Consider the following 113,228-nt stretch of genomic DNA (forward strand, 5'->3'; position numbering starts at 1 on the left):
AAAAAGCGAACCACCCAAAAAAATAAAAGAAAGAGACCCCGCTGGCAGGCGGCAAGCAAAAAAAAAATCCACAAAAGTTGACAACGGTAAAAGCCCGACCCCAAAAACCCCCGGCACAAGCAAAAAAAACACTCCTTAACGTTTTGGTACCCACCCCAACCCCAGCCACCGCGGCAAACCCCCTCGGGAGCGCAAACCCAAAAAAAGCAATCCCGCCTGCAACATCCCCCCAACAAGAACCCCCCAGGCCAACCCATCCCCGGCCCCCTGAAACCATTCCGGCGGCATAAAGGTGAAGATCAACATAGAAACATTGAGTAAAGCCGGAGCCAAAGCCGGAAGACCAAAACTCCCCAGGGCATTTAAAAGTCCCATGTAAAAGGCATACATCGTCACAAAGAACGTGAACCCAAACATGATTCGTCCCATGCGCAGGGTGAGCTCCCACTTTTCCGCAGAAAGAACGTAAAGGTCCGAAAGCAACAGTCGAAACAGGGGTTCGACAAATACAACCCCCAATAGAGTCAAAATCCCCATGCCGATCAAAAGAACGCTATAAACCCCATTGGCCACGTTTTTCGCGCGAAGGCCTGAAGGGTCCCCGGCTTTTTCTTCCATAAAAACGGGAATAAAACTCACAGAAAGGGAGCCCTCGCCCAAAAGACGACGGAAGAGATTAGGAATACGGAAAGCGGCCGTCCACGCGTCGGTCACCGTTCGATCAAAGAGTGCTCCCAGGGCAATATCCCGGAAAAGCCCTAAGATGCGGCTAGTTAAAGTGCCCGAAGCCATATAAAGGGCCCTTTGCAGGACATTCTTGGGCTGATCTTTTGCACTTGCTTCGTGAGACACCGTATGTTAATCCCTGTGGTTCGTTTAAATAGTATTTAAATTTGATTTAAGGACTTATTAAAAGTCCATTTAAGAATTCGAAGATTACTGTGGAGGTTATCCCTTGGCAAATCATAAGTCGGCAGCAAAAAGAGCTCGTCAATCTATCCGTAAAACTGCTGTTAACAACGCTCGCATGAGCACTGTTAAAACTGCAGAAAAAAAACTAGTGAAAGCTATCACAGCTAAAGACGTTAAAGCTCTTCCTGAGTTGTTGAAAAACTTCACTTCTCAAGTGATGAAAGCTGCTAAAACGGGCGTGATCAAAAAAGAAACGGCATCTCGTAAAATCAGCCGTCTTTCTACACGCGCTTCAGCGAAATAGTTTAAAGAAGGAAATAGCAGACTCTTATGCCGCTTTAGGGACGGAGTCTGTGCGAGCCGAAACAAAGGAACGAATTTGGCGTTTGATGCCGAATTCGATTTCTAAAAAGCTCAATCCATGGGTGACTCTTGAGTCACCCTCTTTTTTTTGGGTTGAACGCACGAGCGCTCTTAAAAACACAAAGTCCCCTCCGGGCACCTGAAAGCTGACGACCAATTCGTGGCCCTCGGTCAATACGAACTCAGAAAGAATAGCCATCCCCCCCTCGCCCACTTCGCCAGATTCACACACAAAATAAGTTCCATCGCAAAGCACACCGACTTTACGCTTCATCGCTCGGCGTGGATACTGCCGACGGAAAAATCCCTTATCTTCGTGTTTTGTTCCTGGATCCATCCTTTTCTTATCGGCGCGGAGGGACGTCTTCTAAATAGCTCAAAGTCTAGGCCTGATGACGACCCGAGCTTTGGGGGCTTTCAAAATCAGACATTTTCTTAGGCTTAAACTGAAACACCTTGGCCGGATGTGGCCCTGAGTTCCCTGCCAACACCTTCTCGGATCCTCCATGCACGACGCGAATCAAGAGCTGGACTACTTTACGCATTTGCAGAGCTTGGGCGGAAAGTTCTTCAGCCGAAGCGGCGGTTTCTTCTGATGTGGCGGCATTAATCTGGGTTGCTTGATCAAGTTGGTTCATGGCTTGACTGATCTGCGAAATCCCCTGAGATTGTTCCGCATTAGCCGCCGCCATTTCGACATTCAATGCCGCCACCTGCTCGATGGCGCGCATCACTTCCTCTAACACCTTTCCACTTTCTTCAGCCTGACCTTCCCCTTGCGACACTTTTTCAACGCTGGCGCGAATCAATTGCGAGATGTCTTTTGAAGCGGCCGTGGTTCGCTGCGATAAGGTGCGTACGGCTTCGGCGACCACCGCAAAACCTTTTCCTTGCTCGCCGGCGCGGGCAGCTTCCACCGCCGCATTTAAGGCTAGCAAGTTTGTTTGAAAGGCGATCCCTTCGATGACCGCAATGATCTCTTCAATTTTTTTAGAATCACTGGCGATGTCTTTCATCGAAGACATCAGCACATGAATTTTCTGATCTCCTTGGGCCGCAATATTCTTTGCATGCGCTGCTAAGCCCGAGGCCTTTTGTGCGTGATCGGCGTTGATCTTAACCATGCCGGTCAACTCTTCAATGGCGGCGACGGTTTCTTCAAGCGAAGAGGCTTGTTCCGTGGAGGCATGCGACAATTGCACCGAGGCTTCAGCGATTTGTTGAGAAGCTTCGGTGACTTGATCCGAGCCCCCATTCAAATCCAGAATCACTTCGCTTAGCAACTTGCTTAAGGCTCTTAAAATAAGAGCCGCGAGGACGACACCTAAAAAAATCGAAACACCGCTAAAAATCAGCATCCATTTTTTGGCTTCCTGGTAATCCGCATCCGCCATCTGTTTATCCGCATTTAAAGCCTCGTTTTGGTGATGCACAATTTCTTCTAATTCAGAGTCTACTTTTTGTCTCAGCGGCAGTGAGTTTTGTTTAGAGAATACCCGTGCTTCATGAGATTTTCCGTCACTGATCATCGCCACGATTTGATGATCTACCTTGTACCATTCCAGATATTGATTTTGAATCAGCTGCATTTCTTTAAGGTCCGCTTCGGGAGTGTTTGGTACTTTTAAAAATTCTTGGATTTTACTAAGAATATCCACATGACGAGACTCAATGCTTTTCACCGCATCGGCGATCTCTTCCGGGGATTCTGCTAACATCACGTCGCGCTGTTTTATGGCTTGAGCATCAATCATGCTGCGCACGTCTTTGGCAAGAAGGGTGCGTGTTACCGATTCATCAAGCATTTCGTGAACCATGTCATCCATATGATGAAGCTTACTTAAGCCCATGGTGGCAATGCCAATAGATCCGATAATAAGGATAAGAACGATGGATCCGACTTTAAAATTTAAACTTCGATTTTTCACCCGAACTCCCAGTTATGACGTGCCGAAATGTCCTTTATTACTTTTCGGATAGTATGGCGATGAACTGTTGAATAATTAAGATCTCAAGAAAAATTGAGACATTGAAATTTGCTTAGGCAGCCTAGCAGTCGAGGTGTTTTTTTAGATCTTTTTGAGACTTTTTTAGTGCGCCATGACGGGCAAGGCGGAGCACGTTTTAAGCACCATGTTTTCAAGCCAAATATGACTTGAAAGTGGTGAGGACTTTAAAGCTTTATCAGTTTCAGACAAAACCACTAAAGTTTGTTCTAGCTTTTTAATTGTCCAAAGACGGGACTGATCTAGATAGTTTTCTAAGAAATAAGGCGGCACTTGGGCGAAGTGCGCAAGTTTTGCCCCGTGCAGGCCTTCTTCCGTGCCTCTTTTTAAGGTGAGAAGAATGCGCACGTGGCGCGCAACCAGTGACACAATACCGATTTCGTTTTGGCCTTGATCCAGCAGATGAACCAGATGCTCGAGGGCCTTAACGCGATCGTTTTCACCGATAGCTTTAGTAAAATCAAAAACGTTTTCTTCTTTAGAACGAGACACAGCTTGCGCCACATCTTGCATTTCGATACGACGTTCACCACCGACGAATTCGCCTAGCTTTTTGAGCTCTGCTTCGATTTCCGTTAAGTGATTGCCTACAAGTTTATGTAACAAGTGAATCGCGTCGTTACTGATGGTCAGGCCCAAGCTTTGCGCGATGTAATTCACCCAAGATGGAATCTGATTTTCATAAGGTTTTTTAAATTCGACACAATCCGCTTTATCTAAAAGCTGGCGGATTTGTTTTTTACGTTTGTCGATTCTGGAAGCCAAGATCACAAATACGCTGCTGTCCACCGGGCTTTCAATCAAAGATTCAAGCTCTGCCCATTCTTTGTCCGTCAGTTCCTGGGCTTCTTTAATGATGATCAAACGTTTGGCGGCCATCATCGGCAAAGTTTCAACCGCGTCTTTGACCGCGACGATATCCGCATCGCTCGCGTAAAAAAGGCTGTAATTAAAATCAACCGCACCTTCGGTCAAAACCGCGTACTTAAAACGTTCCACACTTTGATTAAGTAAATAAGGCTCTTCACCGAATAGGAAATAAATGGGCGCAAGCTGACCTCTTTCGAGATCTTTATAAAACTTTTGCGCGTCAATGAGTGCCATGCTTTGTTGAAATCCTGTTGTGAACCGATTTAAAAATTCTCGGTGATACGATCATGGGCTTCGACCATCATGTCGTTCGCCATAATGTCAATGTTCTGCCTGCGGGCTGAAAGATTGTAAAGAGGATTTACCGAGTTCACGCCTGCGAGCGTCACTTGCGGAGCCGCGTAGGTTCGCTCCCCCGTAAAATTGCCGGACCACAGCTCTGTTCCATCAGCCTGACGCACCAGTTTTACCGTCACACTCATCAAGATACGATATTCCGCAGCAAGGACGGTGCCTTCGGGTAAGTAGGTGGTTTTTCCATCGGCCACTCGTTTTGCGCCGGGAATGTATTGAACGGAATCAATTTGTCCAATGATTGCAACTTCGGACAAAGAGTTGTCCACAATTCGCGCAATGCGAGAACGGTGAAACTCTTGAACCAATGCATTGGTGTAACCAACCTCAATACCGACTTCTTGCGTTTTATTTTTAAAAACAGGAATAGAAATTTGCTTATATCCGCCCGGAATCGAACGCGCGCCAGAGCCTACCGAATAAGCACAGCCCGAAGAAAAAAGTGCGGCAAAGCCCGCGATGAGAAGACCTTTAAGTATTGCGTCCACAACCCCAGTTGAGTATAAATTGAACTAGAGATCAAGGAAGAAAAATGACATCTTTGCCCGATAATTCCGATTCTTACAGCTTATTAGCCCCCGGCCCGGTCAATCTGCATCCCGAGGTGCTAAAAACGCTGGCACTTCCTATGATTCATCATCGCACCCCTGAATTTGATGCGATTCTGAAACGTGTTTTAAAAAAAATGAAGGACATTTTTCAGACGACCGAAGACGTTTACATGCTGACCTCCACCGGTTCTGGCGGCATGGAAGCCTTGCTCGTCAATGTGCTCTCTCCGGGCGATAAAGTGATCGCGATTGTCTCTGGAAAATTTGGTGAGCGCTGGGCTGAAATGGCGAAAACTTTTGGCGCAGAAGTTCACGTTATTGATGTTCCTTGGGGTGAAACGGTTTCCGTCGCCGCAGTGTCAGAATTATTAAAAAAACATCCTGATACGCGTGCGGTTCTTTGCCAAGCTTGCGAAACCAGCACGGCCGTCGCCCATCCGATTGAAGATCTGGGCCGAGTGATTGCCCCTTATACCGAGACTCTTTTTTTTGTTGATGGCATCACCGCTTTAGGAGCTTACCCACTGCCGATGGACGCTTGGGGCATTGACGGTATTGTCGCCGGCTCGCAAAAAGCTTTTATGTTGCCAACAGGAATGAGCTTTATTTCGTTTTCTAAAAAAGCGGCGAAGTTTTTTGATTCAGCGAAATCTCCCAGATTTTATTTCGATGTTCGTAAAGAAAAAAAAGCCAATGCCGCTGGGGAAACTTTTTTTTCTTCGAATGTGGCTTTGATTCGCTGTTTAGATGTGGTTTTAGATCTTATCTTAGCTGAGGGTTTGGATGCGCACTATGCCCGCATTCACCGCAGAGCTGAATTCACGCGTAAATTTGCTCAAGAACTGGGCTTCACTCTTTACGCAAAGTCCCCGTCGGACTCTGTCACGGCACTCAAAGTCCCCCCCGCCATGGATGGACAAAAAATTCGTCTGCATTTAGAGGAAGTTCACAACATCACCATCATGGGTGGACAAGATCAGGCCAAAGGTAAAATCATTCGCATTGGACATATGGGTTATATCCAAGATGCAGAAATGTTGCGCTTGATTGAATGCCTGGGACAATGTCTTTACCATTTTGACTCGGGCTTTATTACGCTGGAACAGGTGGCGATGGTGGTCCGAGACGCCCAAAATTACTTGGAGCAAAACGGATGAAAAAGAAAATCTTAGTCACCGATCGTTTTGCGCAAGACAGTTATTTATTCTTGCAACAGCATGCCCAGTTTGAACTCGTGCGCAGTGATCACCCCCAGCATCTGCCTTTAGAACATTTGGTCAGTGCCAATGCACTTTTGATTCGCAGTCGGACCTTGATCAATGAAGAGCTTTTAAAAAAAGCCCGTCAGTTGCAGTTGATTATTACGGGTACTAGCGGCTTTGATCATATTGATTTAGAGGCGACACAAAAATGGGGTGTCACGGTCATGCACACTCCTTCAGCAAATATTGAATCTGCGGCCCAGTTAACATGGGGTTTGGTTTTAAGCTGCGTCAATAATATCCAGCAAGCGCACAAAATGATGAAGGCTGGAGAATGGCGTCGCGATGCGATCACGGGCATAGAACTTAAAGGCCGAACTTATGGGATCGTAGGTTTGGGACGTATCGGCAGTCGCGTGGCAGAAATTGCCCAAGCTTTCGGCATGACCGTCATTGCTTATGATCCGTACCAAGAGGACGACGTTTTCGCTCGGCTGAAAGTGCCGCGCTTAAGTTACGAAGAAGTTTTAAAAACTGCGGATATTTTAAGCTTTCACGTGCCGAAGACCTTAGAAACCGAGCATATGCTCAATCGCTCCCAGTTTGAGTACATCCATCGCGGGATTGTTTTGATTAACACTTCGCGTGGCTCGGTGATCAATGAAAATGATCTCGTCGAAGCAATTGAGAACGGTTATCTTCGCGCCGTGGGTTTAGACGTGTTTGAAAAAGAACCTCTGCCGCGCACTTCGAATCTTTTAAATTACCCTCACGTGGTTTTGACACCGCATATTGGCGCTAATACCGAAGATGCTTTCTTTAAAGCGTCTCAAGTGGCCGCTAATAAGCTTATGGCGTTCTTTAATGACGGCAGTACTTCTGACACACTTCCCCCAAGAGCTCCTTGGTACGGAGCGACTCCATTTAAAGGTGAATAATTTCTTGCATGAATTTCCCGCTTAGGAGACAGTTCTTATGTCTTTTTTTCTAGGGGAAAATTCATGGCAGGTATTGTTGTAGTCGGCGCCCAGTGGGGCGATGAAGGCAAAGGTAAACTCGTTGACGTGTTCGCAGAAAAAGCCGACATGGTTGTGCGCTATCAAGGTGGCGCCAACGCAGGTCACACGCTGGTCGTTAACGGAGTTAAAACCGTTCTGCACTTAGTCCCTTCCGGCATCTTACGCCAAGACACTCAATGCGTGATTGCCTCTGGTGTTGTGATCGATGTTTTTTCTATCCGCGATGAAATCAAAAAACTACGTGCCACAGGTTACTTAGAAAACGCGAAGCAGCTGATGATTTCGGATACGGCCGCAATCATCCTTCCTTACCATAAAGCTTTGGATGCCGCCCGCGAAGCTTCTTTAAGCAAGGATGCTAAAATCGGAACGACGGGAAAAGGTATCGGTCCTGCTTATGAAGACCGTGCTTCTCGCCGGGCTGTTTTATTTGGTGATATTTTTGATCAGCAAACATTGCGCACCAAAATTGAACTGGCTTTAAGAGAGAAAAACTTCATCTTAGAAAATTATTATAAAGCTCCTACCTTCAATATCGATGACATCATGAAGTCGTTAGCGGAAGTCGCCGAAGATTTAGCTCCGTACCGTTGCCGTGATACTTCACTGGTCGTAGGTAAACAGCTTAAAGCCGGAAAACGCGTTTTGTTTGAAGGCGCTCAAGGTACCATGTTAGATATCTTGCACGGAACTTATCCGTTTGTAACAAGCTCTTCGACCTTGGCTTCAAATGCGTGCGCCAGTGCGGGTATCGGTCCTACGAATATTCAAAAAGTGATCGGCGTCTTTAAAGCTTACACGACTCGTGTGGGTGGCGGTCCTTTCCCCACGGAACTCAATGACGAAGTCGGCGCAAAAATTCAAGCCGATGGTCATGAATTTGGCGCGACCACCGGTCGTCCCCGTCGTTGTGGGTGGTTAGATCTTGTGGCTTTGAAATACGCGATTCGCATTAACGGTATTACGAACTTAGCGATGATGAAACTAGACGTCTTGACGGGACATGATCGCATCGGGGTTTGCACGGCTTACAAAGTCAACGGCGAACTGGTCACAGAACTTCCGACATCCCCTTATGAGCTTGAAAAAGTGGAGCCGGTGATCGAATGGATTCCGGGCTGGAAGGAAGATTTAACGAAGGTAAAAACCCTCTCGGACCTTCCACGCCCGACCACCAACTACATCGACTACTTGGGGTCTCAATTAGGGACACCGATTGATGTGATTTCAGTCGGACCGGGTCGTGAACAAACGCTTTGGGTTAAGCCACTGTTTAATAATTAAAAACACTTCCCCCTGTTTGCCGAGCGAACAGGGGATTGTCTCAATCCAAGACCTTTGTATGATCTGTTAGCCAAGAGATTTTCGCCACAGCCGAACACGTGTTATTATTAGAGAAATCTTAACATGTGGTGTGATGAAAAATAACAAGGGCTTTTCACTTATAGAGATCATGGTATCTCTGCCAATTGCTTTAACTGTTCTGGGTGCCGTTGGCGCAGCCATCATCGCTTTTTATTCCATGTCGTCACGGACTAAGGAAAATATCAGCACCGATCAAGAATTGAACTTAATGCTGAACAGCTTGCGAACAGCGGCTCGTTTGGGAATCAACGTTCGTTGGGCGAATACGTCAGGTGGTGGTTTGCGCAACACCGGATCCCAACCTTCGGGCGGTGAAGGCTATGTTTTGAACAACTTCACCTATTCTCAATTTACTCATCTGAATGGTCCCGCTCCTCTGATGTATTTTAATCGCGAAACGGCACAGTCCGGCACCTCCGCCCCGCGCGCCACGGCTTTATTTTTTGTTCCGCCAACGGCAAATACTCCCGGACAGTTGCAACTGACATTAGCCAATACGGCCGGTGCCCTGACTTTAAGTCCTTGCCTAGCCACCGGCCCTTGTACGGCCAACCCTCCACCTTCGGTGATTCTTAATAACGTGGTGGGTGTGCGACTTTATGACAATCAAAATTCTCCTGTCTATCGCATGATGAACAGCGTGAAGCTGGGTATCACTGTGCGCAGTTTTATTGCGAACTCGGACAAACCCCGCCGATATTGCCCCCAAGCGGACTGGGCAGCCTCTTGCGCTGACGGCGGTCCTTACCGCGATTTCGAGCGCATCGTAGTTTTGCAATTTGATAACAACCGACAAGATTCGATGAATGCAGGATTTGATTTGCCCTATGGTGTTTACTTTTTTCGGCCCGCCGGGCCCCGCTGGTCGAATTAGGAGGGGCGCAGAATGGGTGTGTTAGCTCCTTTAATAGCTTTGATCGTCGGAATAACATTGATGGCTAATGTGTCTGATTTCTTTGTTTCTTCGCGAGAAACTTCAAAGCAAAACTTTATGGCCATGACAAAATTAGATGTGGCGCGGGAAATGGGTCCTATCGTGCGTAATGCGTATGACATGCGTTTGCGAGGCGCCTGCCCATCGGGAACAACCGCAAGAAATTCCGTAGAAGGCATTCAACTTTGCTGGAGAACCTTAGACAACGGATGCATTCGCCCCATGGATAAAACGATTTGTTTAGCCTCCGGGTTTGTATCACATCACTCTTCCCCTATCCCCTGGTATTTGAAATTTCTTGGCGTCGAAAACGCCTACGCTCAACGTGCGGCTCCTTGGCCAACTTCTCCGCGCGGGGGAGTGGCTTCCGGGAACGGAGTTTGGGTGGGAGCCCCCATTCCGGGTCCCGCCGCCGCCGCAACGACGTTTTCGCCTGTCTGCGGATCGGCCGGCACAGTTTGTATCACGATGGATTTCTGCTTAGGCGAAAAAGATATTAAGGTGAATGGCTGTGCCTCGACCAGTCCGATTTATATTCGCCAGACTTTTGCTATTTGGAATTTTTAGTTTTTAATTTTTTGAAACGTTTAACTAAAGGACTTAAAATGTCATCACAACAGCTCAGCAAAAAACAATCTGGGTTCTCGCTTGTAGAAATGTTGATTGGGTTGACGATTGTCGGAGGCGTCTTTGCCATCCTTTACAATTTCGGACGTATGAACGCTCAGCGCGTAAGTTCAGAGTCCATCACCGCCTGTGAACAAATCGCGCGATCATCCTTAGACAATTTAAGATCTTTTGGTCTTGAGAGAACCAGTGCCAATATCAATAGGGAAGCTAATCTCATCGGACCACCCGATGGTACTAAGGTAAACAGTACTGTCATTCGAACAGAAGATGCTTGGGGTGTCACGGATCCTTCCCGAATTCTGTTGGATCGCAATACGCCCCCAAATCAACCATCTACATCCAACTTTCATCTAAATACCATCGGGACCATGAGTACCCTGGCCAAGCTTTACTCTACCAATCCTACCTACTGCTCAGGAAGTGTTCCTTATCCTGGCAACCTTTTAGTACAAGGAGGAATCGCCAATGGTGGTAATGACCGTTTTCAATCTGTGAATACGACACTTAAGATTCAATCTTATCAACTTTCGACGGGACAAATCGGTTGCCATCCCTTTTACCCTGTCCCTGCTTCCGCGGACGCCAGCCCGACAGCAGGCGGCACGGTTCGACTTCCACCGGAAGCCTCGTCGGATTACGGATTCTGGGTGACCGTAAATACATCTTATGCTGAAGCGAATGGCAAAACCGGATCATGTACGGCCTCTTCGCTCTTTCAGTATCCCGCCAAACGAAGACCCAGCAGTTCAAGTCCTTCAGGATTTATGACAGCCTCGGATCCCGGCGGGCCGGGTGTGTGTAAACCGACTATGACAGGCACAACCACAACAATCTATATGCCCGCCCAAAGTGAAGGCAAAGATTGGGTCATGGTTTGCCAAGATGCTTCTTATTCAAGTCCGTTATCAGGCCCATCTTGCTCAGGAAGGGTCAGTCAAGAGCCGTTTACGGTTGCTAACAATGCGTGGGTAGACTGCCGGCAGGTCACATTATGCAACGAGCCTGCGGCAAACAACTCTGTATGGGTGTCACCCAATGAAGTGAGAGTCTTCCATTCGAAATTAAAATGGGGCTGTCACCCAAGAATGAATGTCCGAGTTGTCGATTCCGCTCAAAACTTGGTCGGCAGTCAAATAACGATTACAGACCCCAACATAGATAGTTGGTGGTCTCAGGGACCTGGTTGCCACGGTCCAAACAGATGTGGACACACATGGTGTGACTCGGAGCCGTACTGTCCTCCAATTGACCCAACTCCTCCTTGCTCTGGTTGGTGGTGCGGTTGGTATGGCGGCGGTGATGGCGGCGGCTGGAGCGGCGGTGGCGGCGATGGTGGTGACGGCCACGATGGCGGTGACGGCAGCGGAGGCGGAAGTGACGGATGCGACTAGCGTCTTCCTCTCGTTTTTAGACTGGATTAAAAGCTCTGCTTTAATTCTTCCGACTCGCTTTTTGAGCGAGTCGGATTCGCTTTCATGGCGATGGTTTTTTTCGGCGTTTTTAATAGCCTCTTTAAGCACGCTGCTCTTTTCAAAAAATTTAAAAAGATCCTTACGTCGTCTTAAAGCCCATTTGTTTTCCAAGCGAGCGAAGGGTGAGCTTGCATTGGATTTAAAGTTTTTCGCTTTTAAATTTTTCTATGACCCCATCGAAATGATTTTTTACGGAATCTTTTTTGCGCATGCGACAGTGTGGGTGGAGCGCAGCCTGCGCTATCTCATGTACCCCCTTTTGCCTCAACCCCTGATCTTTTTTGATCCTGTTTTTGGGCCCATTGCTTATATCATCCTTCTGTTTTTACTAAACGATTTTGCTTTCTTTATCTTTCATTACCTTAGCCACAAGTATGCTTCGCTGTGGGATCTGCATGCCGTTCATCACCGCGCCCGGCACTTAAATCCTTTAACCAAATACCGGGTTCACCCCCTTTCCATGGTGATCAGCTTTTTTGTTAGCATTGCCGTGGTGGGCGTCACCCTGGGGATCGTAAAGTCGTTTGTTTATTTTCCGCGCTATTCAGCCAACGACACGACTCGTATGCTACAAAATATAATTCTTTTTAGTTTCGCCTGGAGTCACCTCCGCCACAGCGCTTATTGGATCTCTTTCGGTAAGTTCTTAAGTTACATTCTTATTAGCCCTGCCATGCACCAGATCCATCACAGTCGTAAGCCTGAACATCTCAATAAAAATTTTGGATCTGTTTTTGCCGTTTGGGATTATATCTTTGGGACTCTTTATATCCCCGTGAAAAAAGAAAAACTGTGGCTTGGCGAAAGCGCGCTGGTTCAAAAAGAACCTTGGACTTTTACCAAAGAAATGCTGGAACCTTTGCGTTCTGTCAAACGTCGTTGGATGCGGAAAGTTCCCTATCCACGACTCGCTTTTGCAGTTACTATTCTTTTCTTGATGGCTTCTTTGCTTTCCATGCGTTATTTCGATCACAACATGGGAACTGAGTCACGGGTCTCAACAAGGGTTTCCAACGCTGACACTGATTAAAAGGAATTTATCAATATGAAAGCAACTTGTATCACCTTCTTGGTATTCACTTTAGTTTCTTTATCCTCGCACGCTCGAACGAATTATCTTTTTCAATCCCTCAATGATCTTGATAAGTATATAGTTACTCCGCGAGATTTAAAGGGCACCGCTTTGATCATCAGTATCCCAGAGCCCTGCAATTCTTGCGAATCGCTTAAACCTTTCCTTAATGATTATATCGCTGATGAAAATAGACCCCGTGCCGAACTCATCATCGCGGTGGGAGCTCCCCTGTGGCGTAAAGCAAAAGACATGATTGACAAAGCCACCTGGCTTACGGCCACTGAAAAACAAATGACCTACAATGACCCGAATGCCCGTTTCCGCAAGACGGTGGGAGGGAATGACATCCGCGTCGTCTTAATGGAAAGAGACGGATCCGTGAAGAAAAGTGCCTCGTTCGATATCAAAACCCGTTACAAAGATTTCGTTGCCCAAGGAGACAAATAAAGATGCGCCGCTTGATTATTTTCTTCAGCTTGAGTTTCAGCCTTGCCTCTTATGCGCAGAACTGCAAAAGCATTTCTCAGGTTCAAGTGCCGGGCGCTTTTTTAGAGGAATTTTTTAAACCCTCCCAAAATAATAAAAAATATTTTTTCACTCTTCCGGAATCCTATTGCTCTCAAGTCGGAAAAAGAATTCAGCTTATGGATCCTTACGGAAATGAAGCGGGCACGTTCACGGTGCGGCAGCAATGGACAGGAAAATACAACCTAGACACGCTGTCAAACTCTCCACGCGAATCATTGCCGGTAATGTACCAAGAGTTCTTAAAATCAAAAATATTGGATGACACTTCTTTGACAACGCTGATGCGCCTTAGCTTTGATCCGGATTTTTCCCTGGAAAAATCTAGCGTGCACCTTTTAGAGGGCGGCTTTGTCGTCAACGATCGCTACACGCTAAACTGGAATATTAAGACGGAGCCTCTCTCACTAAAAACTGTAAAAAAAATCGACTATGAGGGCGTAGTTGATTTGCTCGGATCGTCCTTAGTCATTGATGCGCTTCCGGATTCCCCCTCGCGACCTAAAAACAACTGGAAAATTCCCACCGCCATCGCTTCCCCGCTTCCGCCCCGTTTTCCTTGTGGGCTTAGCAATTGGCGGGAAATTCTTTCTTTAAGTCAAAGTATCAAATTTGAAAAATACCAAGACAAAAAAAATCAGCCGGTGATTGTATACTCCTCGTATCTTGAGCCTTCCTGCGCCATAAATACCATCGTTTATTTGCAGCTGCAGGGTTTTAAAGATGTCCGTTGGTTTGAACTTGCTGCCAGAGAATGGCAATACGGTGCGGAAAAAGCGCGCCAAGATCAAATGAAACCAGATATCAAGCAAATCAACGGTGCCGAGATTCTAAAAATGAAATCCTCCCCCGACGTAGCGATTATAGACGTAAGAAGCGAAGACCTCTACAAACAAGGACACATCCCGGGCGCCTTTAATAATCAATTCATCCTGGTGAATGTGTCAGATTTCAATAAGCAAACCAAAGCGACCCCGTGGGCGAAAAGCATGGTGAACCAAAAGATGGAGACGGCCGGTATCTTTAAGACTACGTTTGAAAAAATGTTGTCGGATAAAATGACGACCGTGATTTTTTACACCCAGACGTTTTTACCTACGGACTTTGTGGGTGTGGCCAAGCAACTTCACCGTCACCATAAGATGCCTGAAAAACTCAAAGTTTACTTTTACCAAGGTGGTATGGCCGAGTGGATCGGAGCGGCAGAGTGGCAGCCCGATCTCTACAAGATAGAGTCTAAATCCAACTAGGGACTTTCTAACACAAAAGTCCCGCCCCTCTCGGGGATGAGATAAACTTTCCCCTCATGGGGAACGACTTCACCAGAAAGTCTTCCGGGTAAATCCCAAGTTTTAATTCTTTTAAAGGTTTCTGAATCAAAAACACAAAGGCGGGTGTCATCACACCCCGTCCACACCAAAAACTTGTTCTTACGACCTTTGTCTTTCGTTATAATCGGCGAAGCCTTTCTGGCCCCCCGAGTGTATTCTTTTTCTTCACAGACCAAATCTTGTTGCGGGCTTAACGTGAATCGACAAAGCCCCCGGCTGCTATTGATAAAACCGTATTTACCGTCGGGCGTAATGGCGATGCTGGACTGATTGGGAATTTGGATTTCTTTTCTCCAGAGCACAGTTCCGGTAGCGACATCCAGGGCATAAACATGGCTATCCCAAGTCGATAGATAAGCGATTTCGTTATGAATGCTGGCCGTAGATTTCATCGGCTTCCCGATATAAAGCCGCCATGCCGTTTTGCCATCGGTTTCACGGATGCCGTTGACGTAGCCCGCATTATCCCCGACCACTATGATCTTTGTTCCCTGATATTCCTTGGCCGACAACGAAGGCGACGAATGGCTGTGATCCCCCAGCCATGCCGATCTCCAAATGACTTTTCCTGTGTTGGCCTCAATCTTCGCGATAAAACCATTGGGTGCATTCGTTTCAACGCTGATCAGAACATATCCATCATCCGTAATCAAAGGTGATGCACCAAAGGTATCCCCCAACTGCAAAATCCAGGACAGCTGGCCATTATTTTTGTCTAATCCCAGCATAAGCCCGGAATAATCACCGGCAATAATTAGATCTCCCCAGGCCGCGGGCGTGCCGTGAAATCCGTAGGCGGAAGTAAAGTTGCGCAAGTTCCATTTCACATTTCCCTGCAAATCCACCGAACGGAGCAAACCCGCGTCGGTCGCAATCACCACCTGATCGTCCAAGACCAACGGACTTGATTTACTCGCCTGGTGAACAGAGATATTTGTAGCGTCATTAAGTTTTCTAAGCTTAAGGGAGGTTGAAATTTCAAGATCAAAAAAACCCGTTCGTTGAACGTTATGACGATAAAATGTTTTTGGCGCAGCCACGTCCGGATTTAGTTTTTTTAAAATCACACTGGGTCCGACCTGTGGGATTTGTTGAAAATACGGTCGCTCCGTCCACCATGTCGCCCCTTGGTTGCCCGATAGGACCAACAAGCCGAAGCTTGAGGCTAAAACAAAAAAGCCGTAAATACTAAAAAACCGAAGCATACGAATCCTGACAGAAATCAGTGGTGTTTCTTATGATGCGAAATTCGCTGTCCGTCGAGCGTCGGGAATAAAGAATAAATCCCAGCTTCTGGTCCGCATTTAGATTTTCACAATAACGTCTTAACTGCGACTCAAACGAACCAGGATCACAGCGCGTGCGCATGGCATTGGACTGTGAGGTCTCGACAAAGTAAGTAGAAGAGTTTTTAGGATCCTGCACATAAACCAAGGGATAACACACCGGACGGGCGTCCAACATATTGACGCGTAATCCGCGAAAATGACCTTCCAGCGCGGGATCGCGTCCCCAGAAAAAGGGGTACGAGTTAAAGATCAAAAATGCGACTAGAACCGAAGCCGTCACCGGCGAAATTTCTTTTAGAATCTCTCGGTCATATTTCTTCCAAAGACTCATGGCATAAGGTGCTAAAGCCAGAAACATCATCACCGGATAAAAATATCCAACGATGTGCCAAGAAAACAAATGAAACAAAAACAACTGCAATAAGGTCACAATCCGCAAAGGAAGACTTTTTGAAAGCAATCCCCATACCAAAATCAGCTCAAGAATAACGACATACGCCAGGGCCCAAGCCAGCCACTTGCCCTGAAGTATAATACTGGGAACCAGAAGTGCAGCCCCGCTCAGCCATTCGTTATTGAGCTTCAATGTCCCGGCAAGAAAGTAAAACATCGCCAACACTAAAAAATAAGAAACGCGTTTTTTGGGTAGGAAAAATAAGGCCCCTACCAAAAAGAATTGAATCAGATGGTAATTCCCCATCAAATTAAATCGACTTAAAAAAAGCCCCAGCTTAACTGCGGTTACTAAGAGCAACAAACCCAAAGCAAATCGGCGAAAGCGAGGAATTAAAATAAGAATCAAGGCGCTCGACGCAACAAAGGCGTAAGAATAAAGGATTCCGCGAGCGAGGTCCGAAGAAAACTTGATGGTCTGCGCGCAGGAAGGAAAAAATCCGTGGCACATAGCATGGCCATTTGTGTCGGGAAAGGCTTTCATAAAATTCGGAGAATGCCAAAAATACGCCGTCACCAAGTGCATCACGATCAAACAGACCGAGGCCACCCAAAGAACGGGATCATGAAGGATCTCGTCAGTTGTTTTTTTCCACCAATTTTTCATCGCTGATCATCCCCAACTCGTGTGCCGTACTGATAGAAAAAGGTAATTTTGTTTTTGAATCAAATCTAGCTCCACGAAATGTGGTGCCTAAAACCCAACTGTTCTTAAGATTCGCGCCTCTTAAATCCGCTGACGAAAAATCACAGAAGCTTAGATCCGTTTCTCTCAAGTCTGCTTTTTGAAAGGATGAAGAAACAAATCGGGCTCGATAAAACTTGCTGCCGCGTAAATCCGCATGGTCAAAGATGGAGCGGGAAAAATTGCTGTCTTTCCCGCGGAAACCCCTCATATTCACCCAGGTAAAATTTGAGTCCATAGCTAAGCCTGACCACAGTTCAGCCTCTTTCAGCTCTGCGCCTTTTAAATTTTTCTTTTTTAAAGTTCCGGGAATGCGCATCTTATAAAAGGTGCTAAAACTTAAGTCGTCCGGCAATTCTTTAACTTGCAAACGTCCTTGAATTTCATAATTCACGCAAGCCCCTTTGGATTTATCCCCTTCACACAGATAAGAATCCGCTCCTGCAGTTGCGGCTAAACCCATAGAAAGGACCAGAATCAGCAATCGCATCTTAAGCCTTTTTTAAAGAACCAAAGGGGTATAAGTGAATGGAATAAAAATCACTCTTAGATGAACCTAAGCTTTTTATTTCTTCAAAACTTTGAATATCAAAAAACTTTTGAGTTCCTTTGTCTTCTCCGTCTCGATAGTAAGACACCGAAAGGACTCGTCGACCCTCAACGTCAATTTCAACCATGGATCGCGGACGTTCTTTAACATCAATGGATTTAATCACTTCAAAACTCGATTTATCGACGACCAGAATTCGATCCGAGATCGTCAAGGTCAACCAAATACGGTGATTGGCTTCATCCACAAAGGCGTTGAGGGTTTCCCCTTTCAAGGTGAGGCCCCAGTTTGCAGAAACCACTTCCATTATTTCTTTTCCCGGACGGTAAACTGAAAAAGAGATATTTTCATCCTCAGTTCTTTTTTGGTTATCCGCCCCAGTAAAATAAATTTCGCCATTGGGCTGCTGCCAAATATGCCCTGGCGCGTATCCAGGTTTATCCAAAAAAATTTGTCGTTCTAATTTTCCGGTAGCTAACGATATCCAAGAGACATTCGCCTCATTTTTTCGCGTGCCCGCATTCACGATTAAAAATTGATCCGGGTTTTTTAAGTCCACCTGCAAGTCGTGAGGGCGATAACCGTGCGAATCAATTTGCTGCAACACTTGCATCGAAATGCTGTCATAAACAAGAATCACACCTTCTCGATTTTTTTTCTGCGCGGTGATATAAATCAATGAACCATCCGCCGAAAAAAAACCATGTCCATAAAACCGGGTTCCTTCAGGTGATTGAACGATCCGCGGGTGCATGTGTTCATTCTGCACGTCAATAACAGCTCCCAATAAGCCATCTTTTTCAATGGCCATAAGCTGCCATGGCCTTGCCTTATTCTGCCACACGGAATGCGCCTTTAAGGGTATGGTCCAGCTCCGCAAAAGCTCTGCTTTTGCGGAAATAAGACCGACTCTTCCCAGCTTGTCCACGCGACGATCGTAATCTCCGATGATGAACTTCGCATCGATAGGCTCTTGCAGGGATGGCTCCACCCAGCGCCACAGTGCAAAGGTCCCCACACCCACGGCAGAGATGGTCAAAAATTTTCGGCGTGAAATGGCTATAGACATATGACCTACCTTAACATACTTGAGCACTGAGTGACCCGTTCACCTAGACCTTAAACTGATTAAAATGCGTAAACTTTTAAAGCGCAGCTTGCCAGCATTAAGACCAATGTAAGACAAAGAACTAAGCGCCAACCATAACGAGGCTCTTTGGCTCGCACCCACGCACCAAAACCAGGTAAAGATTCGACCGCTTTTACGACGGGCGTTTTAAACTCTCCCCACAGGGTTTTCTTTTCGTGTTTTGCTTCAGCGGACTCACCAAATTGCAGGGCTTCTTTTTTTTCTGGAACGTACAGTGTTCCAAACATTAAATCCCAAATGGCAAACATGCTTCCCAGATTTTTCCCTTGATGCTGAGGAGCATAGCTATGATGGATTTGGTGCATCGCGGGGCTCACCAGAACTCGACTTAAAACCGGCCCATAGGAAATCCAATAGTGACTGTGGCGGATGTGCCCAAAGATAAAATGGGCGCCAAAAGCGACCGCTAAATAACCAAAGTCATATCCCGGAGTCGAACCTTGAATGGAAAAAAAGGCGTTAAATACACCCATCATGAACGCGCCCATCGTGAATGAAAAAGCATTGTTAATCAAATTATCAAAGGGATGGGTGCGATATTTTAATAGTGGTGTTAAGTACGTCGAGCGATGATGAACAGAGTGCAAATGCCAAAAAAAGTTCACCTGATGTTGGATTCGATGACTCCAATAATAAGCCAGATCATAAAATAACAAGACCCATAACGCTTTGAACGCATATGCCGGAACCCCATGGAGCACAATAGCATGAGCTTCCGTAAGATATCGCGTTAGACCCAACCCGTGCCAACGAGCAACGCTTGAAATCCAAATAAAAATGGGCGTTAAAAAAACAATCTTCAAAGGTTGGTATAAGATTTTAAGGATAAAGAACTGAACATCTAAATGAGCTTCACTGCGCGCGCGTCGCGAGCGTAAATGAGCTTTTAAACGTCGCCATGAGCGTTTTTTACTTTTTGAAAAAAGCAGGGTCAGAAGAACAACCGCCAGCAGATTCCAGGCAAACCACTGCCAATGAAGCAGATCCTCCAAATTGGAAAATCCCCCCGGGAAATCAGAGAAATTTTGGATGTATTCATCGACCCAGTTTTTTATCATCATCGCGCCCAATACTTTATTGTACTGCGATGCCGAGTGCGAGTAAACAGCCGTCCCGAACAGTCCTGTTTCAAAATGAGATCAGGAAATTTTGCCGAGCGATCACTGTCCCGAATTAACACATGAGCTAGACTTCGTCTTCCGCCCTTCGATAAAACTTAAAAGTCCCGCGACCATCACCCACTGAAATATATTGATCACCATCGTCGCTTCAAGAGCCAAATGAAAGCAGATGGCCAAAGCTAATAACCAATACCTTAAGCGAGGAATCCAGATTAAAACCGCCAGCACTCCTTCAATGATCAAAGTTCCATAGGTTGCCAGATTGATTAGAATTCCAGAACTTACTAAAAATTCAAATTGAGTCCTAAAATAAGGCGGCAATCGGGTGGCATAGTAAACGGCCGTCCCCGCTCGCCAGTTTGGCCCGTCCAATTTATATATGAACGTGGAAAAATAAAGAATGCTCATCTGAAACTGCATGGCTCTCACGGCCCAGGCATTTTTAATAAGCTGCTCTTGCCAAAGATTTTTGAATGACCGCGTCTTAAGATACGCGCCCACTGATGCCACCCTATCTGCCGGAACGAAGATCATAAAAAACATCAGATTCGCCGCAAGATTATGGCCGGAATCAAAAACTAAATAATTCCGCAATGTAAAATAATTTAGAATAATCCAAACAGTAAACGCAGACACGCGGTAAAGCGAACCCAACGTGAACAACAAAATACCACAAATGAATAAGGCATAAACGAAGTCCAATCCTATAGGTGACAGCGCAAAAACATCACCCGAAATACCAAAAAATTTAAGCAGCGTCGGAAAAGATCTTTCACTGCCCGCTGGCCCGAAAACGCCCCCTTCACCAAACATGGCATGACGTTCGGGCAAGTAAGAAAGCGCATCGTAAAGAAGGGCCAGACCTAAAATAATGCGGGTTCCGGCCATAGCTCGGGCTGAGGCCGTCATAAACCAAAAACCTGTAAGAGATCTTAGCTTAAGGCTCATAGGTTTTACTAAATCCTATGACTTCTGTGGGTGGCAACCGCCTCATGTCCTGTAACGTTAAGATGCCTTCATTAATATTAGGAATTCGACCTTCCTGCCACACGAGTTCGGCCCGCAATATTTTTTCACCTGAAATACTTTTTCTCTTCGTTACTAAAGCATCCAAAAAATTCTCGCAATTGGTACGGCAATCTGTTTCGCCCCAAAGACGAATATAAAATAGAGCCCACAACGTTTGATCGACGCCTTTAAAAAAGCCGTGCTCACGGAGGCTGTAAAAATCAAATATTTTTTGCTCTGAAAACTGATGGCTTGAAACATTGCTATAAAAACGCGCCGTCAAAACCACGGGATATTCACGACGGGGGCCCGGGGCAAACATACTCCACTGCGTTTTCCACCCCAGGGTTTGAAATCCTCGACGAACGGAGTGGACCGGTTGAACCTCGCGCAGTCCGGGTATCGTGGCCAAAAAATAAAACAGCGTGATCAACGTCATTAAAATCGCAGCAAGCATTTTTAATTTCGTCTCACGCTGTTTCACATCGGTCTTCATGGCACTATATTACCTGCGACCGAAATCGAATTCACGATATCTTTTAAAAACTAATCTTTTTTGGCCTTTTTCAGTTCTCCGGATTTCGCGTCGATCACGTATTCCATTTCTTTACCGTTTTCAAAACCTTGGAATTCGTAAGCCCAACCCGTTAATGTCCCTTTTTCTAGAGACCACTTGCCTACAGGGTTTTTGCCGGCTTTTTTCGCTGCCGCCACCGCATCTTTTAAGGTCAGCATTTTATCCGGTGGATTAAAGACGTCTTTATCGACGTTTGTTCCTGAAGCTTCATTGAAGGCCCCGTCCATACCGAACTCGATATCAATAAGGCTGCCATGATCAGTTTGCATTTTTACTTCTTTTGAAGTTTCGTGGACAACTTTGCTGTTGGGAACAAATTTAGAAGCCATATCCGCCGACTTGGCTGCAAGTGCGAGTGATGATGCAAAAAGCAGAGAACCGATAATTACTTTCTTCATAAAACCTCCGTTGATTTACGATGCTAAGTACAGAGATTTAATGAAGTCAAAGTACTGTAACTAAATTTGCCCAGACACAAAGTTTTGCTCACTTTACTAATTTTTTTGTATGTTCAATTAAGTCCGGCGAATAACTAGTGCCATGCCCCGGAATCACCCACTTGGCGTCAAAGCGCGACATCTTATCAAGTGCCTTTGGCCATTCTTTTAAGTCGGCCTCTTTGATATATCCAAGCTTTGGCAAGCCCACGATAAAACAACCGCCGTAAAGAATTTTATAATCCGGAAGATAAACAACCACGTTGTCTTTGGTGTGGCCATGGCCTGGGTAAAAGATTTCAGCCTTTTTTTCGCCAAAGCTTAAGGTCTTGCCTTCTTTCAAAGGAAAAGAATGATTGGCTTCGCGGATTTTCATTTTTGCAAACTCTGCTTTAATTGCGGGATCTGACACGCGCGACGCCAATGATTTTAACTCCGTCGGTTTGCTTTTTTTGACATATTTTATGGTCAGGTCTGAACTATAAACGTCGGCCCCTTCAGCTAAAAACACATCGTTTCCCGCAACGCGATCCATATGTGAATGCGTATTGATGGCCGTGATTTTTCTGTCACCAAATGTATCTTTGGCCCATTTTAAAAGATCGCGTGTTGAAGCGGATGTCCACGGCGCATCGATGATTAACAAATCTTTAGGGGAAATATCCACGACCATCGAGTTTGCTTGCGCAATCGGGAATTCGTGACTGACAACGAAAACCCCTTTTTCGATTTCAAGCACAGACAAATTAGGCGCAATCGTCACCGGTGCCGCTGGCGACGGAAGGGTCGTGTGTGCTGGCGCGGGCGCTTTAGAATTGCACGCTGCAAGAAAAAATAGAATTGGTAGAACTAAAAATCTTTTCATGCCCCCAGCCTAAGCTAGGGACGTGATTTTTTCAATCGCCGACTATCAGATCGTAAAGACAGGCCCATAAGATCAGACCGCGGCACGCCATGGCTGGGCTTAATAAAAAAATGAACCCTATAATCATCGATTTCATAGATTTAGTATGAAACTTTTGAAACGGCCTTGTAACTACGCACAGAGTTAGTGTCTTGGGAGTCTGAATTGCTCGATCTTTAAGAATAACGGTGCTAGATTCCGCCCATGGCAAAACGTTTTCAAAAGATCAATATCGAAATCAGCAATATCTGCAACCTTCAATGCAGCTTTTGCCCCGAGGTCGTGCGTTCTAAGAAAATTATGCCTTTGGATCTGTTTGAACGAATCATCCAACAAGTAGCCCCATTAACCGAACAAGTTTGCTTTCATTTGATGGGTGATCCCTTGGTTCACCCCGAGCTTGCTGACTTTGTGCGAACTTGCGAAAAGCACGACGTTAAAATTTTCTTTGTGACGAACGCCGTTCTTTTACGCGAAAAACAGGCCGAGCTTTTACTAAGTCCCGCCTTTCGCCAGGTGAACTTTTCTTTGCACAGCTTTCATGACAATTATCCCGATCGCGATCCCACCGCGTATCTGGAAAAAGTTTTTGCCTACACCGAAAAAGCGATGCTTCAGCGTCCAGATCTTTACATCAATTACCGCTTGTGGAATCTACAAGAAGTCCGCGGAGCTTCAAGCCGCAATCAAGACATGCTTCGCCGAATCAGCGAGCGCTTTGAGTTTGATATAGATACCATGATCGACGTGCGCCTGAAAAAAAGTGTGCATTTAAAAAACCGTCTGTATCTTCACTTTGACACGGAATTTATTTGGCCGTCGGTGGACTTGCCGATCCTAGGAACCAAAGGCAGCTGTTACGGCCTGACTTCCCATTTCGGAATTTTAGTGGACGGAACTGTCGTCCCTTGTTGTCTAGATAAAGAAGGTGCGATCCCGCTGGGAAATATTCAAGATCAAGATATCGTCGATATTTTAGCAAGCCCGCGTTCGCAAGCCTTGCTAGAAGGCTTCCGCAAAAAAAAGCTGGTCGAAAACCTTTGCCAGCGCTGCCAGTATATCGAACGGTTTACAAAAGCTGTGCCGAGCTCAGTCTCTATTTCGCCCACGGGTAATCCAAAAAATGTTTTACTACGGAATGATCAAATGTAGTTGGATCAATAGCATCACGATACAGGCTTTCTAAATCCATTTTACTTATATGTTCGCGCAATTTTAAATGTTCAGAATCTAGAGTTGTATTTATCCAATCAATTGCAATATTTGTTGTATATACAAAGTTGTTAACTAATGCCGGCTCTAACCCGATTGTCATCGTCATGCCGCGATATATATCTAAAACAGCTTTTGAAGATGAATTAGGTTCTAGAGCTATATTGAGAAGAATGGCTCTGTATGGACTCTTATCCGCATGAGCATAAAGCTTATCTCGAAAAACCTGTATCTCGTTGTGAACATCCTTTACCGCCGGCTCTTTAAAAATATCATCAGGATTTAACTTCCTAATACTTCGACTATTTCCGGGTTTAAAAGGACGGCAGTACGCAAGGATCCCCTGACTCACTAGAGATCCATAAATCGTGGGCGACTCCAAATAATTCTGACTTTCGATAAATAGTTCTTTAGCTGAATCGAAGTCTTGAGCCATTCCGGCGTAAGCAAAAAAGTCTCTAGCGAATAAAGTATCTTCCGTTAGAGGAACAAATGGACATTCAGTTCCATCTTTTTTAGCCAGGAAAACGTGCACGACACCTGTGGTACTCTCTATGATATTTTTCATCGCCTTATTTTATAACCGCAATTTGGGACAATATCGCGCTAAATTAGGGCAAAAACAAAAAACCCCGCATCTTTCGATACAGGGTTTTTATTTTTCACAAAATTGGCGTTCCCAAGGGGATTTGAACCCCTGTATCCTCCGTGAAAGGGAGGTGTCCTAGGCCCCTAGACGATGGGAACGTTTAGGTCCGAAACAGAAAATGGTGGCTCGCGATGGATTCGAACCATCGACCCCTTCATTAAAAGTGAAGTGCTCTACCAGCTGAGCTAGCGAACCACTGTCCGTTTAGGAAGTGCTAATTTGTAGTAACCGGACCTTATTGTCAATACGATTTCTTACGGATTTTTTAGAATTTATTGATTTTTTTTGCCGAAAATCCCCCCTTGCTTAGCCCTTAAGCAAATACGCGCGCTCCAAGCTTTGAACCTGAGGGTTCTTTGGGCTTCTTTCCCGCGCCTGCCTTGAATATCAGCAATTCCCCCCTGCTTTCCAGTAGTTATACGGCCCCTTGACGTGCCGCTTAAAGATGGTTTATATTTAACTTACTAGTTAATTAACTGATAAGTTAAATATAAAATGGATTTTGGAGGTGCCCGATGCGAGATCATTTAAGCCAGACATTCTCTGCCTTGGCGGATCCTACCCGTCGGGCGATCTTGGCCCGATTATCTCAAGGGGAAGCCAGTGTTTCCGATTTAGCAGAACCTTTTCTAAAAGACATGAGTTTGCCCGCGATCACCAAGCACCTCAAAGTTTTAGAAAAATGCGGCCTGGTCACCAAGACGCGCGAGGCGCAGTGGCGACCCTGCAAACTCAATGGCGCTCCCCTTAAGGATGCCACTGACTGGATGGAACAATACCGACAATTCTGGGAAGAAAGTTTTGATCGACTTGATGCTTATTTAAAAACCGTCACAGCAAAAAAGAAAACCAAAGGAAAAAAACATGGCAACAAAAAATAAACCCAACGAAATCTATATCAACCGAATCTATGATGCTCCGGTAAAGCTGGTATGGGATGCATGGACAGACCCCAAAAAAGTAGCACTGTGGTGGGGCCCACGTGGTTTCACCATCACCACACACAGTAAAGACCTAAAACCCGGTGGGCATTGGGCTTACACAATGCACGGACCTGACGGCACGAACTGGGAAAACAAAACGATTTATCACGAGGTCGAAAAATACTCACGGCTGGTTTACGATCATGGTGGCAATGATGATCGCCCTCCCCTTTTTCGTGTGACCGTTGATTTCACGGAAATCGGAAAAAATAAAACTAAAATGGAAATGACCATGGCCTTAGCCACAGCCGAAGCCGCCGCTGAAACCAAAAAGTTCATCAAGCAAGCCAGTGGCAATTCCACTTGGGATCGTTTGGCAGAATACTTAGAAAAAGAAGCTTCTGGAAAAGAAAACTTCGTCATCAATCGCGTCTTTGAAGCGCCGATCAATTTGATGCGCGAAATGTGGACGAACCCCAAACACTTCTCACAATGGCTGGCCCCCACAGGTTTTAAAATGGAGTTTTTGCGTTCAGATATCAAACCGGGCGCATCGACATTTTATTTTATGACAAACGGTCAAGGTGTCGATATGTATGGAACCGCTAAATACTTAGAGGTGTCTGCGGATCGCATCGTGTACACGCAACAGTTCGCCGACAAAGATGAAAATATCTCTCGCCACCCCATGGCGCCGACGTGGCCTGAAACGATGCTGACCACGGTACAACTAGCAGAAGAAAGTCCCACCGAAACACGCGTCACCGTGACATGGGAAATCTTTGGCGAGGCCACTCCGGCAGAGATCGCGACATTCGTTAAAGAAAGAGCCGGCATGACTCAAGGATGGACCGGGTCCTTTGATAAGTTGGAAGAGTACCTGCTTAAAGTTAAATAAAACACAAAGCCCGGGTTTCGATCCGGGCTTTTTGTTTGTGTCTTAAGAAATCTTCACCGCCGGAAAATCTTCAACGTAAGATTCACCCAACGCTCCATAATAAGTGACCTTGCGATTGATAAGATCCGCGACATAGCTCACAACACCTGATTCCCAAGTAGATTTGATAAATTCAGGGAAGGTGCTATCCCCGTTTTGGCTGATGCGCAAAATATTAATAAATGCATTTTTATCAAATGCAGGCACATCGGCCATGCCTTTGACTAGAAGCTCCCCTTGGCTGACGACATTTCCTTTATCGGTGATATAGATACTTTGACACGAAGGAAGATTGTACGTGTACTTTTGAACTCCGGCCTGCCTTAGACATTCAGCGAGGTAGGGATAGCCGCCGACTTTAGGTTTTATTTCCATCGCGCGCTGATAGGCATTTTGAATAGCCTCTTGTGGGCTTGTCATTACAGGCTCCTTTTATTTAATCAATCGGCAGGGCTTTAATTTTTTCGTGACCCGCCATTTTCATTAATAGAACTTTTAATTGATCACGTTCTGATTTTGTCAAAATCGAAAAAAAGGATTGGTCATTTTCATCAGCAATCTTGGCCAACTGAGGCACAAGATTTTTACCCTTGCCAGTCAGCTTGATGTCTTGATAGCGCCGGTCATCCGACGATTCTTTGCGGCTGACTAAATCCTTATCTAAAAGACGCGTGATCAATTTTGAGACAGCTCCCCGAGTGAGTCCGGTCAATTCGGCAACAGTACTTGGAGTCGTAGTATCTTGATTTTCAAACATCTCCCGCAAGATAACCCATTCAGCCACCGTCACCCCTTTGGATTCAAGCTTTCGAGCAAAGGTGTGCGAAACACCGTTGGAAACCATGCGCATCCAGTACCCTAAATGTTCCTTTAAATGACTGACCTCTTTAGCTGGCGGCACCGGGTATCTCCTAGACATCATATTAGTTTACTAGGAAACTATTGTAAAGAAAAATGAGCTATTTCTTATAAGTTGTTGATTTCATTCAGCGACCCCAGAGTGCCGACAATTACCAAAGAAGAATTCTTTGCTAAACCCATGATGTAGAAGATAACTTTCAAGGGAGGCGTAAAAACCTTTCTTAAAAAATTTTTCTATCGAGGTTTTCATGAAAGCATTGGGATATAAAAAAGCGCACACGTTGGCTGACTTTGAAATTTCTGAAATTCAAATCCCCGTGCCAAAACTTAAGCCCCATGATGTCTTAGTCAAAGTAAAAGCCCTGGCGATCAATCCTGTCGATATCAAGATACGCCAAAATCGTAATGCTTCAGGCGAATATGTTATTTTAGGCTGGGATGCCGCCGGAGTGATTGAAGACCTGGGTACTGACGTTCATGGCTTTGCCAAGGGCGACGAGGTTTATTATGCCGGAGATTTAAATCGCGACGGCAGTTATGCCGAATTCCAAGCGGTGGATCATCGTATCATCGCTAAAAAACCGCACAGCTTAAGTTTTATCGAATCCGCCGCACTGCCATTGACCTCACTGACCGCTTGGGAAGCTTTATTAGAAAGACGCTTTGAATACACCCCTGAAACAAAAGTCCTTGTAATTGGTGGAGCTGGCGGCGTTGGATCGATTGCCGTGCAACTTTTAAAGTCAGAAACCAAAGCCAAAGTGATCGCGACAGCCTCGCGTCCAGAAACAAAAGCATGGTGTGAAAAATGGGGCGCAGATCATGTGATCGATCACCGCCAAAATCTTGCCACTGAACTTGCGAAATTAGATATCAAATACGTGGATATTATTTTCGGCACCACGCATTCTGCCGATTATTTGACGCAAATTCCGGGAATCCTAAAACCTTTCGGTCATTTTGTTCTTATTGATGACCCGAAAGTTTTAGATATCGCGGCTTTCAAATCAAAATCGCTTTCGGTGCACTGGGAGTTCATGTTCGCGAAAAGTTCGCACGGATATAAAATGGAAACCCAAGGCCATATCCTAAAAACCGTCGCCCACTTAGTGGACTCACGTAAAATTCAGTCCACCGGAAATACCGTCTTAAAAGGTCTTACGCCAGGACACATTCGCCAAGCCCATCAAATGATTGAAAATGGGACCAGCATCGGAAAGATCGTGATCAGTATTGATTAGTTAAGCGCGCGCGGGTTTTCTTTTTTGGTGAAAGCCCGTGATCCACTCAGTGGCAAAAGCTAACAGTGCCAGGGCGGGCATCGCCATTCCCACGACGGATGTCAAAGCCCAGCCGCCTTTGGCGTAAGCCCAGGCTCCCAAAAAAGAACCCGCCGCACCGCCGACAAAGATCATCGCGATATAAAGCCCATTTAAGCGACTGCGATACTTGGCTCGCAATGAAAAGATCGCGCGCTGACCTAAAACTAAGTTCGCGGTAATGCCGGCATCTAATAAAATGGCCGATAAAACTAAGAACACCAAAGACATCATCGAACCTGGCGCAAAAATATGAGTCATCAAAAAGGCAGCAATCGCTGAAAACATCGCAACGGCCGTTCCCTGCCGACTCATCCCTAAATCAGCGGCTCGCCCTGCTAACGGAGCAACGATGGCCCCCGCCACACCCGCTAAAGCAAAAAGGGCGATTTGAGTTTGTGAAAGATGATATTCTGGACCCGCTAACAAGATAGGAGTTGTCGTCCAGAAAAGACTGAAAGCCCCAAACATAAAAGCTTGATAGAGCCCACGGCGGCGCAAAACCGGTGTACGCAAAACAAGTTGCACCATGGACCCTAGCAAATCGAGATAACCAATTCCCAGGTGGTTCGGTTTCCTTTGCGGAAGAAATTTCATCAGAACCAACGACAACACTAACATCAAAGCGGCAGAAAGAAAGAAAACCGCGTGCCATGAAAACATATCTGTTAAAAAACTTGCGATGGGACGCGAAAGCATGATGCCCAACATAAGGCCGCTCATCAAACTTCCGACCACCCGGCCACGGCTCGCTTCCGGAGTTAAGTGAGCCGCATAAGGAACAATGATCTGCACGGCTGAAGCCCCTAAACCCAAAACAAAGGCCGCGATAAAATACGGAACACTTTGCGTAACGAAAGCCAAGGCCAGCAAAGACACAATCAATAAGCCGATCAAAGAAAATATCAGCTTTTTATTTTCAACAATATCCCCCAGCGGCACTAAAAATAGAACCCCGACCCCATATCCAATTTGGGTCAGCATGAGGATCATTCCAGCTAAGGCCGGATTTATTTCTAGTGATCCCGCAATCAGCGCCACGATCGGTTGGGCATAATAAAGATTGGCAACGATAAGACCCACCGCTGTTCCCAGCAGAAGAGTAAGACCTTTAGACATTTGGGTATTGGCAGAAGAAGTAATAGAACTCATAGGGCATCTCTTTTCAGACGATCAGAGCTTATAAAGTAAACCCGTTTAAGATGAAGCGCAAGTTAGGATACCTCGTATTTTCTTGAACAGAACAAAGACCTTCGATTAGCATCAGATATTATTAACTACTAAGGAGTCACTCATGAAATATACCGGCGGTTGTCATTGTCAGAAACTTCGTTTTGAAGTCGAAGCCAACATCGAAAATCTTTTAGCGTGTAATTGCTCTATCTGCGGTAAAAAGGGGCACCTTTTGACGTTTGTGCCAGACAGCCAATTCAAAATGCTCACCTCCACGGAAACTCTTTCAGACTATCAATTCGGAAAAAAGAATATTCATCATCATTTTTGTTCAAATTGTGGCGTCAGTGCTTTTGGTGCGGGCTCAATGCCAGACGGAACTAAAATGCGTTCGATCAATGCCCGCTGCTTAGATGGACTGGATGTGACGAAATTTCCGGTTCACCATTATGATGGAGCTAGTCTTTAAGGAGTGCCTGACGGAGGCGCGTCGGCGTTTTCACCAGGGAATAAGACTTTAATAGGTAAAGCGGTGGTATTCTCTGTCACTTGGGATGCCACCCATCCACGAACGAATTGTTCAATCGACAACCGTGCTTCGGTGCGCACTTGTTCACGTAACGCGATAGAGTTTTCAGATAAAAAACCCGTAAGTTCTTTTTGCAGTCTTTCACGAACTTGATTTTCGTCTCTGATAAAGCTGCCTTTTTTAATTTCAAATTTCATTTCACTGACATTCACCGCAGGTGTTTGCCCCGACAACTCTGGCGCATAAACCATAAGCATCCCATCACGTTTTTCAAACTTCCAACCCGCTGTAAGACTGACATTGTAATTGTATTCCACCGGAAAAGTGATGCTGACAATGACGTCTGGCAAAGAAAAACCGAAAGCTTTGGCTTTCGATGTGCGTTCATAAATTTCCATGCGATTTAATCGAGCGACATGCAAGCTCTGTTTGCCGCTGACTTTCGTGGCATAGGCGTGAAACTTATCGTTCACATCCTCAGAAAATATCTTTTCTAAAAGGTGGGGCACCACATTTTGCGTGCGATAAACAGAGTACATGAGCAAAGCTCCCCCGCCGATGATCACGGCGAGGAAGGTCATCTTAAAAGAATTCTTCATCCCTTTAAGAGTAAAACAATTATTAAATTCTGCCATCTATTTTATCCGTCTTTTATTTTCACCTCGAGCTCGGCCAGCAAGAGTCAGCTTCTTCCATAGCTTGCGATCTTCGGCATACAGGCTGCGATCTTGTTTACGAAGCGCATGTCGAATCTCAGCGGCAAGCTTTAAATAACTGGCCCATCTGTCGGGACTGATGAGTCCTTCGTCTAGGCCACGTTGAATGGCGCAGCCGGGTTCGCCGTGATGCTGACAATCTGAAAAACGACATTGTCCAATCAGCTCTTCGATTTCAGAAAACTGCGCATGCAAACCCTCTTCATGATCCACCATGGAAAGCTCGCGCATCCCTGGCGTGTCAATAATCCAACCTTCAAATCGAGTCGGAAAAAGTCCGCGTGAAGTTGTCGTGTGTCGTCCTTTGCTATCGTCTTCTCGAATACCTTGGGTTTTTAAAACCTCGTGACCAATAAGATAATTCACCAAGGTGGACTTACCTACACCCGACGAGCCCACGACCACCACCGTTTGTCCCGGGCCCAGATACTTTTCAAAAAACCGAGCTTGAGCAAAATCATTCATCGAGAGTGTATACACCCCGGTTCCCGGGAACTCGGCGTGAACCTCGGTGATCACCGAAGCTCCGCCATCTGATAACAAGTCGGCTTTGGTTAATAAAATCACCGGCCTTGCCCCTGAAGAAAAAGCCACCGTCATATAACGATGCAAACGCCGAACATTGAAATCATCATTGAGCGATGTCGCAATAAAAATGGTGTCGATGTTGCTAGCGATGATTTGCACATCAGCCGCGGTGGAGGCAACTTGCTGCCTTTGCATCACGGTTTTTCGCGGGCACACGGCATGAATCACCGCACGATCGGCCCCCGGGGGGTGATCGATTAAAACCCAATCCCCGACGGCCGGGTAATCGGCTCGTCCGCGCGCACGGTGTTGCAGTTTTCCGGTGATCGCTCCCCAGAAAGATTGATCCGGCTGTGTTTGTAAGCGATAAAGTTCGCGCTCTTCGCCAATAACACGCGCCGGGGTTAGGGTTGATAAAAATGGATCTTTAAATATACTTTCAAAAAACTCATCCCATCCTTGACGGGATAAAAAATCATTGTCGTTGAACGACATTGGTGAACTCCTAAAAATTTATGAAGTGAACGAAGCCCCAAATGCTAGGGGACTGACTTTCCATGAATTTTAAAGAGCCTGGCTTTTAACGATTTATCAGGATCGATTTAGATTGAAGAACCGCAAAGAAGGCTCTGTGTGACTTTAGTTACAATCATAATGTCCTCCTTTGGGTGAATGCGGCCTTTAAATGGGCCTAATTCAAAAAAGATAATAAATACTCGTGACTCCGTCAACAACTGTCTCTAAAAGGGGCCATCAAGGTCCCAAAATCGTTCGGCATAGATTTTGGATATCTGGGTCCATCGGCCAAAATGCCGGTGTCGTTTTATCCTTCGGGGGTGCTGTTTGAATCTTTTGGCGAATTTCTTAAGCAAAAAGACCGCGGTGAGCGGTGTACTTTTTACCGTGATGTTAACTGCTTGTACGGATCAAACAAGCCTTCATCTTCTGACAGGTCCTGAACTTAAAGATGGATTGTACACCACCCGTTCTGAAGTTGCAGAGCCCTTTGTCACGATCCTTCGCCTCAAAAACCCAGCACTTCTGGAAACTGCAAAGCGCGTTGATGGCAAACTGGTTATCGATCCGGAGCTTTTAGCAAACATCGAAGCCGAACAAGAAGCCACGATCGAAGAGCTTAAAGGCATCTCGTCTGAAATCCGCGTTTTGATCCGCTATAAATCCGTTTTAAACGGCATTGCAATCTGGGCCCCCGCCGACACCTTAGAAAAAATCACTTCGATTCCGAATGTCACTATGACCGAGCGTTCCGGGCATTTCCGCAGATCTACTTTGGCCGAAGTTAAAGCTTTTACCCCCGTCGGTAAAAAGACCTCTGTCAACTTTATCGGTGCGGATAAAGCCCACGCGAATGGGATCCGCGGCCAAGGTATGAAGGTAGGTATCATCGATACCGGGATCGACTACACCCACAAAATGTTGGGCGGAGAAGGTACAGAAGAAGCGTTCAAAGCGATCGACCCTTCGGCCGCTACACCGGCGTTCCCGAATAAAAAAGTAGTCGGTGGTATTGATTTAGCCGGATCTAAATTTAACACATCATCAAACAATCCTGCAGAACGTATTCCTGTTCCAGATAGCAACCCGATTGATGAATCAGGTCACGGCACTCACGTGGCCGGAACCGTTGCGGGTATTGGTGATGGTGTAAACACTTATAGTGGCGTGGCTCCCGACGCCGTCCTTTACGCGATCAAGGTTTTTGGCGCCGGGGGAACAACCAGTGACGAGGTGGTTATTGCCGCCCTTGAGTACGCGGTCAATCCTTCAGGAGATTTAAAATACGAAGATCAATTAGACGTCGTGAACCTTTCGCTAGGCGGTGGTTACGGCAATCCACATATCATGTATGCCACAGCGATTAAAAACACCGTGCGCGGCGGGACCGTCGTGGTGGCTTCCGCCGGTAACGAAGGTGATAAAGGTTATATCGTCGGCGCACCGAGTATTTCCGATGAAGCTATTTCGGTGGCCTCTAGCATCGACAACATGGATCAGAATGTTTTCTTTCCGGCCGCGACCTTTATGTTTGGTGAGCAGAAGTTAAAGGCTGAATTTTCTGAAGCTGCTATCACTAAGTCATTGTCAACGCTTGAAAGCCTTCAAGGCGAACTTGTAGATATCGGGTTTGCCGATGCAGAACTCGCCCCTGAATTAAAGCAACAACTTGCTGGCAAAGTCGCCTTTATTGAACGTGGCAAAGTGTCCTTCGCCGATAAAATAAAACGGGCTCAAGAAGCTGGCGCCATCGCCGTGGTCGTGATGAATAACAGCGACACCCCGGTCCTTTTTGTGATGGGTGGAGACGCCACTTTTAATATTCCAGGAGTGATGATCTCTCGCAAAGATGGCATTAAAATCCGTGAAGAGATGGCCCGCAGTCCAGTTTCGGTGAACTTAAAAACGACCGACAAAGTGGAAAAACCTTGGTTGATCGATACCATTTCTGATTTCTCATCGCGCGGTCCCCGCTCTGAAGATGGCATGATTAAGCCTGAAATTGCGGCACCCGGTACAAACATCATCTCGGCAGATATGGGTATGGGCGATAAGGGCGCCGCGCTTTCGGGAACTTCCATGGCCGGCCCCCATATTGCGGGCGTCATGGCGTTGTTGAAACAAAAATTTCCTAGCTTAAGTGGCTTAGAGTTAAAATCCGTCCTTTTAGGTCACGGAAAAGTGATCGCTGATGCCAAAGGAAATACTTACTCCGTGAGCCGCCAGGGTGCGGGACGCGTGCAGGTATTTAGTTCCTTTAACGCCACCGTCGTGACGACGCCTTCGACTTTGTCATTTGGGATCACGGATTTAGAAAAACAAAAAACTTTAAGTATGAATCTTAAAGTTAAAAACATCTCTGCTAAAGCAGTTTCTTTAACGCCGACATGGAAGGGATCCAAGGCTTTAAAAGTTTCGGTACCGGCAATCTCGCTTGCCGCCGGAGAAGAAAAAACGGTTCTAATCAAGGCCGCTTTAACAGGCTCTCTGATGACCGCGCAAACAGAAGAGCTTGATGGGTTCTTGCAGCTGCGTGATGGTGAAGACTTAGCTTTGCAAATCCCTGCCCTTGCGATTGTTCGTCAAATTTCGCAAGTTAAAGCCACCTCTTTAGTTGTTGCGGCGACTTCGGAAGTCGACAGCTCTGGCAGTACGACGGAGTTAACCTTGGAAAACAAAGGGGTGAATTCGGGGGATGCTTATATCTTTAATTTGTTGGGGGTTGATAATCGCAAACCTAACAACAAACCGGACTGGTTCCCGAATCGCAATTGCGATATGCAATCAGCGGGTTACCGTATCGTGGAAAAAGACGGCACCCGTATCTTGCAAATCGCCGTGAAACTTTATGAGGGCATGACCACATGGCATTCTTGTGAAGTGAACGTGCAGATCGATTCTAATAACGACAATATCACTGATCAAGAAATCGCGGGCTTGCCGATGTCGAGCCTTCCGGGCCTTGATGGCGATCAATTTATCAGCCTTCTTTTAGATGGAACTAAAGCCCGTCAGTTGCGTAAGCAATTTGAAGCCGCGGTCAAAGAAGATCCCAAACTAAAAGAAGACTACACGGCCGCGGTTCAAGACACGCGGGGCATGTTGGCGGTTGATAACTCAACTCTTGCCATCATCGAGGCGAATATTTCTAAACTTGCGCTGTCAGACGGTGGCGAATTAAGTCTTAAGATTTCAACCACGCATCAAGATGCGGGAATTAATGAGTATGACGACTATCTAGAAAAGCAATCCACCCAATGGAAAAAGATTTCCGTGCACGCGCAAGCTCAAGGATATGTGAATATTCCAGAGGCTGTCACCCTAAAGGCGCAAGAAAAAGTGCAAGTGTCTTTGACGAAGGGTTATGGCGCGGAAAGTTTAGTGGTGTACATGCCACAAAATCGTTCGGTGCGTGATGTGCTTTTAGAAGACTCGCAGTCCCAAGTGATCAGTCCGGTGTTTAAAGTCACTGACGAACAAGAATAAAACTAAAACGATCCTGTTTTATAAACCCTGCGCCAATCCCGCAGGGTTTTTACTATCAAGACCTTGCTTTTAAATTCTTCCCTAGCAAAGATGCGCAACAGTTCCGGTCGCATTTGTTTATGCGCGCTTTTTAAAACCTTAAACATCTTTTGCGTGTGTTCCCAGTTTCGTTCATCGCATTCAGGTGGCAACTCAGGCCGGCGTGACCATAAGTTCTTGATTTGTCTTTTTACCAGCCACCACTGATGGCGCCATAAAGGGAAATCGATAAAGATAATGCGATCGGCAAGTTTAAAACGATTTTCCAGCATGTCCAAAGGGCCATAACCATCAATCAACCAACGCTCTTGGTTTTCAATCGCTTTAATCGCCGTGCGAATTTCCGGCAAGGCGCGAATCTTCATTCCTGGCAAAAATTGAACACTATCAATATGCATCAGGGGCAGATCCCACAGGGTGGCTAAACGGCGGCTTAAGCGCGTTTTTCCGGCAGCGACGTTACCCACGACCATGACTTTTTGGGGAGCATTTTGCCTCAACTTAAAATCCTTTTAAACTCTTCCCGTTCCGCAGCTTCCATGACGAGCCATTCGGGTGGCACAAGCTCCACCACTTCTTTCCATGAAGCGATCACCATTTGTTTGGCTAGGGGCTTGGCGTGCAGATCTTTAAGTAATTGCAAATGGCGTAATAAAATCGTGCGTGTGGGTTTATAAAAACCGTCTTTGTCCTTACCGGCGTTAGAAATCTCTTCGGAGTTTTCGACGCGAATGATTAAATCTGCAAAGAATTTATCCAAGCTCATGGATTTATCATAAAGAACTTCCCCGCGTTTGCCTATTCTTTGTCGATCAGCATGACTAAAAATCTGTATTTTAACGAAGCTTTGCCATCTTGGGCGCAAGTTTTTAGACTGCCCTTTTAAGGAGGTCCTTATGGACAGAAAAGCCAGTGCATTATGGGAAGGTGATATTAAGAATGGCCGCGGTCAACTTTCATCAGACAGCGGGGTTCTAAAAAACCATCCGTATTCTTTTGCCACACGATTCGGCGATACACCGGGTACTAATCCCGAAGAACTTATTGCCGCCGCCCATGCGGGCTGTTTTACCATGGCGTTAGCGGGAGCTTTGGGTAAAAAAGGATTTACAGCTGATAAGCTGGAAACCTCTGCAACCGTCACAATCGGTAAAGACGGCGAAGGTTTCAAGATCGGATCTTCACGTTTGAAATTGCGCGCCCAAGTTCCAGATATTGACGAAAAAACCTTTCGTGCCATTGCCGAAGACGCTAAAGCCAATTGCCCGGTGTCTAAAGTTCTGAATGCCGAAATCTCACTAGAAATTGATTTCCATCAATCCATTCATGCGGGTGCTTCCCACTAACTCTTAGCAGCACGTCGTAGAACTTTTGTGATGCCATCTCTTCCAAGAGGTGGCATTTTTATTAAGAACCTTTAGAAAGGATATTTATGAGAACTCTTTATGTAGGTCTTCTTGTCGTAGCTTCGGCTTCTCTTTTGTCCGCGTGTGCCAGTACCAACACCATTCGTGATGTGCCTAAAATCGATCCTGAAAAAATCGAAGTGCCGGCATTAAGTGCTCTGCCCAAAAGAGACATCAATTTGCAAATCGTAGATGCCCGCAGTGCTTCCGTGAAAGAACAAAGCTTGGAATTACAAGCCGAAGTGGAACGCGCCACGAGCCGTGCTTTAACTCGCACGGGTATTGCGGTGACTGGATTAAGCAACAATGCTTTGACGATCACGGTGCAAGATTATGCCACCGAAAAATTCCAAGAAGGCTGTGTTAAAATCAATGGCGCTTTATTGATCCCTAAAAAAGCGAAATTAAGTTCCGACGCCACTAGCTGCTATGAAATGAAAACTCCGGGTGGACGTTTGATGAGCAGTGATATCACTAAAGCTTACGAAGAGGCTTTGACTTTGGTTTTTAAAAATCTAGATCAAGCTTTGGGAAAACTGCAAACTATGTAATAAAAAGGTCCTGTAACTAAGATATACACTTTGGGGCAAATTCTTCTTTGCCCCAAAGAAGTCTTAAAGTGAGACAGGACGTTCTATTAATTTCGGTCTGATTTACTTCATCCTCCCGCCTCACATTCCGATGAGGACATGTGCTCTGTGAGAGCCTCGATTCAGCGGAGGTAGTTCCTTGAAAACGTGGATGAAAAAGCTTGTCGACCAATTCGATATGGACTGGGGTGGAGCTCACCCAAATTCAGAAGATGGCACAGCCAAGAAACCTAATACGCCGGTCTTAACCGAAGATCGTGCGACGTTGCTGTATATTTTAGACGTCTATAATAAGCATCTTTTTGAAATCCAGAATCATTCCGTGCGCAAAGTGCGCGCTAAGCTTGATACTTTTGCTAAAGAGCTAGTACAAGCCAATCCTGAAGAAGCCGAAAAAACGATGTTCCGCATCCGTCAGTTTATTTCAAGCTATCGCATTGATGAATACTCTTACGTGCAAAACACCTTTGATGATTTTAAGCGCATCATCTGGGACTTTGCCGACCACTTAAGCGAAGAGGCGCACGCCGAAGACTCTTCCCAAGCGGACATCAACCAAAGCCTTGAGGGCTTACGTGAAGCCGTAGAATCAAATTCGATTGAAGACTTGCGTGCAAAATCTCGTGAGTTCATCAACTTCTATTTAAAGCACCAAACGACGAAAAATGATCGTCGTTCAAAACGCATGGAATCTATCAAAAAGAATCTGACGACGGTGAAAAAACAACTGATGGAAGCCAATCAAACGGCCCGGCGCGATCACATGACCGGCGCCCACAATCGTCGCAGCTATGATGAACAAGTCCGCCGTTACTTGCAATTGCAAGACATCGATAAAGAACCGATGACGTTGATTATTTTAGATATCGACTTCTTTAAAAAGATCAACGACAACTATGGCCATGATTTTGGCGACTTCGTCTTAAAAGAATGCGTGCGCTTATTACAGGAAAGCTTTTCACGCGAAGAAGACTTTATTGCCCGCCTAGGTGGTGAAGAATTCGGGGTCATCCTTCCGGGATGTAACGTCGAAGCGGCAACAAAAATGGCTGACGAGGCCATGGCTCGCATCCGCAAGGAAGCCTTCGTTCATGAAAACCAAACGATTCGCTTCACCGTTTCTATGGGTATTGCTCAATACTCCCCCGGTGAATCACCCGATAACTGGTACAAACGCGCCGATGAAGCTTTATATGAGTCCAAACAAACTGGACGAAACAAGTATTCTCTGGCCTCTAAACCCGGTATCAAGCGCGTGGCATAATCCACAAAAAAATGGCCTTACCCGCGCAGGCAAGGCCATTCTATCGGTCCTTAGCACAACTTTACTTTCTTTGTCCCAGACCGTAACGAGCTTCACAATTGATATGAATGGCTCCTTTACCCAGCGTAAAAAACTCCACACCTGTATCTAAGCCTCCGGTAGCTCGCGTGAAATTTTTCATAGGATCAAACAGTCCTTTTTGGTAAGTAACGATGGTCACCCCCGGCCAAAACTTATCCTTATTCATATCCGGTCCTGGCTCGTTCACATGATAAGAGGGGTACTGTCCCACACTTGCAATACGGAAGTACGTCGTGACGCCATCCCGCTCGACATTTCCCACAAATAAAAATCCCGATTTGTCGACCACTTTACCTTCCACACCATCACTAAAGCTCTTTTGAGTCAGATCAACAGACCTATCGTTCACTTGGCAACGCACATCTTGGAAAGATTTTAGTTTGTTAGATAAAAAACGGCCTTCATCTGCAGAGCCGATTTGCCCATTGCCTGCAAAAGCCGAGATACTTAAAGAAAGTAGGGTCATAAGAACCGCAGCGTTGATTGATTTTTTCATTTTGGTCTCCTTGGTTTTGTGGAGAATCTCACCAGACTCGCGAGGGGCGGAGGACTGATCTTCTCATCGTTTATTACGGACCTCCCTACAAGCAGTGTGCCATCCATCCAAAGAACCTTTATGGCTCATAGGCATATTAAAACTTACAGACTGCCGCAAATGGCGGCCTCATTGGTGTCAAAGTGCTCCGAGTGGAGCACCTAATAGTTTTTGACTTTGGGGGCACAATCTTCTGAACTAATTCTTTGGGGGATCTATGAAAAAACCATCCGTTTTTGAATATTTAGATATCGTCACCTTTTTGCGTGACGATTTCGCGTATAGGAAATCCGTGGCGCCCAATTTCTCTTATGAGGCATGGGCCTCAGAGTTGGGTTTCCAAAGTCGCTCTTATGTCCGTATGATCTTGTTAGGCAAAAAAAAAATATCCGATAATTTCGCCGAATACTACATAAAAGCTTGCCGTATGAATTCCAAAGAGGCCGAGTATTTTTTAATCCTATTGAAATACTCACAGACAGGAAGGCTTGAAGAAAGGCAAGTTTACGGGGAAAAATTGATGCAGATTCTGAGAAGTGTCTCACAAAGAGAAATCATAAATCCATCGGCAGAATTTTATTCCCGCACGCTTTATTCCCGCCTTCTAACACTTTTGGGTTTCAAAGATATCCAAACCTCCGTGTCTTCTTTGTCCGAAATTCTTGTGGTGGACCCCATGGAAGTGCAAAAAGCCCTGGAGCTTTTGGAACAATTAGGATTGGCGGCGGCCAATGAGCACCAGGGCGTGCGGGTTTGGCAAACGGCGCTTGGAAAATACACCGTGCCTTCTCAGATCGGCAGTGCTGATTTGATGAAATATCACGAGGGTAGCTTGATGGAAGCCATTCAGGCTTTTCCCCAGTCTAAAGAAAATCGATACTATAAAAGCTTACTCGTCCCTCTTTCCCCAGAAGAGGTCGATCAATTAAAACAACTAGTTGAAACCTTTTGCTCTGAACAGCTAACCCGCTTCCAATCTTCTTATTTAGCGCAGCGGCGGCTCTTTCAGGTGAATCTGAATTATTATGCTGTTTCCCAACCCTTGGCCGACACGATTGTCGAGAGCGATGTTTCTCTTTCAGAGGAGAAGTGTCGAAACTTTAGACAACTGTCATAGGGCTTTTGGTGACCAGAATTTTCTGGTCATTTGATCTCGTTTACTATGCGCATAGAAATTTCAGTGCACTTTTTCGAAACTTACAGTCGAAATTAAAATTACGCGCACTACAGGCTGGCAAGCTCGTTGCTTTAGGTGAATGTCATGAAAACTGTGACACTCACAACGAAACTTTTTATCTCAGCAATTTTACTTTTCCCTGCGATGGCGCGACCACAACAACAAGAAGATGTGGTGGTCGCGATCATCGACACCGGAATTGATGTGAATCATCCCTTATTAAAAGATCACCTTTGGACGAATCCCGTTGGCGGACTCCACGGATGGAATTTCTCTTCTAACAATAGCGATATCGAGGACAACCACGGACACGGTACTCATATCGCGGGGATTATTTTAAGAAAGGCTCCTTCGAAACGCATCAAGTTTATGGTCTTAAAATATTATGACCCCTTAAAAACCGGCGAGGACAATTTAACGGCGTCCATTGAGGCCATTAAGTACGCCACAAAAATGAAAGCAGATATTATCAACTATTCGGGCGGTGGTGATTTAAAGAGCCCGCTGGAGGAAGCTGCCATTCGTGATGCGCAAAAACAGGGAATCGTTTTTGTCGCCGCGGCCGGTAATGAAGGGCGCAATACCGATCGCGTCGGCTACTTTCCAGCGGGCTATCGTTTGAGCAATATTATTTCGGTGGCGGCCACCGATTCGCGCCAACGTTTACTTGCAAGCTCGAACTATGGGTCTGAATCCGTCGACATCGCTGCCCCCGGCAAGAATGTTTACTCTAGCTTGCCCGGCGGTAAATATGGATTTATGTCTGGGACCTCCCAAGCCACGGCCTGCGTGACGGGACTCGTAGCGGCCCTCATGGTGCGCACCGAAAAAACTTTGAGCCCCGAGGATGTAAAGCGGGTTTTGGTCAAAGCCGCGACCAAAGATCGTCAATTGGCTAAAAAAATACGCTCAGAGGCCCGGATTTCATCTCTTCAAGCCTCATTTTTTACGAACTAATTTGACCTGGCCCAGGATGGGATTCTAGGCTTTAAGGATGAAGCCACATCTTTTTCTAACCTCTATCATTGCTGCTTCCGGAATTTTAAGTGCCTGCTCTCCGTCCACCCCCGCTCAAGCCGACTTTACGGTGACGACAAAACCTTCTGAGGAATGCCTTCACGATGAAAAGACCTTTCGCTGCGTGAAGGTTTTAAAGAACTATGACGGCGACACGATCACCGTGAACATCCCTAATGTTCCACCCTTGATTGGCAAAAATATTTCGGTGCGGGTTTTCGGAATCGACACCCCGGAAGTAAAAACTAAGAACCAGTGTGAAAAAGAGGCCGGCCGCATTGCTAAAAACTTGGTCAGCGCGACTTTAAAAAATGCCAAAACAGTAGAACTGCACAATGTTCGCCGTGATAAGTATTTTCGTATTTTAGCGGATGTGAAAGTCGATGGTCGTTCTTTGAAAGATATTCTTTTAAAGAACAAATTGGCTTACGAATACGATGGTGGCACCAAGAAACGCCTTGATTGGTGCAAGGTTGTTCGTCTGCCCGCCAATTCGGGACGATAAACTATCGGATATCAGATCCGGGTTTGATTTCCTCAAACATCGGAGCGACTTCTGAATCCACAATCTTTGCCTGCATGCAGAACTCTTTCATAAGACCGGCAAGTTTGGCTGTTTTTTCGGGATTCATATTTTGCAAAGTCTCAAGCATTTGTTCTTGAATCGTACCCGGGATGGTCTCTAGTTTCGCAAGACCCGCTTCCGTCAAGGAAACCACCACACGGCGAGAGTCTTCAACAGAAACCGTGCGAGATACCAACCCCTGCTCTTCCAGCTTTTTTACGACAACCGAAACCGAACTCTGATGAGTTGTCGTTCTTAGAGCAAGGTCATTAATAGAAAGACCCGGCTCATCTTTTAGTTTTTTTAAAACAAAAATCTGCGCCACACTTAATCCCAATTCTTTTTCAAAATGGCTAGAAGAGACACGCAGAGCTTTAAAGATATGACGGATGTAATCCATCACTTCACCGACTTCAGGACGATATTTAACAGAAGTTTGACTCATGAAAATATTTAGGATGATAGCAGCTTAACATGCAACATTATTATATATGAACGCGCATACATGACATTTTGCAGATTTATAGAGCAATGACTTCAATTTTTGAAGGCAGTCCGAATTTTGCGGCTTGCGCACAACTCTGAAAATCGATGCGGTAAGAGCGAAGCGCGATTGTGTTCGGCGCGCATTCCACACTGGATCCGTACAAAATGTCTCCAACAATCGGAAACCCGTGGCGACTGAGATCAAAGCGCAGCTGATGCGGTCTTCCAGTCACCGGCTCTAAATCCCATTGCAAAAATCCGGCGGGATTTGTTCCTAAAAAGTGAGCATGAGTCAGACATGGCTTTCCTTGTGAACTTTCATAAGCTCGACGTTTCCCACGCAGCTGGCGGCTTTCCCAGGCATACCCTTGTCCCGGAACCAAAGAAATCGCCTCGCGATTGTTTTCAACATCGGCCGGTATGTGAACAAAACTTTGAGATGTCGTCAGAGCTTGATAGGACTTATGGACCTGTTTTTTTTCAAACCAGCCGTTGGCCGCGCGATGGCTGTCGGCGTTCTTGGCGAAGACAACAAGCCCTGAGACCTCAAAATCCAAACGGTGTACGGGGTAAATTTGAAAGCCCAACTGATCTTGCAGTTCCTTACCTAAACAGCGACGCCCATCTTCTTCCGCAAACCGACTGGGGGTCGTCAAAACTCCAGAAGGTTTATCAGCAATAAAAAAATGTTCATTTTCAAAAACGGCCGAGATCATTTTTTCGTGATTCCCACCAAGAATATTTCTTTAGAAATCTTGCGGGTCGAGTCCGGCTTCACAGCTTCCACTTTCTGGAAAACCCTTTTCATTTCATCACGAAGCTTGCTGAAATCGTCGCTATGAAAAAGTTTGCAGACAAAGTGCCCGTCTTTTTTTAGAAATCTTCGCGCCACATCCAACGCCAGTTCACAAAGCTCCATGGACCGGGCTTGATCGGTCATGCGGATGCCCGTGGTTTTTGGCGCCATGTCGGACATAACAATATCAAAAGGTGGCAGAAACCCGTGCTCCTTAAAAATATCTTCTAAATTGAGATCGCGTAAATCTGCTTGGATAAAAACGGCGTTTTTAAGTTTCACCGTGACTGGACTTAGGTCCACACCCAAAACGCGGCCGTGATCGCCCACCACTTTTGAAGCATATTGAGACCAGGAGCCGGGTGAAGCCCCTAGATCTAAAACCGTTTTTACGCCACGAAAGATTTTGAACTTTTGGTCGATCTCTTCAAGCTTAAAAACGGAACGAGCCGCGAAGTTTTCTTGCTTGGCTTTACGGAAATAGTGATCACGAGGATTGTAAGTCATATCGAAGGTTTATGTCTTTTCAACCCTCGATTGTCCACCACTTCTTTTGTGGTTCCCTTTTCTAAGCACATATAATAGAAAAGATTCATCTTAAAGAGGAGATATCGTGAATTTGATTCTAGGCATGGCCTTCTTTTTTATCATTATCACGCTGATATTTGTGGCGATTGCCATTTTCTTACCAGAGTGGATGGGAATCACCGGCAATCACGCCAAACGCATTATCGCGGAACAACAGGAACAAAAACCGGAAGAACAAGGGGCCGAAGAAAAAGACTCTGCATCACCGACTTCCTCCCCTAAAACTCACTAAGCCGGCTCTTTCACCTTCATTAAAAGCCAGCTGCCCGAAATAAAGAGCACTAAAAGACCCACCAATCCTAAACGCGAATTGCCCGTCACGGTCACACCGACGGCCACCACCAATGGCCCCAGGATCGAAGCAAAGCGGCCCACGATATTGAAAAATCCAAAGTACTCGCCACTAAGGTCTTTAGGAATCATGCGCGCAAACATGGAGCGGCTTAAAGACTGAACACCCCCTTGCACCATCCCGATCATGATCGCCAAAGCATAAAATTGCCAAGCTTCGGACATCCAGGTCGCCAAAATCACGGCGACGGAGTAAGCCGCGATACAACAGAGAATCGGTTTTTTTGTGCCCCAACGCTTGGTCACTGTTCCGAAGTAATAAGCACAAGGGAAGCCAATGAACTGGGTGATCAGCAAAGCCGCAATCAAATCTTTTGATCCCAATCCAATCGACATACCGTAATCCACGGCCATCGTCATCACGGTGTAAACGCCGTCAATAAAGAGCCAATAAGAAATTAAAAAGATCGCGATATTCGGTTCGGCCTTCATGGATTGTGCAGTCTCTTTAAGCCGTTGAATACTGGCTAACGTCAAACGCCCTACGTTTTCAACCGATCGCTCCGCTGCCGGCTCCGGAATATTTTTAAACAACGGAATACTGAAGATCGTCCACCACACCGCCACCGTCACAAAAGATAAGCGCACGGCGGTGACGCCATCTGTAATTCCAAACCAGTGTGGGAATAAGTACATCAAGACGTTAAATAAAAATAAAACACCGCCGCCCAAATACCCCATCGAATATCCCAGCGAGGAGACGTAATCTAAGTCTTTCGCGGGAGCCACATGAGGCAGTAATGATTCATAAAAAACAATGGCCGCATTAAACCCTAAAAACCCGATCCCGTAAGCCCACATGGCCGCTTCCCAGCCCCCCATGGGAATGAATCCCAACCAGAAGCTGCTAAGAACTCCCATCGCGGTGAAAAAAAAGCAGAAACCTTTTTTAAAGCCCTTGAGGTCGGCCACCACTCCTAATGTGGGGCTTAGGCAAGCCATGATAAGACTGGAAATAGAGATGACGGTCCCTAAGCGGGCCGTGGTGGTGACGGCGTCAATACCGGGGCTCCAGTATTCTTTAAAAAATACGGGAAAAAACCCGGCCATGATCGTGGTTGCAAAGGCACTATTGGCCCAATCATAAAAAGCCCAACTGCGAATACGCTTTTTTTCTGCCACGTCCACTTGTGACCTCCAACGTCTTCATTAGAGTTCACGCTTTCAGTATCACGGGCAACAAAAAAATCTTTTACTTACGCGCAGGTTCGACTTGTTCCGGTCGCTCTAAATTTTCACTTTTAAATTCTTGGATCAAGCACACCGCGCCAATTATCGTGCACGATGCGCCTAAGAGCAGGTAGACGTAGATACTCCGCCGATTCTCTTTAAAAAGATAAAAAGACAATCCGGTTATTATTAGCAACGGTCCTATGACCGCAAGCGAGTTGAGCATTTGCCTTAAGGCAAATGTCCCGAAATCAAAGTTCATAACCACCACCTACGTTCCGTTATTTGGTTACACTTTTACATTTAATTATTAAACTTATCGGTGGTTAGATCGGGATCTTAAGTGGACTCGCATTACATTTCGCCGAAACGAATATAAACCGAGAGTCTCAAGAAGGGTCGTCTCGGTTTGGTAACTGATGAACAAAAACTAGCGTGCCGCCAGTTCCTGTTGTTTTTTATGTTGGTAATAGTCGTAATCACCCTCATAGATGCGCAAATGATTGCGATCAACTTCAAACACGCGAGTGGTGACTTCTCTTAAGAAATGGCGGTCATGCGATACGAGCATAACCGTGCCCGGGAAGTTTTTAATAGCTTCTAAAAGCAATTCACGCGAAACGATATCTAAATGATTCGTCGGCTCATCCAGAATTAAAAGATTCACCGGTTGCGCTAAGATCGTCGCTAACACCACGCGGGATTTTTCACCTCCAGAAAGGATCGAGATTTTTTTCTCTGCATCTTCCCCGGAAAACTTAAAGGCCCCTAATAGAGTTCGCACGGTGCCTAACCCCGCATTGGGCATGCGTGAGTGAACCTCATCAATGATCGTCATTTTAGGATCTAAAACGTCCAAAGAGTTCTGGCTGAAATAACCTAAATTGATCGAAGCCCCTAAGGCCACCTTGCCCGAAGTCGGCTCGGTTTCACCGGCGATAATTTTTAACAACGTGGATTTACCTGCCCCGTTGACCCCGACCACCGCGATGCGATCCATGCGTTTAACTAAGGCGTTGGCCCCGGAAAATACGTTTTTCTCTTTGCCGTCATCGGTCTTCCAAATTTTTCCTAGGTTTTCAAATTTAACAACCTCATCCCCGCCGCGAGGGGGGACGGGCCATTCAAATTTGATTTCCAATTCTTCTGGCGGGATTTCGATACGATCAATTTTTTCCAACTTCTTCACGCGCGATTGCACTTGCGCCGCATGGGAGGCGCGGGCGGCAAAGCGCGCGATAAATTCTTCTTCTTTCGCGAGCATGTCTTCTTGACGTTTTGCCGCGGCAATCAATTGCTCTTTGCGAACTTGGCTTTCACGTTCATAGAAATCGTAGTTGCCCCCGTAAACGGTGATGGTTTTATTAGCGATTTCGACAATCTTCGTGACCAAGCGATTCATAAAATCACGGTCATGCGATGTCATTAAGATGGCACCTTTAAAATTCACCAGCCACTCTTCCAGCCACACGATAGATTCCACATCTAAGTGGTTCGTTGGTTCGTCCATCAGCAAAACTTCAGGATTGAGTACAAGGATTTTTGCTAAGGCGATACGCATTTTCCAACCGCCGGAAAAGCTTTCGGTCGGACGATTATAATCATCAGGGCCGATACCAAGACCGGTTAAGATTTCTGCGGCACGTGATTCAAGATCGTATCCACCAAGACGTTCAAACTCCCCTTGAAGTTCCCCGTAGGTCTCTAAGATCTTCATCATTTCATCCGGATCTAAATCTGGATCCGAAAGTTTGGCTTCGTATTCCTGCATGCGTGCTTGCATGTCACCGATATTGCCCACCGCGGATTTCACTTCTTCCAGTGCCGTTTTCCCGCGCATGTCTTCGATGTTTTGCGAGAAGTAACCAATCACCGTGCGATCCGATTTTGAAACCGTTCCGCCGTCTACACCCTCTTCGCCGGTGATGATACGAAAGATCGTGGTTTTACCCGCACCATTGGGACCAACCAGGCCAATTTTTTCGCCGGAGTTAATTTGAAAAGAACCGTTACGGTACAGGATCTTATTCCCGTGCTGCTTAGAAATATTGCTTAAGTGAATCATGGTTCTTTATATATAACCCACGATCGACCAAGTCTCTGTTTAAATTTTTATTTTTTCGACCAGAATCTGGGCACACTTCACACCTTAAACAAAATGCCGCAAATTCAGGATTCTTTAAGATTAAAAACCTTAGATTTTTCAAATACTTCCGTAACACTTTGGATCCTCACATGGCCCGCCCGTTGCTTAGTTCTAGCGTAAGGGGCCCCGATGACGACAAAAACACAATTTTTCACTCTGAAAAGCATGCAGTCCGTTTTGGTCGTAGCTTACTTATCTCTGATGTCTATAGGTTGTGCAAAAATGGGGCAATTCCCAGCTCTCTCTATCGACAATTCGAATTTAAGTTCGGGTATTGAGACCCCGGATAATGACTCTGCGGGCGGGCTCCCCCCTCCGGTGACGGAAGATCCCAGTTACAAAATGAAGCCCCTGGCTTGGGAATCAAGCTCTTACCCGGAACGCGCGAAGTGGTCGGCGTATTTACAAAGCATCATCATGAACCAATGGAGCAGTCTTCTTTCTGGCTCCTCCGACATCACCGCTTTTTGCCCGACCTATAACTCTTTACAAAATGCCGAGCGCGCCAACGTGTGGGCGCAGATTTTTGTCGCCATCACTAAATATGAGAGTGCCTATAGTCCCGTGTCCCGCATGCACGAAACGACGATGGGAACAGACCCGGTCACGGGGCAACCTGTGTACTCTGAAGGGCTTTTACAGCTGTCCTATCAAGACGTGCAGTGGGCCAAGTGGTGTGAGTTTAGCTGGGCTGCGGATAAAAATTTAAGCCCTACTTCGCCTACGAAATCCATCTTAGACCCTTACAAGAACCTAAATTGTGGAGTCGGCATCATGGCTCAACAGATCAAAAATAAAGGCGCTATCGTCTTGAATTCCGGGGTGTATTGGGCCGTGCTCAAGGGCAATGGTAAGTACCAGCAAATAAGCGGAATTCAGTCTATTGTGAAGTCTCTTTCATTATGCAAATAGTTCATAAAAACGCGGCTGAGGCAAAATATATAGAGCTTTTGCCCGCCACATCGTCTATCTTGCGCTTTCATAAAACAGAGGGCATTTGATAGAGCTTTTGCGGGCTAATGAGAGTTCGCATTCGACGAAGCTTCACTGAAGGTCCTCTCCATATTTGGGTGCATTTTATTTGATCACCCTTCAGGAAGGTTCCCTTAATGACTCCAGTCACTACTGTTGATAATTTTGAAAGCTTTGGTTTAAGCACGCTTCTTTTAGCGTCTATGTCTGACATGGGTTTCACCACCCCTACTCCCATCCAACGCCAAGCTTTGCCTTTGCTTTTAGCCGGCGCTCAAGACTTTATCGGTCTTGCTTCTACGGGCACGGGTAAAACAGCGGCTTTCGGTATTCCTCTTATTGAAAACATTGATGCCACCATCAAAGACACCCAAGCTCTGGTGATGAGCCCCACGCGTGAATTAGCCCTGCAAGTGGCTGAGCAATTGGCTTTGTTAGGTAAGAAAAAAGGCGTTCGCGTCGTGACGATTTATGGTGGTTCCAGCTACCGCACACAAATGGAAGGTATTAAACGTGGCGCCCACATCGTGGTCGCGACACCGGGCCGTTTGGTAGATTTCTTAGAACAAAAAATCATCAAACTGCAAAAAGTGAAAACGGTCGTTTTAGATGAAGCCGATGAGATGCTTTCTATGGGCTTTAAAGAAGACATGGAATTTATCTTAAAAGCGACTCAACCCGATGACGCTGCTGATTCGGCACGCGCGGCTTGCCGTACTTGGTTGTTTTCCGCAACGATGAGCCCTGAAGTAAAACGTCTTTCATCGACTTACTTAGACAATCCAGAAACTGTTCAAGTCAATAAAGTCGGCGCAGCTGAGACTATCGAACAAGTTTATTACACGGTGAAAGATTCTTATAAAACAGAAGTGATCGGCCGCTTGTTACAAACTCTTCCAGAATTTTACGGCATCATCTTCTGCCAAACCAAAATGGAAGTGGCAGAGCTTGCTGACGTATTAACTCAACGGGGTTTCCCCGCAGATTCTTTGCACGGGGATAAATCACAACAAGAGCGTGAAGCGACTTTGAAAAAGTTCAAACGCCGTGACGTGAAAGTCATCGTGGCGACGGACGTGGCGGCGCGTGGTTTAGACATCAAAGATCTTACTCACGTGATCAATCACTCTTTACCATGGGATTCAGAGTCTTATGTTCACCGTATCGGTCGTACCGGCCGTAACGGACAAAAAGGCACGGCGATCACTTTGGTCAATCCCGCGCAATTAAACCTTCTTCGTCGCGTGATGATCAATACAAAAGCGGTCCTTGTAAAAGGCGTGATCCCTTCAGCAGATGAAGTTGCGGGTCTAAAAATCAAAGACGTTTTAGAGCGCGTCGGCACCATGAAAACCGAAGCTCCAGAACTCGAGTTGGCGGCGGATTTAATCCAAGATCTTATCCAAGCCGGCGAAATCGACTTTAAAGAGCTTTCTAAAGAAGATCTTTTAGCTCGCTTTATTGTCGCTTACTTCCCGAACGTGTTTGTTAAAAATGATTCTTTCATGGATTATATGGGCGACCGTATTCCTCGCGAATTGTTGCCTCGTGATGCTCAAGACAACCGCTTCACTCGCAACCGTGAAGGTGGCGGTGATGATCGCGGGCCTCGTCGTGGCGGTGGTCGCTTCGGCGGTCGCGGCGGTGGCGGCGGATTCCGTGGTCGTAATGACCGTGGTGATCGCGGCGAGCGCGCTGAATTTTCTGGCGGCGGTGAGCGCTCTGAGCGTCCTCGTTTTAACGACCGTGGTGGTGAAGACCGCGCCCCGCGTGGTGAGCGTTCTTTCCGCGCAAGACCTTCTGAAGGTGGCGTAGGTGGGTTTCGTTCTGAGCGTGCTCCCCGCGCGGAAAGATCTGAGCGCAGCGAGCGTTCTGAAAGACCGGCTTCTGCTCGCGGGGCCGAAGCCCGTGGTGGGGACCGTCCAGAACGCCGTGACCACCCCGGAATCAAAAGATTCCGCGCGGGTAAAAAGCGTTACGATGACTAGTCGACATTAAAGATGTGCAAATATTACCCGGCGACCGAAATGGTCGCCCCCTAACAGGGGCTTTGGGGGAAAATTACAATAGGAAGGGCTGAAACCCTTCCTATTTTTATTTGGCGAAGGCCCTACTGTTGCTATGCCCCCTGATAGGATGGAGTGCCCCCGCATGAAAAAAATGGCTCTGATTATTTCGATGGTTGTTGGAAGTTTGGCTCACGCTTCTTTAAGTTCGAACGCGGACCTAGATTACGGCCAAACCCCTTCTGCGCAGTTTTACACCAGTTATCAATTAGAAAAACTGAACGCCGAACTCCTAAGAAACCTTTATTCCGTCGAAGTCGCCGGTGCAGGTGCCGAGTCCATTGGCAAAGTGAATGATCTTATGCGCTTTGCAAACAAATGCGACAACTTTGCCACGCTTGATGATATGGGCAAGTGGGGTCAGCTGATTTTAGAAGAGCTAAAACGCAATCGTTACACCGAGCTTTATCGTGGAGCTCCTGATTTAACCCAAAGCTGCCCTAACTTTAACAGCATGAACGACGACGGTCGCGAAGTCGTATGGGTGATGGTGGTCAATGCCATGGCTCACCTTGAAAGTTCGTGCACTTTAAACATTCCTGCCAAAGGCCCCAACGGTGCTTTGATCGGTCTTTTGCAATTGCACAATGGCGCTGAACAAAAGTATGCGAAATATTGCAAAAAAGGAGATGGCAAAACAGCCGAAGGCACTTTCCGTTGCGGTCTTTCTATGCTTGAAGGTCAGCTTTCTCGCGACAACTCTTTGTTTTCGAGAAAATCTTACTGGGATGTTTTACGCCCACAAGCGAAGAGCCAAAAATATTTGAAGATCCAAAAGGCTTTGAAAAATCTTTCTATCTGCAAGATCGGTTCAGCGCCGATTCCAAGCCAAAGCGAAATAAAGAATATCCCAGTGCCAATTCCACGTCCGTCGATCGTTGAACCTTCCACTGTGGAAGAAGCAATTCAAGCAAGTGAACCCGTCGATGAGGGCAAACAAGCGGGCTCCTTAGGGGGGCAAACGGGGCTGTAATAAGCTCCCCACACTAAGACGCAATTGACTTTTTTTAGAGTGAGGCTTACCTCTTTCTTCATCAAAATTTAGAGGAGCCTCTCTCATGAAGTCTGTAGTAGTTCTTGCCTTGAGCCTGTTAGTTGCGACGTCTGCTGTTGCAGGTCCAACAGTCACCGTTAATGCCAGTGTCCTTCGCAAAACGTACCTAGCTCGCAACACTCAAGTCGCGCGCGCTTTGAATGAAGTGAATATTGCGAAAGCCCAAGTAGCCCAAGCGCGTATGAGCTTGTTACCGGCCGTCAACCTAGGGGCTGTTCTGGGTGGGGGCCAAAGCTTCATGCTTAACTCCATCCAAGTCCTTTTACCTTTCTTGCTTCCAAGCAACTGGTTGAATCTTCGCGAAAACCAATATCTTTTAAATGCTCAAGGCTCTGCTTACTATCTAGCACAACTTAACGGTTACGCTTCGGCTTACTCTTTGTACGCGACGATCGTTGGTGACATCAAATTGCGTTCAGCTTTACAAACGCAATATGAAATCTACCAACAAATCGAAGAGCAACTTCGCATTCCAGCTGAACAAGGCATCATCCGCAAAGAAGACTATCTTCAAGCGCAAGCCCAAACTCAAATGGCTCGCGTTCAGCTTTCTCAAGTTTCAGAGCTTGTGAAACGCGAAAAAGCGGCCGTTCGCCAAATGTTGGGTTTACCTTTAACGACCGAAATTCTTTTTGAAACAAATCGCGTTCCGGCCTCGGCGTTTGAAGGCATGAGCACTTCAGGCTTGTTGGCGAAAGTTCAAGCGCGTTCTCCGGAAGTAGCGCAAATGAATTCACTTTTGCAAGCGGGTAAAACAGCCACTTGGAAAGCAGCTTTCAGTTTCTTAAGTGGTGCTTCGATGAGCTCAACTCGCGATCCCATGGGGGGCTTTACCAACGTTAAAGGTCTTGGTTCTGTGGACTGGGGCTTTGGCTACTTCCCGAACCTCGAAATCTCAAACTTGAACGTGCGTGATGTGCAATTACAAAGACAGCAATTAAACTATGACCAAGCTCAATTGGTCGAAGTGAACTTGCTTTCATTACAAGAAGCAAAAATTCAGTACGATGCTTCAGCTTCTGCTGAAAGAAATCTTAAAGAAGTTTATGAAGCTGAAATCCTTCGTTACCAACAAGGTATCATCAGCATCGTGGACCTTTTGCAAATTGGTACTAACCAAACAAATGCCATCATGGCGCGCATCAAAGCTTCCACTTCGATCGACACGATTCGCATTAACTTGCACCGTATGACTTTGTCTGACCAGTTCCAATACATCCCGAACTGCGTGATCAAAACTAAAGCGGCCAAAAATTTGGGCGACATCTTTAAACCAAAAGAATTGGTCACTTTGGACCAAGCTTGTCTTCGCCGCTAAGATTTTTTTTAAAGTCTTAAAACTAAAAACCCACAATCTTTCCGGACTGTGGGTTTTTTATTTTTAACTACTGCACGCCGCTAGACTCATTGCGCGGAGGACGTCGTCCCTCGCCGCCACCGCGGGGGCCTCCGCCACGATGGGGAGGAGCCTCAAATCCCTTATCCTTCATACAGGCGTCGATCTTTTCTCGTGTCTCTTCATCGGGGGCTTGGGGCCGTTCGCCTTGAGCGGGCTTTTCAATTCCCAGCTCTGCCAGGCAAACCCGAAAGGCGGCTCGGTGCTCTTCATGGCTGGTATCATCACTCTGGGCCATGGCCGAGGTGGCAAACAGGCAAACAATCGCTATAAGCATCAGGACTTCTTTAAACACATTCTTTTTTGAAGGGGCTGGGATCATAGATCCTCCTTTTAAATAAGCTTAGAATGCGACCGTGGAGCCACCATGGAGGGTCTTATAATGAGACGGTCCAGAATATCCCCCATCCTCACGAAAAGCCTCTGTTTTGCTCTTAATCCCCGTATTATGGTGTTATGAAAAAATACTTCTTTATCGCGCTTCTGGCTTTGGCTTCTTGTACGACCACACCTGTAAAACCTCCGGCGGCACCTTCCGTCCCCGCGGACAATGATAAAGAAATTTCCATCGATTATGAATCCATCAAAAGACACCTTAAGATGGAGCGCGAACGTGATTCTTTAGGTTATGCGGAAAAATCTTTTAATACTTGCGAAACGGGATATGGCTATTCTCGTTCCCAAAACTGCCGCCAACAAAATTTGACCGTGATTCATTTCCGTCTGCTGTGCCGCGACTCTGAAGGTACGATTTCAACAGTTTTAACCGAGTCCGATTTGCGTCCGTTAGATCGCCGAAGTGTGCGCTGGAATTTAAAAGGCACCCAAGGGGTGACGTACACCGATAGCGATGGCTACGGACAAATCCTGGCGGCCTCCACCGGGTCACAAAAAAACCAACGTGTGCGTTTGGCCATCGGAAATGAATTTCTTTATATGAAGGCCGGTGAACTGCAAAGAGTGATCACGCCACGCCCTTGGTGTAATCAATATTAAGCTTTAATAAGGCGGATGCCGTTGTCTTCAATGGCGATTTGGCGTTTTTTATACAGGCCGCCTAAAGCCATTTTATACTTTTTTTTACTCACGCCAAAAAGCCGGTAAATTTCTTCCGGATCCGTTTTGTCTGTTACGGGTAAGAAACCCCCTTTGGCCTTTAAAGCTTCTAAAATCTTCACGGAAAGATCCGAAGTCCCAAAATTTCCCATCGCTTGCATTAACAAATCGATCTTTCCATCAGGACGGACTTGCTTTACAAAGCCATTGATTTTTTGACCGATGTCTAAGCGTTCAAAAACTTCGTTGGCGTAAAGCATCCCAGAATGCTTCCCCTCAACTAAGGCTTTATAACCTAAATCCGTGCGCCCCATGATCACCAAACTCACGGCTTGATTGGCCTTATAAATCGCGGGCTCTTTAGAAAGATGACGATCCCAACGCATAGATGCCGCGATTCGATCGGAATTATCGATATACACGGCCACCGTCACGTATTGACCGGGAATAAGATCTCGAGTTTGTTCTGAAAAAGGCAAGAAAAGATCTTTTGGCAGGCCCCAATCCAAGAAAGCGCCCACTTTGTCCACGGATTTGACCTTTAAGGAAGCAAAGGCGCCGACTTCTACAAAAGGACGATCTAATGTCGCAATCAAGCGATCCTCGGAATCACGATAAATAAAAACCTCAAGCTCTTGACCCTGTTGGCTGTCAGGTGGAACTTCTTTAAGAGGCAATAGGACTTCATTGCCATGCCCGTCATCCAGGTAGGCTCCGCGTTCTATAATTTCGACGATTTTTAACTTTTGAATGTGACCCAGATCTAACATGGGCTACAAATGACATAACATAGATACAAACTCAAAGAAATTCCCCTGCCTTCCCAAAAGCTTCATGCTATATCAGCCCTCATGGACGAATTCTTAGATCCCCAACCATTAAAAGCCCTTCTTATCGGCGTGCAGCTGCCGAAAGTGTCAGACCAAGAAACTCAATACTCCCTGGCGGAACTATCACGCTTAGTGACGACCTTGGGTTACGAGGTTGTTGGACAAACCTCTCAAAAACGCAGTTCGACTCGTTCGGCGACCGTTTTAGGTGAAGGTAAACTGAAAGACATAGCCAAATGGACCGGTGGCCCGGGATTTTTAGGTCCGATGTTTAAAAAGAAAAAACATAAAGCCGCCCTTCGCTTTGAAAAAGAGGAAGAAGAAGATTCTTTTGAAGGTGAAGAGTTTTTTGAAGAATCAGATGAGCCTGAAATCTTGGAAGAATCATCCGGTGAAACCGCTCCTCAAGAAAAAGCGCAAGTCGCTATTTTTGACTGTGAACTTTCTCCGTCGCAGTTGCGCAACATGGAACACGTATTAGGCGTTCCGGTTTTAGATCGCACCGGCGTGATCATTGAAATCTTTAATCGCCATGCACGCACTCGCGAAGCTAAACTTCAGGTTGAAATTGCACGTTTAAGATACGTGGCTCCCCGTTTGCGTGAAACCGGTGGTGGCGAAGACCGTGGTGGTGGCGGCATTGGGGCTAAAGGGGCCGGTGAATCCGTGATTGAACTGGATCGTCGTCACATCCGGGATCGCATCAAAGAACTTAAAGACGAGTTGGCTTCGATTTCTCAAGAACACGAAACGCGTCGTGCCCGTCGTTCTCAAGAGCTGGTAGTGGCGCTTGTTGGCTACACCAATGCCGGAAAATCTTCGTTGATGCGTGCGCTGACTGGCAGTGAGATCTATGTCGCCGACAAGTTGTTTGCGACCTTAGATACCACTGTGCGTATCTTGCAACCAGAAACCAAGCCGAAGATTTTAGTTTCTGACACTGTGGGGTTTATTAAAAAACTTCCGCATGATCTGGTCGCTTCTTTTAAGTCGACTTTGGATGAAGCTTCTAATGCGTCTTTATTATTATATGTGGTCGACTGTTCCGACCCCACATTCCGCTCGCAATTAGAGGTTACCAAAACCACTTTGCGAGAAGTGGGCGCCGGTGAAATTGACAATGTTTTGATCTTAAACAAAGTTGATCGTTTGACGGCAGAAGAACGTGCCTCGCTCGCGGCCGAATTCCCGCAAGGGTATTTCTTATCGGCGCACAATCCGGATGACATCACGCAGCTGCATACGTATTTAGTAAAACATTTTGAAAACAGTATGGTCGACGAAGATCTCTTCATTCCCTATGATGTACAAAAAGCCATCGGAGAGATCCGCGGAAAATTTGCGATCTTAGGTGAAGAATACGATGAAAGAGGTGTCACTTTAAAAGTGCGTGCTTCGCCCGAAGACATTCGTCGTCTTAAGACCCGTCACGGCATTTAAAAATTATTGACGTCCATTGGGGTTATCTAGCATAACCCCAAACCAACTAGGGGTGTTCTGCGTGGGTGCAGGACTGAGAGAGTCCCTTTGAACCTGAAAGAGATAATGCTCGCGCAGGGAAGTGGTATGAAAATCGATATCCTATTTATTGTTCTATTTGCGGTTCTTTATTCTTTAAATCTTTCCGCACAAAATCATAGTAATGCTTCTGAGCTTTCAACCGTTGAAGTTTCAGCAAGCCAAGAGGCTTCGCCTGCAACTTATTTCCCACAAATTCCGTTAGAAAGTCTGCCACTAAGTTCGCAAGTACTTTCTGAAAGTGAAAAAGACAGCGCCCAGATTTTGCGTCTTTCCGATATCACTCGCGTGGATGCTTCGGCGTCGGATTCTTATAATGCTAGCGGATACTGGGATTTTTTAACCGTTCGCGGATACACTTTAGACAATCGCTTTAGTTACTTGCGAGAAGGACTGCCAATCAATGCCGAAACCTCTATCCCCTTAGACAACAAAAAATCCATCGAAATTCTAAACGGACTTTCTGGCATGCAAATAGGCGCAAGCTCGCCGGGCGGCATGGTAAACTTGAATGTTTTGCGCCCCCCCGCTTTGGGAACTGCAAAAAAGATTTTCACCTCTGTCAACGACGAGGGTGGCTATTTATTCGGAGCTGATGTCGGTGGCCGACTAGAAAAAAATGCTTATCGTGCCGTCGTCGCTTATGAAGAACTAAAACCACCCATTGATCACAATCAGGGCCATCGTTATCTTGTCAGCTATGCCCATGACTTTATATTTAGTGACACCACTCTTTTACAGTTTGAAATTGAAAACTCTAAAAGATCACAACCTAGTCAAGCCTCTTTAAGTCTTTTAGGAAACCGCATCCCAGATCCGGCTCCACGTGTAAATTTAAACAACCAACCTTGGACGACCCCGGTGGTTTTTGGCGCAACCACAAGCACACTGGCCTTTCATCACCGTTTTTCGGCTTATCTGCAGGGTTCTGTCATTTTCGGCATTCAAGATCTAAAGACGGACGACCGCTTGGCCTATCCCTATGGATGTTCGGCAGAAAATAATTTCGATCGTTATTGTTCCGATGGCAGCTTTGACGTTTATGATTTTCGCAGTGATAACGAACATCGCCGAAGCGAAAGTGCTAAGGTCGTACTGAGTTGGACAGATTCATCCGGGGCTTTGTCGCACGCTTTACAAGTAGGTGCTTTGGCGTATCAGAATCGCGATCGCTTTAATAAGCAGGCTTATAATTATGTGGGGATAGGCAATACGAACACCTCCCCTGTTTTACCTGAAGATGGATCTTTAAACGATGAAAACACCAACCGCGATTCAGATGTTTTGGATCTGTTCGCCTATGATTCGGTAAAGTATTATTCTTGGGGCCTATGGGCCGGAGCAAGGTCAAGCCATATTAAGCGCTCCAGCGTTCGCACCAATGGTTCGCGTCCTACAAGTTATGATGAAAGTTATCTTTTACCTTGGGCCGCCGTTTCTTATGACTTTGAAAATGCTTTTGCCTATTTGAGTTATGGCACTGGCGTGGAAACCTTTGTGACCCCCAATCGTCCGACTTACACCAACCCGGGTCAGTTCGTCGATGATGTGCGCAGCCAGCAGTTTGAGCTGGGTTTGCGTGATCCGAAAGGAGCCGCTTGGAAAATCGCTGTTTTTGAAATCCACCGGCCGGTCGTGGCCGATGCGGCCCCCGAATACAAAGTGGATGGGAAAGCCGCACATCGCGGCATTGAAGCCGAAGTTAAAACAGATGTTTCCGCGTGGACGCTAGGCGCTTCCACCATGCTTTTAGAAGCTAAGCGTGTCGAGAGTACCTTACAGCCCGATCTCAATGACAAACGTCCCGTGAATGTTCCCAAAAGTATTTGGCGCGCTTTTACGAATTATAATGTCAACGCGAACCTTAAACTGTCAGGATTATTTTCCTATGAAGGCGATCGCGCGATCACCGGTGACAATTCGTTACTTTTAAAATCGTGGAGTCGCTGGGACTTAGGCGGCATCTATACTTGGCGTCGTTCACCAAACACATTCAATGCGCAGCTCTTTATTGAAAACGTTTTAGATTCAAAATTCTGGAAAGAATCACCGACTCAATATGGTCATATTTATCTTTACGCGGCCAAAGAGCGCACTTTGACCTTAAGTCTTAATACCACGTTTTAGGGCTTGATCATTTCAAGCCCAACAACATGTCGAAGTCATCTTTACTCAAAGCGCCAGAGCCTGGCCCCAGATCTGCCTCTTTTTCAGAGTTCGAGAATAACACTTCGAACTTTTTATCCTTGCGGACCTTCAGGAGTTCGATCTTTTCCTCTAAAGACTCATGCATGATATAACGAAATACTTGCACGGCTTTGTTTTGTCCTAAGCGGTGCGCACGGTCGGTGGCCTGATTTTCTACGGAGGGATTCCACCACGGTTCTAAGTGGAATACATAACTCGCTTTGGTCAGATTTAAACCCACACCACCGGTTTTTAAAGTCATCACTAAGACCGCACCACCTTCAAGTTTATTAAACTCTGTCAGGATTTTTTGGCGCTGCTTTGTTGGCACCCCGCCGTGCAGAACAAATACCGGAATTCCGGCCTGCGCCAATAACTTGGCCGTGTGTTCGAGGGTTTGAATAAATTGCGTAAAGACCAAAGCACTTTCGCCAGATTCTACAATTTCCGTTAGAGAATCCAGCAGCGCTTCTAACTTCGGCGGCACTTTGTCGTACTGAATATTGGGCAGGGCCCCGGGGTCTGAACACGCTTGGCGCAAGCGCAATAGCGCCGTTAACATCTGCAACTGCACGCGCGCTTCACCTTGAGTCATCAGACTTTCTTGGACGCTGTTGTTATAAGCTAAGGCGATATCGCGATAGATTTCCTTTTGGCGTTCTTCAAAGGCGATGCTGACTTTGGTTTCTTGTTTTTCGGGCAACTGATCAAGGATTTCTTTTTTGGTCCGTCTTAAAAGCAAAGGTTTGATTTTAAGCTTTAGGTCCTCCATTTGCTCGCGGGACACAAGATCGGTATTCACAAATTCACGACGGAAGTCTTCGACTTTTCCTAAACTGCCCGGAACTAGGATATCCACTAATGAATAAAATTCGCCGTAGTGATTTTCCATGGGCGTCCCCGTCAGGCAAATTTTAAATTGTGCGGCTAAGGAGCGTGCCGAACTTGTTCGCTTAGTCGTGATATTTTTTAAGTTTTGCGCTTCATCAAAAATCACCACGCGATATTTGTATTGCGCAAAGAACTGTTCTTGTTCCATTAAAAGACCATAGGTTGTCATCACGACCAGATCTTCTTTATGTTCCAGACGACGACCCACGCGGTCCATGTCTTTACTAGTAAACACCGCCAACGGCAACTGAGGTGTGAACTTTTCAATCTCACTTTGCCAGTTGTAAATAAGCGAAGACGGCACAACGACCAGGACTTGCCCCAATTCCCCCTTAGATCGCAAGTCTTCTAAGAACGTCAAGGTCTGCAAGGTCTTTCCTAAACCCATATCATCGGCCAGCAAAGCTCCCAGGCGCAGACTGTAAAGATCCCGCAGCCACTGCACTCCGCGCAGCTGATATGGTTTTAAATCTGCTTTGACCGTTTTTGGGATTTCAATCTCATGACGTGTTTCACCTAAAGAGTCATAAAACGCACAAAGACGCTTCCACTCTTCATCCCCCCGAATACCGTACCCCGACGCCCTCAAAGCCAAAAGTTCTAAAACTTGATGACGAGGCAGCTGGTAAATCTTGTCGCCATTCTTTTTGGCGGCCGCGTCTTTTTTTCCTTTTTGAAGCTTCAACCAGAAATTTTCCAGGCGGCGTAAGGACGGCATCTGTTTTTTAGGAACCAGATAAATCTTTCCTTCATGCTCAATCACACCACCACGACCTAACGCGCCCACTTCATTGGGGTCTAACTCGACGCCGTGTAAGAAAAATCGCGGGTGCAACTCAAACCAGTTAAAGTCTTTACCGTGGCCATCGGCCTGTAAGTTGAAATCAACTAAGAAGTCATCATCGTTCAGCTCTTGTAATGCCTGACCATGATAGAAAAGTTTAAACCCATGCAGCAAAAGATCTTGTAAAGACTCTAAAGTTTCGTGAACCCGAGAATCCTCTTCCGAATTTCTTGGAAAATGAAACAGGCCTTCTTTTAATGCCGAATCTTTTTCCGCATCTCCGTCCCAAATACGAGATAAGAACGACGTGCGCGCTTTGCGGAAAATCTCTCCGCGTGTGCGCAGGGCCAGTTTTTTTAGAAGCTCAAAGATCAAACGGAATTCACGCTCGACCACACCTTCTAAAATCACTTCACCGGCTTCAGAGTAAAAAGATTCAGGGGACTTCATCACTTTCAAAGTTTTAGAAACGAAATCTTCAAAACAGCTTAAAACCGGTTTAGAAATAAGCTCAGACAATGTCATGTCTTTAGCTAAGATCACTCCGGATCCTGCAATAAGCAGGGCATGAACGTTTCCATGCAATAACGGAAAAATCTCTTTTTCGCTGACGATACGACCATCGGTCAATTCACCTTCAAAATGATAGGACAAAGTTTCCAGCAACAGGTATTGCAGCACTCCGAGATGTTTTAAAAGCTTAATATCCCATTCGCGACTGCGACGAGATTTTGTCGCCATATCTTTGGCGTCAGAGTTTAATAAATAAGGTAAGCCTTCAGAAAGGGCCCGCAGGTACAAGACCGAGCGTGGGGTCCAACCACGGCTGATGACATCTTTTTGTCCCATCACGCGCGCACGATGTTGGATATAGAAATCACCCTTATCGTTCAGATAAATATCCGTCAAACTGCGCTCTGCACCCAAAGTTTCACTGCCGCCCGTGATTTTAACGGGAATGCTGCGGTGACGAAGATGCTTCAATAAAGATTTCGCTTCAAGGTCTCCGGTCACTTCCACGGAAGGCATGGCCCCGGGCGTGAATGTCAATTCAGCGCGATCCTCACCTAATAAAGACAATGACTGCTCTAAGCCACGGAACTCTGTCAGCCATGGATGCACGATCATCGCTCCGTCTTCCGGCTGCAAAGCAAATGTATCAAAAAAGTGATAGAATTTTTTACGACTGGACACCAGCTTAAATTCCGCAATCAGTTCTTGCTTATCCGCGAACTCTACGCGCCAATCTAGTTCTTCACTGGGGTCAAAGCTGACGGAACGAACTAAGAACCCACGTTCGGGTTCAAATTTGGTCTGGATGTATAATGGAATCTTTCCTTGACGATGCTCAGTCACAATTTGGGCAAACAGGGCCTGCATAATATCCGCCACTTCTCGCATATTATGACTTAAAAACACATTTTCTTTTTGTTGCCCCAGCGGCCAGCGCTGAAAAACATCCACATTTTCTTTACGAGGTTGCGGCAAAAGTTCGCGCGGAACAATTCGATGAAAGGGATGACGTAAGATCTCACGCGAGCTTAACTGCAAACCATTGCTAAAGTTATAAACAATGATGGAAGTCCAACGATTCTGTTCATTGACCTCGTTAAAGTAGTGTTCGGAAAAGGCGGTTAATTTTTTTCGGAAGACTTCCGGCATATGCCAGGTAGAGGGGGCCAACAGCTCACGGTGTGGATTGGGCGTGTGAAATGAATAAGCGCTTAAATCTTCAGTTAAAAATGACGATAAGGACTCGTCTTTCAACAAAGGCGCGTCTTCTAAAAAGAAACTGATCGAATCTAACTTTGTCACCGGCTCGGACACTCTTGGATACCCCACTTGCGCAAAAAAGGCATCGCTCAGAGTTGCTTACTTTTAGCAAAAAGTCATCATAAAACTCCCTCTGAATCCTTTTCTTCTGCGGGTGGTTTTAAAGCAATGCCATGGGAATCCACTATTTCCAATGGTTCCAGACTGAACTGGATATTTGCACTTGCATTTTTTCGCGTTTGATACTTATGCCATAAGCGATTCACCCAATGTCGAGTCAGGGGGTTTTCAAAGGCTCGCTCGCGCTTTTTCTCAAAAACAACGACGGCACACTCGTAATTCATTTTATTCACATAGCCCCGAATGCTGGCTCCTAAACGCGCACACATTTGATCCACTTTAAGATCCGTCCTTGGGGTGCCCACACCTAGCTCCACACAGGATTGATCCATGTATTGCAAACCTAATCCCGCTAAGATCTCACCCCAGTGTATTTCTTTATTCTGTTTGCGCCATTGCGGTGCCACGGTGAAATATTCCATCGTCATGACCTTTCCAGACTTTGAGGTCACGCTTTCTATCATTCCCGCATCTAGACCTTTGAAGTAAGGGTGATCACGATGCGCGTGCAGTTGAAAGTTAAAGTTGGTAAAAAGATTAAAGGCGACGACTTCTTCTTGATAAGTCAACACCCCCGCGTTGTGAGAGCGGAAAAAATCCCCGATGTCTAGCTCTGCACCGGCGTTTTCTAACACTCGACCGAAAGTATTCTTCCAGATGGTGTAAATATCGTTCACCAGTTCTTGCTGTGTTTCACATACTTGCTGTAAAGGCACAATAGCATAATTGAATTTTGGCATGAATTAACATTGAGGGATTGCAATGAAAATACAGAGTCCTGATTTACATTTCCAGTCCATCGTAACAGTCCTGTGTCAAATGTCGGTGAGACTTTAGCCGAAAAGTTGACAGCGTTGTAATACTCCCCTACAAACGGCGATTGAAACATGAATATCCTCTATGAAGATTCTCACTTTTTTGCGATCGACAAGCCGGCGGGGCACTTCGTGCATCCCCCCGAACGCTCGCCTTATCCCGTTCCGCCAGAAAAAATCTGTTTGTACACCTTAAGACGTCACTACAAACAAGAAGTCTTTCCGGTTCACCGTTTAGATGCGCCCACCACCGGGATCGTCTTATTTTCATTTGAAAGATCCGGCGCACGTGAGCTGGGTCGTCTTTTTATGGAAAGGCGCATGCATAAAGGTTACGAAGCTGTCGTGCGCGGGCATTTAGAAAAACAAGGCCGTATTGATCTGCCGCTAGAAGTTTTAGGCGAAGAACAAATGATGGAGGCAAAAACCCAATATCAAGTTCACGCCGAAATAGAGTTGCCGTTTTCAGTGGGTAAGAAATATTCAACCAGCCGTTATTCTTGGCTTAAGATCCAACCAGAAACGGGCCGCTGGCACCAGATCCGCCGCCACTTTGATCGTATTGCGCATCCTTTGATTGGCGATATTGAACATGGTGATACCTATCACAATCGGTTCTTCCGCGATCAGCTAGGCATTCAAGGTCTTTGCCTGAAAGCAACACAGCTAGAGTTCGTTCATCCGTGGACCAAAAAACAAATGGTCCTCACCGCTCCTATTTGCGAAAGATGGAAACGCATTGAAAAGCTCTTCCTCGATACAGAAACTTTTCTGCAAGAGTCTCAGTCTCGAGAATAATTTTGAGTTCTCCGCGAGCCCGTGGGACATCTGTCGTATGGGAAAAAAATCAGAATTTCATATTTACCTTAAAGACCTGCGCCTGCGGGCCGCACTTTCTCAAGAGGCCGTGGCGCATGCCCTTGGATATGAAAGTTCGCAGTTTATTTCAAATTGGGAAAGAGGCCTTTCGCATCCTCCTTTAAAAGCCGTACCGACTCTGGCCCAAATATACCAGGTGTCCATACGAGAAATGTATGAAAAGTTAGAAAGCGCGATCTTAAAGGATCTAAAGTCCTCATTAAGAAAGCGCTTTGAGAAAATTTAGAGTGGATGCTTAAAGTGGGACCCAGCCAATAGTGCTTTGCACGTTAAAACCGTTGTTAATACAGGTCGCGGTGCTCGTTGAAACAAGATAAGTTCCTGTAGACGTTTTAAAGCAGTTGTACAATGGAACAGAGTTTGATGCGCTGTATGTCCAAACATATCCCAAGCTGCCTTCGGTGGTGTTCGCTCCACAGTTTGCCGCCGTCGTTAAATAGCGACCTCCATTGGAAGCAACATAACAACGAAGCAATGAGGCACTGGCTAAGTAAGCTCCATTAAGAACTTTAAAAGTCGGACTGCTTGATTGAAGCACGTAACCACTGCCGGTTCCTTCAGTGGTCGTCTTCGAATATAAATACTGCTTCGCCGAAGAATTATATAAGAGATAAATAGGTGCAGTTACGATCGTCACTTCCGAACCCACGTTAATGGTAAAGGTAGAAATCTTTTGTGCGGAATCGCGAACCCCAATCACCGCCGTTCCAAATGATGTCGCATAAAATTTATTCCCAGAGATAGTACCGACGCCTGAATACATAAAGTAAGAATAGGGGGCAACTCCACCCGCAGCAGATAAAGTAAGCTCACTATTTACTTTCACCGCGCCGGTCGGCGTGTAACCCAAGGTCATTGACGATGACGAGTTCACGGACACCTTGATAACGGCTTGACCGATTTTGCCCGTGATGTCTTCCACATTAATGACAGCGTCAGAATCAATCGACGCGGCAACGTAAACACCTGTATTGGGGTCAATACTGCCGCCACCGCTGCTCAGGCTAAAACGATAAGGTTTGGTTCCGCCCGTCACCGCCAACTGCAATGATTCACCTAAACCAATGGTTTTAGCGGATGGGGCAATTTGTAATTTATTAGCTTCGGAATCACTCATCGACGAGTAGGGACTGGAACCGCTGTCATCCACTTTAGGATTGGAGCAGTTTGTATACCCCAACAGCAATACCCCCATGATCGAAAGCGACAATGATAATTTCATTGCGTAACGAGACATCAATTCCCCCTAAGACTATCTTAGTATGAATTTATCGGAGTATTGTTGAAAAAGTGTGAGGTTTCTCAATATGAAACAAAGAAAGGGACCTCTAGATTAATTAAAATCCTGAGGTCCATGAAACAAGCACTTCATTGCCAACGCGAAGAAGCGTGTACACAGTGTAAGACGAAGCCGTACGAGCCGCATTGGCTGGTTTAAAGCGATAAGAAACCGTACCGGAATCAGTACCCGTCGTCGTTGTTGAGAAGCTACATTGAGTTGTTCCCGTGCTTGTCACAACGAGGGTATAGGTACCGCCATCACGAAGGTTGGCGAAGCTTAAGTTCCCGCTGCAATCATAACTTGTTTTAGCGGTGTTGCCTGAATTCCAATCAATCGATGCCACAGTTAAAGCTTGTGAAGGCGTGCTGATCTGTCCTGTCGTGCGAAGGTTTCCGGTCACCGCGACATTTGTACCATCATCCGAGATGCCACTGGCCACTAGGGCCGAACCATTCCACTTAGACACATAGTTTGTTGAATTAGAGCCTATCTTTGGGTCTGTCTCCGAATAGCTCACATTTTGCCAAGACGCTAAACCCGCCCCATCGGAGGTTAAAACTTTTCCATTCCCGGGCGACCCGCCAGTGATCTTCACTTGCCCCGCGACTTCCAATTTAGCGCCCGGAGACGTGGTGCCGACGCCCACGTTGCCCGATGCCGTAATTCTTATTTTTTCCGTCGATGAGGCCGCGCCGGAAGACGTGGTCGCAAAAGTCATGTAGGAAGCGGCGGTACCGTCGGTGAATGTTTCTTCTGTACCAACAGAAATCTTTGCGCCTTGAACCCAGTCGGTTGCGCCCATACCGTAAAAGGACATAATACCTAACATATCACCGGATGTCGTGGCTGAAGCAGAAGCGGAGGTACCGCGGAGATTGACGAAGCGAGTTTCCGGGAAACCTCCCGAACCGGCAACGGCTCCTTGGTAATTTACGATGGCAACCCGAGGATTTCGAGCGGCGGAAGAAGAAGTATTTTCAATACGAATTTCGTCCGAGGCGTTGGCCGAGCGCACGTGAAGTTTTTGAGAAGGGGAAGCCGTTCCGATTCCCACGGACCCAGAAGACTCAGAAACAGCGCTGGCTACTAAAGCAGTGCCATTCCATTTCGAAAGATAGTTGGTCGTGTTGGCGCCCACTTTGGGATCGGTTTCCGACGAGGAGATGCTTTGCCAAGTGCCGTCCCCACGTAAATAGGTGGTGGCATCAGCGGTCCCGGTACCAAGTCGGCCGGTGGCTAAAACTCCCCCCGTGATAGTCGAAGCATTCAATGAACCGATGCTTTGACAGGTAAAACGATCTGTCACCACACTCCAAGCCATCGTTTCACTGGCAGTACAAGCTGTCGAGGGAATCATTTGTGTGCCACCCCAAGCATTGCGGATGTCTTGCATACGCACATACTCTGGCTTCCACGTATTTGTATCCCACAACATCACTTGACCATCAGCCGGTGCCGTACTTGCTACGGCCCGCCCCTGTACACGCACGACTTTTGGATTAGGTAAACTGCCCGAAAGGTCATCACCTAAAGTGGTCGACGTTGTCACCAGATCCGTTGGCAATACCGCTGCTAGCAATTTTCCAGAGCCATCAAGTTGCGGGATTTGGTTGGCACCCGTCCCCACATTCACCGCTAAAGTCCCTGTCGTTGTGATTGTACCGCCTGTCAAACCAGTTCCCGCCGCCACACTAGTGACCGTTCCACTGCCACCAGCCGTCGGTGTGACCCAGGTCGCATTCCCGTTAGCATCTGAAGCCGTCAGGACTTTTCCCGCGCCCGGTGTACCCCCACGAATGCGAACAACGCCATTCACGTCTAAGGCAGATGTGGGGGATGTCGTGCCGATACCCACATTGCCACCGCTGGGATTAAACACAAGGTCTACGCCCGAAGAGGTGTTCCAATTATACGCGCCAATTGTGGCACTCGTGTTGCCCGTGGAATACCCAAAAAGATAAGCATTTCCCGTAGTATTACTAAATACAAATTGATCGGCGCCTCCGGCGGCGTTTAGGCCCAATTTCACGGTGCCGCCAATATCTAAAGGAGCACCCGGACTTCCCGTTCCAATACCAACATTGCCGCCGTTTTCAAAAACTCCACTTGTGACCAACGCAGAGCCATCCCATTTAGAAAGATAGTTTGTGGCATTGGCGCCCACTTGTGGATCCGTTTCGGTAACAGAAGCCGTTTGCCATGTTGCTAAACCATTCGCATCCGAAGTTAAAACTTTACCCAGACCAGGAGATCCCCCGGTGATTTTTATCTGACCTGCCACATGAAGTTTAGCATCCGGCGAAACCACTCCGATACCTAGGTCACCCGTCGCCGTCATACGCATGCGCTCATTTTGGCCCGTGGCCAAGAAGCGAATGTCTCCGTTTTCAGCAGCCAAGGTTAGCCCCGAGACGTTCGTGGCGGCAACCACATTGAAGCGATCCTGATAAGCCGTGACCGCCGCATAATTTGCGGAAGTACTAAATATATTACCCGCGATGCCCGCATTGTTTTCAATAACAATGCCGGCTTCTGAAGCATTTCCGGTATTGGTGTTACGCAAGCGTAAAGAGGTTTCACCGTTATGATTTTTTTGAATCTCTAATGGATAAGAAGCGGAGGCGATACCTATGCCGACATTACCACTGACTTCCGAAATTCCGCTGGCAACCAGAGCTGAACCATCCCATTTAGAAACATAGTTCGTAGTATTAGCGCCTACTTGTGGATCCGTTTCGGTGACCGAAACCGGTTGCCATGTGCCATCGTCACGCAAAAATTTTGTTCCGTCCGGTGTGCCCGTTGCTAATCTCGCAACCGGAAAAACACCGGTCGCGATTTTGGCAGCATCCAAATTTGGAATATCCGTCGCGGCCAGCGAAGCCCCTGTCGTCACACGACCTTTCGCATCCACGGTGACTTTTGGGTATGTACCGGCAACTAAGCCTGACACATCTTCAAGTTTTGCTCCGGTCACGGCGCCGTCATTAATCTTAGCTGTGACAACGGCATTATTAGCGATAGATGTGGTCAAAGTTCCTGCAGAATAACCTGTCGAAGTCACATCACCCGACAAAGCCGTAGCGTAATTTCCGGGAGCCTGTTTCGCAGCAAAGCTGTCGTATTCTGTTTTTGAAATCGTGCCCGCCGTCACACCCGCGCCACTTGCGGAAGGGATTGAGAATGTGTGCGTATTTGAACTTGTCGTAAATCCGTAAGAAGTCCCCGACGCTGTCGGAGCAAGGGTGTGCGCGGCACCGGTAGCACCATTAACAGAAGTAATCCCCGAACCCGCAGCTCCGGCTGTGAACCATTTCCACTCTTTCGCAGTATCATCCCAACGAAGTGACTGCATATCGTTACTACCGCCAGGATTTACGGCCGTCCAAGGAACATTTGATACATTCGTGATCTTATGCGTATTCATGTCGATGTCGCCAGCCATCTGACCACCAGCTAAAGGAAGTTTGGTCGCATCACTGGAAGAAATTGTTTGCCAGGTCCCATCCCCACGCAGATATTTCGTATTATCTGCTGTGCCCGTACCTAATCTTCCTGTGTTTAAAACACCCGTTGTTATTGCGGCGGCATCTAAAGAACCGATATTCTGACATGTGAAACGATCCGTGAGCACACTCCAGATCATCGCTTGGTTCGCAGCACACGCCGTCGCCGGAATCATTTGCGTGCCACCCCAAGCGTTCCGCACGTCTTCCATTCTTACGTGTTGGGCTTTCCAAGTTGTATTGCCATTATCCCAAATAAGAACTTGTCCATCAGTTGGTGCCGTCGCATCAATCGCACGTCCCCGGAGACCCACCACATTTGGATTTGGTAAGTTTCCAGAAAGATCGCCACCTAGGGTCGTTGATGACGTCACAATATTTGTGGGGATGACAGCGGCCACTAATTTTCCTGAACCATCAAGCTGAGGAATCTGGTTTGCCCCGGTTCCCACATTGACCGCCAACGAACCCGACGTGGTAATAGGCCCCCCCGTTAAACCGGTTCCGGCACTTACACTTGTCACAGTCCCTGAAGAGCCCGCAGACACTGTCGCCCATTGAGGATTGGCGCTAGCACCTTGAGTTTGTAAGTATTGACCATTTGTTCCCGGAGGTAATGCCACCCATCCGGTATTGTTGCGGTAAAGAATACCACCTTGAGTATTGGAAATCGCGCTATCAATCAACGCTGAGATCGTCGTCGCCGTGGGTACGGCCGAGGAACCACTGATATTTGCTAAAAGACTTTTATCGGCGATCGGTGCTAATGAAATAGTTCCGGTCGTAGTGATCGTACCGCCGGCAAGACCGGCACCCGCCACCACACTTGTCACGGTTCCGCTGCCGCCACCACCGCCGCCACCAGCGGCACAGTTAAAATTGGTGCCATCAAAAGTAATAACCTGGCCTGCGGTACAAACCGCCGGACGGGCGACGAAATCCGCCGCCGTCTTATCACCCAGTTTTGCCGCCGATGTTGCGTAACCGGCATAAGGCACAGAACGAATTTGCGTGTCAGGAGAAATCAAACGCCAAGCCGTGCCATCATGAAATTGCACGCGCATGATGCGCCCTTCAGTGGCTGAAGGAGCAAATACAGATCCGCCATCACAAGTTTGATTAACGGAGTTATTAAAACTATCCACGATACTAAAAGACGCACTTAAAGGATAACTATGAGAGGCTCCGATTCTCACATCGAAGATACCGTTTGAGTGCACCATGTTGATGCCGTTAACTTGTTCGCGATACAAAACACAGAGACCTGAGGAGCTAAGGATTTCAAATTGGAAGCTCACGTTGCCGTATTCAAGGGGACTGCCATCTGCTTTTACGATGCGACCTTGATACGTCAGAGATGCTGGAGACGCATGCGCATTTAAGCCTATCATGAGGCTCAAAAGCATTATTCCTTTTAATAAAGAACGTTCCATCTAATTCCTCGGTTTCCAGAAATACCAAAATTGAGTTAAGTAATTATTCGGATTACTTAAGTGATCAATAAAGGGCCTTGGATTACAAAACGGCAAATAATTAGGTTTCGTAATTAAATCATCTCATGGCGAGACATCTTTACAGACGTTTGATGAGTGAAAGGCTGTTTGTAAAAAAGTTTTGCAAAATGCGCTAAAGAAAGTCCGACCTGGACAAAGATAGATAAACAGCCCCCGACCAAAGCAGTGTTACTATTAAAAGCATGATCAAGGAACTTTGGAATACGTTTCCGCATAACTTAGAACACAAGATCAACGCTTTATTGGATGAAGCTGAACCTTCTGAAGAGAAAGCCTTTCAACTCTATAAGAGCTGCCAGCGTGAAGACGCTTGGAGTGGGAGTTTTGAAAAATTCTCAGAGCATTTAAGCAGCTTCTTTGCTTTAGCAAAAACAGAACGACGTAAAAGTGTCTTTGATATTCATTTAGAAAAACCCCTAAGCGCTTATGCCTTTGAAAGCTTTGAGCTGGATTTCCGCAATGCCGAGGTCAACGCAAACTCGGTTTTGGAGATCACAAGCTGGGCTCATCATCTGATGCGTGTCGGGCATAAAACGGATAGCGTCATCATCTCTGAGGATGTTTTAGGGAAAACCCTTAACAACATCATCCATCCCGGTTTTTACGAAAAAGCTAAGAATATTAAGTTTGAAGATTTCTGCATTGCTTGGAAAGCCATCGTTTTTAAACTGTTCGGCAAAAAGCACGATGCCGAATTTGAAAAGATTCTGACAGAGCTTCGCTGGATGTATTCACAACAAGAAGCGGCAATGAAAGAAGTTCGCACGCCCTTTACACCTACAATTTATCTGACTCAAACAGAGATTGACTGGACGTCCTCGGTAAAAATGGCGACAGAGAAGAACTTAGAAATTCCTAAATTCCCTTTATCGCGGGGGCCACAAAAGCAACGTCTTATAGATTTAGAAAGAACGGTGAGCCTTTATAAGATCGTTCAAAAATCTCAAATTGCAGAGTTCAAGAAACACCGAGATTCCATAAAAGCGACAATTTTAAATCACTGTGACACACTCTTGCGCGAGTGCGCCCGCTAAACTTCGATCCTTTGGTTGCCGATGAGTTGCACAAACATCAACCAAAGGATTTTTGTGAGAGCCCTCGCTTTAACGTTACTATTTACTCCCCTAGTCACATTAGCCAACGACCCCACCCCGGGAGTATCCGCGTCTCAGTCCCTCTCATGGCTGAAAAATGGCAACACACGCTACACCCATCATAAACTGCGCGCTGACGGACAAAGCAAAGAGGATGTCACTCGGCTAAGCACGGGACAAAAACCTCATGCCATCGTATTAAGCTGCAGCGATTCGCGGGTTCCACCTGAAATCCTATTTGATCAAAAGTTGGGAGAAATCTTTGTGGTCCGAACCGCGGGTGAAGCCTTGGGCGACAACGCCATCGGCAGCATTGAATACGCGGTCGAGCACTTAGGATCAAAGTTGATCGTCGTGATGGGTCATACATCTTGTGGCGCCGTCAAAGCAGCCCATGGCAGCCTTGACGGATCATCAGTGGGAACCCCCGCCTTAGACAATTTGGTCAAAGATATTCATCCCCGAATTTCTTCGTTTAAAGGAAAATCACCAAGCGCGAATTTCGAACAAGAATCGTGGGCCAATACCGAAGGTGTGGCTCAGGATTTAGGGAAAAGATCAAAATTGCTTGCCGAGAAGTTAAAAAAAGGCGAAGTGACCATCGTGCCTTCTTTGTATAATCTTGAAACCGGGATCGTCACTTTCCGAGAAGGTCCCACCACCTTACCCACGCGCGCCGTTGCTAATTCCAACGATAAAAAATTTAATCCGATCACAGCCGCGAAACCAGCTAAACCCGAGTCCCACGATCATCACTAAACCAGATCAAATAAAAAAGGCTCTCAATAATCGAGAGCCTTTTTTTTATTTCTGTATTCTTAAAAAATTAGTTGGAGCTTAGACGACCCAAAGACTTCTTTTTACGCTCTTTAGCTTCACTTAAGCGTTGGCGTTTTTGTTTAAGACGTTCTTCGTGTTGTTGTCTTTTTTCTTCCAACATTTGCGCTCTTTTTTCGTTCTTTTCAGCTTGCGCGATCAAAGTACGAGTTTGTTGATCAAGGCGCTTTGTTTCTTTGCTTGCGTAAGCCTGCATTTTTTGAAGTTTGCTTTGTGCATTTTTTAGGGCGACAGCACTTCTTTTTTGTTTTGCTTGCGCCTGGCGAAGCTCGCTTTGGCTGTTTTTAAGTTCTTGCTGTAGGCGGCTCATGTCGCTTTGAGCAGACTTCACGGAATTCACTGCTTGTTCATGCTTTTCTGTCGTGCGAGTATTTTGGTCACGCACCTGAGCAAGCTTATTAGAAACCTGTTCGGCCTTAGCACGGACTTGGTTTTCTTTTTGTTCCATCTTACGGATGTCACCTTCAAGCTTTTTCGTATTCGCCGCTAAGCGAGATGTTTCTTTTGAATTCGCGGCTTGCTGAGATTGCAAACGTTGAATTTCAAAACGCACACGAGACGCTGTCTCTGCATTTTTACGGATCATAGACGAATTGCTGTCTTTGGCCACCGCCAATTCTTCTTGGCTGACTTCTAATCCTCCTTGAGCTTCTTCAAGATTAGCTTCGGCGCTTTCAAGCTCAGATTGCGATTCATAAACCGAACCATTTTGTCCAAGTGCATGCAATGGAGCCATTCCACCGACGAAAGACGCTAATACCAAAAACGAAAGCATGTTGCTTGTATACTTTTTGTACATTTCTTATTCCTTTTCCAAGGGGTCGCAACGCAATATCCACAAACCATGCCCGGCCTCAGATGGAAATAAAACAAAGCCAGGTCACAATGCCCGGCTTTGTCAGATAAAACTTTCACGAAGAGATGCCGCAAAAAGAACTTCGCGGCACATAAATGTCACTTTAGATAACTAAGGATGAAGTGTGTCCTTTAAGACCTGATAACGGTTCTGCACCTTTTGCCAAATATTTGAATTTGGTCCGGTAATTCCATCTATCCCCACGCGTCCACCGATCATATTATTTTGTCGAGGGTTGAAAGATCCGCCTGGAAGGAATTGACGTAAATCAGGTGTCCCCGGCGACTTGGTACCCGCCGTATTTCCACCACCTGGAGCATAGCCTCCACGTGCGCCGCCGGCTTGACTGCCAAAGCGACCACCAGCTCCACCACCGCCGCCACCAAAAGTTCCGGCAGAGCCTGCTGGCATATCATTGGGATCGACATGGGCTTTACCTAAACCACCCGCTCCCCCGCCACTTCCCACAGTGGAAGATCCCACACCCGCTCCGCCTTGACGACCATCAACCCCTTGCACATCGCCACTGCGAACCGGATCTACCATCGCGATCCCCGGAGTGCTTGGTAAATCCCCACCAGGATTTGTGGCTTGAGACGGTAAACGTGATGATGAATCCACCGAAGAAAATCCAATTGAATTATCCGACGCGGAATTATCCATCACCCGACAAGAATAAGGATTCGCGGCACACTGACAGACCTTATTAGTTGCCGCATAAGTGGGATCACTGCAACTGGCTTGCGCGGTGGCCCCACAACCAGGGTATGTCGGGTTTGCCGTACAGAAAGCCACCACGGCTTGGGGGGTGGCTGTTGCAGATTGTTTTGCAAGCATGGCCGCGGCCATGCTGCCAAGCTGACCTAAAAGATTTCCGGTGTTGCTTTTAGATTTTGAATCCCCGCCCGCCGTTTCTGTTTTACATGCATCCGCACCATCAGCTGTTGTGCCATAGGAAGCGATATTACGGTCCGCGCTGTCCACTTTGGCTTGAAGATCTAAACACTGATCTGCTTTGGGGCTGAATACTTGTGCAGCCATTTGATCTTTCGTCATGCCATTCATCGGAAAACAGCTGGGGTTGTTATTCGCCCAAGTGATCATCTCGTTGCACGTATTTACGCAGCTCTCCATCCCGGAGTAACAACTTTCACGATATGAAGTCCACGCATTTTTGGCACCCGAATTTAAAGCCGCAGCCGAGTTACATGAGTCCGTCACACCGGTCGTATTCGTATTAGAAGAAGACGCGGAAGACGAAGCATTGCTAATCGCCGAGTTTTTTGTTTCATCACAAGTGTTTTTAGAAGAACTCACTTGCGCATCACATTTTTGAACTAAGTCATTGTATTCGGTCTGACATTTGTTGGGGTTTGCCGTAGGAATTGGAACATCCGCAGAACTGGTTTGACCATTACACTGTTCTTCGGTCATGTGAATGGTTTGCGCCTTACATTGATCCCACTCGTCTTGCTTTCGACGAAGTGCTTCGGCTCGTTCGGTCGGCGAAAGATCTCCAAACTTTTTCCCTAAAGAGGCTGCATAGCCTGTGGCCGCGTTGTTGGCCTGCTTGCCGCACCAATTGTGACAACCTTGACCGGTTTGGGCCGTGGCATAGTGGGGAGTGTATAGAAAAAGTCCGAATAAAACAAAAGCCGTAAGATGTTTCATGGATAATTCCCCCGTATCCTAGAGTGTATCTTATCGGTCTTTCACTCTGAAATCTGGAGCAATGAACCTGTCTCAATTTGAGAATTGCAGAGCGGATTTCCCCAAAGCTTCGGTAATCTCTTTTGCGGAACGGGGTTTATTGAGCGAGGCCGATTGCCCGGCCCATAAAGACGAAAAGTCCCCTTTTTCAGAAGAGCCTGCCGCTTCTTTAAGAGGAGCCAAGGCTCCTCCCGCCAACGGAAATTCCGGGACCAAAGAGTTCATTGCCCCCAGATCTTTCATCAATCGATTCACAATCCCGCGCGCAGGTCGCCCACTAAAAAGATTCGTGAGAGCCGTTGGCGCATATTTTTCAGATAATTTTTCTTTATGGAAAGCAGAAATCTTCGCCTCGGGGCAAAAAAGATACGACGTTCCCACCTGAATGGCTTTGGCCCCCAAAATCATGGCGGCTTTTGCTCCCCGTTCATCACTGATACCGCCACTCGCAATCACCGGAACCTTAAGAGCATCTGCAAGCAGCGGCACCAACGAGAAAGTTCCCATTTGTATTCCCAGATCATCACTTAAAAAGTTTCCGCGGTGTCCGCCAGCCTCCAGACCTTGTGCAATCACCGCATCACATCCGTGAGCTTCAAGCCAAACTCCTTCAGCCACGGTAGTGGCAGACGCGATCACCATAGCCACTTTTTTGACTCTTGCTAAAAGATTTTCTGACGGCAAACCAAAATGAAAACTGACAACTTCAGGCTTTAGTTCTTCAACAAGCGCGCACAAAGTTACATCAAAAGGACTGCGCGACGGAGAGTTCACCTTTAAGTTTGGATCAACTTTGAACTCACGATAGTACGGCTCTAATAACTTCCTCCATGCAGCCTCTTTACTTGAAACCGCCGGGGGCGCTTGATGACAAAAGAAATTTAAATTCAAAGGTTTTTGCGTCGCCGCACGAAACTTAGCGACTTCACCGCGAATTTGTTCTGGATTTAACATCGCACAAGGCAATGATCCCAAGCCTCCCGCCTTAGCTACCGCAATAGCGAGTTGAATATCTTGGGCGCCCGCCATAGGGGCTTGAATGATTGGAAATTCGGTTTTAAGAAAGTGTGACGCCATATCTTTAAGTATGGCGCCACAAGTTGACGGCTGTCACTCACACGGGACGTCAATTTTTTATTCTTGAGCCGTCACTTTTTTGGCCAAGGCCTCTAAGGCCGCCAAACTTTGCGCCCCGTCCATCGCCACACCGTTCATAATTAACGCCGGCGTTCCACTAAAGCCGAAACTTTGAAATTCATCCATGTCCGCGTCGATGATCTTCTTGATCTGGTCTGATTTCATATCAGCCTTAAGTCTTTGCATATTGGCCCCAACTTTTGCGGCCGTCTTATTAAAAAAACTTTCAGACAGGTCTTTTTGATTCAAGAAAAGCTCATCGTAAAACTTCGCCGCTTTATTTTTATCCTGCAACCGAATGGCTTCGTAATAAACAGCCGCGGGATAAGCCATGGGGTGAAAGTCTAAGGGCATGTGCTTGTAATAGAACTGCACTTGATCTTTATATTTTTCTTTAAACTGTTTCAAAGAAGAGTACGCCATTCGACACGCCGGACACTGAAAATCCGCGTATTCCACAATCACGATCTTGCCCTCATCACTTCCCGAAATGCGGCGGTCTTTTTGGATACTTGGTTTTTTGGGATTTTTTAGATCCTGATCTTGTTTTTGTTTTTCAATTTCAGCTCTCTTTAAGTATTGAGCCTCTTGAGCTTTTTGCGCTGCCCGATTAACGACCTCAATAAAACGCTCCGGGTTTTCCTCGATCGTGTCAAAAACGATTTGAGGGTTCTTCCGGAGGGCTTCTTTCACTTGATTTTCACCCAAGGCACACCCTGTTAGCAATGCTGCGATAATTAAAGCTCCAATGATGTTTTTCATTTTCTTCCTCTTTTTAGGCAATAAAAGACCCCTCTCTTGTTTTCGCAAAAGATTTTTTGGGTAGGATCTTTGATTATTATTTAAATTACTCTTCGCACTTATTCTTTTCGACCGGAATACGCAACCAAGATTCAATCATCTGTTCGTGATGAACCTGGGAACACATCATCCCCGTCTCAAAGTTTCGTTGTACGGACTCTTGCACTGTCGACCGCGCTTGAGCCACGGAAAAACCTAATGAAATTAAAACCGAACCAAAGATCATGAAATTCACCAAATTCTTTTTTGGCTTTAGCTCTTGGTTTAAAACCAATGCCTCCATGCGTTCCTTGGTTTCTTTAAACGTGCGACTGGCATTCAATGCCAACGGATTATGTCCCGTCACGCGGTGCAAACTTACCACTTCAATCAAAGTCTTAATATAATCTTTAGCTTTTACTTGCGTCGTCACGACCGCTTGTTCATCCGCCGCCATTTCAATGGCCAGTAAATGCTTTTTTGCCAAGAAATACAGAAACGGATTGAAAAATAAAACACGACGACCCAAGAGTTCTAAAACTTTCCAAATAGAATCTTTATCACGCACATGAACCAGTTCATGGGCGATAATATGGGTTATATTTTCAGAACTCATTTTCAAAATTTCTGACGGCAAAACCACCTTATGCGAAAAAAGACCTTCCGCATAGGGACTAGAAGAATTCTTAGAAATTTTTAAAACCACGCCAGACTTGATTTCAAATTTGAACACAAGTCCTTGGAAGCGACTAAGCAGTTCTTTGTCTTGGGTATCTTGAAGATCGGCGTCGGTTGATTTCCAGATTCTAAAAAGGTCTAATACCGCAAAGCCCACGAATCCTGCCACCCATAAGGCCGCCAAAAAACGCGTCACCGTAAAGAAAGATTTATCTTTAGCAAAAAGACTAAAACAACCACTAGCAAGTTCTGGATCGACACAAACAACCCAAGCGAAACTTAAAATAAAAACCACCAGTGATAAAGTCACCTGCGTATGAAAGAAATATTTCATCTGCTGGCGAGTGGCTTTTTTATCAATGAACAAAGAGGTCACAAAAAGAACTGCCAGCACGATCGCCGAGCTCAAAACCCCGACCGTTAATCCTCTCCATACGTAATCAAAAAAGGTGAAGTCCATTTTACCCCCCCTTTTGATCTAGCTTCGCCGCGAGGGTTTTAAGCTGATTAATTTCTTCGTCCGATAACTTGTCTGAGGAAAGAAAATACGAAAGCAAGGGGCTCATAGAACCGCCCAAAGTCTTTTCGACAAAGTCAGAAACCTTGCTTGAAAGCACATCGCCCGTTTCAAATTTAGCAGAGTACTTAAAAACTCCATCAACCTGAGAGCGAGTTAAAAAACCTTTTTTTCTTAAACGTTCCATCACGGTTAAGACCGTGGTACGCGCTAAGCCTTTGGACTTTTCAAAATGTTCCGCCACGTCTCGCACCGCCACCGGCGCGCATTCGTTGACGTACTTTAGAATTTCCATTTCTTGCTCTCCCAAACGGGGCATCTTCTTCATAAGGTCCTCGCATACTACAGCTGTAGTCTATCATGACTACGGATGTAGTCAAAAAAATCTTGAGGCCAGTCTTTGTTTGAGACAAAATAACTAGACGAAAGGGACTTGACCCTCACACGATGGGATAGCCGACACAGTCCGCTTGTAAATACTCAAAACCTCGAGTTCCGGGGTGATCTTCGCGTGTAAGCTTTTTAAACTCCCCTTATGGAATTGAATCCTGTAAGGGGGTTCGGGTATTGAATTTCAAAAGAGAGGGGGTCAAATGATGAAGTTATTATTCTGTTTACTATTGCTCCCTGTCTTTACAATGGCCGAAGCAGAACAGACACTTCCTGCGCCAACAATGCCCCCGGTGGTGGTTCGTCCTCTGCCAAAACCTGACGACATATTATTCTTAAGTCCGACCATTTATTATAAGCCCGTATTAAGTGCGGATCCCGCCCAATGTGCCGGAACTCCAATGGTTGAGCTTAAAGATATCGAAGATAAAGTCCTGACCGTCTTGTGCCCGAAAGATCACGCCAACTGCTTGATGCAAGGCGCTTGTTACGTGGCTGACGAATGGGGGCGCTTGCGATCCTTTAACTATGTTCGTCGAGGCGTTGACCAATTACCGCGTTGGGGCGAAGTGAATACTTCAAAATGCCCTTACGGCTATGGCGTGCGCAATGTCTGCTTAGATCCGCATTACTCTGTCGCTGCTGATTTAGATTTTCATAAATTAGGCGATGTGATTTTTGTGCCTCGCTTAGTCGGCGTGGCAATGCCTGATGGATCCACTCATCATGGATATTTAGTTATTCGTGATAAGGGAGCGGCCATCAAGGGTCCTCATCGCTTTGACTTCTTCACCGGCTTTGTCGAACCTTATGTTTCAGCCAACATCATGCGCAAGCTTGGATTTTCTGAAAGTAAAAACAGCTTTGTCTATCGCAAAGCGACTGCAGAAGAAGCTGAAATGGTTCGCCGTTACACGGCCTACCCAGGACTTATCCCAGTCCCCACTCCTCGCCCGGAATTATAAAATCATCGGCCCGCTGACAAAATAGTTTGCCGTGCCGATAGCAGCACCTAAAAGCAAACCGCAGATCGCCGTTGGTAATGTCGCTTTCGGATTTCGCTGTGAGGTTACAATCATTGTGGGAATCATACCCAGAAATCCGATAACCGCCCCTTTAAACCACGGCGCCATATCCCAAGACACAAATGGAATTAAAAGACCAATAAACACCCACTGCGCAAACAGCGACGCTATGGAAACACGGGGGATGTTTTTATTTTTAATCATCGGCAAGATATCAATAAGTCCGGCCAAGATTCCAAAAAAAAGAGCAATTAAAACGGCGTACATAAGGCCTCCTTTGCTAGCTTGGCAAAGAGTGTTGCCAAGGGCAAACACGATTCAAAAAAAGGCGTCAAAGATTGAAATTTTGCTGCAAAATCGAAAGATTTGACAGTAAGTTGACTCATGGCCAAAGAACCCCAAGAACTTAAGTGGATTGAAAACCTATTGCCCGAAGGCGGATACCGCCGTCGCGGGATGTTCGGCGGCTTTGGCTATTACGTCGACGACAAGATCGTGCTTTTGATTTTTGAAAGTGAAGGCGGCAGCCGTACTTACAAGAAAAAAACTTATAACTTTGATCTGTGGAATGGCTGCATGTTCCCGGTGGATCACGAGCTGCAAGAAAAAGCTTTGCAGCAATGCCCGTTTCTGGTTCCGCACCCTATTTTGCCTAAATGGCTGTATCTGCCTTTGCATACCGAAAATTTTGATGATTTGGTCGAAGAAGTGATCACGCGCGTTTTTCGTCCAAATTCTTTTTGGGGAAGCATTCCAAAACCGAAGGGCAAAAAAAATTCCACCAAAAAGTCTAAGTCTATCGACGATGGAATTTCCGTTAAAATGGATACCCGTCGTCCGCGCATGTTTTCCGATGAACCTGCCGAAGACGTCTTAGCAAAAGCGACCAAAATTTCAGACTTAAAAAATCTTGGGGCCACGGCCGAAAAATCATTTCATCAAGCCGGCATTAAAACTCCGAAGCAGTTTTTTGCTTTAGGTTGGAAAAAGACTTTATTAAAACTTGCGGCCGTAAATAAAAAGAATCTGCATGCCATTTACGGTTATGCCTTGATTGGGGCTTTGACCAATAAAGAATTCAACATGATCACTGAGGACGAAAAACAGCAGGCGCGTGAGTTCACCAAAGCGGTCCGCGAGGCCGAAAAAGCCAAGTCCAAAGCCAAACCCAACGCGACCGTTAAAAAGAAGACTAAAAAACGCTAACTCCCTAGATCTAGGGCTTTGATTACTAGTGGACCTCTGCGTTAGCCAAAACACCCCCATTGACCTTGCCGTTACGTCAAACCCTATGGTTGATTTAACGGAAAGGATTCCTTTGTATGCTTTCAATTGGTCGTTTTGCCCAACTAGCCCAAGTTTCACCACGCACGATTCGTTACTATGAGTCTATTGGCTTGATAGAGTCCGGATCGCGTGGCGAAAACAACTATCGGTATTACGACGCTGTCCTTGTCGACAAGGTGGAAAAAATTCGAAATCTGCAAGGGTTGGGTTTCAGCCTGGATGAAATCAAAGACATCATTCAAGTTTCTCCGAATTTATTTGTGCAAAACCTGCGTAAAAAATTAGAAGAAGTTGATACCGAGATTGCGACGCTTCGCGAGCGTCGCTCCAAACTGAAAGACCTTCTTTCCGTATCACTTAAAGTGGATTCAAGAGAATCCATCAACGATACTGAAAGGAAACAGTACATGGACGCTATTCACGAAGAGATTTTAACCAAACTTAAAGAAAAGCACGGGATCGTTAGCGAAAAGCATCTGCAATATTTAAAGCGCGATCGCACCTATGCCACCGAAGAACAGCAAGATTTTTTACGAGCCTTAAAACGCTGCTTGGATTTTGCCAAAGAACGAAATTTAAGATTAGGCCCCGTCCGCGGTGGTGCGCCCTCAAGCTTGGTCTTACACGCCTTAGGGGCGAACCCCTTGGATCCAACCCAGCATGAAGGATTTTTTCCAGAACGTCTTTTGACTCAAGCCCCCGAGGTGCATATTGATGTCGAGTTTGAAAGAGGCCAAGAGTTTGTCGACTTCTGTAAAGAGACCAATCGCGTCTTAAAATACGGAAAAATCGAAGCTTTCAAGATGCCGTTCTTAGATATCATGAACAATGTCGACGCAAGATTAGGAACCCCGATTGATTACAATTCTTATGATTCAGATTCGGACATCGTTTTAAAACCTTTCCGCACCGGAGATCTAGAAAAAATATTTGATTTCGATATTTCTCCAGGAGCCATGATTGAAATGTTGGATAAAAGTCTTCCCGGTCATGCCGGATCCGAAGCCTTGAAGAACTATGTTCGTTCTCAGAAAATCCATTCGTTCCGAGATGTGATTAACATCACCGCCGTGTGGCGTCCGTATTCACCAGAAATGATAGATCACTTAAATCAATATCGTGCCGCCAAAATAAATCCATTTAAGCACGAGTGTTTAGCACCTGAACTGCAAGAATATTTAAAGCCCAACTTCGGCATGGTTTTGTATCATGAAGACATCCTACGTATTTTAACTTATTACACCGGATGGGAAGCCGAACGTTGCAATAGACTTCGTCGGGATCTTTTTAGAGCAAACAAAAAAGTCGCCAAAGAGGATCTTGCGGACTATCAAGAGCTTTGCCAGATCGCTCCACCCAAGGTGGTGCAGCTGATCTTAGACAAAGCCCCCACTTCATTTTGTCTTCCGCATGCGGTGGCTTTTGCCGGCTTCACGAAGGCGTCGGCCATTCTTCAAACTTTACATCGTGACATTTATTTTGAAGAGATCAAAAAATGGGAAGATAAAAACAAATTTAAGTGGGATGATATCGGCGTAGCCTGGGAAGGCTTTTCGATATTGCAGACTTAAAATTCATCTAAGGAGTAATCATGACCGACGTGCAATTTCTTGAATGTAAAATCAGAATGCCAATGATGGATTTACCAGTACGGACGACGGTCATCACTTTAAGCAATGCCAAGGTCATGATTTCCCCAGGGTCTAAGCTCACTAAAGAAGATTTAAAAAAAGCCGGTGCGGTGACGGATATCGTGGCCCCTTGCATGCTTCATTGTGGTGGCATTCAACAAGCACGCGATGTTTTCCCGCAGGCGCGAGTATGGGGCCCTCAAGGTGTGAATTTAGTAAAGCCTGAAATTCCGTGGAACGGATTTTTAGATGAAAAGACGTGGCCTTACCAAAATGAACTCAAACTGATTGAACTTAAAGGCCTGCCCCGCAACAGCGAATGTGCGTTTGTTCATAAAAAATCAAAATTGCTGATCGTGCAAGATCTGTTTTTCAATATGGGTAAACCTAAAGGCTTTGGAGCGTGGCTTTTTACGCATTTATTTGGCACCTACAACCACTTTGCCATGAGTCGGCTATTTAAAATTTTTATTAAAGATAAAGAGGCCTTTAAAGTTTCCGCTCAACAGCTTTTAGAAGAAGATTTCACCAAAATTGCGGTTGGACACGGAAATCTTTTTGACGGTGGCCCAGCAGAAGTCCTAAGCGCCTTCCAAGAACGCGGCTTTAAAGTTTAGTCTTGTAATTTTACGTCCTTCGCTGACAGGTCAGTTTAAATCAGGTTTTACTGAACCTATGAAGCTGGCTTTTCTTTCTTTAATTCTCTTTATCCTGCCTACCCACTCCTATGGTAAACTTTGTGCGGTAAGTTCGACGTCTTGCGAATTCTATTCTTGCATGGAGCAAAAAACTCAGTGCGGAGACAGCGGTTATTGGAAAAAGTTAGGCCTTTATTACTGTCAGAAGTTTTTGTTTCATGAATCTGATTTTTCGCCAGCTTCTCAAAAATGGCTCCAGGATTCGCGTCTTTGTTTACAAAAAAGATCCCAGCATCTAGCATCCGCGGGACTTACTTGCGATCAGATGCGGGAAGAAGCGCTAGACACCCACGTTGGCTGCTATGTCGATACCGGTTTTTGTAAGTTAAATCTTCAAGACAAAAATAAAATCTATTGGCGTCTTTCTTCGGCCATGGCTTATCCCGCTATTTGGAAGCAAGTTTTTAAGGTCAGTCAGATATGTCAAAGCCAGGGATCTCATTAGGCAATTTTAAAGACAAGATACTGTTCGTCTTGGGTACGATTGAATTTTAAACGCACACTTTTTTTGCGATCAATCGAATCTAGGATCAGTGAACGGCTTTGCAAGTCTTTCGGAAGCTCGCCTGTTCCTTGCAACCAAATTTCGTCGCCATGGCATTTTATGACTTTCGCAAAATGACCAAAGCCTTCAAACTCCACCACCGTGCCCCGGGCAATAACAAAGTCTTTGACCTTGCGCCCTTTGCGCACCGGTTTCTTCGTAATTGGAACAACGGTCGCTTTGTTTGTCTCTGATCTTTGTTCGATTTTTTTTGTCGCAATGGCCGTCAGCTTTACCGTCCTGGGAGCACTGTCTACGGATGCTGCTTTAGCCGCTCGCACGGCTTTAAGCTTACGTTCCACTTCTTGGTTCAACCGGAATTCCGCACGGAAGACGATGGAAAAAAGAATGATATTTACAACCAATCCCAGCACCGCTTGCACAACACTGAATTGGATGTCTTTTTTGAAAGTATAAAGATTTAAGAATATCGTTACACCTAAGATCGCAAGGACTGGAACCCAGGCAGAACTTTTCCCGCGAAACATCAAATAGCCGACGACAATTTTAGAAATGCGCAAAATCCACTGCACGGTGGTCGCCGCCATAAAGATGGCCCATAACTGAGTCGGTGACCATTTATCGGGAATATGGGGGTTTGAGGCCACACTTAAAAAGAAATTAAAAAATGGAGACGCTAGCAGTAAAGCCCCGGCGATACGAATGTAGCGCTCATCATCGAGCCACTTCATTCGGCTGCCCATTAGATCGCCTCTTTTTTATCATCCGTTGCGGGAACTTCGCCCTCTTCGGCGAAACGCATTCTTAAAGTGGGCTCATCAGAAGCGGATTCAACAATGACTTCTTCCTCTGCGCCACCGGCACGACGTTTTTTGATGGCATCACTGAAAGCAATAACCAAACAGATCGCCAAAGGGTCAAACACCACGACAAAGACCATGATCAGATACTTCACTACATCGTCGATGTTCATGTTAAAGGCTTTAGCAATGTAAATCAGCGGACCGACTTTTTCTTTGACCTTAATGATGTTCAATTTAGCTTGTTCGATTTCGCCTTCGATTTGCGCATTTTTATCTTTCAATTCGCGAATCATTGGTTCGGCTTCTTTTCGAGCCGCCAATTTTTTAGAGATACGTGTATCCGGGATTTCGTCCACCCCGCGTGTGATACGATCGGCTTCCTGATTATTGTGCAACTGTTCGTTTTGCAATTTTGCGAGCTTGATATTTTCAGCTTCAAGAGTGGACGAAGACGCAAGGTAGGCATCCGACAAAAAACCAAAAACACCCATGCTGGTAATTCCACTTAAGATGACCACGCAGGCCACTAAATAAGCTTTAAATACGATGTGAATACGATTCCAGACTTGATGAAGATAGGCGGCAACCACAAACTTGGCAAATTCTAAGGCACTCGCCATCAGCCACACCGCTACGATAGCACCAGTAAATAGCTTACCCAGGCCGACAACTGAAAATGCCGCCCCTAAGGTTGAAACGGCGATTGCCGCTAATGCTAATCCAACTATGACCCAAGCTTGTACCATAGAGAAAATATCGGAATTTCTGCCGATCGACTTTATCAGTTCTTAATGGACCTGGACTATGGGCTGGGACTATTTTAGAAATGCTCACCATTTTCATAGTAAGCCGCTTTATCTAAGGTTTGAAAGACCACAACCACATCTTGGGCCTGGGTCTCCGTCTTCACTTTTTGCGTGATCAACGCTGCCGTTTGATCTTGGACTTCTTGAGATCGAGCAAACCACAAAACCTCTACAAAGGGATACGATGGTGTCGCTTTACCACCAGAAAAGAATTCAGAACCAATCCATTCAAAGGTGAAGTTGTCTTCTGCCGTCCCAATGGTCTTTGCTAAATCTTTAACTAAGATTTCGCTCAAATTTTGCACGTGTTCTTTTTTTAAGGCTCTCATTCGAATATGTGGCATAGATCGAACATACTGCGTGTTGCAGAATTTTGCAAATCAATGTACACCACCAACATGTCGGTTCAAATTTCGCGGATTCTGCATGCGGGTTATCTTTTTGAATGCAATGATTTTAAAATTGCCTTTGATCCCCTATTTGAAAACCCGTTTAGCCGAAACTGCTATGCCTTTCCTTCGATAGAATTTGATCTTGCGGCTGTCAAAGATTTAAATTTCGATGCCGTTTTTATTTCTCACTACCACGATGATCACTTTTCTTTAGAAAGCTTAAATCTTCTAAAACGCGAAACGCCGATTTATATTTTTTCAATTTTTGAAGAGCTTATTGAATTGATAAAAGATCTGGGCTTTAAAGACGTCCATGCCGTGGAACTTTTACGCCCGATTCATTTAGGCCCTTTTGAAATAATGCCCCTTGAAGCTTTGGATGCCGATGTTGACTCCATTTATCACATCAAAGTGGAAGGCAGAAATATTTTGAATGTTGTGGATTCATGGATCGGGCCACGCACCATGGATCGTTTACGGCAAACCACATGGGATCTTGTGATGTGGCCCATGCAAACCATGCGCGAAATTGAAGTCTTAGCCCCTGCTTCCGCAGAGCCCGTGACACCTGAAACTTTAAAACTTCCCATCGAACTTATTGAACAGCTGCAAGAACTTAAACCCAAGGCGGTCATTCCCAGTGCGTGTCAGTTTCGGTTTGAAGATTGGTCGTGGTACAATCATGCTTTTTTCCCGATCACCTATGCCCAATTCGAAAAACAAGTTCAGGAAATTTTGCCGCAAGCAAAGGTGTTAAGACTGAATCCGGGAAAATCTTTATTGCTGACTGATAGTGACATCAAATACTCTGACCGTCTTCCTTGGATTAAACCCGTCGGCGATCAAGAGATTGACTATGAATTTAAGCCGGAATTACCGCCGCAAAGCATCGCCGATATCGCGCAGAGACTGCCCTCTCTAGATGAAAAACAAAAAAACCGGGTTCACGATTTTTGCACAAACGCGCTGATAAGCCGTTATCCGCAACTTTCAGCATTCGAAGAATCTTATTTTCAAAATAAAAAAATCTGGCGCTTAACGACCTACGATCATTACGGAGAAGCCAAACATTATTTTTACGAAGTTTATAGGAATCAGGTAACAATTGCGTCCACGTCCATATCACCCACGTGGATTACGGAAATTCCTGAAGTGAAAATTTATAATGCTTTAGAGGATGGTGAGTCGTTAACGTCCATTTATGTTCGTGTCACGAACCCCAAAGACTCTGACCCTTTGGAAGATCCATTGATTCGCAGTTTGTATGAAGGTCTTGTCGGTGGATATCAAAAAGCACAACTTAAGAAACTGGGGCTTCGCAAATAGCGAAGCCCCGTAAACTCTATTGATGTGTTCCTGTATCTTTTGTATCAGAGGTTCCTGGCTGACTCACTTTTGGGTGATCTTTGCCCTTAGAGCCTTTGTGCTTTTTCATTTTGCCTGCATTTTTGTCCGCTGGATTTTGCGGCGTTGTCGTATCTGTCGTGTTCATCGTGCCATGAGTGTCATGACCCGCAGCCGGATCATTGGCAAAAGCAGTTGAAGATAAAGCCATCGCGATAACAATTACTAAATGTTTCATAAAGTCCTTTCTATTGGGTCCTTGTGAACTCATCTTCGCAATATGTGAGCCGAAGTCTCGTTAAATTTTTGAAGGAATTATCAAGCTCTGTTGAGCAGATCAAGACTGTTATTTGACCTCACGGAAAAATCGTCTATCCTTAAGATCTCTGTATCTCCGAGGATATTCATGCAAAAAGAGAATTTTAAAAGTTGGTCATTTCGCGTTCTAATGAATATGTACCCCATGTTTTTCGGCACCGGGGGCAAGATCACTTTTCTAAGCGCCGATTATAAAAAAGCCGTCGTTCGTTTAAAACTGAATATGTGGACTTATAATTATGTCGGCACCATCTTCGGCGGAAGTCAGTTTGCGGCCCTAGATCCTTTTCACATGGTCTTACTTTTAAAAATCATCGGTCCTGAATATGTCGTCTTAGATAAAGCTGGAAGCATTCAATTTAAAAAACCCGGCCGTGGAAAAATCACCGCCACGATCGAATACGCCGACCAAGAAATCGAGGACATTAAAGCCCGCGCAAAGGCAGAGGGAAAATTTGAGTTGGTGCGCACCACAAACTGGGTGGATGAAGACGGACAGGTCATTTCGACCTTGCAGAAAACTCTTTATATCGCGACCAAAGAATACTTTAAAAGCCGCAAGAAGCTAGATCACTAGTTTCCCATTCTTTCTTTCAAAATTTGGGAAAAGCTTTTCTTAGAGTCACCTTGAGCAAAGTGCTGATGCTGAGATTGAGTATCTAATCCCGAGTTTATGACAGGTTTTGCTCTTTCAATCGCTGCGACCTGTTTGTAAGCACGGGAAACTGCTTGGACCTTCGTCGAATAGATCATGGACAACCTCCATGCCTATCTCTGAAGCAAAAATGCAGCCCACTTGAGCTGCATTTATTTTTTAATAGACACCTCGACTTGTTCCAAAAAACCCCACACGCGGGGACTTGCGGAACAAGACCTTAGCGAGCGGCCTTCATCAACAGGACCGTCCAAGGTTCAGCAAACCGGCTTGAAATCACCGACATATGCGCGTCCTGAACCGGGTCATCACGCATGATAATGTGATCTTCGTGCTTATCGGGCTGAACCAAAATCTTCATCGCCGCGACTTGGTATTCACTGCCGAAAAAATCTTTTTCGTGTAAAAGACTGAAATATTTCGCACGCGGAGTTTCAGACTTCAGCGCCAACCACCCCACCGGTCGACCATCTGCAAAGCGGTCTTGAGGGCCAGCTAGCATCACCACTCCCCTAGCCGGATGAAGCTTTGCCAAATAAGCCGCGTGCCCGGCCCCTTGCGAGTGGCCCGAGAAAATCACCTTATTCCAATTCACACCTTTATTGGAAATGTAACCAGCCCAGCGCTTCGCATCTGATTTAGCCAAAAATTTTAAAAGCTCTAAAATACGCGATTCAAGCGAGTTGATTTTATCTACTTTTACGATGCTGCTGACATCATCACCGGTCGCAATTTCTTCGCGAAAATGATCAAAACATTGTAAGTCTTTAGAGTCCTTACACGTTGTGGAAATCACACTGTTATCATAATCCATGGTGACGACATCAAAGCCCAAGCCTGCCGCATGTTCCGCATAAGCTTTTAGATCTGACGGCAGACTGCCTGTCCCACCAAAACTGATAAGCAAAATGTTTTTGGATTTTTTCTTAGACCAATAAACCTGATGAGGTCCCCGCATCTGCAAAATTTGTGGATTGGTTTCCTTCACCGGAACTTGACGGTTGATGACTTGAGCTTCGGCCAAAACCGCCGAAAATAAAAGAGTAACCATAAGAAATGAAATAAGATTTTTCATACCCTCTAGCTTACTTAAGAAGACTCCCCTTGGCAAACTTCCGAAGCAAGACCCCCTGAATAGGGGGTCTAAAATCGTTTTAATTAAAATGAGCTATCCTGCGCCAATGATTTACTTAGACAGTAAAGCGTTGCAAGCTAAGTACGGATCTGGCGACTTCACCGTGTTTTGGAAAGCCACCTCCGAAGATGGACAAGCCACGAATCGCGAACTGGCTCGCGTAATGACAAGCTTGACTCCGTAATTAAGGGTTTAATGCTGAATATTTACATTGATGCTGATGGCTGCCCCGTAAAAGATGAAACCTACAAGGTGGCCGAACGCTATCAACTGAAAGTCTTTGTTGTCGCCAACCAATATTTGAATATCCCCGCAAGTCCGCGCCTTGAAATGGTCGTCGCGGATAAAGGGTTTGATGCGGCCGATGATTGGATTGTCGAAAACGTCCAAGCCGGGGATATCGTCATCACGGCCGACATCCTGTTGGCCGAAAGATGTGTAAAATTGAAAGCCCGGGTTTTAGGGTCTAAGGGCATCGAATTCACCGAAGACAGTATCGGGTCCGCAGTCGCCCATCGCGAACTTATGCAGAACCTGCGCCATATGGGCGAAATGCGCGGGGGCCCAGCCCCCATGGATAAAAAGGACCGCTCACGATTTTTAGGCAAATTGGATGAAATTATCCAAGGCTTAAAGCGCGAAATGCGTTAGGAAAATGACGTTTTTTTGGTGATTTTTTCTATATATCCCCCAGCTCTAAATTCCCCTTGCGAATTTACCCCGCGACTGGCTAATTACAGCCCATGGAAATCAAAGATTTAAAGCGCCCCGAACTGCTTCTTCCCGTAGGTACCAAGGACATGGCCTTAGCCGCCATTCACAATGGGGCCGATGCCATTTTTATGGGGGTTCCAGGGTTCAATGCCCGCGGACGCAGCCACGATTTCCAAATCGAAGAAGTCAAAGACATCATCGACACCTGCCATCTTCACGGTGTGAAAGTAAATTTAGCTTTTAACATCCTCATCTTCCAAAACGAGTTCCAAGGAGCCGTAGAAGTTTTAGAAAAAATCTTACCACTGAAACCTGACGCCTTCATCGTTCAAGATTTGGGCTTGGTGCGTTTGATTCGTCAAATGGCTCCGAACCAACGCGTGCATGCCTCCACCCAAATGAGCATCACCAATGCCGAAGCCATCTCATGGCTTGATGACTTGGGCATCCAACGCTTTGTTTTAGCCCGCGAAAACTCGATCAGCGAAATTCAAAGTATTAAGAAAAACACCACAAAAGAAATCGAAGTTTTTGTTCATGGTGCATTGTGCGTTAGCTATTCAGGCCAATGCTTTACTTCAGAAGGTATCGGCGGCAGATCCGCCAATCGTGGTCAATGCGCGCAAAGCTGCCGCTTCACTTACGAAATGCATGTCGATGGCGAAAAGAAAGACCTTCAAGGGAAGTCTTTCTTGGTGTCCCCGCAAGACTTGTGCGGTATCAACGAAGTCCCAAAACTTTTAGAAGCTGGTGTGGATTGTTTTAAAGTCGAAGGCCGTCTTAAAACCCCTGAATACGTTGCCACTGCGGCCCGCAGCTTTGATGAAGCCATCACCTCAGCGCAAACGGGTCAGCCCCTGGGCAGTCCGGTCACCCTGAAAAAACAAATGGCCACCGCCTTTTCTCGCGGGTTTTACAGTGGCTGGTTCCACGGTGTAAATCACCAAGAACTGGTCGAAGGCACCTATAGTGCCCATCGCGGTTTTGAGTTTGGTAAAATCACTCGCGTGAATACCAACTCGTTAGAAGTCGAACTCAGTGACCTGACTTTCTTGCAAGGCTTAAAGGCTGACTTCATTAAACCTGGCGACGGGATCCTTTGGGTTTTCAAAGATCACCAAGGTCAAAGTGCAGAAAAAGGCGGATTTGTTTTTGCGGTTAAAAACCTTTCAGCCCGCAAATTTGAATTGGAATTCTCTCGCGATATCTCAATGGATGGCATCTACTTGGGCGCACGCGTGTTTTACAATCACGATAAAGATCTTAAAAAAGACGTCGCTTTAAGCGTTGAAGATAAGCAAAGAAAAAAACGTCTGCCGGTCTTTATTCGCGCGGAAGCCTCTTTAGGACAGCCCTTAAAAGTTCAATACACCGATGGAACCTACACGGTGACCGCCGTTTCTGAAAATATTTGCGAAGCGGCTAAAAATCGCGGCTTAAACAGCGAAGACCTTAAAGAAGAGCTTTTTGCTTTGATGGGAAGCCCTTTCCGTGGTGAAGGTTTTGAATGCGTGATTGATTCTTCAACGCCGCTGTTCTTACCAAACCGCCAAGTTAAAGAATTGCGCCAGAAACTTGTCAAAGAATTGGCGGACTTGCGCATTCAAAATGGCGCGGCCCCCGTCATCCCGCCGCAAGACGAAGTCATGAGCTGGATTGCGAGCAAAAAGGTTTCTAAAAACGCCACAGCAGGCCTTAAATTAAATCTTTTACTGCGCGATAAGGGACAAGCTGAAGACGTGGCTAACGCCGTTAAAACAGGCGAGCTGTCCGCTTCGGGAATCAATCTAGCCATCTTAGACTTTGAATTCGGTTTAGATTTTGGACCAAGTTTAAATGTCTTAAGAGCCGTCGGCCTTAAAGTGGGTGTGGCGACAACGCGTATTTTAAAACCCCTTGAACAGCGCAATATCAAACATCTTGCGAGCCTTAACCCTGATGCGATTTTAGCCCGCAACTTAGGGGCCGTTCAGTATTTGCAAGCGAACAACTATCAGGGCCAAATCCTTGGCGACTTTAGCTTAAACGTGGCCAATCATTTGACGGCGGAATACCTGTTAAATAAAGGCATTTCCACGTTGTGTTTGGGTTATGACCTTAATCACCTACAAGTCAGCGAATTGATTCAAGCCGGTCAGGCGGACCGTTTTGAGGTCACCGCCTACCAATACATGCCAAGCTTCCATATGGAACATTGCGTGTTCGCAGCATTCCTAAGCAAAGGTTCTAGTTTTAAGGATTGCGGTAAACCATGCGAAAAGCATGATGTGAAATTAAAAGACCAATTCGGCAACTGGCACCAAATTAAGCCAGATCAAGAATGCCGTAACACCATGTACAATGGAACATCGCAGTCTGCGGCTCGTTACGTTAAGGAATGGGAATCATTCGGTCTTGGGTATATTCGCTACGAGGCTTTAAAAGAGCGTGGCGCTGAACTTATCACGAAGATTCAAGCGCATTTGGACTTTATCAGTGGCAAAAAGAATTTGGATTCGTTGATCAAGGATTTGGGCAATGTTGAAAGTTACGGACTTTCTGAAAGCCACTTCCAACGCGAAAAAGAATATCAAAGCCGCAAAAAGGAACTTCGGGTGTAATCGATGACGGTCCTTTTGGTAGGCGTCATCGCGCCCATAGCCCTCATCGTCGTCTTTGACTTCTATTTCAGGGATAAAGCCTGATGTTCATCGGCCATTATGCGATCGCCATTGGGAACGCCTCATTTACCAAGGAAAAGGGTGCATTGACGTTAATCGCCCTTTCTTCCGCACTTCCTGATATTTTGATGCTGTCATTAAACCGTGTCGGAGTTTCTCTAAATTTTCACGCGGACCTTGGACTGTTAGCTTGTGTTTTGATTGTGATGCTATGTAGAGCTTTGTTGCGAGTTTCCAGAAAAGTATTTCTTTTGGCAATCCTGGCAATGGTTTTACATTTGCCTTTAGACCTTCCTTATATTTCGCATGATTCATCGAACTGGTACGCGCATCCGGCTTGGGATTTCACCCTGGAAGTGTCTTTACTTGTACTGTGCGGTGGATTTTATCTTCATCGGCAAAGACTTTCAAAACCAGCTTCTATGGCGTTTGTGACGATGTGTGCAGGGATCGTGGGTCTTCAGGCCGTTTGGAACTTTGTTGTCGGTTTTTAACCGGCAATCTTACTTAAATTTCGACTTTAAATAGGTCTCATACTCTCTTAAAACAGAATTCATAACCCCTTTAAGCAGAGCCTCAAACTCAGGGTCCGCCTGTTGGTTTACTCCTAAGGCCACAAAATCCTTCACGATCTGTGCTTCACGTTCGGCATTGAAAAAAGGCTGACCTTCTTGTTGTTTGATTTTCCAGATCGCCATCGTTAAATCACGACGGCGCAAAAGGAGCGCATGCATCTCTTTGTGAACCTGGTCAATTTCTTGGCGAAGACTGGCGATAGTTTCCATCATAAACCTTTTTAAATTAATCCAAACGGAACAGCGCAAATTTTAAATACCTTAGCTCTTCCATAGCCAAAGGATACGGATGATCCACCGGCTGCCCGCCCATATACACCAATGTCCCCTTTTTACGCGCACGTGAAAAGGCTTCCTGGCAGATTTCCATAAACTCTTTGGTCGAGATGTGGCTGGAACAAGAACTCGCCGCAAAAAGGCCCTCGTTATTCACAAGCTTGATTGAATTAGAAAAGACCTTGGCATAAGCCGCCTTGGCTTGCTCTACCGATTTTTCGTTGGGGGCAAAGCTAGGGGGATCGGTAATGACCAAATCATACTTTTTCTTTTCGGTGTTTAATTGCTCTAAATACGCAAAGGCATCGGTCGCGACATCGTGGTGAACTGTTTTAAGACCGTTGATTTCAAAGTTTCTTTCAACGGCTTGGATGGCGACCTTCGCGATATCGACGCTCGTCACCTCTTTCGCGCCACCTTTAGCGGCAAAAATAGAAAAGCCGCCGGTGTAGCTAAAAAGATTTAAAACGGTTTTATCTTTAGCAAAGTGCTGGATCATCTTGCGGTTGTCGCGCTGATCTAGGAAAAAACCGGTTTTTGCAGCATCACGAATGTTCGAGGCAAACAGAACGCCATTTTCAAGGAACTGTACTTCCGGGCGCAGAGTGCCGACGATATTGGTTCCTTTTTCATCAGCATCATTACGACGCTTTAGGTACACACACTTCACTGCCGGGAAAGCGGCCTGAATTTTCTCGGCAATCGCTGGCGCATGCCAGGTTCTTTCCATAATGGCGTGGTCATGCTTAATTACGGCGGTGTCGTTATAAACATCCACGATCAAGCCTGGTAGCCCGTCGCCTTCTCCGTTTATTAAACGGAAAGAATTGGTGACCGCCAGATCAAAAGTGCGACGAATTTCCACGGCCTTACGCCACTGGCTTTCAAAATAAAGTTCCAACGTCCGCTTGATATTGTTTTTTCTAAAAATCGGCTCATCGGCTAAAACCAAGACGCGAAAGCGCAACTGGGTGTCGTTTTGCCAGATCCCTAAGGCTAAGGTTTCGCCTTTATAACTTAAAAGGTGAATGCCGGACTTGACGGAACGACCCTCATCAAAGCAGTTCGCAAAAATCCAGCGGTGGCCTTGTTTAAGGTGCTTTGTCACATCCCTTTTAAGCTCTAGGGTGTGAACAGGTTCTTCAAATATAACGGCCGCTGGATTCATTAAGATTTCTCCGAAGGATGGGAAGTTTTAAGCTAATTTTACAGGGGCCACAAGGGGTTCTAGAGCTCCCTTCGCCCGGTTGGTAAATTTACAAGCCCGCCTTGACTCTAAAATCATTCTAAACGACTCTTCACGCCTATGAAATCCGTGGCCTTAGATCAAAAATTTTGGAAGCACTTTGCGAAGAATATTTGGGAAAAACAGGCCCTAGCGCTTAAGAACGTCAAATCCGGTTTGTTAGAGATGAGTGCTGCGGAAATCTTTGATCTTTTAGTCCTTTACAGCGACCGCTGCCGCAAGCTTAATGACCCTGAAGGGTTTAAGTTTTACATTGATGGCTTTAAGGCCGGCCCCGAAGACGTCTTGCAAGTCCTTCCAGAAAAATCAGACAAGTCCCTTTTAGGCTATCACCAGCGCATGGAAGCAGAGTTTTCAGATTATTGCCTGGTTTGTGATGAACTTTTGCAAGTGAACTTAAAAAAACAACACCTGCTCACCGACTTCACCGACGAGCTTTATCGCCACGTGGGATTCCCCAATCGTTTTTCAGAGATGGGCCTTTATTTAGGCAACTACCGCCAAACTCCGTTTGGAGTTCACGTCGATTCTTGCGGAGTATTCAGCTTCCCGGTTGTTGGAACTAAGAACTTCCGTTTATGGCCCGCGGGTTACGGCGAAAAGCATCCCGCCTTAGATCGCGCGTTTAAATACGACAAATACAAAAAAGATTCCGTGGTGATCAAAGCCGGCCCCGGCGATATGGTCTATTGGCCTTCATCCGCATGGCATATTGCTGAATCCGATGGGTCTTTCAGTGCGACATGGAGCTTAGGCGTTTGGGTCAACCAGCCCCACAAAGAAATGTTCACCGACTCCTTAAAAGATATTTTAAGCACCAAGCTGGGAGCCAAAGGCGATCTTCCGACAACAAAATTTAAAAGCTTGCACAACAAATCCGGTGAAGTGAGTGAGCTGCCGCAGGCTTATCAAGACTCACTGAGAACCTTACAAAACTTAACTTCCGAAGAGCTGCAAGAGGCCTTTTTAAAGTCTTGGATGAAGCATATTTCGCTACAAGGATTTAAAACCGTCCCCGGGGTCCGCTTGAAACTGTCCTATAAATCTAAAATAAAACTGCGTAGCGATAGGTCCCTGATCTTGTGGCAACAAGGTGTGATCAAGAAAAATACTTATTATTTTAGTTTCGGTGGAGTTTTGGTAGAAAGTAATTCTTTTCCACTATTAAAACTTGTGCAGGCCCTTAATGACCGCAAAGCTTTTGTGGTCGGTGAGTTTTTAAAAGGTAAAACGGCCCAAGCAGATCTTAAAAGTTTGCAAACCCTTGCGGATGCCGGCGCTTTAAGTCTTTAACCACTCAACCGAACTTACGGTTTTTAAATCCTCGCCATAAAATATTTTAGCGTTCACGGGCTCGTTCTTTAAAATTTTAGGCAGCCAGTACTTGGCATCATCCCACATCTTTTCAAATGGAATTTGTGATTTCGCCACCCACTGGGGTTTGATCTCCGCCGTTTCGGTGGGCGTGCCCTGCCAATGGGTGCAGGTGAATATGTAAACGTCGTGATGCCAGCCGGAAGATTCAGGAAAGATAAACTCTACGCGTCCGCCCTCGTACAAATTCTTTGGATCTATAGTGACATGAATTTCTTCAAGCACCTCGCGACAGGCGGCCTCAATGACCGTTTCGCCAGCATCCACCTTGCCACCAATGCCTAGCATTTTGCCTTGGCCAAAGCCGGTTTTCTTAACCCCTAAAAGAACAAGGTCTCTCTGATCATCCACCAGAAAGACCAATGTCATTTTCTTTTTCATAATCCCTATTCTGAAATCGCTGGTACTAGTGTTGGCGATCTTCCAGATACTTTTCTAACTTATCAAAGGACTGAGACCAACCCTGAACACAATCTTTTTGCAGCTCGTTAGGAATCCCTTGCTGCGAAAGTTTAAATCGACTGCCGTTCGACCCCAAAGAAGCGAAATCAAAGGTAATATAAATCACCTCAGGCCAATGCCCGGGCATTTTAGCTTCTCTGGCCGAAATGGGATTTCCTTTATCGTCGGAAAAATAGTCAGTCATCACGATGCGCTTATTAGGAATGATTTCTTCAAAACTTCCCGTCATACCGCCGCCACCTTGATGATAACCCTTCATGTTGAAAAAGTACTTTCCACCCTCTTCAAATTTAATTTCCACATGATCGGTGTACAGATCTTTGGGCCACCACCACACCTTCACCGCTTCTGCCGTGGTAAAAGCTTTAAAAAGATCTTCAACCGGAACATCAAAGTTCCGCACGATCTCTAGAAGTTTTGAATCCGGTGACGAGCCTTTATAATGAGTGGTCGGTGTGCTTTTAGCTGGGGATGATTGCATAATATCTCCTTAATAAATTACCGACTGGATGCCGGCGGAGTTTTTGTAGAGATCTTGCTCGTAGATCTTCCCGTTCCCGGGCCGGAATTCACACGGCCTTGAGGATTTTTGATCGCCTGTTCTTGTTTTACGTCATCAGCCTGGGATGATCGCGGATCTTTTTTCATTTTAAGGTCCTTGAACAGGGGTTCTTTTTTTATCGATTAAAACTTGCTGATGATCTTTGGCGTTTTGATTTTTTCCACCCTTATCACCCAGCTCACGATCGGCAGAACGTCCCGCCGGATTAGAGTTTAAAGAATTTTCCTGAACTTGATCTAATTCTTTTTTTGATTTCATAAATCACTTCTCTTTTCTGACGCCTTTAAATTTGGTCTCGCCTTTATTGTCGATGAATTGACCATTTTCTTTATTGCGTTTGGTGTATTGGTTCGAATCATCATGTTCGACTTGGGAGCGTTTTCTGACAGCGCCGTTACGATGATTGTCTCCGGATGGTTTATTTGTAGCCATGGGCACCTCCTAGGAACATTATCAAAGCATCTGGATTTATTTTCTAGCCATAAGGGCCTGTTTCTAAACAGATCTGCCGCTGAACAAAGCGTTCGCTAAAAATTCGGAATTTTCTTAGATTTTAGCCGATGAAATTACCGTGCTATGCCTGGGTTTCGTTTAAAACCATTCGGTAATTTAAAATGAAAACCGAAATAATAATGATAGCCACCCCCACAAGTTGCGCGGGGCCAATGTGTTCGCCTAGCAAAATAAATGCGATCATCATCGCAAATGGAAGTTCGATTGAAGAAATAATACTTCCCAATCCAACACCCGTGATCGGGAAACCTTTGTTCAACATGATCGGGGGCAACACGGTCCCGAAGATCGCCACAAACAAACCGTAAGTAAGAAAAATACTAAAATCAAAACTTTTGCTGCTGGTAAATTCCGGACTTAAGATCTTAACGCCCCAATAATAAGGTGCAATTTGGGTGACGATCGCAAAAATCAGAACGACCAATGCACCACCATAAAGCATGATCTGACTGCGCTTAATCGGAGGCAAATGCGAAGCAATGCTGCCAGTTGCCGCCATCGTCCCACTAAATGAAATCGCCGCTAACATCCCGAAGAAAAAACCACGTATATCAAGATGACCGGCCGAGGCATCTAGTGCATTTGTCGCCAGCACGGTTCCAAATAGAACTAAGACGACGGCGATAATTTTATCAAGGCTGGGCCAAGTTTTCTTAATAATGCTTTCAAACAAAACACCCAACCAAATTGACTGCATCAAAAGCACCACCGCCACCGAGGCCGCGATATACTGCACGCTTAAATAATAAAGCACACTTGTAAAACCTAATGTCGTCCCCGCGGCCACTAGCTGGATATATTCAGACTTGGAAGGCTTAGGCGCGTTCTTAGAAAAAAACATCGCAAGCAAAGTAAGAATAAGTACTCCCCATCCGAATTGCGCGACGGTGACTTCAGCGGTGGTGTGACCATGTTTGTAAGCAAGTTTTACGAAGGTCGAAAGCATCCCGTAACTTGATGACCCAATAAGAATCATCAAAATGCCCGAAAGCAATTTAGGGGATCGACTCGTTTGATTGGAACCTGCTTGATACATACACTTCTACCATCTGTTTTTGAGGGACACTCCCTCAAGATAGGTAGGCAACTATTGGCGGTAGTTGGTAGAGACGTTCAACCGAATTATGAACTTATACCCGGGTTATCTAGGACCCAATATACCTTAATTGATTGAATTCAGGCAACGGGATTTACTGTGAATGACTTAATACGAGCCGAATTCAGACCTTAAGGGAAAAGCTGGCAGACCACGTGAATGCGAAAAGCGTTTCCTTCTTCTTCAGACCCGACAGTCAAATTGATCGCCGTCACGGGGGTGAACAAAGGACTATCAAATCGCGCGACCTGGCTTTTAGATTTATTAAAAATCACAAGACTGATTAACGTCGGACGGCCCATGTAAGTCGGTTCATCGGGATCATCCATTAAGTCTCTGGTCAATCCAGTTGTGACGGCGTAAGTAAAATCCGTCTGAGGAATTTGACGAGTGACGCGCGTGTCTTGACGAAAGCTTTTCACCTCTTCCACAAGCTCTGTCACTTCAAGAGAGGTGGATTTATTCGTCAGATTGCTAGCGCAGCGCAAACTTGCCGCAAATGTGGACAAAGGCAAAAAAACAATTAAAGGGAAAACAAGAAGCTTTTTCATAAAGGGGGATTAATGGATTCCGTCCTCGTTGTCATCGGCTCTTTTCTAACTCGGCGCAGAACCGATGCGGTGGTGAAAAAATCAAAAAAGCACCCGAAGGTGCCTTTTTGAAGTTATTTAGAAGTTAGTACACATCCGCAGGCTGTGTAGAACTTCCCGGTCCGCCACGCTCTTGTTCCGCATCGCGGGCCGCACGTCGTTCTTGGGCCGCGGCTTTAATTTCATCCGCCGTCATGGACGTACCATATTTCGTATTGATGGTCGTCGTGCGCGTATTTACGTCAGACAATAATGAACTGTCGCTGGGAGTGTAAGTTGAAGAGGAAGAGCCGCTATTTGGAACTAATCCTGGGTGCTGCTCGCCTTCCCACGCAAATGATGTCGATGTCGCTGCTAGAACTAATGCACAGATAAGTGACTTCATAAGACCTCCTAGTCTCTACAAAAACATTTTGCCATTAATGATGGTTTGATGGTCTTTTCTGACTAAAAACAAGGCCCCAATTTGTACAACTGCAGAAAAAAAAGCGCTATCGGTTGATAACGCTTTTTCAATTTTAATTTAAAAGATCTTTAGTCGCGAAACTAAGACAAAATACCGCGGCCTTTTAAGGTCGCCTGCAGTTTTTTATTGTACAGTTCTCTCAAGACATCCCCGACTTCTTTGCCTTCGATGATTCCAAAAGCCAAAGCAATGGCCTCAAGGGTTGCCATGCCTTCGCTGAAATGTTCTTTGCGCAAGTGATGTTGGGCGGTGTTTGCGCCACTGATTTTCACGCGAGGCACATGATTTAACTCTGGATGACGCGTGTTGAGTTTGCTTGCTTGGCGCCAGTTTCCGTCGGTCACGATCAACTGAATCGGTTTTTGTGGTTTAATAGTTTCCAAATCCAATGCCTCATCGGCAGGAAATAAAACATAGGTTTCATATTCAGGCATAAGCAATGAACTTAAATCCAAGCGCTCGGTCGTTTTCCCTCGCACATGAATTTCGGAATTAATCAGCGCTTGCGTCGCTAAGCGGCCCGTGTTTGTCGTGCGTTTTAATTCTTTGGCGTGAATGATTAAACTTAAACGCGTCTTAAGGTCTAATTTCGGAATAAAGGCGCAAATACACCGTTCGCGATGCAGGAAGCAGACAGGACAAGGATCCACAGTTTTTCGTTTGCGCTGAACAAATGTTTTTAACAACTTTTCTGCCATCTCCCTTTTAGAACTACTGAATTAATAAAAATCTGGCAATCGAATTTCCGAATTTGCCCGGATCTTTGCTTGATGATCGCAAAATTAAAACGCTATCATTTCTATTTGCTTGTCGAACAGGTACGTCAACGGAAGGATATCGCATGACACACAATTTTCGCCCCGGCCCTCGCAACAGCATTACGGACGTCGACTCCATTCGCGTGGGGCAAGCTGAGGACTCGAGTGTTTGGACCGGAACCTCGGTGATTCTTTTTGACTCTCCTGCGGTCGCCGGAGTGGACGTACGTGGCGGTGCGCCCGGAACCAGAGATACAGATGCCCTAAACCCAAGTTGCCTGGTGGATCGCGTGGATGCCATTGTTCTTAGCGGTGGCTCCGTTTTTGGCTTGGGGGCTTCGGCCGCCGTCACTGATGCCTTGGCCGCTCGCGGAATTGGTTTCCCGATTGGACCAGCTAAAGCGCCGATCGTTCCCAGCGCCGTGCTTTTTGATTTGCTCAATGGAGGAAACAAAAATTGGGGCGATAAATCCCCTTACGCTGATCTGGGACGAGCGGCTTTAAATTCTGCCTCTAAAGATTTTAAATTGGGAAATGCGGGTGCGGGGTTTGGCGCTAAAGCCGGACCTTTTAAAGGAGGACTTGGAACCGCGTCGTCAATTTCTGGCGATGGTTTGCAAGTAGGCGCTATTGTTGCCGTGAACTGCGTGGGAAGTCCGCTTATGCCGGGCCAATCTTGTTTGTGGGCATGGCCCTTTGAGCAGTCCAACGAAATGGGAGGACAACCTTTGCCGACAGCGGCGATTGATTTCTCTTCTCCGCAAGAAGCTTGGACAGGATCTCCTTTAGACAGTCTCACAAATCAAGCCGGCGAAAACACCACGATTGGCCTTGTGGCAACGAATGCGAAGTTAACAAAAGCCGAAGCCCAAAGAGTCGCGATCATGGCGCAGGACGGATATACGAGATCCATTCGCCCCATACATACTCCGTTTGATGGAGACACCGTGTTTGCTGCGGCCATGGGAACATGGGGCCAAGACATTGAGGCCCGCGCTGATTTAGTCAATCGTATTGGACTGGTCGCTGCAGATTGCTTAGCGCGTGCCGTAGGACGAGGCGTTTATGAGGCTTCGCCATTAGGAGCTTTGCCCGCGTATCGCGAAGTTCATGGATCTAAACTTCGCGCACGAAAATAATTCCTGAAAATTTAAAGGAGTCCGGAGGCCCTAAGGGGCCAGCGGTACACCCGGCTTAAAACCTAAAAGATATTTCACACAAGTCTCGCTATTGACAATAATCGATGAGGGGACCGCCAAGCCGGCCCATTTATTTTCGTATTGTCCAAGTCTGTGTTTGCCCGTTTGAGGATCCACGTAAGGAACCTGTGACGATATCTGAATTTTTAATGGTTGAAATGTTATATAATGTTTAGTCCCCGCACCCGCTTCGGCCGACACTTTTTGACAGAAGCTGCGCACGTTGGCCTCGTTAAAACCCCATGCCGTCATAGGACTATAACTTAAATACCCATATTCTTCCTTCACGAGGGTGATCTTAAAGTGATCGCCAGCCATCCCCATCCCCGCTGCATTTTCCATAAGTTTAAAACTTAGAAGCTGATCTGGAATATTAAACGCATCCACATCACGAGCTAAATCTTTAAACCAGCTCCAACCTTTGATCGTTGGTTCAAAATCACGAGAGAAAATAAAGCTTGTCGCCTTACGGGCGAACACACTTTCTTGACGGAATGGCGTCGCAGTATGACCTCCGGAAGTGCTGGCTTTAGGTACAACTAATGCGTAAAAAGCCTCATGGAGGACCAATGCAGCTTTGTTAGCATCGTCCATTTTCCGCCACACCCCATGATCAATCGTGATCATTTCTTGTTTGCTAGTTTTAAAATTTGAATGATTGAATTTCAATAAAGGATGTGATGATCGGATCGTCCGCGTAAAGCTCTGATAATTTTGCCGATAACATCTTATTCGGAAAAATCGCCGGATCGAGCGCTTGGTTGACCGCACTTTCAACATAGGGATTCAAAGCGACCCTTCGAAAATAGGGCGCTTTTTCTAATCCCGCCTCATAAAGATCAAACGAATAGGACCGCTCGCCCACCAAAACGGCGTCTCCTCCATTGCCCTGATCGTTGCCGATCATTGCCGATGCCTGTGACGAAACTGTTGCTATTATCATAAAAGCGCTAATCCATAATTTTTTCATTTTGCCCTGCCTGTTAATGGAAATAATTGAATACATATTTTATATACTTCTTTTTTTTTGCCGGACTCCATCACGCGGGTGAAATCACGGCGAAAATTCTTAATCATTTTTCTTGCATCATTTAAACGGTCTGGATCAAAACACAAAGTCATCGCCGTGAAGTCACGGCGTTCGACCGGGACACTTTCCAGTGCGTCGGTGATGAGTTCGATATTTTGACGATTGGCCTTTTTTAGCGCGGGAGTCGCAATTTCCGAGATAGCTTCAAACTGCTCGCCCGTGGTTCGCACCTCGCCCGTAACTTTGGACTTTTCAAGCATCCCTAGGCGTAGAAGGCGTTCTAAAGCTTCTTCGGTGAGTTTCTTAGAAAGCCCCAGCCGTTCAGCGATCCAAGGTGCCGTTCCCTTAAAATCTTTTGTTTCAGCCAAACTTAAAATCGCATAATAGTGCCACTCAGAAATTAGATGAAAAGTGTCCATGTCTAGAGACTTGTACTTAGAAGCTTGGGGGCGTTCTTGGGCTTCTAAAAGCCCAGCAATTTCAGCGGGGGACTTATCTAAGCCGCTTAATATTTTTTGAGCAGTCTTTGCCGTCAGGGGTCGTTTGCCCGAAAGTACTTCAGACACCGCGGCTTGCGAAACCCCAATCTTTTTTGAATAAGAGCGCATCGAATAACTCGGATTTCGAGCCTGAGCCTTCACAAATTCTTCTAGTAAAATAAGTCTTATCTTTTCCATCTGTTTCATGGAAAAGGATGTACCCGCTAGAGGAGCGCGATGTCCACCATTTTTGAATCAAAGTGATTCAAAATACTGAATCACTTTGTCTTTTTCAAGATCACAGCTGCAATAGCAGGTTAACTTCCCGCCCTGCTAGAGAAGCACTGCACGTAATAAGGGCGGCCCTTTCCATCCAGGGCGTAACCGATGCCTGTTGAATTAAATTTACTATTCAGAATATTCGCACGATGCCCGCTTGAATTCATCCATGCCGTGACAACGGAAGTTGTCGTGTACCCGTAGGCGATATTTTCACCCGCGGATCCACCAGTCACCCCGAAGGTTGTTGCCCGCTGACTGAAGGATCCTTGCGTGGGGCTTGTGTGAGAAAAGAAATTATTCTTTGCCATGTCTTCAGCATGGGATTGCGCTAAGGCCTGGCAATTTGATAGCACTTTTAAGCTATTCAAACCTTGAGCTCTTCTTTGCGCGTTAATACCTTTCATCACTTCGCAACCCGCCCCGGTCAAAGATCCACACTCTGTCCCCGGAGTGGGAGTGGGCGTAGGAGTTGGTGTAGGTGTCGGACTTGGTGAGGGCGAAGGAGAAGGCGCAGGTGTTGGTGTCGTTGGATTTGACGCAGAGGAATTGATCGCTTGCGCTAAGACTTTTAAATTTAATGAATTTCCATCTTTGATTCTTGATGAAAGCGCTGACACCTTCTGTGCGCCATTTAACATCATACGCTCAACAATCTCTGGCGTAGGAGTCACGCCCCGGGATTTTAATAATGCAAAAGTCATCGCGGCTGCGCCCGCAGCAACCGGCGACGCCATGGATGTGCCGCTCATGTTGACGTAACGATTGTTCGTTGATATCGAAAGAATATTCTGCCCTGGAGCCGCGAGTTCCACATAATCGGTGCTGTAATTTGAAAAGCTTGCCAAAGCCGTCGCAGAAGAAAGAGCGCCGACGGAAATAAATCCCGCAAATTCTCTCGCGTAAGAGGCAGGACTTTGAAATGTTGTGGCAGAAAGCTGTGCGCCGTTATTACCGGCGGCGGCCACAACAATGACACCTTTTTTGATGGCGTTAGAAATCGCGGTTTTCATGATTGAGGACTGTCCTGAAGATCCCAAACTTAGATTGATAACGTTAGCCCCGTTTTCAACGGCATAGTTGATACCATTGACCACACCCGAGGTGGCGCCAGAACCGCTGCTGCTGAGAACTTTAACGGCCATCAGTTTTACTTGCGCGGACATAACCCCGGCAACACCGACATTATTATTAGTCACAGCACCGATGATACCGGCGACATGCGAACCGTGTCCATGATCATCCATTGGGTCGTCATCTTTAGATATGAAGTCGGCACCGTAACTGCCGTTAGAACTTCTCCACATATTTTGTGCAAGATCTGGATGAGAATAGTCCACACCCGAATCAACGATCGCAACAATAACACTCGTATTAATTCCGTTAGCGCCAAAGAAGGTGTCGTTCCCCGTGGAAGCTTCAATCGCCGTCATATGCCACTGACGACTGTACATAGGGTCATTGGGCACTGCTGCAATCGTAACATCAGCGTCGTTGCTGATTTGCACGATACAGTCATCGCTTTCAGCGTCCTGGCTTAGCTCTGCAAGCTCGGTATCTTTAGAAAGCTTAAACGCATAGGCTTGATATCTTAATTTTTTCTTTTCGCCTGAAGCATTTTGAATTTCATGAGAAAGGCGGCCGGCGGATCTTTCCACGCATTCGGTGTCAACTAAGCCAACCAGTCTCGTTCCGTGACGTAGAACTTTATTACGAATAGCCTTAGCTCCCGCCTTAGATTGCGCGGACCGGCCCTCAATTTCGATGGCGTCAAATCCTTGGGCGGCTAAAACTTCATCATCGATCTCGACCTTGTCACCTTCTGCGACGAGGGGCGCAGAAAGCGACTCGATCTGAGCGACGGATTGAGAGTTCTCTTTACTACAAGCAGTGAGGATCAGACATATCAATAATAGACCTTTAAAGTTAGCCGATAGATTCACTTGTGCCCCCTAAAACTTAGGAATGCAAAATGGGGGCTAGCCGAGCCTCACTTATATTAGAGACCAAAATTTATTTTTGATTTGAATGTGGAAGAATCTGACAACGATCATTTAATACACAATCCGTAATGTTCGGATCATGCTGAATTCGTTTCCTATTGATCCACTTTCAAGAATGCAAACACCCGCGTTTCTAAAAAATCCGGCTCCATAATTTTTGAGCAATGGGGGCAAGGCACTTTGGGGAGCCTCACTTCAGATTTTTTAGATATCATGTCTTCAGCATAAAAATAGTCTTTGTTTCGCTCCATCTGCACCAAGACTTCCTCGGAATCATCGGGGCAAAAAAAGTATCCACGAACGGACTGAATTTTCATGAACGGTGGAAAAAAACGATCGATAAGATGGGATTGCACGGCTAAAGAGTTCGGGACGTTCAATAGATATACTCGAATGCCCGGCGGCAATGTTTTGCACCAACGCATCCAACGAAGGATCCCGGTAGAGTTAATGATCTTAACTTTTTCCAGATTGATCCAAAGCTCAGCCGTTGATTCAGGCAAAACTTCATCGAAAAACTGAGTATCTTGGTCGATGTTCTCGTTGATGACTCGATCTAACCGCACTCTTTTGCTCCTAAATTAGTTCTTCCCAGTTATGTGGGGACGCCAAGAAGTCTAACAATCAGCCCAGACATTTGGCAAATGTTCACCATAGTATCAAGACATAATTGTCGTTAGAAGGCACTCTGCGGTCAAGGACAGAGGAAAAAATGACGAAATAGCGGGCACGCAAGGTGATTTGAGTCAGTCCTTATTAGAAATTCTTATGACTGTAAGGTCATCAGGAAAGGACTTTTCTATATTTTCTAATACCAGGGATTCCCATAACCCCCGAGGCCACTCGTCAAATCTTGTATTTTCTAAAGCTCTGACAAGCTTCCGTTCACCGAAATGTCGACCATTAGCTACGAAAAACTCAAAAGCCCCCTCTGAATAGAGGTAAAGCTTGGTATTTGGCTCAAAAACAGAACTAGCCACTTTGGCGGGGTGAGACGATGAAGCCGAAGAAGTACGCGAAATGGGAGGACTTGGAGGGACATCCTGTTCTACCGCCGCCGCCGTCCCAACAATGGAAATCGGACAGGGAGAGTTTGAGCGCAGATAATCAACCTTCCTATTTTTTTTATTGATACGCACTAGCTGCAAAGCGAGATCATAATTTAACTGGTGAGCAATATATTTTGTCCGCACAATATTAAATAAAGTGGAAAGATCAACCTCTTCAACTAAGGCGGTTTTAAAGATCTCTTTTACTAGGAAGGTGATTTGTGCCGCTGGAAGGCCGTGACCGGTGACGTCCGCAAGATATATGTAAATCCACTCCTCACAGACAATAACGTCAAAAAAGTCCCCGGAAAGATCGGCGCTGGGTTCGTAAAGCGCTTCAATTTTAAAGTCCCCAATTTCTTGATTGAGCGGCGGCAAAAGTGCTTGCTGGATATCTTTGGCTGCCCCAATCTGCTTTTTGCAACAGCGCTGATTGCTGCCTTAGCTCATGCCGCACAAGAAGAATTGTTTAGTGATCAGCAAAGATATCCCCCCTGTCCGCCCGTACGACGGTCAAAAGGTATCCTCGGCCATATAACTAGATTTAAGATATCCATATTGGTGCCGCATTTTTCTGTGCTCCTACTCTTTGCAGACTACCACCGCTTGTCCTGTGACCCGAGGCTCATGCAAGAGAAAGTTTGCATCCTGTTCATTGATCGACCCTGGATTTCCGTTCGGATTTACGCTGATCGAACTATCCAATAAAAGTGGTTGACGATATACCGCTTCTGAAACTTCGGTATATGAAGGGCCAAGCAAGGGTTACGTCTTGATTGCGGAAGATGTTTACGAAGGAATGAAATCAAAGCGAATCCACATCCCCAGAAACTAAAAAGACGACCTCTCGGTCGTCTTTAATAGAACTTTTTAGCGCACTTAGGCCCTTGGAAAACCAGGGTTATTGTTCACTCATAGCTAGAGAGAAAAATCTTTATTTGGTCGGCTTGTTGGCTAATCTCAAAAGTTTGCCGATACCAGAAGTTGATCTTTCTTTATTAGCGTCTGAGTCTTCAAGCACTTGATCCATCTCAAAATCCGCACCCCGCACGCGGCCAGACATGCAAACTAGAGTGTTGAGTTTCGGTCTCAAAACAGAGTCTACCTCGGGGTATAACGAATTATAGACATAGACTTTATGTCCGTTTTCATCCATGACTTTGTAAAACATAGCCGTATCCCACGGTTTTCCTGTTAGTGTGCCACACAAGATTTCACTAGATTTCTTACTTATCCAATCTAGAGAAATTTTGTCACCTTGATTTGCTAACATAACTTCGGGCACCCATACTTTACAATCCTGTTCATATTGCAATTTGCGATTTGCACTTGGCTTACGACACCAGTCCTCTCCCCATGAATTCTTTAATAGATATTCGGTTTGCGATTTATTCACCCGTTTTCCAACGATGGCGATCGCATGTTGGCCGCATCCATTTTCACCTGTTCTTAAAATGTTTGCACAAAATCCTAAGCCCACAGGTTGAGGATTTTCGGCACACAAACTTTGATTTACAACTGTTCTAATAACTGTAGCATTATTCTTAGGCTGGTCGAGATTAAGGGAGTTTAGCTGAATTGAGGCATCAGGCTCAATGGAATCTGATCCGCATATTATCGGCACAATTTTTTGATTGATAAATTTTGCTGAAGAAGTCCGACTCCCAGATGAAAAAAGCTCTTCAAAACTATTCAAAATAGCCATTTTTTTTCCCGAATCAAATTTATAGTCGTCCAAAGATTTTTCGACTGACATCAACGCCTCGGACGTATTGCCTGGGATGCTCTCCGCGGCCCAATGCAGGGCATCCGTGAATGATGACATAGAATTATTCCCGAAAAACTTGTTTAGGATACCATCAGTACAAAGTGTCGTTTTAAAGGGAATTTCTTGAGGTAAAGATATCGCAAGTCCCATATTGTAGATATCTGTCGACCTTTTATAAAAGAAAACATTTCTATCTGAAGAGGTTCTCTTTAAATCCGTTTCGCCGTGACTAAATCTCCAAGCATCTTTAAGTGCTAATGCCATTTGATACGTACACGTACCACCCACTTGATTTCGCGTGGGAATGGATCGCATTAAATCTTGCTTTCTGAAATGATGCTGTAGTTGCACTACAAGACACTCAGCAATAATCATTCCGTGCCGCTAGCAATAAGTTATTTAATAAGTGTCTCAATTTAAGATTCGACGTATTTTGTTAGTCATAAAGGGAATGGTTTCGGAGCGCTGCCTCTCGCCATAGCATGGATGCTAAGTCGAAGTGTAACCCGAAGGGCAAAGGCAGGAGCCTGCTTAATTAATGACGAGATGGTCACTAAACCCAAAGTTTGGCCGGAAAAGAAATATTAACGACCGCCCAGCTCCTTTACCCGCTTTGTTCGCACCTCATCTCCATCAATAAGGCCATCCGACTTGGTAAGCTCATCATAAGCAAAGCCAAAGTATTTCTTCGCCTCTTGGGTATGATTCAGAACCAAAAGATTTTCCGCGATTTCTTCAAAGACATAACCATCTGGGGCAGAATCAGCAGCGAACTCGGCTTCAAGTCTACGAAGGATCTCGAGAGCCTCAACGTTACGTTCTAATCCACGAAGGGCGCGTGCTACAAACCAACGAGCGACTTGGTGCTCATAGCGGTTTTGTGGCAGCAATCGGTCATAATACTCGACTTGCTTCTGAAGAACAGAAAGAGCCGCTTTATAGTCATTCAATTGGATGTAGGTGTAGCCAATATTATTATAAAGAGATCCCAACCATGATCGAGCACCCGGATCTTGTGATTTTTCCGCAAATTCGAGAGCCTTTAAGTTCCATTCCAACTGTTTTTTAATATCCGGTTCAGCGATTGCCACCATATGGTAGGCATCGACTACGTAGCCATCCTGCTTTGTTGCGATTCCTAAATCTACCGCTTTCAAAAATAGCGGCAAAGCCAAGTCTGGTTTCTTGCTCGAGTTGAACGTACGTCCACGCTCCAACAAATACCTCACTTCTGCGACGGGCGTATCGGGACCTATTTTTACTTCTACTGTATCCAATATGGCGTGGGCCTTTGCAAATTTACTTTGAAGAGACTGAGTGCGAGCAATTTGGGTGAGAAGCTGGAGGTAATAGTCTTTGTTACCGGATTTTTCAGCCTCGGGAAGGATTTCGCGAAACCTCGCTTCAGTTTCGGCTGGATTACGGTAGTTCCACATCTTATCGAAATTTGGAAGCTCGTTGCTCGCATACACCATAAAACACCCCACAAGAAGAGTTAGAAATTTCATTATCCTCTCCAATTCAAACCTTTTGCGGCGGAATCCTATCAATAGATGTTTCCATCTTCTATGAAGACCATGCTAAAGGAATTTTTTACTCTTAAATGACTAGGGAGAAGTACTATCAAAGAGTGCGAAACCAAAACCGAACGGGGTTAGAAGCTTTAGAAACTATAGAACCGTAGAACCTATCGAACCCACAAATAAAAAAAGGAAGCCTTGCGGGCTTCCTTCATTATTCCTTTTCGTGGGGACCGGCCATTCTTTAACAAATGGCGGGGTGGACGGGACTCGAACCCGCGGCCTTCCGCGTGACAGGCGGACGTTATAACCAACTTAACTACCACCCCTCGAATTAGGAGAATCTTTTATAGCTATTAGAAACCCGCAATACAACAAGATTTTTTAAAAATCTACGTAGCACGGGGCTTAATGCACCGTTTTTAAGCATTTCCAGCACTTGGAAGACCCCAAATTCCGGTATAGGCTTCTAAAACACCCATCAAGGGAAAGGACGACCATGAAAACAGCCTCTCTTTTAATCACTCTTTTGCTTAGCTCTGCCGCTTTGGCGGAAACCGTGACTTATAACGTGGAAGGCATGCACTGCGGATCTTGCGCCAAAAACGTAAAGGCCGAAGTCTGCACCATGAAGGGCTTAGAAAAATGCGAAGTCACTACCGGCAAAGTTGTTATCACCCCTAAAGCAGGTGTCATGATTTCTCAAGATCAGATTCAGGCCGCCATTACTAAAGCGGGCGAATACAAAATCACGGGCTCAGAGAAATCCAAATAAAAATCCTTAACAGGTTTTTGAGTTTATTCACTTTCAATCCAAGATAAATTGACCGTCCTCACTCTAGCAGAATGATGACGGTCCTTATTTTTTTTGGCATACTTAGAGTGTATGCATAGCAACTCAGCACTCTCTACAATGACAAAAGGTCGACTCCTTATCATCGACGACGAATCCGAACTGCGTGAAGTTCTCACCGCCCTTCTAGAAGAATCCGTTTCTGAAATTCAGTTAGCGGCTAACGGCCTTGAAGGCATCGACATGCTTAAAAACCAAAAGTTTGATGCTGTTTTGTCTGACGAAAAAATGCCGAAAAAATCCGGCTTAGAAGTTTTAAAATGGATGCGTGAAAACGGACTTCAGATCCCTTTCATCATCCACACCGGCTATGGCCAAAAAGAGATGGTCCAAGAGGCTCGTAAGCTGGGCGTTTACGCCTTTATTGATAAACCTTGGGACGAACGCGCCCTGATTAAAACCGTGCAGGAAGCTTTGCGTTCCGGCATGGAGCAACAAAAGTAATCCCCTTACATCCGACTTGTCTGTTGAGGTAAGTTCCATCATGATGGAGCTTTCCGGGCTTTCTAGGGCCCTAGAATGGATACGTTATGCAAAAGCTTTTTTGGCTCGACATGGAGATGACCGGTCTTGATGTTAATAAAGAAGTCATCATCGAAGTCGCCGCCATCGTCACAGACCTTGATTTTAAAGAGCTGGAAACCTTTGAAACGGTCGTAAAACAACCGCAAAAATATCTAGATTCCATGGATGCTTGGAATACCGAACACCATAAGAAATCCGGCCTTACTGCCAAGGTTCCGAACGGCATGGAGCCTGATCAAGTCGAAGCCAAGCTTTGCGATATGGTTAAAAAGTTTTTCCCTGATCCGAAAGACAAACCTGTCTTGGCCGGAAACTCGATCATGCAAGATCGTTTGTTTATTGATAAGTACATGCCCGACTTTTCATCGCGCCTGCACTATCGCATGGTGGATGTGTCTTCTTGGAAAGTGATCATCAATAATAAATTTAAATACGTGTATCACAAGGCCAACAAACATCGCGCCTTGGAAGACATCCGCGAAAGCATCCAAGAGCTTCGTCATTATTGCGACAAAATGCATTTTGAAAAGTAGTTGGTAAAGTAACTCCGAATGCCACAAAAGAAAAAAGCCACCGAAGAAACCGCGTTTAAAAATTGGATCAATAAAGACCTGGTCGAACGCATCGCCCGCCACATTCAAAAGCATGAAAGTGATTTTGACGTAAAATCTTTCGTGGCCTTATCAGCTAAGCTTTCCGCCTTAGAAATGAAACCGCGAGTGCACCTGATTCGCGATGAATTAAAAAAGCACCTGCCTCAGGATTATAAAAAATCCTTGGCGATTCTTTTAAAAGCCACATTAGAACCGAAAAAAGGTTTAGAGCCTTTATCGGGCTTCGACCTTTGGCCTTTCTTAGAATTTATTCAAACTTACGGCTTAGAGCACACCAAGACTTCTTTAGCCGCGCTTTATCAGCTGACTCAAGTTTTTACGGCCGAGTGGGCGGTGCGCCCTTACCTGATTCATCACGAAAAAGAAACTTTGGCGCAGCTGATGAAATGGACCAAAGATAAAAACACCCACGTGCGCCGGTGGGTTTCAGAAGGGTCTCGCCCCCGCCTGCCTTGGGGGGAACAATTAAAACATTTTATCAAAGATCCCGCACCCACGATCAAACTGTTAGAAAATCTAAAATACGATGAAGAGCTTTACGTTCGCAAGTCCGTGGCGAATCACTTAAATGATATTTCCAAAGATCATCCCGCATTGGCAGTTAAAATTGCGACAAAATGGAAAAAAGAAGCGCCTGCCAAACACCAAGCCAAAATTGACTGGATCGTTCGCCATGCCTTGCGTGGCCAGCTGAAAAAAGGCGACCCCGCAGCTTTAAAACTTCTGGGCTACGGCACCGACACCAAAGTGCAGTTAAAAAATTTGAAAATCGAAGACAACACCGTCACCGTGGGGAACCACTTGGTATTTTCCTTTGAGCTTCACACCGGCAGCAACGTCAACGTCATGGTGGATTACATCATCCACCATCGTAAGGCCCACGGCAAAACCTCGCCGAAAGTTTTTAAACTGTCCGCAAAACCTTTGGTTGCGGGACAAAAACATCTTTTCCAAAAGAAGCATTCTTTCAAAGTGGTAACCACCCGTGTCTACTATCCGGGCGAGCATGTTTTAGAGATCATGGTGAATGGGAAAAACTTAGGAAAGATTCCTTTTCAGCTCAAAGAATAGGTTGTTTGGGCCCGAGCTCTCCCCCTTCTTATGTATTCTTTCAAAGTCGGTTCTGAGTTTAGCAAATATGCGCTAAAACTTTCGGGAACCCTTTAAGGAGTCCACTTATGAAGATGCTAATTTTAATCCCGATGTTATTTTTTTCCGTTGTTACTCGCGCCGATGTCATTAAATGCTTTTTCACAGAGCCTTTTGTCAACTCCACTTATGATATGAAAAAAGCAAAACTGGTATTTAAGGACTCTGAAGGCCGAGTCACCATTTATCCTAAAGCCACTTTTGAAATCACAGGGCCCACCACCTTTGAAATCAGAACTAAAGATGGCACCGTTTTACAAACTTTAAAATTAGACAACCAAGGATCTGACGGCATGAGTGATTTCATCTATCCGTACTCGGTCAAAGATGACTCCGGCTTGACCGGTTCCCCGTCAGGTTATGGGGGTTGTGAATCCAACCACC

At 45.9% G+C, this 113,228-nt stretch carries 118 protein-coding genes, 3 tRNA genes and 1 riboswitch (1 of these 122 running past the window's edge); of the genes, 52 read left to right on the forward strand and 69 right to left on the reverse strand.

The features are described 5' to 3' along the window. Positions 1-135: 135 nt before the first annotated feature. Positions 136-852 carry a lipid II flippase MurJ gene (locus AZI86_RS16105; protein ID WP_253715990.1) on the reverse strand — a complete coding sequence of 239 codons (717 nt, stop codon included), beginning with the start codon at positions 850-852 and terminating at the stop codon, positions 136-138. A 103-nt stretch (positions 853-955) separates the two neighbouring features. Between AZI86_RS16105 and rpsT the strand changes: the two genes are divergently transcribed. Next, positions 956-1,216 (forward strand): 30S ribosomal protein S20, encoded by a 261-nt coding sequence (rpsT, locus tag AZI86_RS16110; RefSeq protein WP_061836322.1) that lies wholly within the window; start codon positions 956-958, stop codon positions 1,214-1,216. Positions 1,217-1,240: 24 nt separating this feature from the next. On the opposite strand, the gene AZI86_RS16115 is transcribed toward rpsT, so the two are convergent. The 4 genes from AZI86_RS16115 to AZI86_RS16130 all read right to left on the reverse strand — a co-directional run bounded on the left by AZI86_RS16115 (position 1,241) and on the right by AZI86_RS16130 (position 4,993). After that, a complete protein-coding gene (locus tag AZI86_RS16115) occupies positions 1,241-1,612 on the reverse strand; it encodes a PilZ domain-containing protein (protein ID WP_061836323.1) in 372 nt (123 codons plus the stop codon). Between the two features lie 46 nt (positions 1,613-1,658). After that, positions 1,659-3,203 carry a HAMP domain-containing methyl-accepting chemotaxis protein gene (locus AZI86_RS16120; protein WP_061836324.1) on the reverse strand — a complete coding sequence of 515 codons (1,545 nt, stop codon included), beginning with the start codon at positions 3,201-3,203 and terminating at the stop codon, positions 1,659-1,661. Between the two features lie 162 nt (positions 3,204-3,365). Beyond that, the gene (holA, locus tag AZI86_RS16125) at positions 3,366-4,385 is read right to left on the reverse strand and encodes a DNA polymerase III subunit delta (RefSeq protein ID WP_061836325.1); all 1,020 of its coding nucleotides are present in this window, start codon (positions 4,383-4,385) and stop codon (positions 3,366-3,368) included. Between the two features lie 29 nt (positions 4,386-4,414). Next, positions 4,415-4,993, reverse strand: a complete 579-nt coding sequence (locus AZI86_RS16130; RefSeq protein WP_061836326.1) for an LptE family protein — start codon at positions 4,991-4,993, stop codon at positions 4,415-4,417. A 44-nt stretch (positions 4,994-5,037) separates the two neighbouring features. On the opposite strand from AZI86_RS16130, the gene AZI86_RS16135 reads away from it, so the two are divergent. The 9 genes from AZI86_RS16135 to AZI86_RS16175 all read left to right on the forward strand — a co-directional run bounded on the left by AZI86_RS16135 (position 5,038) and on the right by AZI86_RS16175 (position 14,528). Next, a complete protein-coding gene (locus tag AZI86_RS16135) occupies positions 5,038-6,213 on the forward strand; it encodes a pyridoxal-phosphate-dependent aminotransferase family protein (protein WP_061836327.1) in 1,176 nt (391 codons plus the stop codon). Beyond that, positions 6,210-7,196, forward strand: coding sequence for a D-2-hydroxyacid dehydrogenase (locus tag AZI86_RS16140; protein ID WP_061836328.1), 987 nt, complete (start codon positions 6,210-6,212; stop codon positions 7,194-7,196). Before AZI86_RS16135 ends, AZI86_RS16140 begins: the two co-directional genes overlap by 4 nt. Before the next feature lie 63 nt (positions 7,197-7,259). Further along, positions 7,260-8,561, forward strand: coding sequence for an adenylosuccinate synthase (locus tag AZI86_RS16145; RefSeq protein WP_061836329.1), 1,302 nt, complete (start codon positions 7,260-7,262; stop codon positions 8,559-8,561). Between the two features lie 133 nt (positions 8,562-8,694). Continuing rightward, complete coding sequence (locus AZI86_RS16150; RefSeq protein WP_061836330.1) at positions 8,695-9,516, forward strand: PilW family protein; 822 nt, start codon at positions 8,695-8,697, stop codon at positions 9,514-9,516. Positions 9,517-9,528: 12 nt separating this feature from the next. Beyond that, positions 9,529-10,143, forward strand: coding sequence for a hypothetical protein (locus AZI86_RS16155; protein WP_061836331.1), 615 nt, complete (start codon positions 9,529-9,531; stop codon positions 10,141-10,143). 38 nt (positions 10,144-10,181) lie between these two features. Continuing rightward, a complete protein-coding gene (locus AZI86_RS19270; protein ID WP_157684735.1) occupies positions 10,182-11,597 on the forward strand; it encodes a type II secretion system protein in 1,416 nt (471 codons plus the stop codon). Then, a complete protein-coding gene (locus AZI86_RS16165) occupies positions 11,494-12,708 on the forward strand; it encodes a sterol desaturase family protein (protein ID WP_157684736.1) in 1,215 nt (404 codons plus the stop codon). The genes AZI86_RS19270 and AZI86_RS16165 overlap by 104 nt, the downstream gene beginning before the upstream one ends. Positions 12,709-12,723: 15 nt before the next feature. Further along, positions 12,724-13,200 (forward strand): hypothetical protein, encoded by a 477-nt coding sequence (locus tag AZI86_RS16170; protein ID WP_061836334.1) that lies wholly within the window; start codon positions 12,724-12,726, stop codon positions 13,198-13,200. A gap of 2 nt (positions 13,201-13,202) precedes the next feature. After that, complete coding sequence (locus AZI86_RS16175; RefSeq protein WP_061836335.1) at positions 13,203-14,528, forward strand: rhodanese-like domain-containing protein; 1,326 nt, start codon at positions 13,203-13,205, stop codon at positions 14,526-14,528. Here AZI86_RS16175 and AZI86_RS16180 read toward each other — a convergent pair. The 9 genes from AZI86_RS16180 to AZI86_RS16220 all read right to left on the reverse strand — a co-directional run bounded on the left by AZI86_RS16180 (position 14,525) and on the right by AZI86_RS16220 (position 22,744). Next, the gene (locus AZI86_RS16180; protein WP_061836336.1) at positions 14,525-15,814 is read right to left on the reverse strand and encodes an outer membrane protein assembly factor BamB family protein; all 1,290 of its coding nucleotides are present in this window, start codon (positions 15,812-15,814) and stop codon (positions 14,525-14,527) included. The genes AZI86_RS16175 and AZI86_RS16180 overlap by 4 nt on opposite strands. Further along, complete coding sequence (locus tag AZI86_RS16185; protein WP_061836337.1) at positions 15,798-16,958, reverse strand: hypothetical protein; 1,161 nt, start codon at positions 16,956-16,958, stop codon at positions 15,798-15,800. The genes AZI86_RS16180 and AZI86_RS16185 overlap by 17 nt, the downstream gene beginning before the upstream one ends. Further along, the gene (locus AZI86_RS16190) at positions 16,930-17,526 is read right to left on the reverse strand and encodes a pentapeptide repeat-containing protein (protein ID WP_061836338.1); all 597 of its coding nucleotides are present in this window, start codon (positions 17,524-17,526) and stop codon (positions 16,930-16,932) included. The genes AZI86_RS16185 and AZI86_RS16190 overlap by 29 nt, the downstream gene beginning before the upstream one ends. A 1-nt stretch (position 17,527) precedes the next feature. Next, complete coding sequence (locus AZI86_RS16195) at positions 17,528-18,655, reverse strand: YncE family protein (RefSeq protein ID WP_061836339.1); 1,128 nt, start codon at positions 18,653-18,655, stop codon at positions 17,528-17,530. A gap of 59 nt (positions 18,656-18,714) precedes the next feature. Then, positions 18,715-19,797, reverse strand: a complete 1,083-nt coding sequence (locus AZI86_RS16200; RefSeq protein ID WP_061836340.1) for a sterol desaturase family protein — start codon at positions 19,795-19,797, stop codon at positions 18,715-18,717. Between the two features lie 99 nt (positions 19,798-19,896). Further along, positions 19,897-20,805 carry an HTTM domain-containing protein gene (locus AZI86_RS16205; protein WP_061836341.1) on the reverse strand — a complete coding sequence of 303 codons (909 nt, stop codon included), beginning with the start codon at positions 20,803-20,805 and terminating at the stop codon, positions 19,897-19,899. Beyond that, entirely contained in the window at positions 20,795-21,361 is a 567-nt protein-coding gene (locus AZI86_RS16210) for a hypothetical protein (RefSeq protein ID WP_157684738.1), read from the reverse strand. Before AZI86_RS16210 ends, AZI86_RS16205 begins: the two co-directional genes overlap by 11 nt. A 50-nt stretch (positions 21,362-21,411) precedes the next feature. After that, complete coding sequence (locus tag AZI86_RS16215) at positions 21,412-21,840, reverse strand: PepSY domain-containing protein (RefSeq protein ID WP_061836343.1); 429 nt, start codon at positions 21,838-21,840, stop codon at positions 21,412-21,414. 88 nt (positions 21,841-21,928) lie between these two features. Beyond that, positions 21,929-22,744 (reverse strand): MBL fold metallo-hydrolase, encoded by an 816-nt coding sequence (locus tag AZI86_RS16220; RefSeq protein WP_061836344.1) that lies wholly within the window; start codon positions 22,742-22,744, stop codon positions 21,929-21,931. 243 nt (positions 22,745-22,987) lie between these two features. Between AZI86_RS16220 and AZI86_RS16225 the strand changes: the two genes are divergently transcribed. Then, entirely contained in the window at positions 22,988-23,935 is a 948-nt protein-coding gene (locus tag AZI86_RS16225) for a radical SAM/SPASM domain-containing protein (protein WP_061836345.1), read from the forward strand. Here the strand turns inward: AZI86_RS16225 and AZI86_RS16230 are convergent. From AZI86_RS16230 to AZI86_RS16240, 3 genes are all read right to left on the reverse strand, one after another. Then, positions 23,880-24,563, reverse strand: coding sequence for a hypothetical protein (locus tag AZI86_RS16230; protein ID WP_061836346.1), 684 nt, complete (start codon positions 24,561-24,563; stop codon positions 23,880-23,882). The genes AZI86_RS16225 and AZI86_RS16230 overlap by 56 nt on opposite strands. Positions 24,564-24,666: 103 nt before the next feature. Next, positions 24,667-24,742: transfer RNA gene (locus AZI86_RS16235), tRNA-Glu, on the reverse strand. A 21-nt stretch (positions 24,743-24,763) separates the two neighbouring features. Further along, positions 24,764-24,839 (reverse strand) — tRNA-Lys (locus AZI86_RS16240). A 320-nt stretch (positions 24,840-25,159) separates the two neighbouring features. Between AZI86_RS16240 and AZI86_RS16245 the strand changes: the two genes are divergently transcribed. Both AZI86_RS16245 and AZI86_RS16250 read left to right on the forward strand, forming a co-directional pair. Then, positions 25,160-25,525 carry an ArsR/SmtB family transcription factor gene (locus AZI86_RS16245; protein WP_061836347.1) on the forward strand — a complete coding sequence of 122 codons (366 nt, stop codon included), beginning with the start codon at positions 25,160-25,162 and terminating at the stop codon, positions 25,523-25,525. Beyond that, positions 25,509-26,465 carry an SRPBCC family protein gene (locus AZI86_RS16250; RefSeq protein WP_061836348.1) on the forward strand — a complete coding sequence of 319 codons (957 nt, stop codon included), beginning with the start codon at positions 25,509-25,511 and terminating at the stop codon, positions 26,463-26,465. Before AZI86_RS16245 ends, AZI86_RS16250 begins: the two co-directional genes overlap by 17 nt. A 42-nt stretch (positions 26,466-26,507) precedes the next feature. Here the strand turns inward: AZI86_RS16250 and AZI86_RS16255 are convergent, their stop codons facing one another. Next, positions 26,508-26,924, reverse strand: coding sequence for a DUF1398 domain-containing protein (locus tag AZI86_RS16255; protein ID WP_061836349.1), 417 nt, complete (start codon positions 26,922-26,924; stop codon positions 26,508-26,510). A gap of 16 nt (positions 26,925-26,940) precedes the next feature. Continuing rightward, entirely contained in the window at positions 26,941-27,423 is a 483-nt protein-coding gene (locus AZI86_RS16260; RefSeq protein WP_061836350.1) for a MarR family winged helix-turn-helix transcriptional regulator, read from the reverse strand. A gap of 190 nt (positions 27,424-27,613) precedes the next feature. On the opposite strand from AZI86_RS16260, the gene AZI86_RS16265 reads away from it, so the two are divergent. Next, a complete protein-coding gene (locus AZI86_RS16265; RefSeq protein WP_061836351.1) occupies positions 27,614-28,606 on the forward strand; it encodes a zinc-binding alcohol dehydrogenase family protein in 993 nt (330 codons plus the stop codon). Here the strand turns inward: AZI86_RS16265 and AZI86_RS16270 are convergent, their stop codons facing one another. Then, positions 28,607-29,836 (reverse strand): MFS transporter, encoded by a 1,230-nt coding sequence (locus tag AZI86_RS16270; protein ID WP_061836352.1) that lies wholly within the window; start codon positions 29,834-29,836, stop codon positions 28,607-28,609. It lies immediately after the preceding gene. Positions 29,837-29,978: 142 nt separating this feature from the next. Here AZI86_RS16270 and AZI86_RS16275 point away from each other — a divergent pair, with 142 nt between their 5' ends. After that, complete coding sequence (locus AZI86_RS16275) at positions 29,979-30,326, forward strand: GFA family protein (protein ID WP_061836353.1); 348 nt, start codon at positions 29,979-29,981, stop codon at positions 30,324-30,326. On the opposite strand, the gene AZI86_RS16280 is transcribed toward AZI86_RS16275, so the two are convergent. Then, positions 30,323-31,021, reverse strand: coding sequence for a hypothetical protein (locus AZI86_RS16280; protein ID WP_061836354.1), 699 nt, complete (start codon positions 31,019-31,021; stop codon positions 30,323-30,325). The two genes, AZI86_RS16275 and AZI86_RS16280, sit on opposite strands and share 4 nt — an antisense overlap. After that, the gene (gene rsgA, locus AZI86_RS16285; protein WP_061836355.1) at positions 31,022-32,125 is read right to left on the reverse strand and encodes a ribosome small subunit-dependent GTPase A; all 1,104 of its coding nucleotides are present in this window, start codon (positions 32,123-32,125) and stop codon (positions 31,022-31,024) included. A gap of 348 nt (positions 32,126-32,473) precedes the next feature. On the opposite strand from rsgA, the gene AZI86_RS16290 reads away from it, so the two are divergent. Next, on the forward strand, positions 32,474-35,632 hold the full coding sequence (locus tag AZI86_RS16290; protein ID WP_061836356.1) for a S8 family serine peptidase: 3,159 nt from the start codon (positions 32,474-32,476) through the stop codon (positions 35,630-35,632). 2 nt (positions 35,633-35,634) lie between these two features. On the opposite strand, the gene AZI86_RS16295 is transcribed toward AZI86_RS16290, so the two are convergent. Beyond that, positions 35,635-36,171 (reverse strand): hypothetical protein, encoded by a 537-nt coding sequence (locus AZI86_RS16295; protein ID WP_061836357.1) that lies wholly within the window; start codon positions 36,169-36,171, stop codon positions 35,635-35,637. Next, entirely contained in the window at positions 36,168-36,437 is a 270-nt protein-coding gene (locus AZI86_RS16300; RefSeq protein ID WP_061836358.1) for a hypothetical protein, read from the reverse strand. Before AZI86_RS16300 ends, AZI86_RS16295 begins: the two co-directional genes overlap by 4 nt. A gap of 130 nt (positions 36,438-36,567) precedes the next feature. Here AZI86_RS16300 and AZI86_RS16305 point away from each other — a divergent pair, with 130 nt between their 5' ends. The 3 genes from AZI86_RS16305 to AZI86_RS16315 all read left to right on the forward strand — a co-directional run bounded on the left by AZI86_RS16305 (position 36,568) and on the right by AZI86_RS16315 (position 38,931). Continuing rightward, positions 36,568-37,017, forward strand: a complete 450-nt coding sequence (locus tag AZI86_RS16305) for an OsmC family protein (protein WP_061836359.1) — start codon at positions 36,568-36,570, stop codon at positions 37,015-37,017. An 86-nt stretch (positions 37,018-37,103) separates the two neighbouring features. After that, complete coding sequence (locus tag AZI86_RS16310) at positions 37,104-37,628, forward strand: hypothetical protein (RefSeq protein WP_061836360.1); 525 nt, start codon at positions 37,104-37,106, stop codon at positions 37,626-37,628. Between the two features lie 178 nt (positions 37,629-37,806). Then, on the forward strand, positions 37,807-38,931 hold the full coding sequence (locus AZI86_RS16315) for a GGDEF domain-containing protein (RefSeq protein WP_061836361.1): 1,125 nt from the start codon (positions 37,807-37,809) through the stop codon (positions 38,929-38,931). A 61-nt stretch (positions 38,932-38,992) separates the two neighbouring features. Here AZI86_RS16315 and AZI86_RS16320 read toward each other — a convergent pair whose 3' ends face one another. After that, positions 38,993-39,508 (reverse strand): hypothetical protein, encoded by a 516-nt coding sequence (locus AZI86_RS16320; protein ID WP_061836362.1) that lies wholly within the window; start codon positions 39,506-39,508, stop codon positions 38,993-38,995. Positions 39,509-39,764: 256 nt separating this feature from the next. On the opposite strand from AZI86_RS16320, the gene AZI86_RS16325 reads away from it, so the two are divergent. The 3 genes from AZI86_RS16325 to AZI86_RS16335 all read left to right on the forward strand — a co-directional run bounded on the left by AZI86_RS16325 (position 39,765) and on the right by AZI86_RS16335 (position 42,246). Beyond that, positions 39,765-40,664, forward strand: a complete 900-nt coding sequence (locus tag AZI86_RS16325; RefSeq protein WP_061836363.1) for a TIGR02147 family protein — start codon at positions 39,765-39,767, stop codon at positions 40,662-40,664. Positions 40,665-40,808: 144 nt separating this feature from the next. Then, the gene (locus AZI86_RS16330) at positions 40,809-41,681 is read left to right on the forward strand and encodes a S8 family peptidase (RefSeq protein WP_061836364.1); all 873 of its coding nucleotides are present in this window, start codon (positions 40,809-40,811) and stop codon (positions 41,679-41,681) included. A 37-nt stretch (positions 41,682-41,718) separates the two neighbouring features. Beyond that, positions 41,719-42,246: a thermonuclease family protein gene (locus tag AZI86_RS16335; RefSeq protein WP_061836365.1), complete on the forward strand. Its 528-nt coding sequence runs from the start codon at positions 41,719-41,721 to the stop codon at positions 42,244-42,246. Position 42,247: 1 nt separating this feature from the next. On the opposite strand, the gene AZI86_RS16340 is transcribed toward AZI86_RS16335, so the two are convergent. The 3 genes from AZI86_RS16340 to AZI86_RS16350 form a co-directional block, all read right to left on the reverse strand. Further along, the gene (locus tag AZI86_RS16340) at positions 42,248-42,751 is read right to left on the reverse strand and encodes a MarR family winged helix-turn-helix transcriptional regulator (protein WP_253715991.1); all 504 of its coding nucleotides are present in this window, start codon (positions 42,749-42,751) and stop codon (positions 42,248-42,250) included. Between the two features lie 76 nt (positions 42,752-42,827). Further along, complete coding sequence (locus tag AZI86_RS16345) at positions 42,828-43,508, reverse strand: pseudouridine synthase (protein WP_061836366.1); 681 nt, start codon at positions 43,506-43,508, stop codon at positions 42,828-42,830. Beyond that, the gene (locus tag AZI86_RS16350; protein ID WP_061836367.1) at positions 43,505-44,095 is read right to left on the reverse strand and encodes an RlmE family RNA methyltransferase; all 591 of its coding nucleotides are present in this window, start codon (positions 44,093-44,095) and stop codon (positions 43,505-43,507) included. Before AZI86_RS16350 ends, AZI86_RS16345 begins: the two co-directional genes overlap by 4 nt. Positions 44,096-44,201: 106 nt before the next feature. On the opposite strand from AZI86_RS16350, the gene AZI86_RS16355 reads away from it, so the two are divergent. Then, entirely contained in the window at positions 44,202-44,408 is a 207-nt protein-coding gene (locus AZI86_RS16355) for a hypothetical protein (protein WP_061836368.1), read from the forward strand. Here AZI86_RS16355 and AZI86_RS16360 read toward each other — a convergent pair. Both AZI86_RS16360 and AZI86_RS16370 read right to left on the reverse strand, forming a co-directional pair. Next, entirely contained in the window at positions 44,405-45,655 is a 1,251-nt protein-coding gene (locus AZI86_RS16360) for an MFS transporter (RefSeq protein WP_253715992.1), read from the reverse strand. The two genes, AZI86_RS16355 and AZI86_RS16360, sit on opposite strands and share 4 nt — an antisense overlap. 472 nt (positions 45,656-46,127) lie before the next feature. Further along, positions 46,128-47,762, reverse strand: a complete 1,635-nt coding sequence (locus AZI86_RS16370; protein WP_061836370.1) for an ABC-F family ATP-binding cassette domain-containing protein — start codon at positions 47,760-47,762, stop codon at positions 46,128-46,130. A 210-nt stretch (positions 47,763-47,972) separates the two neighbouring features. Here AZI86_RS16370 and AZI86_RS16375 point away from each other — a divergent pair, with 210 nt between their 5' ends. From AZI86_RS16375 to AZI86_RS16390, 4 genes are all read left to right on the forward strand, one after another. After that, the gene (locus tag AZI86_RS16375) at positions 47,973-48,755 is read left to right on the forward strand and encodes a hypothetical protein (protein ID WP_253715993.1); all 783 of its coding nucleotides are present in this window, start codon (positions 47,973-47,975) and stop codon (positions 48,753-48,755) included. A gap of 197 nt (positions 48,756-48,952) precedes the next feature. Beyond that, entirely contained in the window at positions 48,953-50,803 is a 1,851-nt protein-coding gene (locus AZI86_RS16380; protein WP_061836371.1) for a DEAD/DEAH box helicase, read from the forward strand. Positions 50,804-50,966: 163 nt separating this feature from the next. Then, positions 50,967-51,854, forward strand: coding sequence for a hypothetical protein (locus tag AZI86_RS16385; RefSeq protein WP_061836372.1), 888 nt, complete (start codon positions 50,967-50,969; stop codon positions 51,852-51,854). 85 nt (positions 51,855-51,939) lie between these two features. Beyond that, entirely contained in the window at positions 51,940-53,253 is a 1,314-nt protein-coding gene (locus AZI86_RS16390) for a TolC family protein (protein WP_061836373.1), read from the forward strand. Between the two features lie 67 nt (positions 53,254-53,320). Here AZI86_RS16390 and AZI86_RS16395 read toward each other — a convergent pair whose 3' ends face one another. Continuing rightward, positions 53,321-53,653 (reverse strand): hypothetical protein, encoded by a 333-nt coding sequence (locus AZI86_RS16395; protein WP_253715994.1) that lies wholly within the window; start codon positions 53,651-53,653, stop codon positions 53,321-53,323. Positions 53,654-53,787: 134 nt separating this feature from the next. On the opposite strand from AZI86_RS16395, the gene AZI86_RS16400 reads away from it, so the two are divergent. Beyond that, on the forward strand, positions 53,788-54,327 hold the full coding sequence (locus AZI86_RS16400) for a hypothetical protein (protein WP_061836374.1): 540 nt from the start codon (positions 53,788-53,790) through the stop codon (positions 54,325-54,327). On the opposite strand, the gene AZI86_RS16405 is transcribed toward AZI86_RS16400, so the two are convergent. Further along, positions 54,324-55,157: a CvfB family protein gene (locus tag AZI86_RS16405; protein WP_061836375.1), complete on the reverse strand. Its 834-nt coding sequence runs from the start codon at positions 55,155-55,157 to the stop codon at positions 54,324-54,326. The two genes, AZI86_RS16400 and AZI86_RS16405, sit on opposite strands and share 4 nt — an antisense overlap. Positions 55,158-55,238: 81 nt before the next feature. Between AZI86_RS16405 and hflX the strand changes: the two genes are divergently transcribed. Both hflX and AZI86_RS16415 read left to right on the forward strand, forming a co-directional pair. Beyond that, positions 55,239-56,657, forward strand: coding sequence for a GTPase HflX (gene hflX / locus AZI86_RS16410; protein ID WP_061836376.1), 1,419 nt, complete (start codon positions 55,239-55,241; stop codon positions 56,655-56,657). Positions 56,658-56,695: 38 nt separating this feature from the next. Continuing rightward, positions 56,696-56,794, forward strand: a riboswitch (TPP riboswitch). Then, complete coding sequence (locus AZI86_RS16415; RefSeq protein WP_061836377.1) at positions 56,784-58,862, forward strand: TonB-dependent siderophore receptor; 2,079 nt, start codon at positions 56,784-56,786, stop codon at positions 58,860-58,862. Its footprint overlaps the riboswitch before it by 11 nt. 7 nt (positions 58,863-58,869) lie before the next feature. Here the strand turns inward: AZI86_RS16415 and AZI86_RS16420 are convergent, their stop codons facing one another. Continuing rightward, complete coding sequence (locus tag AZI86_RS16420) at positions 58,870-62,412, reverse strand: DEAD/DEAH box helicase (RefSeq protein WP_157684739.1); 3,543 nt, start codon at positions 62,410-62,412, stop codon at positions 58,870-58,872. Positions 62,413-62,489: 77 nt separating this feature from the next. Continuing rightward, a complete protein-coding gene (locus AZI86_RS16425) occupies positions 62,490-63,230 on the reverse strand; it encodes a hypothetical protein (RefSeq protein ID WP_061836379.1) in 741 nt (246 codons plus the stop codon). A 147-nt stretch (positions 63,231-63,377) separates the two neighbouring features. Here AZI86_RS16425 and AZI86_RS16430 point away from each other — a divergent pair, with 147 nt between their 5' ends. Together AZI86_RS16430 and AZI86_RS16435 are read left to right on the forward strand one after the other, a co-directional pair. After that, complete coding sequence (locus tag AZI86_RS16430) at positions 63,378-64,103, forward strand: pseudouridine synthase (RefSeq protein ID WP_061836380.1); 726 nt, start codon at positions 63,378-63,380, stop codon at positions 64,101-64,103. Between the two features lie 37 nt (positions 64,104-64,140). Next, entirely contained in the window at positions 64,141-64,410 is a 270-nt protein-coding gene (locus AZI86_RS16435; protein WP_061836381.1) for a helix-turn-helix domain-containing protein, read from the forward strand. Positions 64,411-64,419: 9 nt separating this feature from the next. On the opposite strand, the gene AZI86_RS16440 is transcribed toward AZI86_RS16435, so the two are convergent. Then, positions 64,420-65,421 (reverse strand): hypothetical protein, encoded by a 1,002-nt coding sequence (locus AZI86_RS16440; protein ID WP_061836382.1) that lies wholly within the window; start codon positions 65,419-65,421, stop codon positions 64,420-64,422. Positions 65,422-65,521: 100 nt separating this feature from the next. Then, entirely contained in the window at positions 65,522-70,372 is a 4,851-nt protein-coding gene (locus AZI86_RS16445; RefSeq protein WP_157684740.1) for a beta strand repeat-containing protein, read from the reverse strand. Between the two features lie 296 nt (positions 70,373-70,668). Between AZI86_RS16445 and AZI86_RS16450 the strand changes: the two genes are divergently transcribed. Both AZI86_RS16450 and AZI86_RS16455 read left to right on the forward strand, forming a co-directional pair. After that, positions 70,669-71,520 (forward strand): hypothetical protein, encoded by an 852-nt coding sequence (locus AZI86_RS16450; RefSeq protein ID WP_061836384.1) that lies wholly within the window; start codon positions 70,669-70,671, stop codon positions 71,518-71,520. A 54-nt stretch (positions 71,521-71,574) separates the two neighbouring features. Next, the gene (locus AZI86_RS16455) at positions 71,575-72,339 is read left to right on the forward strand and encodes a carbonic anhydrase (protein ID WP_061836385.1); all 765 of its coding nucleotides are present in this window, start codon (positions 71,575-71,577) and stop codon (positions 72,337-72,339) included. A 67-nt stretch (positions 72,340-72,406) separates the two neighbouring features. Here AZI86_RS16455 and AZI86_RS16460 read toward each other — a convergent pair whose 3' ends face one another. The 6 genes from AZI86_RS16460 to AZI86_RS16485 form a co-directional block, all read right to left on the reverse strand. Beyond that, on the reverse strand, positions 72,407-73,216 hold the full coding sequence (locus AZI86_RS16460) for a hypothetical protein (protein WP_061836386.1): 810 nt from the start codon (positions 73,214-73,216) through the stop codon (positions 72,407-72,409). A 168-nt stretch (positions 73,217-73,384) separates the two neighbouring features. Next, positions 73,385-74,944: a hypothetical protein gene (locus AZI86_RS16465; protein WP_061836387.1), complete on the reverse strand. Its 1,560-nt coding sequence runs from the start codon at positions 74,942-74,944 to the stop codon at positions 73,385-73,387. Between the two features lie 72 nt (positions 74,945-75,016). After that, positions 75,017-76,060, reverse strand: a complete 1,044-nt coding sequence (locus AZI86_RS16470; RefSeq protein WP_061836388.1) for an NAD(P)H-dependent flavin oxidoreductase — start codon at positions 76,058-76,060, stop codon at positions 75,017-75,019. Between the two features lie 57 nt (positions 76,061-76,117). Beyond that, positions 76,118-76,882, reverse strand: coding sequence for a DsbA family protein (locus tag AZI86_RS16475; RefSeq protein ID WP_061836389.1), 765 nt, complete (start codon positions 76,880-76,882; stop codon positions 76,118-76,120). 85 nt (positions 76,883-76,967) lie between these two features. After that, the gene (locus AZI86_RS16480; protein ID WP_061836390.1) at positions 76,968-78,038 is read right to left on the reverse strand and encodes a M56 family metallopeptidase; all 1,071 of its coding nucleotides are present in this window, start codon (positions 78,036-78,038) and stop codon (positions 76,968-76,970) included. A gap of 1 nt (position 78,039) precedes the next feature. Continuing rightward, positions 78,040-78,423 carry a BlaI/MecI/CopY family transcriptional regulator gene (locus AZI86_RS16485; RefSeq protein ID WP_061836391.1) on the reverse strand — a complete coding sequence of 128 codons (384 nt, stop codon included), beginning with the start codon at positions 78,421-78,423 and terminating at the stop codon, positions 78,040-78,042. 265 nt (positions 78,424-78,688) lie between these two features. Here AZI86_RS16485 and AZI86_RS16490 point away from each other — a divergent pair, with 265 nt between their 5' ends. Next, the gene (locus AZI86_RS16490; RefSeq protein ID WP_061836392.1) at positions 78,689-79,450 is read left to right on the forward strand and encodes a 3D domain-containing protein; all 762 of its coding nucleotides are present in this window, start codon (positions 78,689-78,691) and stop codon (positions 79,448-79,450) included. On the opposite strand, the gene AZI86_RS16495 is transcribed toward AZI86_RS16490, so the two are convergent. Next, on the reverse strand, positions 79,445-79,777 hold the full coding sequence (locus AZI86_RS16495) for a hypothetical protein (protein ID WP_061836393.1): 333 nt from the start codon (positions 79,775-79,777) through the stop codon (positions 79,445-79,447). The genes AZI86_RS16490 and AZI86_RS16495 overlap by 6 nt on opposite strands. A 117-nt stretch (positions 79,778-79,894) precedes the next feature. On the opposite strand from AZI86_RS16495, the gene AZI86_RS16500 reads away from it, so the two are divergent. From AZI86_RS16500 to AZI86_RS16515, 4 genes are all read left to right on the forward strand, one after another. Next, positions 79,895-80,716, forward strand: a complete 822-nt coding sequence (locus AZI86_RS16500; protein ID WP_061836394.1) for a TfoX/Sxy family DNA transformation protein — start codon at positions 79,895-79,897, stop codon at positions 80,714-80,716. Between the two features lie 116 nt (positions 80,717-80,832). Then, a complete protein-coding gene (locus AZI86_RS16505) occupies positions 80,833-82,368 on the forward strand; it encodes a MerR family transcriptional regulator (protein ID WP_061836395.1) in 1,536 nt (511 codons plus the stop codon). A gap of 20 nt (positions 82,369-82,388) precedes the next feature. Continuing rightward, positions 82,389-83,045 carry a hypothetical protein gene (locus tag AZI86_RS16510; protein WP_061836396.1) on the forward strand — a complete coding sequence of 219 codons (657 nt, stop codon included), beginning with the start codon at positions 82,389-82,391 and terminating at the stop codon, positions 83,043-83,045. Between the two features lie 58 nt (positions 83,046-83,103). Beyond that, on the forward strand, positions 83,104-83,571 hold the full coding sequence (locus AZI86_RS16515) for a hypothetical protein (RefSeq protein WP_061836397.1): 468 nt from the start codon (positions 83,104-83,106) through the stop codon (positions 83,569-83,571). Here the strand turns inward: AZI86_RS16515 and AZI86_RS16520 are convergent. From AZI86_RS16520 to AZI86_RS16530, 3 genes are all read right to left on the reverse strand, one after another. Further along, positions 83,568-84,362, reverse strand: a complete 795-nt coding sequence (locus tag AZI86_RS16520) for a hypothetical protein (RefSeq protein WP_157684741.1) — start codon at positions 84,360-84,362, stop codon at positions 83,568-83,570. The two genes, AZI86_RS16515 and AZI86_RS16520, sit on opposite strands and share 4 nt — an antisense overlap. Before the next feature lie 11 nt (positions 84,363-84,373). After that, complete coding sequence (locus AZI86_RS16525) at positions 84,374-85,180, reverse strand: hypothetical protein (protein WP_061836399.1); 807 nt, start codon at positions 85,178-85,180, stop codon at positions 84,374-84,376. 74 nt (positions 85,181-85,254) lie between these two features. After that, on the reverse strand, positions 85,255-85,584 hold the full coding sequence (locus tag AZI86_RS16530; RefSeq protein ID WP_253715995.1) for a DUF1904 domain-containing protein: 330 nt from the start codon (positions 85,582-85,584) through the stop codon (positions 85,255-85,257). A 54-nt stretch (positions 85,585-85,638) separates the two neighbouring features. On the opposite strand from AZI86_RS16530, the gene AZI86_RS16535 reads away from it, so the two are divergent. Next, positions 85,639-86,958 (forward strand): MBL fold metallo-hydrolase, encoded by a 1,320-nt coding sequence (locus tag AZI86_RS16535; RefSeq protein WP_081111978.1) that lies wholly within the window; start codon positions 85,639-85,641, stop codon positions 86,956-86,958. A gap of 16 nt (positions 86,959-86,974) precedes the next feature. Here AZI86_RS16535 and AZI86_RS16540 read toward each other — a convergent pair whose 3' ends face one another. Further along, positions 86,975-87,214 (reverse strand): hypothetical protein, encoded by a 240-nt coding sequence (locus AZI86_RS16540; RefSeq protein ID WP_061836402.1) that lies wholly within the window; start codon positions 87,212-87,214, stop codon positions 86,975-86,977. Positions 87,215-87,382: 168 nt separating this feature from the next. Here AZI86_RS16540 and AZI86_RS16545 point away from each other — a divergent pair, with 168 nt between their 5' ends. Further along, positions 87,383-87,871, forward strand: coding sequence for a DUF4442 domain-containing protein (locus AZI86_RS16545; RefSeq protein WP_061836403.1), 489 nt, complete (start codon positions 87,383-87,385; stop codon positions 87,869-87,871). On the opposite strand, the gene AZI86_RS16550 is transcribed toward AZI86_RS16545, so the two are convergent. Together AZI86_RS16550 and AZI86_RS16555 are read right to left on the reverse strand one after the other, a co-directional pair. Continuing rightward, a complete protein-coding gene (locus AZI86_RS16550) occupies positions 87,868-88,047 on the reverse strand; it encodes a hypothetical protein (RefSeq protein ID WP_061836404.1) in 180 nt (59 codons plus the stop codon). The genes AZI86_RS16545 and AZI86_RS16550 overlap by 4 nt on opposite strands. Positions 88,048-88,169: 122 nt before the next feature. Further along, the gene (locus AZI86_RS16555; RefSeq protein WP_061836405.1) at positions 88,170-89,024 is read right to left on the reverse strand and encodes a BPSS1187 family protein; all 855 of its coding nucleotides are present in this window, start codon (positions 89,022-89,024) and stop codon (positions 88,170-88,172) included. A 106-nt stretch (positions 89,025-89,130) separates the two neighbouring features. Here AZI86_RS16555 and AZI86_RS19275 point away from each other — a divergent pair, with 106 nt between their 5' ends. From AZI86_RS19275 to AZI86_RS16570, 4 genes are all read left to right on the forward strand, one after another. Next, positions 89,131-89,268 carry a hypothetical protein gene (locus tag AZI86_RS19275; protein WP_157684742.1) on the forward strand — a complete coding sequence of 46 codons (138 nt, stop codon included), beginning with the start codon at positions 89,131-89,133 and terminating at the stop codon, positions 89,266-89,268. Positions 89,269-89,279: 11 nt separating this feature from the next. Beyond that, on the forward strand, positions 89,280-89,735 hold the full coding sequence (locus tag AZI86_RS16560) for a YaiI/YqxD family protein (protein WP_061836406.1): 456 nt from the start codon (positions 89,280-89,282) through the stop codon (positions 89,733-89,735). Positions 89,736-89,827: 92 nt separating this feature from the next. Further along, on the forward strand, positions 89,828-92,398 hold the full coding sequence (locus AZI86_RS16565) for a U32 family peptidase (protein WP_061836407.1): 2,571 nt from the start codon (positions 89,828-89,830) through the stop codon (positions 92,396-92,398). 83 nt (positions 92,399-92,481) lie between these two features. Next, positions 92,482-92,952 carry a hypothetical protein gene (locus tag AZI86_RS16570; RefSeq protein WP_061836408.1) on the forward strand — a complete coding sequence of 157 codons (471 nt, stop codon included), beginning with the start codon at positions 92,482-92,484 and terminating at the stop codon, positions 92,950-92,952. A gap of 9 nt (positions 92,953-92,961) precedes the next feature. On the opposite strand, the gene AZI86_RS16575 is transcribed toward AZI86_RS16570, so the two are convergent. Beyond that, positions 92,962-93,246, reverse strand: coding sequence for a chorismate mutase (locus AZI86_RS16575; protein WP_253715996.1), 285 nt, complete (start codon positions 93,244-93,246; stop codon positions 92,962-92,964). A gap of 13 nt (positions 93,247-93,259) precedes the next feature. Then, positions 93,260-94,477 (reverse strand): class I SAM-dependent rRNA methyltransferase, encoded by a 1,218-nt coding sequence (locus AZI86_RS16580; RefSeq protein ID WP_061836410.1) that lies wholly within the window; start codon positions 94,475-94,477, stop codon positions 93,260-93,262. Between the two features lie 138 nt (positions 94,478-94,615). Between AZI86_RS16580 and AZI86_RS16585 the strand changes: the two genes are divergently transcribed. Continuing rightward, positions 94,616-95,848, forward strand: a complete 1,233-nt coding sequence (locus AZI86_RS16585) for a JmjC domain-containing protein (RefSeq protein WP_061836411.1) — start codon at positions 94,616-94,618, stop codon at positions 95,846-95,848. On the opposite strand, the gene AZI86_RS16590 is transcribed toward AZI86_RS16585, so the two are convergent. The 9 genes from AZI86_RS16590 to AZI86_RS16615 all read right to left on the reverse strand — a co-directional run bounded on the left by AZI86_RS16590 (position 95,837) and on the right by AZI86_RS16615 (position 100,316). Beyond that, on the reverse strand, positions 95,837-96,310 hold the full coding sequence (locus AZI86_RS16590) for an 8-oxo-dGTP diphosphatase (RefSeq protein ID WP_061836412.1): 474 nt from the start codon (positions 96,308-96,310) through the stop codon (positions 95,837-95,839). The two genes, AZI86_RS16585 and AZI86_RS16590, sit on opposite strands and share 12 nt — an antisense overlap. A gap of 25 nt (positions 96,311-96,335) precedes the next feature. Further along, positions 96,336-96,872: an SRPBCC family protein gene (locus tag AZI86_RS16595; protein WP_061836413.1), complete on the reverse strand. Its 537-nt coding sequence runs from the start codon at positions 96,870-96,872 to the stop codon at positions 96,336-96,338. 17 nt (positions 96,873-96,889) lie between these two features. Continuing rightward, the gene (locus AZI86_RS19280; RefSeq protein ID WP_157684743.1) at positions 96,890-97,039 is read right to left on the reverse strand and encodes a hypothetical protein; all 150 of its coding nucleotides are present in this window, start codon (positions 97,037-97,039) and stop codon (positions 96,890-96,892) included. Position 97,040: 1 nt separating this feature from the next. Further along, positions 97,041-97,211 carry a hypothetical protein gene (locus tag AZI86_RS19285; protein WP_157684744.1) on the reverse strand — a complete coding sequence of 57 codons (171 nt, stop codon included), beginning with the start codon at positions 97,209-97,211 and terminating at the stop codon, positions 97,041-97,043. A gap of 3 nt (positions 97,212-97,214) precedes the next feature. Continuing rightward, positions 97,215-97,385, reverse strand: coding sequence for a hypothetical protein (locus AZI86_RS19335; RefSeq protein WP_096000918.1), 171 nt, complete (start codon positions 97,383-97,385; stop codon positions 97,215-97,217). A 142-nt stretch (positions 97,386-97,527) separates the two neighbouring features. Beyond that, on the reverse strand, positions 97,528-98,442 hold the full coding sequence (locus AZI86_RS16600; RefSeq protein ID WP_253715997.1) for an EamA family transporter: 915 nt from the start codon (positions 98,440-98,442) through the stop codon (positions 97,528-97,530). 251 nt (positions 98,443-98,693) lie between these two features. Beyond that, positions 98,694-99,113 (reverse strand): hypothetical protein, encoded by a 420-nt coding sequence (locus tag AZI86_RS16605; protein WP_061836415.1) that lies wholly within the window; start codon positions 99,111-99,113, stop codon positions 98,694-98,696. Between the two features lie 124 nt (positions 99,114-99,237). After that, entirely contained in the window at positions 99,238-99,537 is a 300-nt protein-coding gene (locus AZI86_RS16610) for a hypothetical protein (protein ID WP_061836416.1), read from the reverse strand. A gap of 161 nt (positions 99,538-99,698) precedes the next feature. Then, positions 99,699-100,316 (reverse strand): tRNA-uridine aminocarboxypropyltransferase, encoded by a 618-nt coding sequence (locus tag AZI86_RS16615; RefSeq protein WP_061836417.1) that lies wholly within the window; start codon positions 100,314-100,316, stop codon positions 99,699-99,701. A gap of 143 nt (positions 100,317-100,459) precedes the next feature. On the opposite strand from AZI86_RS16615, the gene AZI86_RS16620 reads away from it, so the two are divergent. Next, the gene (locus tag AZI86_RS16620; RefSeq protein WP_061836418.1) at positions 100,460-101,515 is read left to right on the forward strand and encodes a P1 family peptidase; all 1,056 of its coding nucleotides are present in this window, start codon (positions 100,460-100,462) and stop codon (positions 101,513-101,515) included. 30 nt (positions 101,516-101,545) lie between these two features. Here AZI86_RS16620 and AZI86_RS16625 read toward each other — a convergent pair whose 3' ends face one another. From AZI86_RS16625 to AZI86_RS16665, 9 genes are all read right to left on the reverse strand, one after another. After that, a complete protein-coding gene (locus AZI86_RS16625) occupies positions 101,546-102,202 on the reverse strand; it encodes a hypothetical protein (protein ID WP_157684745.1) in 657 nt (218 codons plus the stop codon). Between the two features lie 16 nt (positions 102,203-102,218). After that, positions 102,219-102,545, reverse strand: coding sequence for a hypothetical protein (locus AZI86_RS16630; protein ID WP_061836420.1), 327 nt, complete (start codon positions 102,543-102,545; stop codon positions 102,219-102,221). Continuing rightward, positions 102,542-103,282: a TIGR02147 family protein gene (locus AZI86_RS16635; RefSeq protein ID WP_216635927.1), complete on the reverse strand. Its 741-nt coding sequence runs from the start codon at positions 103,280-103,282 to the stop codon at positions 102,542-102,544. Before AZI86_RS16635 ends, AZI86_RS16630 begins: the two co-directional genes overlap by 4 nt. Before the next feature lie 119 nt (positions 103,283-103,401). Then, a complete protein-coding gene (locus AZI86_RS16640; protein WP_061836422.1) occupies positions 103,402-105,306 on the reverse strand; it encodes a S8 family serine peptidase in 1,905 nt (634 codons plus the stop codon). 155 nt (positions 105,307-105,461) lie between these two features. Then, positions 105,462-105,932 carry a hypothetical protein gene (locus AZI86_RS16645; RefSeq protein ID WP_061836423.1) on the reverse strand — a complete coding sequence of 157 codons (471 nt, stop codon included), beginning with the start codon at positions 105,930-105,932 and terminating at the stop codon, positions 105,462-105,464. Positions 105,933-106,112: 180 nt separating this feature from the next. Continuing rightward, positions 106,113-106,793 (reverse strand): PP2C family protein-serine/threonine phosphatase, encoded by a 681-nt coding sequence (locus tag AZI86_RS16650; RefSeq protein WP_061836424.1) that lies wholly within the window; start codon positions 106,791-106,793, stop codon positions 106,113-106,115. A 556-nt stretch (positions 106,794-107,349) separates the two neighbouring features. After that, positions 107,350-108,447 (reverse strand): hypothetical protein, encoded by a 1,098-nt coding sequence (locus tag AZI86_RS16655; RefSeq protein WP_216635928.1) that lies wholly within the window; start codon positions 108,445-108,447, stop codon positions 107,350-107,352. Positions 108,448-108,767: 320 nt separating this feature from the next. Beyond that, on the reverse strand, positions 108,768-109,691 hold the full coding sequence (locus AZI86_RS16660; protein WP_061836426.1) for a tetratricopeptide repeat protein: 924 nt from the start codon (positions 109,689-109,691) through the stop codon (positions 108,768-108,770). 264 nt (positions 109,692-109,955) lie between these two features. Next, positions 109,956-110,032 (reverse strand) — tRNA-Asp (locus tag AZI86_RS16665). Between the two features lie 170 nt (positions 110,033-110,202). On the opposite strand from AZI86_RS16665, the gene AZI86_RS16670 reads away from it, so the two are divergent. From AZI86_RS16670 to AZI86_RS16690, 5 genes are all read left to right on the forward strand, one after another. Next, positions 110,203-110,478 carry a heavy-metal-associated domain-containing protein gene (locus tag AZI86_RS16670; RefSeq protein WP_061836427.1) on the forward strand — a complete coding sequence of 92 codons (276 nt, stop codon included), beginning with the start codon at positions 110,203-110,205 and terminating at the stop codon, positions 110,476-110,478. 138 nt (positions 110,479-110,616) lie between these two features. Next, on the forward strand, positions 110,617-111,000 hold the full coding sequence (locus AZI86_RS16675; RefSeq protein ID WP_253715998.1) for a response regulator: 384 nt from the start codon (positions 110,617-110,619) through the stop codon (positions 110,998-111,000). Between the two features lie 86 nt (positions 111,001-111,086). Next, complete coding sequence (gene orn / locus AZI86_RS16680) at positions 111,087-111,614, forward strand: oligoribonuclease (protein ID WP_061836429.1); 528 nt, start codon at positions 111,087-111,089, stop codon at positions 111,612-111,614. A gap of 18 nt (positions 111,615-111,632) precedes the next feature. Continuing rightward, positions 111,633-112,766: a DNA alkylation repair protein gene (locus tag AZI86_RS16685; protein WP_061836430.1), complete on the forward strand. Its 1,134-nt coding sequence runs from the start codon at positions 111,633-111,635 to the stop codon at positions 112,764-112,766. A gap of 107 nt (positions 112,767-112,873) precedes the next feature. Beyond that, positions 112,874-113,228: the 5' portion of a hypothetical protein gene (locus AZI86_RS16690; RefSeq protein ID WP_061836431.1), read on the forward strand. 26 nt of this gene lie beyond the right edge of the window; 355 of the gene's 381 nt are visible here — the first part of the coding sequence; the start codon lies at positions 112,874-112,876; the stop codon falls past the right edge of the window.

It is taken from the genome of Bdellovibrio bacteriovorus, from assembly GCF_001592735.1.
Classification (GTDB): domain Bacteria; phylum Bdellovibrionota; class Bdellovibrionia; order Bdellovibrionales; family Bdellovibrionaceae; genus Bdellovibrio; species Bdellovibrio bacteriovorus_D.

Excerpts from the sequence above, each read along its gene's own strand:
- AZI86_RS16485 (WP_061836391.1), bottom strand. The coding sequence starts at position 78,423 with ATGAAGAAGATGCCCCGTTTGGGAGAGCAAGAAATGGAAATTCTAAAG.
- AZI86_RS16260 (WP_061836350.1), bottom strand. The coding sequence starts at position 27,423 with ATGTCTAGGAGATACCCGGTGCCGCCAGCTAAAGAGGTCAGTCATTTA.
- AZI86_RS16310 (WP_061836360.1), top strand. The coding sequence starts at position 37,104 with ATGAGAACTCTTTATGTAGGTCTTCTTGTCGTAGCTTCGGCTTCTCTT.
- holA (WP_061836325.1), bottom strand. The coding sequence starts at position 4,385 with ATGGCACTCATTGACGCGCAAAAGTTTTATAAAGATCTCGAAAGAGGT.
- AZI86_RS16515 (WP_061836397.1), top strand. The coding sequence starts at position 83,104 with ATGAAGCTGGCTTTTCTTTCTTTAATTCTCTTTATCCTGCCTACCCAC.
- AZI86_RS16165 (WP_157684736.1), top strand. The coding sequence starts at position 11,494 with ATGGCGGCGGTGATGGCGGCGGCTGGAGCGGCGGTGGCGGCGATGGTG.
- AZI86_RS16460 (WP_061836386.1), bottom strand. The coding sequence starts at position 73,216 with ATGTACAAAAAGTATACAAGCAACATGCTTTCGTTTTTGGTATTAGCG.
- AZI86_RS16430 (WP_061836380.1), top strand. The coding sequence starts at position 63,378 with ATGAATATCCTCTATGAAGATTCTCACTTTTTTGCGATCGACAAGCCG.
- AZI86_RS16145 (WP_061836329.1), top strand. The coding sequence starts at position 7,260 with ATGGCAGGTATTGTTGTAGTCGGCGCCCAGTGGGGCGATGAAGGCAAA.
- AZI86_RS16380 (WP_061836371.1), top strand. The coding sequence starts at position 48,953 with ATGACTCCAGTCACTACTGTTGATAATTTTGAAAGCTTTGGTTTAAGC.
- AZI86_RS16655 (WP_216635928.1), bottom strand. The coding sequence starts at position 108,447 with ATGGCATTAGCACTTAAAGATGCTTGGAGATTTAGTCACGGCGAAACG.
- AZI86_RS16550 (WP_061836404.1), bottom strand. The coding sequence starts at position 88,047 with ATGATCTATTCGACGAAGGTCCAAGCAGTTTCCCGTGCTTACAAACAG.
- AZI86_RS16600 (WP_253715997.1), bottom strand. The coding sequence starts at position 98,442 with ATGATTCTTATTGGGTCATCAAGTTACGGGATGCTTTCGACCTTCGTA.
- AZI86_RS16570 (WP_061836408.1), top strand. The coding sequence starts at position 92,482 with ATGTTCATCGGCCATTATGCGATCGCCATTGGGAACGCCTCATTTACC.
- AZI86_RS16305 (WP_061836359.1), top strand. The coding sequence starts at position 36,568 with ATGGACAGAAAAGCCAGTGCATTATGGGAAGGTGATATTAAGAATGGC.
- AZI86_RS16205 (WP_061836341.1), bottom strand. The coding sequence starts at position 20,805 with ATGAGCCTTAAGCTAAGATCTCTTACAGGTTTTTGGTTTATGACGGCC.
- AZI86_RS16530 (WP_253715995.1), bottom strand. The coding sequence starts at position 85,584 with ATGCCACATATTCGAATGAGAGCCTTAAAAAAAGAACACGTGCAAAAT.
- AZI86_RS16520 (WP_157684741.1), bottom strand. The coding sequence starts at position 84,362 with ATGAAGTGGCTCGATGATGAGCGCTACATTCGTATCGCCGGGGCTTTA.
- AZI86_RS16400 (WP_061836374.1), top strand. The coding sequence starts at position 53,788 with ATGAAAAAATACTTCTTTATCGCGCTTCTGGCTTTGGCTTCTTGTACG.
- AZI86_RS16620 (WP_061836418.1), top strand. The coding sequence starts at position 100,460 with ATGACACACAATTTTCGCCCCGGCCCTCGCAACAGCATTACGGACGTC.
- AZI86_RS16535 (WP_081111978.1), top strand. The coding sequence starts at position 85,639 with ATGTCGGTTCAAATTTCGCGGATTCTGCATGCGGGTTATCTTTTTGAA.
- AZI86_RS16190 (WP_061836338.1), bottom strand. The coding sequence starts at position 17,526 with ATGCGATTGCTGATTCTGGTCCTTTCTATGGGTTTAGCCGCAACTGCA.
- AZI86_RS16555 (WP_061836405.1), bottom strand. The coding sequence starts at position 89,024 with ATGAAAAATCTTATTTCATTTCTTATGGTTACTCTTTTATTTTCGGCG.
- AZI86_RS16390 (WP_061836373.1), top strand. The coding sequence starts at position 51,940 with ATGAAGTCTGTAGTAGTTCTTGCCTTGAGCCTGTTAGTTGCGACGTCT.
- AZI86_RS16215 (WP_061836343.1), bottom strand. The coding sequence starts at position 21,840 with ATGAAGAAAGTAATTATCGGTTCTCTGCTTTTTGCATCATCACTCGCA.
- AZI86_RS16630 (WP_061836420.1), bottom strand. The coding sequence starts at position 102,545 with ATGAAAAAATTATGGATTAGCGCTTTTATGATAATAGCAACAGTTTCG.
- AZI86_RS16270 (WP_061836352.1), bottom strand. The coding sequence starts at position 29,836 with ATGAGTTCTATTACTTCTTCTGCCAATACCCAAATGTCTAAAGGTCTT.
- AZI86_RS16500 (WP_061836394.1), top strand. The coding sequence starts at position 79,895 with ATGGCCAAAGAACCCCAAGAACTTAAGTGGATTGAAAACCTATTGCCC.
- AZI86_RS16345 (WP_061836366.1), bottom strand. The coding sequence starts at position 43,508 with ATGATCTCGGCCGTTTTTGAAAATGAACATTTTTTTATTGCTGATAAA.
- AZI86_RS16465 (WP_061836387.1), bottom strand. The coding sequence starts at position 74,944 with ATGAAACATCTTACGGCTTTTGTTTTATTCGGACTTTTTCTATACACT.
- AZI86_RS16220 (WP_061836344.1), bottom strand. The coding sequence starts at position 22,744 with ATGAAAAGATTTTTAGTTCTACCAATTCTATTTTTTCTTGCAGCGTGC.
- AZI86_RS16375 (WP_253715993.1), top strand. The coding sequence starts at position 47,973 with ATGACGACAAAAACACAATTTTTCACTCTGAAAAGCATGCAGTCCGTT.
- AZI86_RS16475 (WP_061836389.1), bottom strand. The coding sequence starts at position 76,882 with ATGAAAAACATCATTGGAGCTTTAATTATCGCAGCATTGCTAACAGGG.
- AZI86_RS16155 (WP_061836331.1), top strand. The coding sequence starts at position 9,529 with ATGGGTGTGTTAGCTCCTTTAATAGCTTTGATCGTCGGAATAACATTG.
- AZI86_RS16395 (WP_253715994.1), bottom strand. The coding sequence starts at position 53,653 with ATGATCCCAGCCCCTTCAAAAAAGAATGTGTTTAAAGAAGTCCTGATG.
- AZI86_RS16300 (WP_061836358.1), bottom strand. The coding sequence starts at position 36,437 with ATGAGCTTGGATAAATTCTTTGCAGATTTAATCATTCGCGTCGAAAAC.
- AZI86_RS16525 (WP_061836399.1), bottom strand. The coding sequence starts at position 85,180 with ATGGTACAAGCTTGGGTCATAGTTGGATTAGCATTAGCGGCAATCGCC.
- AZI86_RS16615 (WP_061836417.1), bottom strand. The coding sequence starts at position 100,316 with ATGGCAGAAAAGTTGTTAAAAACATTTGTTCAGCGCAAACGAAAAACT.
- AZI86_RS16405 (WP_061836375.1), bottom strand. The coding sequence starts at position 55,157 with ATGTTAGATCTGGGTCACATTCAAAAGTTAAAAATCGTCGAAATTATA.
- AZI86_RS16245 (WP_061836347.1), top strand. The coding sequence starts at position 25,160 with ATGCGAGATCATTTAAGCCAGACATTCTCTGCCTTGGCGGATCCTACC.
- AZI86_RS19335 (WP_096000918.1), bottom strand. The coding sequence starts at position 97,385 with ATGGCTACAAATAAACCATCCGGAGACAATCATCGTAACGGCGCTGTC.
- AZI86_RS16435 (WP_061836381.1), top strand. The coding sequence starts at position 64,141 with ATGGGAAAAAAATCAGAATTTCATATTTACCTTAAAGACCTGCGCCTG.
- AZI86_RS16170 (WP_061836334.1), top strand. The coding sequence starts at position 12,724 with ATGAAAGCAACTTGTATCACCTTCTTGGTATTCACTTTAGTTTCTTTA.
- AZI86_RS16280 (WP_061836354.1), bottom strand. The coding sequence starts at position 31,021 with ATGGCAGAATTTAATAATTGTTTTACTCTTAAAGGGATGAAGAATTCT.
- AZI86_RS16330 (WP_061836364.1), top strand. The coding sequence starts at position 40,809 with ATGAAAACTGTGACACTCACAACGAAACTTTTTATCTCAGCAATTTTA.
- AZI86_RS16610 (WP_061836416.1), bottom strand. The coding sequence starts at position 99,537 with ATGAAGTCACTTATCTGTGCATTAGTTCTAGCAGCGACATCGACATCA.
- AZI86_RS19275 (WP_157684742.1), top strand. The coding sequence starts at position 89,131 with ATGATTTACTTAGACAGTAAAGCGTTGCAAGCTAAGTACGGATCTGGC.
- AZI86_RS16585 (WP_061836411.1), top strand. The coding sequence starts at position 94,616 with ATGAAATCCGTGGCCTTAGATCAAAAATTTTGGAAGCACTTTGCGAAG.
- AZI86_RS16490 (WP_061836392.1), top strand. The coding sequence starts at position 78,689 with ATGATGAAGTTATTATTCTGTTTACTATTGCTCCCTGTCTTTACAATG.
- AZI86_RS16565 (WP_061836407.1), top strand. The coding sequence starts at position 89,828 with ATGGAAATCAAAGATTTAAAGCGCCCCGAACTGCTTCTTCCCGTAGGT.
- AZI86_RS16255 (WP_061836349.1), bottom strand. The coding sequence starts at position 26,924 with ATGACAAGCCCACAAGAGGCTATTCAAAATGCCTATCAGCGCGCGATG.
- AZI86_RS16275 (WP_061836353.1), top strand. The coding sequence starts at position 29,979 with ATGAAATATACCGGCGGTTGTCATTGTCAGAAACTTCGTTTTGAAGTC.
- AZI86_RS16370 (WP_061836370.1), bottom strand. The coding sequence starts at position 47,762 with ATGATTCACTTAAGCAATATTTCTAAGCAGCACGGGAATAAGATCCTG.
- AZI86_RS16140 (WP_061836328.1), top strand. The coding sequence starts at position 6,210 with ATGAAAAAGAAAATCTTAGTCACCGATCGTTTTGCGCAAGACAGTTAT.
- AZI86_RS16660 (WP_061836426.1), bottom strand. The coding sequence starts at position 109,691 with ATGAAATTTCTAACTCTTCTTGTGGGGTGTTTTATGGTGTATGCGAGC.
- AZI86_RS16225 (WP_061836345.1), top strand. The coding sequence starts at position 22,988 with ATGGCAAAACGTTTTCAAAAGATCAATATCGAAATCAGCAATATCTGC.
- AZI86_RS16415 (WP_061836377.1), top strand. The coding sequence starts at position 56,784 with ATGAAAATCGATATCCTATTTATTGTTCTATTTGCGGTTCTTTATTCT.
- AZI86_RS16675 (WP_253715998.1), top strand. The coding sequence starts at position 110,617 with ATGACAAAAGGTCGACTCCTTATCATCGACGACGAATCCGAACTGCGT.
- AZI86_RS16250 (WP_061836348.1), top strand. The coding sequence starts at position 25,509 with ATGGCAACAAAAAATAAACCCAACGAAATCTATATCAACCGAATCTAT.
- AZI86_RS16210 (WP_157684738.1), bottom strand. The coding sequence starts at position 21,361 with ATGAAGACCGATGTGAAACAGCGTGAGACGAAATTAAAAATGCTTGCT.
- AZI86_RS16480 (WP_061836390.1), bottom strand. The coding sequence starts at position 78,038 with ATGGACTTCACCTTTTTTGATTACGTATGGAGAGGATTAACGGTCGGG.
- AZI86_RS16560 (WP_061836406.1), top strand. The coding sequence starts at position 89,280 with ATGCTGAATATTTACATTGATGCTGATGGCTGCCCCGTAAAAGATGAA.
- AZI86_RS16175 (WP_061836335.1), top strand. The coding sequence starts at position 13,203 with ATGCGCCGCTTGATTATTTTCTTCAGCTTGAGTTTCAGCCTTGCCTCT.
- AZI86_RS16230 (WP_061836346.1), bottom strand. The coding sequence starts at position 24,563 with ATGAAAAATATCATAGAGAGTACCACAGGTGTCGTGCACGTTTTCCTG.
- rsgA (WP_061836355.1), bottom strand. The coding sequence starts at position 32,125 with ATGTCGTTCAACGACAATGATTTTTTATCCCGTCAAGGATGGGATGAG.
- AZI86_RS16625 (WP_157684745.1), bottom strand. The coding sequence starts at position 102,202 with ATGATCACGATTGATCATGGGGTGTGGCGGAAAATGGACGATGCTAAC.
- AZI86_RS16605 (WP_061836415.1), bottom strand. The coding sequence starts at position 99,113 with ATGAAAAAGCTTCTTGTTTTCCCTTTAATTGTTTTTTTGCCTTTGTCC.
- AZI86_RS16320 (WP_061836362.1), bottom strand. The coding sequence starts at position 39,508 with ATGAAAAAATCAATCAACGCTGCGGTTCTTATGACCCTACTTTCTTTA.
- AZI86_RS16505 (WP_061836395.1), top strand. The coding sequence starts at position 80,833 with ATGCTTTCAATTGGTCGTTTTGCCCAACTAGCCCAAGTTTCACCACGC.
- AZI86_RS19285 (WP_157684744.1), bottom strand. The coding sequence starts at position 97,211 with ATGAAATCAAAAAAAGAATTAGATCAAGTTCAGGAAAATTCTTTAAAC.
- AZI86_RS16685 (WP_061836430.1), top strand. The coding sequence starts at position 111,633 with ATGCCACAAAAGAAAAAAGCCACCGAAGAAACCGCGTTTAAAAATTGG.
- AZI86_RS16635 (WP_216635927.1), bottom strand. The coding sequence starts at position 103,282 with ATGGAAAAGATAAGACTTATTTTACTAGAAGAATTTGTGAAGGCTCAG.
- AZI86_RS16425 (WP_061836379.1), bottom strand. The coding sequence starts at position 63,230 with ATGCCAAAATTCAATTATGCTATTGTGCCTTTACAGCAAGTATGTGAA.
- AZI86_RS16545 (WP_061836403.1), top strand. The coding sequence starts at position 87,383 with ATGCAAAAAGAGAATTTTAAAAGTTGGTCATTTCGCGTTCTAATGAAT.
- hflX (WP_061836376.1), top strand. The coding sequence starts at position 55,239 with ATGGACGAATTCTTAGATCCCCAACCATTAAAAGCCCTTCTTATCGGC.
- AZI86_RS16150 (WP_061836330.1), top strand. The coding sequence starts at position 8,695 with ATGAAAAATAACAAGGGCTTTTCACTTATAGAGATCATGGTATCTCTG.
- AZI86_RS16350 (WP_061836367.1), bottom strand. The coding sequence starts at position 44,095 with ATGACTTACAATCCTCGTGATCACTATTTCCGTAAAGCCAAGCAAGAA.
- AZI86_RS16670 (WP_061836427.1), top strand. The coding sequence starts at position 110,203 with ATGAAAACAGCCTCTCTTTTAATCACTCTTTTGCTTAGCTCTGCCGCT.
- AZI86_RS16540 (WP_061836402.1), bottom strand. The coding sequence starts at position 87,214 with ATGAAACATTTAGTAATTGTTATCGCGATGGCTTTATCTTCAACTGCT.
- AZI86_RS16265 (WP_061836351.1), top strand. The coding sequence starts at position 27,614 with ATGAAAGCATTGGGATATAAAAAAGCGCACACGTTGGCTGACTTTGAA.
- AZI86_RS16595 (WP_061836413.1), bottom strand. The coding sequence starts at position 96,872 with ATGCAATCATCCCCAGCTAAAAGCACACCGACCACTCATTATAAAGGC.
- AZI86_RS16340 (WP_253715991.1), bottom strand. The coding sequence starts at position 42,751 with ATGAGTCAAACTTCTGTTAAATATCGTCCTGAAGTCGGTGAAGTGATG.
- AZI86_RS16180 (WP_061836336.1), bottom strand. The coding sequence starts at position 15,814 with ATGCTTCGGTTTTTTAGTATTTACGGCTTTTTTGTTTTAGCCTCAAGC.
- AZI86_RS16135 (WP_061836327.1), top strand. The coding sequence starts at position 5,038 with ATGACATCTTTGCCCGATAATTCCGATTCTTACAGCTTATTAGCCCCC.
- AZI86_RS16200 (WP_061836340.1), bottom strand. The coding sequence starts at position 19,797 with ATGATGATAAAAAACTGGGTCGATGAATACATCCAAAATTTCTCTGAT.
- AZI86_RS19280 (WP_157684743.1), bottom strand. The coding sequence starts at position 97,039 with ATGAAAAAAGATCCGCGATCATCCCAGGCTGATGACGTAAAACAAGAA.
- AZI86_RS16470 (WP_061836388.1), bottom strand. The coding sequence starts at position 76,060 with ATGGCGTCACACTTTCTTAAAACCGAATTTCCAATCATTCAAGCCCCT.
- AZI86_RS16590 (WP_061836412.1), bottom strand. The coding sequence starts at position 96,310 with ATGAAAAAGAAAATGACATTGGTCTTTCTGGTGGATGATCAGAGAGAC.
- AZI86_RS16185 (WP_061836337.1), bottom strand. The coding sequence starts at position 16,958 with ATGAAAAATTGGTGGAAAAAAACAACTGACGAGATCCTTCATGATCCC.
- orn (WP_061836429.1), top strand. The coding sequence starts at position 111,087 with ATGCAAAAGCTTTTTTGGCTCGACATGGAGATGACCGGTCTTGATGTT.
- AZI86_RS16440 (WP_061836382.1), bottom strand. The coding sequence starts at position 65,421 with ATGTCTCGTTACGCAATGAAATTATCATTGTCGCTTTCGATCATGGGG.
- AZI86_RS16335 (WP_061836365.1), top strand. The coding sequence starts at position 41,719 with ATGAAGCCACATCTTTTTCTAACCTCTATCATTGCTGCTTCCGGAATT.
- AZI86_RS16510 (WP_061836396.1), top strand. The coding sequence starts at position 82,389 with ATGACCGACGTGCAATTTCTTGAATGTAAAATCAGAATGCCAATGATG.
- AZI86_RS16195 (WP_061836339.1), bottom strand. The coding sequence starts at position 18,655 with ATGTCTATAGCCATTTCACGCCGAAAATTTTTGACCATCTCTGCCGTG.
- AZI86_RS16115 (WP_061836323.1), bottom strand. The coding sequence starts at position 1,612 with ATGGATCCAGGAACAAAACACGAAGATAAGGGATTTTTCCGTCGGCAG.
- AZI86_RS16575 (WP_253715996.1), bottom strand. The coding sequence starts at position 93,246 with ATGATGGAAACTATCGCCAGTCTTCGCCAAGAAATTGACCAGGTTCAC.
- AZI86_RS16385 (WP_061836372.1), top strand. The coding sequence starts at position 50,967 with ATGAAAAAAATGGCTCTGATTATTTCGATGGTTGTTGGAAGTTTGGCT.
- AZI86_RS16580 (WP_061836410.1), bottom strand. The coding sequence starts at position 94,477 with ATGAATCCAGCGGCCGTTATATTTGAAGAACCTGTTCACACCCTAGAG.
- AZI86_RS19270 (WP_157684735.1), top strand. The coding sequence starts at position 10,182 with ATGTCATCACAACAGCTCAGCAAAAAACAATCTGGGTTCTCGCTTGTA.
- AZI86_RS16495 (WP_061836393.1), bottom strand. The coding sequence starts at position 79,777 with ATGTACGCCGTTTTAATTGCTCTTTTTTTTGGAATCTTGGCCGGACTT.
- AZI86_RS16325 (WP_061836363.1), top strand. The coding sequence starts at position 39,765 with ATGAAAAAACCATCCGTTTTTGAATATTTAGATATCGTCACCTTTTTG.
- AZI86_RS16450 (WP_061836384.1), top strand. The coding sequence starts at position 70,669 with ATGATCAAGGAACTTTGGAATACGTTTCCGCATAACTTAGAACACAAG.